Below are 115,343 nucleotides of genomic sequence, written 5' to 3'. Positions count from 1 at the left end.
TCCTTTAACAAAACGATGGAAATCTGCCCAAGCAATAGCAAATAACGGTCGCCAAGTTTGCTCTACGTCAAACGCATCGGTTTCGGGCATTAAATCACTTATCGCTATTTTCAGGTGAGTAAAATAAGTATCCAAAATCCACTCCTCCATATCATTGCAATCTTCAGGCTGGACAGCACTACTCATAAAGAGAACGACATCCTTCATCGCGCAACCTCTACCCACATACTGGAAATCGACAGCCGCGGCCTTTTGGCCATCAGAAGTAAAACAGAAATTCGCTAACTTCGCGTCACCATGAACTAAGGTTTGATAAGGTGCATTACCAAGCACCTTATCAATATCTTTCGCAGCTTGTTTGAGTGACATATCATCGAGCGCCGCAAGTTCATCAGGACGAGTATCAAGGTGCCAATAGGTGCCTGTTTCCCACAATCCTTCCCCTTTCTCTCCGATATGTGAAGCATGAAACCATGCTAGCCACTTGAGCACCGCTTCCAAATGTACTTTTTCAGCCTTGTGGCACACCTCGTCATAACCAAGCTGATGTAAGTCTTCTATCACCAAAAGGTGCTCCATTCCTTTTTGATCCACAATAATGGGTTGTGGCTGCGGACAATGAACATGCGCACGTGCCGCAAAATGTCGATACCAGTGTAACTCGACATCATAAGACTTAAGTTTCCGCTGATGTGAAAGTGCTGTATTCCAACCTCTGGGATGTTGATCAGGCTTAGGCAAGTGAACATGTTTTATCACGATACTGGTTTGATCGACATACAACCTAACCAACTCACCGTAGCCACCCCACAAAGGTTGTAAAATCTCTCTATGTTCTAATTTTCTGTATCCCAAGCGCTGACATAACGCTTGATAATCATAGATTTGCTTCATGACGGCTCAGCAAGCAAGTGAGACCACTCTGGGTGACGTGACAAGTAATGGACAACATACGTACATATAGGGTTGATTTTCACTCCTTGTCGCTCAATCTCAGGCAAAATAGCTTCCATCATCACCTTACCGTACCCTTTTCCTTGCAACTCTTCTGGGACTTTAGTTGAAGTAATGACATAAACACTACCTTGCACATCAAACTTCATGATGGCGTCATGTTCACCCTCTAGGTGAACACGAAAAAGTGAGTTTGGTTCATCAAAAACTACCTTATGTGACATACGGACTCCTAAAAATGATATCTAGCTCAAAGTTATTGAGCGTTTTGATATTTGAACAAACGGTAAAGCACACATAGAATCGGAAACCATCAAAGAGAATAATAAATCCTCAATGAAGAATAAGTTGGCCTACAACTAAAACGATAGCATGGCGACTCTAACGGAGGCTAGATGAATACTCAGGCGATTGCCAGTAAAGAACAATCTTCACGATCATCGGCGAGGGAGAAAAGCGTTTCAACATTGAACAGCACTGATGCATTAGCAATGTTAGAGCATGGCGGAGAACTTACTATTGGTATCACTACCCCAGTAGGTACCACTTTTAGGTGTAAGACAACATTCATCGGCTTCCACTCTCAAAATTTGGTTCTCGCTGAGCTGCCTAAAGTCTCAGATAGCGATCTCAGCTTTTTCTTTCAGCCGGGATTTTGGGCTACGATCAGAGCGATTTCTCACCGTGGTGAGGGCGCCATCGTCCATTTCCGAAGCCAGCTCGAACACGTGATGACAGCACCTATACCGATATTCGCATTGACGGTCCCAAACACTATGCAGGTTACTCAACTGCGAAAAGAGCCAAGATACGATGTCAATCTTGCCGCACGTGTTAATGCATCAACTCATCGACTCGATTGCCAAATTCGAGATTTATCCAAAAGTGGTTGTCGCTTTGTTACCGCTCCACTGAGCCGAGCTTTTCAAGTTGGTGATGTGATAGCATTGGAAGTCTATTCTGGTATGAATAAGTCCAACCACTTTGAACCTCTATTCGGCAAGATCTGTAACCTCCAAAGCTCTTCACACTATGCTCGCTATGGCGTACAGTTCGATGAAAATGGAACAGAAAACGCCAAGCGACTGCTAGCGAATCTCAAGTTTGATGGCACCAAACTGACACTGCGATAAAACGCATCAACCTTCGAATATAAAAAGGCTTGGTTCTCACCAAGCCTTTTTATTATCCAATCACATTTTAAGTACGATACTGTTTAAGAATATCAGCGAGAGAAATCGATGCTTTGGTCAGATTTGCTACGCCTTGAGACGACTTCTCCGCCACACTACGGATAGTATTAGACTGGGTACGTATATCACTCAGTTCTGAAGCGATATCGTTCGCAACAGCACTTTGCTCTTCTGCAGAGGTGGAGATCTGGATACTCATATCCATGATACCTCGCGCAGACTCCGAAATTGAGTTTACATCCTTCCCAATGTCTTCAATTAGATCACTACTGGTTTGTGCTTGCTCAACCGTTTGTTGAGTAATGGAGGCGATGTTCTGGCTCTCCGACTGCAGTTTTTCGATCATAGACTGGATCTCCACCGTCGCCGCCTGAGTACGGCTGGCTAGAGTACGTACTTCATCTGCCACAACGGCAAAACCTCGACCTTGCTCACCGGCACGCGCTGCCTCAATCGCTGCGTTCAGCGCCAACAAGTTAGTTTGCTCAGAGATAGCATTGATTGTGGTTATCACTTCATTAATCTGAGTGGTATTGTCATTCAGAGTCGAAACTGAGCTAGACGCCTGCTCAATGTAACTAGACAGTTTTTCAATCTCGTTGATCGCGGACTGAACACGCTTGTAACTACCATCGATATGCTGAGAATCTTGCTCTGCTTGATCTGTCGCCTGCTGAGAAATATTCGACACCTCTTTCGCTGAAGCTGTCATTTCTTCCATCGCGGTCGCAACCGAATCTAAAGAGGTGTACTGGTTGGTGATCTGAGATTCACTCAATCGCATTTCTTGTTCAAAAGACGCAGACGTTTCACTCATTGTCTTCGCATTCTCTTTTACGTTGTTGACCAAATCGGTCAAGGTATCCATTGCTTTATCAAGCGCACACCCAATAGTGCCAAACTCATCTCGACCAGGGTGGAAGCCAAGGCGAGACGTCAGATCACCCTCACCAATTTTCTGAGTCGTGGTATACAACACCCAAAGAGCCCCACCAATAAAGGTAGCGACCCAGTAACAAAACACCGCAAACGGAACAGCCCAGACAAAGCTAAAGAAAAAAGTGGATAAAGCCTGAGAGCGTGCTTGCTGATCTTGTGCCTGATTGTTCATGGTCAGTTGGTAAACATTGCCATCTTTACCCGTTTGAGAAACCGTCACAATCCCATTGTTATACGTCGGTTCATCGACACTAGACACTTTGCTAATATTAGCTTGGCCCACTATCGATGCTTCAGTACCTGCACTCATCACACCGTCAAGTCGATGAACCGCAGCTGAGATCGCCGAACTTTCAATGTATTTTATTTTAGAGTAATAGTTTCCGCCTGCTATGCTGCCTACAGCGACAAGAAACAAGGCAAAAATCACCCACATTTTGTCATTAATAGACATCTTAATAAAAAGCTTGTCTATCGTTCTGAACTCTACTTCTTTCATGTTAACTCTGCCTCCTCTAACAATGGCTCCATGCCTGGGTGTTGGCTATATAAAATTATCGGCCTATAAGAGTAATTTATGAGACACGAATCAAGTAACAATGAAATGTAATACTAATGAAATGTCATTTATGAGATCCAAAACCCACTTATATAGGCCGACGTCCCGCAACAAGTCGTTACATCCACAATTTTTGAGCAACTCATGGATGAATTGCGATTGAAAAAACCACCCTACAGAATTAGATTATTTTAAACCCATCGACAAGGAGGAGTGATGGATATTAAAACCGATCAACTTGATCATCCTGAAGTGATCAAACTGCTCGAGGAACACCTCGCAGACATGAATGCAACCTCACCACCAGAAAGTGTCCACGCTTTGGACACTTCGGCACTGAAAGCAACGAATGTCACATTTTGGACCTGCTGGAAAGATGAGCAACTGCTAGGTTGCGCAGCCATCAAAGCGCTTTCCGCAACACATGCGGAGTTGAAATCAATGCGTACCACACCAGCGGCTCGCAATCAGGGCATTGCTTCAAGTTTACTGTCATTTGCCATCGTTCAAGCAAAGCTTAGGGGTTATCAACGCATCAGCCTTGAAACCGGTTCTATGTCTTTCTTCAAACCTGCCAGGGAGCTGTATACGAAATTCGGCTTTGAGTATTGCTCCCCTTTTGCAGACTATCAGCCAGATCCTAATAGTCGCTTCATGACCTTAGAGTTAAGTAAAGTTTAGCTAGAAACCTGCTCGGCAAGCCGAGACCGTTTCAACAGTCGAGCAGGAGAGAAACCAGTGACGAGCATGGTGCCAACTAATACGAGCACTGTGCCAGCAAAGGTATTTAGGCCAATAGGCTCATCAAGAATCAAAGCTCCCCATAGAATTCCAAATACTGGGATCAAAAACGTCACAGAAAGGGCAGACGCCGCACCTTCATCCGCAACTAAACGGAAATAGAGTAAATATGCAATACCAGTACAAAGTACGCCTAGTGCTACAACCGATAGCATTTCATAGCTACTCGGCTCTCCCTGCATCGGAACAAATGGTAACAGGGGGAGAATCCATAAAACAGCCGCCCACATATTGCCGTGTGCATTTTCAAATGATGCCACTTTGGGTGCGGTTTTGGTGTAATTAGTGGCAATACCATAACAGCATGCTGCCATCACACTTGCCACGATAGGTAGCGCCGCACTGATACCAATGTTAACCGCATCCCACCCCACTAAGATCCCAACACCTGTGACACCAAGCAACATACCAAACACGGCTTTTCTTGTCAGAATTGACTTATGCCAGACAGCACCAATCAAGGCTCCCCAGATCACAGAGGTTGAATTGAGCACCGATAATGTTGATGCGTTCAAAGTTTGCGCAGCATACGCAAATAACAAAAATGGTAGAGCGGTATTAAATAACCCGATTATCATAAAATGCTGGAAATGCTGTCTAAACGCCAATTTCTTACGTAGATAAAGAGAGATAAGAAACAAACTCAGCGCAGCAAATCCGACTCGAAACTCAATCAAATATGCCGGTCCAAAAGTATTGGCCGCTATTTTCATAAATAGAAACGACCCGCCCCAGATAGCCGCAAGACAGATTAGACGTAAAAAGCTGGCAGTAGACATGAATTATCCCTCTTATTGTTTGCGCCTAATGTGAATCAATTGTTAACTAGAATCAATCATAAAATGAGTTACATTTCCGAAAGTGGCGAATAAAAATAGAGAACTAAACACACAGATATGACACTTTTCTCATCTACTGAGAAGTCATCACATTGATCCGCTCGCTTATTAGATAAGTTGCCCTTAACTTAATTCCTTTCTCTCTGATTGAAATCTAGTATGAACTTAATCGTCAATATTAATCGGCATGTTAGAGAATATGGGTTTGAAATGGCCACTAGGCAAGCATGGCGCTGTGGTGTGAAAGCCAACCTAGTCCAACGTATTATTGGGGTTGCTAAGGGGCAGGTTGTCTGTGTCATTGAAGGGGTGAGAGCTGAATTGTCAACGCCTATGAACACCCCTCTCCACCATGAGGAAATACAAGGACGCTATATTTTTGTAGGAGGCATTGTCTGGCAACCAAACGATATTCTTGCCCCAGCTTTCCCCGAATTCATGTTTATGCATTTAAGAAATATCAGTAATAAACATAAATACATGACAGATGAACAACTGCAGGTAAATTTAGCGTAGCAAGTAACAAGAAGCCCCGAAATCAAGGGGCTTAGTTTAGGCTTTATCGATATTGGATTGCGAGAAATCCAACTTTTCTTTCACTTCCGATTCGCTGGGTACGGCTTCAACCGATTCTTCTACAATAGGCGGCACTTCACTCACTAAATCTAACTCCTCCCCACCTAACACATCCTGTTCTTGAAGCGGGATATTACGCTTGTATAGCTTATTGAGCGCCTTGATAACCGCGTGCTTACTTACCTTGTTATCGCGAATTTTTTTCAAAATCGGTTTCGACAATGACTGCAGGCCAACAACGGTATCGACTCCAATACTAAGTGCAACCTGATCTCGCAATATGCGAGCCTGTTCATGCCCTAGTTGTCCCGCTAGAAATAGCCATATATACGCAATGGAATTGCCATTAGGCCGTTGATCCATCCAAGCTTCGCCTGCGCTATACATTGCATCGGTATACCCTTTCTCAGCTGCTCGCTCTAACCAATAACAGCCTCGTGAAAAATTCGCAGTCACGCCAATTCCACGGATGTAATTAAGCCCAAGCTTCATACGACCCTCATTACTTCTCTGAGATGCCGCTTGCTGGTAATACTCCGTAGACAAGCGTGGGTTAGGCTCAGGGTTGTGGGCCGATGCAAACCAGTCACCCAAGAATATCAGTGCATCAAGGTAGTTTTGTTCCGCCGCCTGCTTCATGACTTGAATTGCTTTGCCAATATTTTGCTCAGTACCTCGACCATAAAATAAGGCCAATGCCATTTCGAATTTATGAGGAATGCTGCCTTCCATTGCAGGAATACAGGTCTGCCAAAATTTGGCTTCTTCTCTCAAAACTAGGTCCTGATTCATTTTATTACTGATACGTACAACGCCGTACATACCATTGACATTATCCAGTCTGGCCGCTTTGTTGTACCAATACAGAGCTTCTTTAGGCCTTGAACGTTCTGCCTCTTTAGCCAAAAAAAGGATGGTCGGAACATGGCCATTTTCAGCTTTATAAACTCGCTCTTCCTGCTCTTGCTTGTGATTTTTTTCCATTGCTTTCCGGTAAGCAACTTCACGCTCTTTACGCTCTTGTTCTAGTCGCTTCTTACGAAGCTGCAATGCAAGCATCCACATGAACAAACAAAGCAGCAGTAAACCAGTCGCGCCAATGGCGATCCCTATAACATTCATCTATATCTTTTCTTCACCTTCAACTGGCGTTTACCATCTAAAATGCTTGTCGGCCAGTCACAACAAAAGTTAAGGAGTTATGCCTCCTTTTGTTTAAGTGTACCTCACTCCCACGATTAGTTGATGAATAAAATACAAAATATGCCACAGGAGCATATATTTGTGGCCTTAATTTTCATGATGAATTTTTTCGTTAAAAATCACGAGATGATCACTTGGCTTGAGATGATATAAAGCAGTTTGGCAAAGAAAAGGCAAAAATTGACCGAAAACAATAGCCGCCACCACAAGCTTATTTTATAATGCAAATTAATGTTTCAGAGCATCACAATTTCAACATTAGAGGCAACCAATGAGACTAATCCCGTTAAACAAAGCAGCGCAGGTCGGTAAATGGGCTGCAGCACATATCGCTAAACGCATTAATAACTTCCAACCAACGGCTGAACGTCCTTTTGTATTAGGTTTGCCAACAGGTGGAACTCCTCTAGCCACTTATAAAGCGCTGATAGAGCTTTATCAGGCAGGTGAAGTCAGCTTTAAACACGTAGTGACATTTAATATGGATGAGTACATTGGCATTCCAGCCGACCACCCCGAGTCATACCGCTCTTTCATGTATAACAACTTTTTCAACCACATCGATATTCAGGAAGAGAACATCAACTTGTTAGATGGCAATGCGGTGGATCACGAAGCCGAGTGCCAGCGTTACGAAGACAAAATTAAATCATACGGCCGCATTAACTTGTTTATGGGCGGTGTAGGTAATGATGGGCACATTGCATTCAACGAACCCGCCTCTTCTTTATCTTCTCGTACGCGTATCAAAACCCTGACCGAAGACACTCGTATCGCCAACTCACGCTTCTTTGATGGTGACATCAGTCAAGTACCTAAGTATGCACTCACTATCGGTGTAGGTACATTGCTTGATTCTGAAGAAATAATGATTCTGGTCACTGGTCATAATAAAGCACTTGCACTTGAAGCGGCTGTTGAAGGGAGTGTGAACCATTTGTGGACAGTATCTGCGCTTCAGCTTCATCCTAAATCTGTCATCGTATGTGATGCACCTTCCACTCAAGAGTTGAAAGTTAAGACAGTCAAGTATTTTACTGAACTGGAAGCAGAGAACATCAAAGGCTTCTAGGCCATTTATTCGGATAACAACTCAAAAAGGCCTAGTCTACCGGCTAGGCCTTCCTATGAAGCTAAATAGTAAATTTCTGACTCATTTGGCAAAAGTGCAAACGCTCGATCAAACTGGCAACAGAATCAATACTGTCCTTCTCAAATTGCACACCAAGCTTACCGTAGCGGCTAGTCATCTTGATATTTCTCACTACAGCTTCGAGTATCTGTGGCTCAATCACTTTATCGCTTTCGGTTTCTAAAATATTGAGGGAAATTAAATCGCCTACTTTATGGTTAGTCAGGTGGCGCTCAACCACGATCAAGCAGCCAGTACTCGAAATATCTCGGATCTGGCACTGAACATTTTGGGACTGGGGCGAAAGCACACCGTCCAAAGCCAGCTCCAAGCGAGCACTTTCTCTCAATCCGGCAGCGACCTGAGTTGCCGCTGGCAAGGTGATTAAGAACAAGCTATTACCACCAGCATCAATCACATACTCAAGCTTACTCTTGAAATATATCCTCGCCCCTTCTCCTGACTCCGAAATGACACATGCTTTAATCGCATAGCCTCGTTGAAAAAACACCGCCACTTCTTTAGGTGATGCTTTGGGTACCTCTAGCAGCATGAGATTATTCGAATGAAGGCCAATATACTTGGTTTTTCCTTTAAGATTTTTACCCGTTGGAGTAGTGATCAGAAAGGCAACCTCACTTAATGGTTTGACGTCATTAAATGCATCTTCACCATACTTAATGTTATCGGGCAACGGCTTAGAGGGCTGTTTTTTTTGTTCAGGCTCAGCAGAAGAGAGTTCTATCGCTTCCGCAGCCTCACTTTGGGTCGCTTCAGTCATTACGCAGTGATATCCATATAAACCAACTCACATAAACAGTTTATAAACAACCACTCGGTATCGGCAAGAAAAGTTACTGTCTGATTGACAACTATTGATATAAAGTTCAAAAAAAATAGCCTAGTAGAAAAGTATTGACGATAATCAATCAGGCTGAGTATGATCGCTTTGTAAACAAGGTAAACAAGCACTTTTAGGAGGATATGATGATTGTAGCAAGAACCCACCCGGCAGAATTAGTGAAGAAGCCTAGGTAATCATCCGTTACCCCTTCCCTTCTCTTTGCCCGGTGTATTAAAACCGGGGTCTCAAGACCCTAGCTGACTTTACAAATGCAGAAGTCTTTCTGCAAGTCTGGGGTACACAATGAATATCAATCCCAAACAGCTATTGAGCTTGCCTCAACTCGGCTGGAACAACTTATTTCAACAACAACTTACACTTGAAGAACTGGAACATAGCCTTATTACACGTGTCACAGAGCATCACCGTAGTGGCTACAAACTGGTCAGCGATCAAGGTGAAATAACTTTACCGATCCGTAAATCACTACCCATGATGACTGTCGGTGACTGGTTGTTACTGAACCAAGAGCATGGCTTCGAGCGTCTGTTAGAGCGCCAGTCTTTATTTGCTCGAAAAGCAGCAGGCAGTAAAGTAGCAGAGCAGTTAATTGCGGCCAATGTTTCAACCGTATTTATCGTTTGTGCACTGAATGATGACTTTAACTTGAGCCGTATTGAACGCTATCTTGCCACTGCAAACGAGTCTGGAGTCGAGACAGTGATTGTCTTAACAAAAGCGGATTTAGTTGCTGATGCTGAAGCTAAACGTCAACAAGTTCAGCAGCTCGACCCTTTACTTATAGTAGAGATGATCAACGCACTTGATGCTAACCAATACACACCGCTTACGCATTGGTGTAAAACAGGCTCCACTATTGCGTTCATAGGATCATCGGGTGTTGGAAAATCAACGTTAGTCAATGGGCTCCTTGGCGCATCGGTCCAGCTAACTGGCGGTATTCGTGAGAGTGACAGCAAAGGGCGGCATACCACTACAGGCCGTTCGATGCACTTTCTTCCCACAGGCGGGGTATTAATCGATACGCCGGGAATGAGAGAATTACAGCTGTTTGACTGTGCCGAAGGGGTTTCTGAAACCTTTGCAGACATCGAGGCGTTAGCCACCCAATGTCGATTCTCTGATTGCCATCACGAAAGCGAGCCTGGATGTGCCGTTACTCATGCGATTAAAGCTGGTCAACTTGAGCATCGTCGGCTGAATAACTATCTCAAGTTAATGCGGGAGCAACAGCGTAACGGAGCGACGCTCGCTGAGCGTCGTGCTGCCTACAAACAGCAGACAAAGATGTATAAGAACATACAAACGGCCAGCCGGAGCCGAAAACAAAGTTCGTAAAACGAGACAAGGGGCTACTCGCCCCTTTTTTAGTACAATAACGACAACATATATAACACAATATTCACATTTTAACATTTTTAATAAATGTTCATGCTAAAAATCAATTAATTCTAGACACATTATTTCAACACGCTAGTATTGTCCCACTCAGTTACCAATAACTGAAATTACTAGAAGTTCATAAAATAATTCATTGCAGGGATAACTATGCAACACAACTCTATTTTTGCCCGCTTTGCGCGCGGAAATCTGGTATTACAGATCCTAGCCGGTATCGTTCTCGGCGTCGGTTTAGCCACTGTATCACCGGAATATGCACAAAGTGTCGGCTTACTTGGAAGCTTATTTGTCGGCGCACTAAAGGCCGTCGCCCCTATTCTTGTTTTTATTCTGGTCGCTGCATCTATTGCCAACCAGAAGAAAAACCAACACACCTACATGCGTCCTATTGTGGTTCTGTATCTTTTCGGCACCTTAACTGCAGCTTTGACGGCAGTAGTGCTTAGTTTCATGTTCCCAACCACATTAACACTGGTTTCCGGTGCTGAAGGGGCAACACCGCCTCAGGGCATTGGTGAAGTCATGAACACCCTACTGTTCAAGATTGTTGATAACCCGGTTAGTGCGCTGATGAATGCTAACTACATTGGTATTCTGGCGTGGGCTATTGGCCTTGGTTTAGCACTGCATCATGCCTCTGGAACAACAAAAGCGGTATTTGAAGATCTCAGCCACGGCGTATCTCAAATTGTTCGCTTTATTATCCGCCTAGCACCATTTGGTATTTTTGGTCTGGTGTCCTCTACATTAGCAACCACTGGTTTCGATGCTCTGGCTGGCTACGCTCAACTTCTGGGCGTTTTATTAAGTTCGATGTTGTTTATTGCGCTTGTTGTGAATCCAATCATTGTCCTTGTTAAGACAGGTGAGAACCCATACCCGTTGGTATTCCAATGCCTACGTGAAAGTGGTGTTACTGCCTTCTTTACACGCTCAAGCGCAGCAAATATTCCAGTAAACATGGCACTTTGTGAAAAGCTTAAGCTTGATGAAGACACATACTCAGTATCTATTCCGCTTGGCGCAACCATCAACATGGCTGGCGCAGCAATTACCATTACGACGCTAACGCTAGCAGCAGTCCACACTATGGGCATTGAGGTCGACCTCATGACTGCATTGCTCTTAAGCGTGGTAGCAGCTGTCTCTGCCTGTGGTGCTTCTGGTGTTGCTGGCGGTTCACTGCTGCTGATTCCACTGGCTTGTGGCCTATTTGGTATTCCAAATGAAATCGCAATGCAAGTTGTCGCGGTTGGCTTCATTATTGGTGTTGTACAAGATTCTGCCGAAACTGCACTGAACAGCTCGACTGACGTCGTGTTTACTGCCGCGGTTTGTAAAGCAAAGCAAAAACAAGACATGTAAACATCAGATATTTAAATTAAAAATATTTGACAGAGGCCCGGCTAAATTAGCCGGGCTTTTTTATTTAAGTCTCACAGAGCAATCACCTGTATGCAGACCAAGCATTTCCCTTTATCACCCAAACAATGGCGTCAAACCAAACCAACTTAATTGGCAAATTAATTTCCATGATGGATATCTGCACATATACTTAATAACATAACAATCATTAGCGAATAATCATTAAGGAAGTTTTATGAGAGGTGTTGTTCTCGCCTTTTTACTTCTGGTAAGTCTGCCCACCCTTGGTGCTGACTTAGTCGTCCGTTTTGAAAACAGCCAACCAAAGACTTTGGCTTATGAACAGTTGATTTCGCAATACCCTCCAACCTCCTTTAAAACCAAGCTTCCATGGTATCCGGATGCCAATCAATTCACTGGCTTTAGAGTCTCAGACATGTTAGCGAACTTAGTCAAAGAGGAGACAATGGCCGTATCTTTCATTGCCCTTAATGACTACGCAGCCAGTACAACGATAGAAAACATTATTAAATACGATCCGATTATCGCCTACAAAATGAATGGCAAAAAAATGAAAGTGCGAAATAAAGGGCCATATTGGTTGGTCTTTAATCTAGACAAATACCCTGAGATTGATAATGCTGCTTTTCATTCTCAAATGGTGTGGCAAATTGACGAGATCATGATTCATCAAAAAACCAATGAGAATACTGACTAGAGTACGTGGATTTAATCAAGTTTTATCAAGAGCGAAAGTACTGCTGATCTTTCTCTCTGCAATACTGATTGTGGCAAACTTATACCTTCTCTCGGCAACTCGCGACTTAGCTCGTTCCTACAACGAGCAACAAAACCAAGCCACTTGGTATCTTTTTCAACTAACTAAAGAGTTTTCTGAACTAAAGTCCACAACCCTATTGGCTGAAAAAGATCACAATTACATAGATAAGGTATTGTTAAAATATGAACTAACATGGAGCCGCTTTGATCTACTGCTCAACAACCGTGAAAGTGAATCGCTGATCTCATTACCCGGAGCCGAATCATTTTTTGAATCACTTTTTCATCAATTTCAAACTTTAGAGCCCAAGTTAAAACAATTCCAAGAGAGTGGCGATCCTGCGTTGAACCTGAGTCAGGATTTTGAACATCAGTACATGCTGATGATTCACTACATTAATACCAACTTTCGTGTTAAAAGCCCACTTTACCAATCTCAAATGCAGCTGGCTCAGGCACTGACACATGCTCAGTTTGTATTAATGATATTACTGTTTGCGTGTGTTGGTATCGTCAGTTATATCATTCATAAAGAAGCCGTGTTCCATAAGCAAGCCTCTGTCACCGACTCACTCACAGGCATACCCAATCGCCTCGCTTTTATGTATCAATTAACAGAATACATTGAAGAGAAGACCAGTTTCTCTTTGATATTGCTTGATCTCGATGGGTTTAAAAAGATCAATGACTCACATGGACATCAAGCCGGTGATTTAGCCCTGCGAATCGTTTCAGCTCGCTTAATTGAGCTAATGAGCCAATACCAACTCTCTATTTATAGAATTGGTGGAGATGAATTCTCGGTCTTAACCACGCAAACTGACAAACAAGAAATAGACGCTCTTATCCAAACAATTAATCACTGCTTTGATAAGAGTATCACTTTGCAAAACCAGACAGTTCAGCTTTCTGCTAGCATAGGGGTCGCCAGCTATCCTTATGATACGACTAGTCTCAATCAGTTGATTTCCATGGCTGACCAGAACATGTATAACGAAAAATTCTCAACTAAATCCGATGAAGGTAACGTCTTCAACTTAAAAAAACGATAAACCAACATAACAACTCAGCATCAAGAAAAAAGCCCCTCATGAAGAGGGGCAAAGTACCATCGCTTATTGTTATAGTGATAATGCCAGTAAAACGACTCAGTGATTAACCAAAATCACCATTTACGTATCCTTTTGTACGATCATCTTTGGGATCATTAAAGATAATTTGAGTGTCATCATGCTCAACCAACTCTCCCATTAGGAAGAAGGCCGTACGATCCGAAATTCGGCGTGCTTGCTGCATAGAGTGAGTCACGATAACAATGGTGTAATTTTTCTTTAATTCTTCCATTAACTCTTCAATTTTGTGCGTCGCAATTGGATCAAGCGCCGACGTAGGCTCATCCATCAAGATGACATCCGGTTCCATCGCAATGGTACGGGCAATACATAAACGCTGCTGCTGACCACCTGATAGCCCAAACGCATGTGACTTCAAACGATCTTTTACTTCATCCCATAGAGCTGCGCCACGCAGTGAACGTTCCACAACTTCATCAATGTGTTTCTTGTCTTTAATGCCCTGAGCACGTAAACCATAAGCCACGTTTTCATAAATGCTCATTGGGAAGGGGTTAGGCTTCTGGAATACCATCCCAACCTTGATACGCAAGTCTGCGACATCAATGTTGCCATAGATGTCCGTGCCATCCATGTCCAGCTTACCTGTAATCTTTACACCTTCAATCAAATCGTTCATACGATTCAGACAACGCAGTAACGTTGATTTACCACAGCCAGAAGGACCAATCAATGCCGTGACTTGACGTACTGGAATAGGAAGGTTAATCGCTTTCAATGCTTGGTTTTCACCATAAAACAGATCTAGGTTTTCAATATCAAATTTGTTCATTGTCTCAATCTCTTAAATCTAAAATTCGTGTCTGTGCTTTCAATTAAAGTCGCTGGTTAATAATTCGCAGTATTGAAGCGACTTGCGATGAGTTTGGTGATCATGTTGATCAAGAGAACAACTACAATCAGCACGGTAGCTGTACCATAAGCTTGGTTCCACTCTTCAATGGTGAACAGCTCAGTAGTCAGCTTATAAAGGTGAACTGTCAGCGTACGTCCTGAATCCAGTAACGAATCAGGAATACGTGCCACCATGCCCGCTGTCAGGAAGACAGGAGCCGATTCACCAATTACACGACCAATACTTAGAATGACCGAGGTTAAGATACCTGGCATTGCGCTAGGCAAGATCAAACGCCAGATAGTGTAGATTTTTGAAGCGCCCAAGCCGTATGAGCCTTCACGATAAGTTTGCGGTACTGCCATTAGAGCTTCTTCCGTGGTACGGATGATCACTGGCAGTATTAGAATACTGAGAGTCAACGCGCCTGAAAGAATCGAGAATCCCAAGCCTAAGATTGCGACGAAGAAAGTCATACCAAATAGACCGAATATGATTGACGGGATCCCCGCCAACGATTCAGTACAGAAGCGGATAACCTTAACCAGTCTACTGCCCACTTTAGCGTATTCAGTCAGATAAATCGCCGTCATAATGCCAAGCGGTGCCGCCACGGCTATGGACGCTATTACCATATAAATAGTGGCTACAATCATCGGGAAGATACCGTGTTCTTCGCCAGTACGGGTGTAATTGTCAGTAATGAAATTCCAGTCTACGTGCTGCAAACCGTTCGACAAGATGTACCAGATAATCCAGAACAAAAAACCGACCGTCAGTGCTGCTGCAGCCCAGATAAAGCCGTTAAAGATATTGTCTTTAAACTGGCGTGCTTTTTTTAATTTTGCGCGATCCATAGTCATCACCTTTAAACCACTTTACTTCGCTTTTTCGCGGTTGAGATAAAGCAGGGCTGCGTTAAGCATCATGATAAACACCAGCAGAACAACACCTGTAGCGTAGAGAGCATTAGCATGCACGCCGCTTGCGTAAGACATTTCAATAGCAATGTTCGCAGTTAGCGTACGGGCTGAATCTAGGATGCCCTGAGGCATTGCAGGGGCGTTACCCATCACCATGATGATCGCCATGGTTTCTCCTAGAGCGCGACCAATACCCAGAATCACACCGGTCATGATGCCCGAGCGTGCTGCCGGAACCAGCAGCTTAAAGATAGTGAAAATCTTTGATGCGCCCAAAGCCAGTGAACCTTCTTTGTACGTTCGAGGCACAGCGCGAATCGAGGTTTCTGATACCGTGATCACGGTAGGCAGAATCATCACACCCAAAACAATAATACCGGCCAGAATTGTATTACCTGCTGGGACTGCGAAAATATCCTGAATCAGGGGAACAATGATCACTAATCCAAAGAAGCCATATACAACCGAAGGTATACCTGCTAGCAATTCAACAGCAGGACGAATGATGTCTGCGAGGCGCTTAGGTGCGATTTCAGCAATGAAAATCGCCGTTAAAACACCCACTGGTACCCCAACGATAACCGCACCAAATGTCGATACGATGGAAGCAACAATCATGGTTGCAACACCGTAAAGTGCAGGAGGTAGCCAGTCTTGGCCTAATACGATGCCAGAAACACCCGCTTCTTGAAACGCAGGGATAGATTCTTTAACGATGAAATAGGCGATGACCGCCAGAGACACAATGCCAATAACTGCACTGGTAAGGAATAAGCCATGGAAAATACGCTCTTTCCAGTCAACACGCTTGCTCGCGCGTAGACTAGGCTTAGAAACTTGAGTCGCTTCAGTATTCATAAGCTCGTCACTATTTGTTGCGATGGTCATAAAATTCTTACCGTTCTCACGAACTTGGTTCGTTTGAAGTCAAGAAAAGGCTCAGCCCAAAGTGGGCTGAGCAATTAAGGAGTTTTACTAGATATTAGTTAACTGAGATGTAGCCGTTGCTGTCAACTAGACCTTGTGCTTCATCAGAAACCATCCAGTCTAGGAACTTCTGAGTTTCTGCAGAAGGCTTACCTTCTTTGTATAGAACAAGGAATGGACGAGCAACTTTGTAAGAACCGTTCTTCACGTTGTCTACGTTTGCTTCAACGCCATCAATTGGTAGAGCGTTTACAGAGTTATCTACTGTACCTAGAGAAATATAACCAATTGCGTATGGGTTAGACGCAACCATAGTTTTCAGAGCACCGTTACCGTTTGCCACTTGTGCACGTTGAGAGATAGCCGATACTTTCTTGCCAGAGATTTTTTGCTTCAGCTTCATGATGTCTTCAAATGCACCACGAGTACCAGAAGCAGTATCGCGAGTGATCGCAACGATTGGCTTATCTGCACCACCAACTTCTTTCCAGTTTGTGATTTCACCTTTGTAGATTGCAGTTACTTGCTCTGCAGTCAGTGCTTTAAGGTCGTTCTTAGGGTTAACAACAACAGCGATACCGTCTAGTGCAACCGTTAGCTCTTTAAGAGCAGGTTCTTTTTCAGAATCTTTCAAGTTACGAGAAGACATACCTAAGTCAGCAGAACCGTTTTTCGCTGCTTTTACACCAGCAGAAGAACCAGGACCCTGAACTTCGATAAATACGTTCGAGTTAGTCTTCATGTATGTTTCAGAGAAAACTTCCATCAGTGGAGTTACGCTGCTAGAGCCCACTGCAGAGATAGTTTCTTTAGCAGAAACTGAAGTCACTGCCATTGCGCCTAGAAGTGCGATTGCACCGATAACTGTCTTTTTCATCACAATTTCCTTAGTTGGCAACATTGCCGTTATATTTCACTTGAACGGTGCTCACTTTAGGACTCAATTATGACAATTGTGTTTCACTTCGTTGAAGCCTATATGACAGGTGAGATTTGCTAGGAATTTTTGATGACGTTTTACTGATAAGTCCAACAGCGATGTAACAAACTGTGAAAACCAAACGAACAGATAACAAACTAGAACAATAACACTATGACTTAAAAGGAAAATAATTAAGCCACTTTTAGTGGTTATTTTATAAAATTATCATTTTCTGGATTGAATTATACCTGGGAAAACTTAGAATCATTCCTCTTAATTATAAAAACAATAACAGACAATTCATCACAATATAGAAGAGGACAATCGATGCGCCAATTACTCAGCGGGCTTTCCATTAAGCTCCAAGTAGTGGTTCCTGTCATATTCACTTTACTACTACTCGTAGTCGGGATTATTTACAGTACAACCAATCTTAAAAATGCTTTTCATCACGTTACCGTCTCAACAGAGAATGTCATTAATCATAAAGACTCGCTCTCTCAGATCATTGATAACACCTATGGTATGCGAATTAAAGCCATCTATAGCCTGTTTCGTGCTGAAGATGTTAAACAGCTAGCAACACATTTGCGGAACAAACAGCAAGAAAACCGCCAACTTCTGCATTCACTCGGCACTGTCAAAGGTCTCGAGCAAGAAATCACGGGCATGAACCACGCCATTGATCATTATGTGAACTACTCAATTAACGTCATGGTCCCATTGCTTAATATTCGTCACAGTAACGACCTTCCCCCTTCTAATTTTCAAACCAAGTATGATCGTGCGGCAAGTGACTACCGAACCGCAGGCAACCAAATGGTTGAGGCAATCGATAGGCTTTCAAAGAAGTTAAATACACTGGCTCTTGATGAAGTGCAGGCAAACGAAAGCACCCACTCGAAAGTAATGAACAGCAGTATTGTTGGACTCTTATTGATATTAGCGGCAGCACTCACGATTAGCTGGATGCTCGCTGGCATCATAGTGACACCGATTAAGAAACTGCAACTCGCGATGAAAGAGCTCGCACAAGGCAACCTGTTAGTCTCGGTAAAAGAAGAAGGGAACAATGAAGTCACCGCTCTATCTCGTGATTTCAACAGCACTGTAAGCCAGTTGAAAAGCACTGTTGATTCCCTAGTCAGAATCAGTGTGGACGTTGCCTCAGCTTCGACTGAGCTTGCCGCAGTCATGACACAATCAAGCGCCAACTCAGATCAGGAAAAAAATGAAGTTGAGCAAGTTGCATCCGCCATCAACCAAATGGAAAGTACTGCCACGGAAGTAACCCAAAATGCCAACAACGCGGACTCTGCATCTATTAACGCAGATAAACTCGCTCGAGAAAGTTTAGAAACATTCGAACAAAATACGCGAGCCAGTGAGAAAATGGCGCATCAGTTGTCCCAGGCGGCTGGCGTGGTCAATTCTCTGAAAGAGCAGTCAGAACAAATTGGTAAAGTGATCGAAGTGATTGAGAGCATTTCAGAACAAACCAACCTACTGGCGCTTAACGCGGCCATTGAAGCGGCACGAGCGGGAGAAAGCGGCCGTGGATTCGCGGTTGTCGCCGATGAAGTGAGAATGCTTGCAGCTAGAACTCAGGAGTCGACAAAAGAGATCCAAGTGATCATTGAAGAGTTACAACGCCAATCAGGTGTCGCTAATGATAGCATGAACTCTAGTCTAGAGATGATTAGCCATAACCAGCTTCAAGCCGCAAAGGTAAGCGAAGCGCTTGGCCACATCAGCACTTCCATTTCAGAATTGACCAGCATTAATGCGCAAGTTGCAGTCGCCTCTGAGGAGCAAGGACAAGTAACTTCCGACGTCAACAGCAACCTCAGTAATATCTATGAACTGGTGAGCCAGAACGTAACTGGAATTACCCAAGCAGCTGCCGCAAGTCATGAATTGTCTAGTCTAGCGGAAAGACAAAAACAGCAGCTGGGCTTTTTCAAAGTCTAGTCAATATCGACCATGTGGTCACATTATCCAGAGGCCAGAAAAATCTGGCCTCTGGCATTACCAACTCCTAAGCAACTCAGATTAAGTGGTGTAAGCACTCGGTCTGCGGCTAGCGGATAAATAAGCGACTCAAGCCTTTCTCAGCCACTTTCCTGAAACGCAGCAGAAGGCGACTTCTCGGCAACCAAGCAGGTGAACGCAAAACCGTTTTCGCTTTAGAAAATGTTTGAAAACCTTCGAAGCCATGGTAGTGACCAATACCAGATTCCCCTATCCCGCCAAACGGTGCATCTTCAGCCGCCACATGTAACAGAGTATCGTTAATCGCAACACCGCCGCTGTGGGTCTGCTCGATGATTTGCCGCTGAAGGAGGCGATCTGTCGACATCAGATACAAAGCCAGCGGTCTTGGTTTAACGTTAATGTAATTGAGCGCCTCATTCAGATGGCGATAGCCAATCACGGGTAGCAGTGGGCCGAATATCTCTTCCTGCATCACCTGCATGTTTTCTGTAACTCCTGTAATCAAATGCGGCAGCATCTGACGCCCATCCAACGTCACGTCCTCTATGGTGTAAATGCAGGCACCATGGTCTTTTGCGTCCGCTAACATCGCGTGAAGACGGTCATACTGCCGTTCATTGATGATGTGGGTTACCGTTGGCGCTTTATCGCCATCTATATACAGCGCCTTATAACGTTTCAGATACAGGTTGATGAATAACAGCTCTTTTCCTTGGGGCAGCAGAACATAATCTGGTGCAACACAAATTTGCCCGGCATTGACTGATTTGCCAAGTAACACGGCATCAACCGCTGCGCGAAGATCAATGTCATTATCAATCACGACTGGCGACTTACCGCCGAGCTCCAATGTCACAGGGGTAAGGTTCTTCGCCGCCGCCTGAGCGACGAGCTTCCCGACTGGCGTCGACCCCGTAAAGATAAGGTGATCAAAGGGGAGTTGAGAAAAATAGCTGGCGATATCCGCTTCACCCTCAATGGGGTAAATGTGTCGGTCTAAGCGAGACAAGATCTGGCTGAGTACCTGATTGGTATGATGGGTATACTCACTCAACTTAACCATGACTCGGTTTCCCGCCGCAATCGCCGTCACGATAGGTGCAATGCTCAGCACGATTGGAAAGTTCCAAGGGACAATAACTCCGACCACACCTAGCGGTTGATACTCGACTGTGATTGACGAAGGAGACAACAACAAGCCCGCTTTACGTCGACTTGGTTTCATCCACTTTTTCAGGTGCTTGATGGTGTAATTGATGTGAGAGACTGCGGGTAAAATATCGCAAATCATGCTGTCGAAACGACTGCGCGCACCATAGTCCTTTTGCAGAGCCTCAACCAACTCTTCCTTGTGTTCAAGTAACGCTTGCTTGAGGATCTTTAGCCTTTTCATCCGAACGTTGTAGCCAGAAAATGGCTCACTTAAATAAAAAGCCCGGACTTCAGCATAGAGATGAAGTAACTCTTGCTGCGTTCTGATGTGTTCTTTTTGCCAACGATTAAGATCTACGACGCCTTCCATGTGCCATCATTGCCTGATTGGTTATTCTTTGCTCATAAGTATAGTAGCCAGATTCGACACCAATGTCTTGGCTAGCACGCCCATAACGTGCATAAGATAAAGGCGACATAAATGCCGCCTTCTGTTAATTACTGCAATTGGGTCATCACAGCTTGAAAATGCTCAAGCCCTGTGGCTCCAACAATTCTCTGCTGAGCAATTTCCGCTCCTTTGGTGTCAAAGAAAAATACCGCCGGTGGACCAAACACATTACGCTCTGCCAGCCACGCCATCTGCTCAGGGGTACTCTCAGTGACATCAAACTTGATCGTATTCCAGTCAGCAAACTTATTCTGTACAGATTGGTCGCCAAACACTTCTTTCTCAATGACCTTACACGAGACACACCAGTCCGCATAAAGGTCAATCATTACCGGCTTACCTTGCTGCTTCGCGAGTACTAATTGTTGATCCAAAACTTCAACAGAGCTGACTTTCTCAAATGGTAAAACTGTGGATAGTCTGTCTGATGAAACCTGCACAACATTAAGTGGTTTAAGAGGATCGTTTGAGCCTGTCAACATGCCGACAAATAAGATCAATCCGTAGAACAGAGACATAAATGCGGCCAGTTTACGGGTTCTCGCCCAACCTGGTTGTGCTGAATCCAGCGCACCAAAATGAATACCGCCTCCAATGGCAAGCACCGCCCATAAGAGCATCGTCAACCAATCTGGAATAAAACGGCTCAACAACACAATCGCAACCGCCAGCAACAAAACACCGAACAGTTGCTTCACAGCAATCATCCAAGGGCCGCTTTTGGGGAGAAACTTACCGCCACTCATACCAATCAGAATCAGTGGCACACCCATACCCAGAGCCATCACAAACAGGGTTACGCCACCTAAGACCCAATCTTGCGTGGTGGAAACATAGAGTAACGCCCCAGCCAATGGCGCACTCACACAAGGTGACACCACCAACGCAGACACCGCGCCCATCACAAACACGCTCGCCACTTTGCCGCCGCCCAGTTTGTCTGAGCTTGCATTCAGTTTCTGTTGAATGGATGCCGGCAATTGCAGCTCATAGAAGCCAAACATTGCTAAAGCAAGCAAGACAAACACCACCGCAAATATCGATAGCAGCCAAGGCTGCTGCATCGCCGCTTGCAGGTTAACTCCTTTAGCCAGCGTCGTGACTAAGATCCCCGTTAGCGCATAACTGGAAGCCATACCCAACACATAGGACGTCGACAAAACTAGACCTTTTCGGCCTGTCATTTTGGCATCACCACCAATGATGCTCGACAAAATAGGCACCATCGGCAACACGCAAGGTGTCAGTGACAGCCCTAACCCAAGTAGGAAAAAGATGAGGAGAGCCTGAGTTTTGGACGCACTGCCTAATAGCTCAGACAGGCCCGCCGTGTCTTCTGCCAAGCCACCCACTTTATCCCAAATTGAGGAGTTGCTGTCATTCAGTGTATTGGCGGGCAAGTCGAGTTTGATCGTCTGAGGTAAGTAGCACAGACCTTTTTCTGAACAACCTTGATAACGAACCTTTAGTTGACCTTCGCCACCATAAGGAATCAGCACGGTTACTGGCTTATCGAAAACGACGACTTCACCAAAGTACTTATCTTGTTTCTGTTTGCCCGGTGAAGAAAATTGAGGCTCAGTTAACTCGATGCCGCTATCTGCTGAAAACTTAAATCGGCCTTTATAGAGATAATATTCAGGCTGAGTCGCGAAATGGATCTGCACACCTTGTTCACTGACCGACCATTGATAAGGAAATGCCTCTTCCACAGGCAAAAAGTCAGGCTCCTGCGCAGACGTAAAGGCAGAGATAAACAGTAGTAATGGCAGGATGAAAATTCTGATCACGCTACAAACTCCGTATCTTGATGAATAGCTAATTGATCGTCGATAAATACAACGCCGACTTGTTCAGGAACTGGTAAAGTCGGCTCTAATGTCAATGCCGTACTAAGGGCGCCGGCTTCCAGTGTCGTTGGAGCTAAGACGCTGACAGAGAGCACTTGGGGATGTGTCCCACGTTGCGACAATATGTGTGAGCTTTCCTCATCGCCAAATTGGAAGCTTCGCTCGTAATGAGCGGATGTCGTCAATGCCGCATTAGCCAGTGGTAATGAGAAAAATGGCTCATGCTTATTCTTCGGATTAAGCACCGCCACATTGAAAGGTGAACCGTCTGGCTTAGTGCCAAGCGCTCGAATGTCTCCACCAAAATTCACCAGCGCAGAGGAAACACCAAATTTCTCTGCGATCATCACCGCCTGATCGACCGCAAACTCTTTAATCACTCCACCCAAGTCAAATTGAGTCTCTGCGTGAGGGATAGAGAGCGTTTTATCTGATAGAGACCAAGCATCAACACCCATAAACGCCTTAGCACCTTCATAAGCCGCACTTCTGTCCAATTGAGGCGTGCTGGCCATCATTGACTTGACCGTACCGACCGTTGGGTCAAAAACACCTTGCGTGCCGTCAACCAAGCGCTTCAACACTTCAAATACAGCGTAGCTTTCATCATCCAAAGCCACAGATGATGACTGACGTTGATTCACTTGCTGATTGAGCCAAGAGTGAGAATCATAAAAGTTAAATTTCTCCTCTAATCTCAGAGTATTAGACTCGATTAAAGCCGCTATATCTGCGGCTTTCTCTGAGTGATATAACTGAACTTCACAAGGAACCGTCATCGCCTGAAATCGGTGAACAAACGGCGGATTAAAACTCATAGGTTGCCCCTACTGCCCACCACTGAGCTTCAAAACCGTTGGACTGCTCGTAATAAGCGCCAAGCAGATTGAAACGCAGTTTCTTATGCACTTTAAAGCTTGCGCCTAATTCATAGGCATTGGCCGTAAAATCACCAAGACGTAAATCAGAGGTCGCATAACCCGATGAAGCAAACGTAGGATCACTGCCATTAGGGTCACGGTAGAAATCGGCGGCGCTTTGGGTGTACCAGAAATAACCCGGAGCTAACGTTAGCCAACTGTTGACCGTCCAAGAGAGTTTGCCACCAAGCTGATGAGAGGCTACACCCCAGTCGTCCTGGAACCATTTGTAACGAGGGCGAACCACTAGAGTTTCGGACATTGACCAGAACGCCTGAATATTCACGCCACCTGACAAACGAGTATCCGGGCGTGAATCCTGACCAAGAAAGACCTCGTCAGTACCAATCGAGCCATCGCCATCAATATCCACCTCACGCAACACCGTCAGATAGTGATTGCTAAGATAACCAGAACGATAACCCGCATAGCCGGTGAAGACCATGTAGTAATTTGGTGAGAAGGTTTGTGAAAGCCCTGCCTCAACATTCCCTGTAAAGATGTCTTCCCAAGATTGTGGATTGGTCGAGGTTTGATATTTGCCAAACGTCATCGTTTCATCAAACAGGGTAGAAAACCCTAAACTGTATGAGCGGTTTTTCTGTGCGTCGGCGTAAATTAGCCCTTTACCATTTAAGCCAATACTGCGGTAATCCTCTTCTTTGGAAAAGTTAGCACCGAAAGTCCACTCGTTACGCAGCTCGTCTCGGTAAGTCGCGCTGCCATTGATCGATTTACGGGTATCTTCCAGCTCATATTTCTGAATTTTGTAGCCACTGCTGTGGGGATCGTAGCCAGCACGGATCACCTGATCCGTCATATTTTGAGCCTGTTGAGTTTTCGTCGCACGGTTGACCGCATCCGCTGCACTGCCAATTGGCGTAGTTGGCCCCCAAGACGGTGACGCACCAGAAACCGTGTCGTAGCCCAATTCAAGATTGATGGTCCAATCGAGACCAAAACTCTTTTCGATAGAAACAACGCTGTCGCCTGCTTCCACTTTATCGTCGTACTCTTCGTAATTTAGATAGTGAACAGAGATATGGTCTTCTGCCAGCGCACTATTCGCCACTGCCGCTGCACTAAGCAGCGTTAAAGGTAGTTTTTTCATTCTGATTAATTTTTAGTATTTAGTTACAACCACAGCCGCCGCCACCGACGCCGCTGCCACCCACTGAACCTTGCTTGTATGAGAAGACTTTCTCAGAAAATAAGTCGAACTCAGGCACCGGCCCTCCGGGTTTCATCTCTTTCTTAGCCAGCGTACCTTTTTCCCACGGCTTAACGGGTTCAATACCCAATGCTTCGTCGACAAAAGCGAGTGCTGACTTTTCATTTGCGACGGCTTTTGGCTTATTCAGCGTTAAATCCTTAGCCTGAGGTTTGACTAATTCAACGTTGCGACGAGCACCGATTTCAGAACTGCCACTGGTGTAGACCTGACCAGAAATCACCTCTTCTTCAATGCTGGAACCACTGACAGATGTTTCCGTAGCTTGGGAAGGTTTTTTCCCTAACTGACTTAAATCCACTTTGGGTGTAGCAACGCTCAGCGCCGGAAAGCAGAGAGCAAATACAAGAACGACTGGCTTCATAGCTGCACTCCCATATCAGCCAGATCAGTGAGAATAACGTTACGGATATCGTTGATGGCGCCAAACCGAACTTTGAGTACTTGGCCCTGATAGATGTAGTAGAGCGCTGGCATACCAATCGGCTTGAACTCGGCGATCAACTGTTGCTTTGGATCGTTGACGACAGGAAAGGTCAAACCTAACGATTTTTGAAACTCAAGGCCAACTTCGACCTCTTCATCGACATCCACACCGACAACGGTCACGCCAGTACCTTCCAACTCACTATAAAGCTGATTAACCAATGGCAGCTCATGGCGACATGAAACACACCACTCCGCAAAGAAATCCACTATCGTTAACTGGCTTTGATCCAGCTTGAGCCCCGTTGACGCTGAATCTGTAATGGTGTCTCCTTCTTTAAATGCCGATGCAGAGAAAGAAGCGCATAAGGCGAATAGCACAACCAATTGTTTAATCATTATTTTCTCCATAATTTTGTTGTTTTATTTCTGTCCGAAGTTAAGCGTGGTGTCATACTGAACTTCCAATATCTTTGAAAAGTACTCATCGAGTTTCTCGGTGTTGGTTGCAGAGAAAACCTGCCCCTTGATTCCGTCTGTATTTGCGGCGTTGATGCAGCTCTGAAACTGAGCTAGGCGGCTGTCTTGGACATTGAAACCAATAAAATTGAGCTCAATAGCAAATTCATTGGCTAAACGGTCACAAAGGCCAGCGTCAATCAGGTCATCCAGTACATAACCACTATCAACTCCATCAGTCATCAGAATCAGCTTTTGCTTAGGTACGAGCGAATAAGGGTTATATCCCCATTCTTGGCGCCATCTTGGAATCAGTTGACGAGCCCCCCAGATAACCCCTTGATAGGAGCGGGTGCCACCTGTCGTAGTCAGGGCATTAATTGCTGTTTTCACTTCGCTCATATTGTCGGTAAGCGGGACAAGGGTGGCTGAGGCACTACAATCTGCGAGAAACTCGTCCGGTGCACGATGACTAACCGCCTTTTCAGAATGGATTCGGTCTAGGTTTTGAACGGTTTCATTCACCAATACAGAGCCGCCAGATTCTTTGGTCAGCCCATCGATACAGAAGACGCCTTTGTCATCTAACCAATCGGCATTGCGGGCAGATACCCCATCAGAAAAAGGCACAATAGAGATACTAATTGCTCGCCTTCCATCGATTTGTACATTGTCTTGCTCAATGCGTTCTATTGCGCGGGTAAGGATGCCCTTTAACGTGTCGATTGACCCTGTCATGGAGCTGGAAATATCCAACACTAAAGTCATTTCCGTTGGGGTCACACTGGCCGATTGATTGACGTGCGCTTGCTCTACTGAGCCTGATTGTGCTGAATACGAAGCCTGTGCAAATTTCAATGATGAGAATAGCCCTGTCAGCTGATACCCCATGTTCAGCTCACAGCCTGAAGCACTGTATATCTCGCTTTTCACCAGTTTGACGTTGGGCTGGTAATACTCCAGATACGCCTGATTAACGCTAGGATCGGAGTAGTCGGCAAATGCACACGCCAAAGAAGCCGCGTCTACGGCTTGCATCGCACGGCTACTCAGTTGTACCTGAAAACCGATCATGATGGTCGCAGCAGACAGCACCACCAAAGGAATCAGCAGCGCTAAGAAGGATAAGGAGACAGAGCCTGTATGTTGCTTAAGCACTGTAGCGCCTCCCTATCATGGCAGCTTGGCTGCGCATAGATGTTGGAAGCGGTAATGGCAGCCAATTGAAAATGGCACTATCCGACTCCAACGGCTCGGAGATACATAGCGTTACCTGATACAGGCTCGCAGTCTTACCACGTAACGAGGCAATCGAGCTTCGGCTAACTGGAGCGAGTGTAGACAGAGCATCTATCGTTTGTTCTACCTCACAGTCACTGCCTGCTTTTTGGGTGATGAGCTCTGTGCGGCCAGCGGTCACGGTTCGAATTTCAAGCACAAGCCCAATACGCTCTGCTTCAAAACCTGTGGGTAAAGAACGCTGTGCGACACTCAACAGTTGATTCGCACTCGCATCTTCATAGGCTTTAGCGCTACCTTGTGGCACTAACGCTCTTGCAGCAGCGCTCACCATCGAATACGCCGTACTATCGACACGACTTTGAAGGTAGAGCAGCTTGTACACTGCGAACAGCCCCAAAACGATGGTCAGAATTCCGAGCACAACAAACGGAAACTCGATCACGGTTGCGCCATTTTGCTTTGAAACACTACGCATCATGACTCACCAATACGGTTCGACTTAAAGACGCCGCTGAAGGAAACGTTTCGGACAGGGCTGGCACCAACAAAAAGGTAAAACGGTATCGAATGTGGTACTCGGCCATCACCGCAGTTAGAGAAGTGGTCGTTCTCCCCAAAGCTAAAGATTGAACGCTATCGCTATAACGTGGGGGGTCAATGTCGATCCTCTCTAGATCGAGCAATGGAAACGAGGCGATGCGATCGCGGATTTGACCGTCTAAAGTCGTGGAAGGTGGCAGCGTTCTTACATCCCTAACCGCAGCATTGACGGCAGATTCAAAGATCATGGTGACCCACATCAGGCGAGCAAATTCAAATGCCGCCAGTAGCACAATCATCAGGGGAACAATTACCATTGCAAACTCTATCGTCTGGCTCCCAGAATGACGCTTCATCACCATGCGCTAGCTCCCAGCTCAGCAAGATGCTGGTAATACGCTAAGTTGTTCTCTAACTCCGCTTTGGTCAGATCGCCCATCGCGATCGTTCGTGCAGCATCGACCTCACCTTGCAATGCATAAGATAACGCCAAGTTAAGCCGCAACTTAGTTGTCGCTTCACCGCGTTGGTAAATTGGGTAAAGAATCCGAATACTTTGACCTGGCTGACCATCTAGCATCCAGCTCAACGCGAGGTTGTTTCGGTACTCTAAGCTGTCCGGTCTGATGTTAATCGCCTGCTGAAATGCGTCACGAGCAGCCTCATAGCTTTTTTGCAATGAATAGCTCACACCAAGACTGTTTAGCGCCACTTCGTCTTTCTCGTTTCCTTCCACCGCTCTGCGCAGTGATTCCGTCGCTAAACGAACATTTCCTAATGCTAAGTGTGCGCGACCTAATTCACGATCAAACTGTGGGGAGGGCTTAAGTGCACTGCCCTTTTTGAGATAATGCAGCGCTTCATCGTAACGAGCGGCTTGATTACTGGCACTGCCCGCCAGAAACAAAAGCTGGGGATCATCTGGAGTCATCTCCAGTTTCTGCTTATAGATGCTAAGCGCATTATCCGCATGACCGTTTGTCAGTGCGGTTTCCGCCAGTTGAAAATCGGATTGCTCAACCTGACTGTCTGTAGACTGACAACCAAAAACCAATAGACAAAAGCAGGCTGAGAGAAATGGTTTAATCATAATGTGTCCAAGGTATTAAACAGGCTGAGAACAACAGGGGCGACAATCATGACCACCACTGGAAGCATGATGAACACCACAAGTGGGAAAGACATTTTGGCTGGAATTTTTCCTACCCATTCTTCGAGATCGAGCAACTGGTATTGACGACTATCAGACGCAATCAGGCTCAGTGCCTGCGAGAGAGGCGTACCAAACTGAAGCGCTTGAGACATGGTCACAACCATGTTGTTGATATCTGGCAATTCCAATCTCTGATCCAGATTGAGCAAAGCTTGCTGCGGAGAATCCAGCACTGACATTTCCGTTGCAGTCAGTGCCCATTCTCGGGCTAAGGCCGGAGAAACTGACGTCATTTCTTCACCAACAACACGGAAAGTGTTTTCCAGTGTCAGTCCAGAAGCGACGCAGACCACCATCAGATCGAGTGCATCGGGTGCCACTTTGGAGATTTCCTGACGAATCTGGTTAACACGCCATTCGAGCAGTCGATCAACCGCAATACCACAAGCGATTGCCACCGCTATATCTTGAGCAATATCCGCCGCCGACCAGCCTAAAGAGCGACCAAAATGCCACAAGCTAGCGCCGCAAAGCATCAAGACAAAGCGAATCAACACAAACTGGGTTTCTGCATGATTTTGGCTAAAGCCAAGTAATGCCAATTGTTTTTGACGAGCAGGGTTCGACTTCCATCGCCATTTTTCGCCTAGTGAGCGAGTGTGCAGTGTCGAAATACTGACCTGTTTCAAGCGGCGATGGATGACGTCCTGCTGACGTGCAAGCTGAAAGCAAACCACGGAGCTAATGACGCCCACCACAATCAGCAAGGTCGCAATCATAGATATCATGAGAACTTCCTATTTTTAGTCAGCGAATGGAGCGTGAAACCGCCAAAAGCAATGCTGGCTGCACAGTAAATCAGAATCGACTGACCACTTTCGGTGTAGACCAGTAACTCGAACAACGACACATCAATCCACGCAACAACGGCCACCAGCAACAAAGGCAGCAATGAGAGAAATTTTGCCGTCATTCTCGGTTCCGCGGTCATACTTTTTACTTTCTTGAGCATGGCTCGATTGTCATGCATGGTGCGGCTCAGATTGTGGAGGATCTCCCTCAACTGGCCACCGTTACTCTGATTAAGAATCAGAGCGACGGAAAAATAACGAAAAGTACGGTAAGGGAGGCGAGTACAGGCTTCATCAAGTGTTTGACGCAGCGAAATACCTAACGCCAAATTGTCTGTAATAAGCGCAAATTCCCGCCCCAATAACCCTGTTTGAGAATTCGCCACTTGTTCGATGGCTTGAGGAACAGAAAGGCCGGCGGACACCGCACGACTAACAAGCCCCAACACCTGAACGATATTGGTATCAAACTCTTCAATTTGCTTTTTACGACGCACAACAAACAGCGTGCAGAACAAGACACCAAAACACACTAAAACAACAGCGGTTTGCCAATACCATGCCAGCGCTTGCAGCCAGAATATCGTGCCAAGCGGCAAAGCGAATGCTGACAAAGCAAGCAATAGCTTGTCCTGACGTGGCAACAAGGCGTCAGTACGATACAAGAACTCGCGCACTCTCCCGCCAGACTGGCGCGATTTAACAATCGAGCTCAAATGACTCGTACCCGCCTCAGGGATGTACTTCGACAAGCGTCGCTTCACATTACGACGCTGGCTGTAGTAATGAAGGGAAAACGCTACGGTCAGGCACCAAATCACGACCAGAGCAAGGATCATAAGTCGAGCTCCATGGCTGAACGTAATTGGCTGTCAAGTTGGTAATATTGCGCTTTGGATGCAAAAGCAGGCAAACTTCTGACACTCATGTACTTGCCCAGCAGTTGACCCTGATGATCTTCGCCCTGAACCTCAAAGCGGTAGAGATCGTTGGTGACATATTGCTCACCTTCCAAGCCGATAACCTCTGTGATAGCGACGACACGACGCTTACCATCACGCATTCTCTCTACTTGAACCACCACATCAATCGTATCAGCCACTTGTCGACGCAATGCAAACAATGGCAAGGTGGATTGCGCCATCATCAGCATGTTTTCAATTCGAACCAATGCATCTAGCGAAGAGTTCGCGTGTAAGGTCGACAAAGAACCTTCGTGGCCAGTGTTCATGGCCTGCATCATTTCAAAGGCTTCGTCACCACGCACCTCTCCAAGGATTATGCGATCAGGGCGCATCCTTAATGCGTTCTTAACCAGCTCTCGCTGACTGACAGCAGCTAGCCCTTCTGCGTTTGCAGGTCTGGTTTCAGCTCGAACCACGTGCGGCTGTTGAAGCTGAAGTTCTGCGGCATCTTCAATGGTGATAATCCGTTCATGAGGCGAAATACTGAATGACATCGCGTTAAGCAGCGTCGTTTTACCTGCGCCTGTTCCACCCGCAATCAAAACGTTCAACCGACAACGAACAATGATATCCAGTAAACGCACCATACTGTCTGACATGGCGCCATTTTGCGCCATCTGATTGAGAGACAGTTTTTCCTGATTGAATTTACGAATTGAAATACACGTGCCATCCAATGCAAGCGGAGGGATCATGACATTGACCCTGCTGCCATCTTCTAAACGCGCATCAACCAGTGGTGAACTTTCATCAATTCGACGGCCAACTTTGCTGACGATTCGACGAGCTAGGTTGAGCAACTGCTCTTCGCTGCGAAACTCGACCAACGTCTTTTGCAATTTACCCAACTTCTCGATGTAAACCTCATTGGGTCCATTCACCATGATGTCACTCACCATAGGGTCGTCAATCAATGGTTGCAGCGGCCCCAAACCCAATAACTCATCCACCAGCTGTTTGACCACTAGCGCGACTTCACGATTGCCCAGCGGCAGCTGATGAGTCGCAACCACGTCCGTTACCAGCAGTAAAATCCTCGCTTCTAATTCCTGAGGGCTGAGCTTGATGACAACACTGGCTTCAATCGCGTTCACCACCTGAGAGTGGATCAGGTGATAATGTTCACGAATAGGATCCGATTGCGCTACTACGGCACTGTGCGCGTGATTTATCGCTAATGGCTCTTTCGCTCTTGTCGACTTAAACATTACGCCCCTCGCTTCCAGAATCTGAATGAGCGTGATTGCTGTGTGCCTTCCACTTTATCCGCTAAGTCAGAAAACGCTTGGCTGACCTTGCGATTCCCTTTGATGGCAGACTGCCCCAACGACTCTTTAGCTAAGAAGTGATTCGGTGCAAAAGGCACTGAAACATCAATATCAACCCCCAGTGCACGGTGAACGTCATTCAATGCAATCAAGGAGGCTTTGTTCGATTTTGTGTGATTAACGACTAAGAGGTTTTCCTTAGCGAGACCAGCTTCTGCCCCAGCAGAAAGGAAGCTAAAGATTTGCCCAGCATTACGAATTGACGACAAAGTTGGTTCAACGACGATAACGCGCACATCTGCACTTTTTAGCACGCTCATACCGACCTGATCTCTCAGAGAGAACGAGGGAATATCAAAGATGAGATTATCGGCGTGCTCCAGACAGTATTTGCTGAAATGTTCTAACGCGTTTTTGTCCGGCCAAAACGGGTCAGTATCCAAAGGTAAATAGCCAGTGAACAAGGTTAAGTCTGGCTGAACCGCAATGCCACTTCGTTCAAAAACTACTGGCTCAAGGCGCTCTGGATACTGCAGCATTTCAACCAAAGCGGTATTCCCTTGAACATCGAAGTGCAAGTCCAGATCCCCTGAGGCAAAATCAAGGTCAGCCACTGCTGTCGACTGGCCACGACTGTTCATCATTCGCGCGAGATTCGCAACGACAGTGGAAGTGCCAACGCCACCTTTCGTACCCACCACAGAGATACGTTTCCCACTTTGGTTTCCATTGTGATGGTGACCAAAATCGAGAGACGCTAACGCATCCGGTGTAATAGGATTCACCAAATATTCGAGAGCTCCAGCCGATAGCAAACTGCGGTAGTAAGCGATCTTCTCATCATCACCAATTGCGATGACCTTGCAGCCTGTACGATGAACTAGATTACTCACAAGGCTTTGAGCATCTTCAATTGACAAACCAATCACATCTAGCGCAATGACGCTGTGGTTATTGATCAGTGCCTGTTTGATGATCTGCTCACGCTCTAAAGAAACCTGAGTAAGCTGAGTGATCCCTTGCTCTGCAAATGCAAGGCTTAGATGGTAGCAGTCCAGCGCCGGAGAGCTTGCCACCAATACTGAAAGGTTCTGATTTTTCATCATTAGTTACCACCCGTACTAATCGAAATCACCGAGCCGTTATCCTGACTATTTTCATTGGTGCTTGCTGGAGCAACATAAGCATCAATGGCTGCAACGGCTTTTGCCCCATTCGTTGGACCGAGCTTTTCACCCACAACCAAATCCTTCGGGTTAGCGACCATTTGCGCTAAAGCCGCAGCATTACTGCACCCGTATGCCTGATGAGTTTTATATTGGTTGAAGATGACCGGCTGTGATTTATCGGTACCACACCCAGGTACTTTGGCACGAAACGACTCAACGATGACCTGCACATCACCAGATTGAGTTCCGGTAGCACATTCAGTCATAATCTGGTGCTTTGCAAGCCCCTGTCCGAGCAACAGGTCTGAAATAGGCTTAACCTGAGACTGTCCTTTAGGCGAATAGCTCACCAATTTCACTCTTAGGCTATAGGGGTTTCCACGCTGAACGATGAAGGATCGGATATCCTGTTGCTGCTGCGGAGTGAGCGATTTCTTTTCGACCGCAAGAGTAAGCTTATTAGTTACGGAGACCACATCTATGGCAGGCTGACGCGCTATTTGATCAGAAGCACAGCCACTCAGGACGAGCAAAACAGGCAAAAGTAACGATTGTAATTTCATGCGCACCTCAGTAGTAAAATCCGTTGTCGCCCAGTAAACGAGGCTTGCGGTTGTCGGTGTAAGTTGCTTTGCCACTGGTTCCGACAAAATCCTCATCGGGCAGCGCCAGCAGTCTCTCCAGATCGCTTTGTGGAATCAGAGCATCGGTAGGAATCGGTAAGTTATCGCTTCGTGTTGGCTCGACAAGGTAAGCGGTAGCAATAATGATCAGTTCTGTTTCACGGCGTTGATACTCGTTAGAACGGAAAAGACCACCTAGAATTGGAATATCTCCCATACCCGGTAGTTTTTGCAACTGCTCAATTTCACTACTTTGCAGTAAACCGCCAAGTGCAAAGCTCTGCCCGCTGGCCAGTTCAATCGTTGTTGACGCTCTACGTGACGTGAAGGAAGGCAGCACATTGCCATTTAAAACCGCTTGATTATCAACAGAGACACTGCTGACCTCAGGCTCAACTTTTAAGCTGATTCTATCTGGACCAAGCACCACTGGTTTGAAGTTCAGATTGACACCAAATGGCTTGTACTCAACCGTCGCAGTGTCCCCTTGAATCAGAGGAATTGGCACTTCACCACCAACTAGGAAGTTGGCTTCTTCACCAGACATTGCGGTCAGGTTTGGTTCTGCCAGAATCGACATATCACCAGTAGACGCCAGCGCATCAACCAGTGCGCTTAGGTTAGGTTTGGCCCAACTGCTTACATCCCAAGGTTTATTGTAAAGAAAGCTACCGACCGTATTTTCAACGGTGCTGCCATTGGTGACTAGAGAACCCCACTTAATGCCGAGTTTATTCGATACATTGCGTGAGACTTCTGCAATTCGAATACGGATGTTAACTTGCGTTGGCATCGTCACCACCAACTGGTTAATCAGCTCATCACCATTCGAGTTTTGCTGGTTTTCAGAGTTACTCTCCGATGAATTACTGCTTTTTGAAGAGTCATTGTTATTGCTCTCTTGCGGAGCGACGATCGGAGACAAATACCCTTTCGCCACATTAACGATACTGTGCGCCATTGCCGGAGTCGGTACAGACCCTTTAAGCCACAGCTTGCCACCGAGTGACTCAGAATTCACAGAAGCATCAGGGAACTGAGCTTTGATTAGTTCATCCAATTCCTGAGTATCATGGACCACGCGAATTTTGTTGCTGTAAATCACTCGTTCCTGCTCATTAAGAACGGTGATCGTGGCAGTGCCAGCCTGCATACCAAACACCATGATTTTGGTATTGGTCATAGGTTGGTAGTCCGCGATGTGTGTATTGGAAATAAAAATCGACTTTGCCTTTTCTGACAGGCGAATCATTTTCGCTTCATTTATGTTCACTTCGAGGGCATTTGCCCATGTTGGAAGCGCAAAAAGCCAACCGGGAAGCAGCAACAAGCTCCACCAGCGCAGTAATGTGTTCATTGTTTCGTCCTGAAGTTGTTAGTTTTTGTCGCTGTTTGGTCGTAACTGAATCAGGTCTACGTCCGGAGCAATTAATTTGCTTTCCGGATTCAGCTGAGTCGTTGTGATGGTATGGCTTTGCGGTAATGAAAAGTCTGTTTCACCCGAACCACGCAATGAAAGAGTCAAGCGGCCTAACTGGTTAGCAAGCACAATTTGTGTTGCCTGCTCTGGCGTCACTTCCAGTGATACAGAGCTGTTATCCGGTATTTTCGCCCCGTAGTCGTGACGCTTTTCCTGGAACCCTTCAGATGATGAGAGATTATTGAAAGCAAGAATACGAACATTGGTTGCAATAGTGCTGACGTAAAGGCCTTCAACCACATTATCGTACTTCTTCAACTCGCTGACCTTAGAACCCAGCAGTAAAATATCGACCTTATCACCCGGTTGAACAAAGCCAGAATTGGCAGTTACCTGATCAACAGGCACCGATACCGCTCTATACCCAGCTCTGACTTTCAAGGCCAGTGAAGCCCCACCCTGTGGTGGTATCAAGTCAGCCGCAGCAATAACTTGCCCTTGTTTAATTGCAATATGTGCAATACCACTCGCTAGGTTAATGGAAGTGATCTCATCTTCCGTCACGTAGTCAACGTAATCAGAAAGCTGCTCCTCACTCAGAGATTGCCAACGAAACATATTGGGCGTGTAGACATCGCCGACACCGATATCCTGACCCGAAACCAGCACTCGCTGGAACACTTGTTCAGGTTGCTCTTTCGTCTGATGTTCTGAGTTATCTTGCCCAAGCAGCAACAATCCTATGCCTATGCTAGACAATAAGATAGACAACATCATCAATCGCTTAGCCGTCATGATTATTCCTTCAGCCTTGTCGGTTTAGTTACCAGAATCCTGAGTTTGCTCCAGTGATTCGATCACTGTCTCGTAGGCACCAACAATGGCTTTGGTCAACTTGCCATCACTGCCCCCAACGAACGAAAGAAGAACAACAGACATTGCCGCTGCCAAAATCGCGTATTCAATCGCAGCTGCGCCACGTTGCTTATTTTTATTTAACATGAATAGACTCCTGAAAAAGAGAAGGTTCAGCCCCAATAAAAGGGCTGAAAGTTATTATTATTTTGAGATAAATCGGTATAGGTAAAGGCTTTGGTCTAGGACGCTTGATCTTCTGACAGCGCCATGTTCACCCGTTCCAGTATGAATGAAGTCATACTGCTTATCCGTTATCCTGTTGGTCAGATATCTTCTGGTTGTACCAAAGTTATTCACCGCATTGTATTTGAACAACTGTGCATCGACTGGTAGTAAACCCAGTAACTCCTCTTGCGATGGAAGCCTCCAGTTGTTCAACCCGCACACATGAGACGAGCGGTGTGCAGCAAGTGCTTCATTTACCTCTCGATAGTTAACAGTGCGGGAACTGGAGTTGTCGTCTTGAAATATCTGCCAAACGGCTCCGGTAGATTCATTTCTTGCACACGATGCTTGTTCTCTACTTTGAACCACATCGCCATTGTGCGCGAGATAGGTCCAGTTAACCTGTTGAACCGTTTCACGAACTAAACGCGCTAACGTGACATCTTGGTCTGAGTAATGGCTGTGTGAGAAGCTCTCCGTCTTACCTATGCTCGCTTGACTGGAATAGTGATAAGCCATCTGCTTGTCAGCACTGTCTTCAGCACCTGACCAGTAGTAAAATGTGGCCGTTTTCTGGTCTTGATTCTTAGGATGATGGGGAAAAGCAACCAGATCTAAAGTCGCCTCTTTACCATCTAGCATGGTAGCTGTCGCCAATCCTTTTAACTGAGGTAAACTCGGTACTTGCCAGTCACTGAATCCGCAAAAAGAACGGTCGTTTCTCGCTTCTAAGTAACCACCAGCACCTAGCAAGGTTTTTATGTCAGCGCCTGCTGCATTGAAAGAGACGTGGTCGACACCACCCATTTGACCATCTTGGAGTAGAGTCCATGTTCTCTTCTTATCACCAGAACTCACATCCAATACACAACGCCAGCCCTGAGCGTATGTCGCACTTGCCGGCAAGAAACGACCAAGTGAGTCCAACTTGGCAAACCGGCCCAATACGGTCGCTTCACCTTCGCTAACAACATATCCAGCATCATGTGCCCGATTTAATCCGTCAACAATAATCACTTTCAAAGCCGACACATCTTGAAGTGAAGTTGCGACAGCAATTTCCTCTGTCAGTGGTGTCATTAACAAACCCAGTGTTTTGAAGCGCTCAGGGAGCGTCGCTAAACTCGTGTCTAATAGTTGCTTCAAAACCTCAAGTGAATTGATTTCACTTTCCATTTGAGCGACTAAATCGCTCAATGCCAATGACGAAGAATGAATATCACTACCTAGGCTTGCTGCCAATAAACGATCTTTTTCAGAAACCAGCTTATTGTTCAGAGTATGCAGTGTCGCTATCTGTGTTGCAGCTTGCAGAAGCTGTTTTGTCGCGACTAAAGCACTTATATTTTGGCGAACAGTAGAGAGTTTAGTCTCAAGGCTTTTTACGTTGACCAGGAAACTAATGCTCGCCGTATCAGTGTTGTAGCGCAGGAGGTTGGACTGTAGTTTAAAACCTTTCAACACAGATTCCATTTGTGCGAGTTGAGCACTGGATGGCATGACAGCCTTGTTCACCGTCTCCAACTGAGCTGACACATCTGTGAGTAATGTTTGAGACGTTTTGGTTTGGTTCTTGAGTGCAGTGAGCCAGTTGGATAAGAAATTCTCAGACTCTGTCGTTAAAACATTTTGGTCAGAGATTAACTTATCGATGTTATCCAACTGAGCGATTGACGCGGCAAGTAACCTATCGCTAGAAATGGTTTCCCATTTGGCATAGACATCGTTGCTATACGAGTGAGGCTCTGTTTCAATGCCTTTTGTATAAGTGACTGGCACGCCGGATTTGTTAGCCCAGACAAACGAAGAAGCATCACTGATCATGTGGCCTCGCACTATTGAAGGCAAAGAATCACGATTTCTCTTCGACAGTAATACTACCTCCTCAGCTGTCGGTAAAGTCCATTGACCTATACCGCAATGGTTTAGTTCAGATATCACGCTCATTACGTCAGCTGAACTCGAGGTAGAGGCAGATTTCGACCAAAAGATAGGAGTACCTTTACCTTCAGTATCATATTCAGCGATACAGTTAACATTGTTACCTACCCAGCCATTGTAATCCGCATAGCTTGGTACTTGCAGCATTGACACCATCGGAAGATACTGAATCGCAACAAACTTACCTTCTAAACTAGATGCCCAAAGAACCTTACTCGCCGGGTGTTCCAAGCCTGGGAATGCACTCTTTTTAACACGCACGCCGACCTTATCCTTGGCATAAGCCTGCGTACCAATAAACTGAGGAACGGATGTGACAGGTTTCCAGCTAGCACCTTGGTCAACGGTAAACTCATAGTACTCAGGCTGATCAAACGTAACGGTCTTATTGGCAATAGTCGTAGAGAGAAAATCCCAAGCGATTAAGTTGGGGTACTTGGTGTTGGCTTGGTCACTCCCTACAACGATGTTTCCACCTGTCAGCGCTGGTAATTTTGGCAGCTCTGTGAATACAGTATCATTACTGGCTTGTGCGCCCGCTGGCATACCGTTTTCACCATTAGCACGAACGCGTACCTGAACCTGATCGATACTTTTGGCGACATCGCCCACTACCACAGGTTTTTCTAGCACTGGAGCCCAATCCGTTCCCTGATTCATTGACCACTCATAGTCGGACAATGAGGTAAAGCCAGTGACAAAGGTCCAGTCCAAGGTATCAGCGGTGTCATCCACCACCACACCTGTTGGCGCTGCTGGCGCTTCTGGTTGCTTTGTCAGAGCCTTAGTGTTAAACAAAGCAGGACTAGCAAAGCGTCCTGTGACGGGATCATACTTAACACGGACCTCTAAACTACCAACGGTATAAACTTTGTCTTCAAGTTGAAGAGGTTTGCTCTGAACTGTTGCCCAACCGGCACCGTCGACGCGATATTCATAATCACTATCCGAGTTAAAACCATCGACCCAATCCCAATTGAAGGTATTTAACGCATCATTAACCAGTCCATTCATCGGCGCACTTGGCGTGCTCGGAGTGACAGTGAATGCCTTGTCTGAACACAAGTTTTCACCGACAGCATCATCGTCTGATGCTTTGATACGTACACAGACTTGTCCCACTTTGAATACTTCATCAGGAATAGCCTGGGGCTTTGATGTTACAGGGCGATAGCTGATTCCACTATCAAGTGAGTATTCGTATTGCTCCGCGTTCGGATAACCGTCAACGTTCGTCCAGTTCAGAAGGTTGTCAGCATCGTTGATGACTGGAAGCGTCGGTGCAACAGGCTTGTTCAACACTTTGTTAAACGCGCTGCTCACCACCAGACTTTTACCAGCCGGGCGGCCATCAATCGGGTTCGCTTTCACTCTCAGTTGAATGGTGTTGGCTGGAATGTTTACATTGCCAATTTGGTAAGGGTTCGCTGACGCATCTTGCCATCCGCTGCCGAGATTGATTTCATAATCAGCGGCGTTACCGAAACCAGACACGTTTTCCCAAGCCAAGATATCTGAATCATCATTCGCAGAGACTAAAACCGGAGCGACGGGCGCATCAGGAGTGACCGTCATCGCGGTCTCTGATTTCACCACCAATCCAGCAGGACGGCCTGAATTTTGGTCGGCTTTAACTCTGAGTTTTAAGTCTCCGACTGGAATCGCAATATCAGCGATGTTTTGTGGTTTGCTCACTACATCGTGCCAATTTTTACCACCATCCAGTGTGTACTCATAGTGAGCGACGAGCCGAAAATCTGCCGAATGTTGCCAGTCAAAGTTATTATCAGCGTCATTGAGTGTCAAAGATGTCGGAGCGGCAGGTACAAGCGTCGCCGTGAACACTTTAGTCGATAGAAGTGCCATGCCTGATGCCAAAGATCTCGCTGGCTTTGCCATGATACGTACCTGAACATCACCAACACTTCTTGCTGGAGCACCGACATTAATGGGCTTTGACGTTGCCGGTTGCCAACTTTGACCTCTATCTAACGAGAATTCGTAAGCGTTAACCTCTGTGAAACCTGGAACAAATTGCCAATCAAACGTGTCAGCCGCGTCATTGACGACCCCGCCGCGTGGTGCTCTCGGTCTGGTTAGAATATTGTCACCATCTAAGTCTTCTGGCTTAATTTTAAGATGCTCATAGTAATCAGAACCGATCTGAGCTAACGCTTCTTCCGTATTGCTCGCGCCATGAGATAACTGATCGGTACGAAGCTTTAGTTGCGCGGCGTCTAAATTCGCCAATCTTTGAATCGAGCCTTTTCTCGCCACTTCCTGACTGACACCGTCGTTGACGGAGCTTTCCTGAGCAGACTGCAAGACTCGGGTAATCCCTCGCGCCAGCATGTGTATCTCTCGACTTTCCTGAGAAGTATCTGCCGCATAGTCAGACTTAAGCACATCAGCGGAAACACTTAGCTCGCTAGCAAGGCTTTCTGCAGCTTCATCAAACGTTGCCCCAGAACTTGTTGCTAGGCTGGCAACCATCGACGTCATAGGGCTGATGATGCTCGGTTGTGATGATGGCGTTTCCAGAGTGAAGCCCTGAGTGACAGCTTGATTTGGGTTGTCCATGTCAACCGTCACATTGGCAATGGCTTCTACCAGCAACTTGTAATTTTCGACGTTGCCTTCAAAAGGCAATGTGTACTGACCCGACTTGTCCGTCTGAACCGTTGTACCATCTCCACTATCACAGACCGCATTGTTGTTTTTATCCAGACAAACATTCGCTTTGTAAAGATAACCATCGAGTACCACACCAGATAATACTGAGCCAGAGTTGCCTGTTGCAGGCGTCTCATTTGAAGTCAGTTTTGGGTCAGATTCATTTCCTCCGCCACAACCGAAAAGTGCAACGGAAATAGCCCCGACACTGAGCTTTTTGGTCAGCATTTTCACCGCTGGATACTCCTTAAATTTGTAGGTCTAATCAAAATTCCGGCGGCGATATTAATTTAAATGATATTTATTATCAATATCATTTGATCTTTTATTTCACATGATGATTAAATAATAGAGATAAATGCTAGGTCTTATATTAATTAACAAGATTATTGGTTCAACATGCTTAATAATACAACAATATGCAGTGTAGCCCTTGCTGTGTCTAGTGCTATAGCTCTATCCGCGTGCGGTGGTGGCGGAGAATCTGGAAGTTCATCATCGGCGGCAACAGCCAGCACGTACAGCTACCAAAGTATGGCATCCTGTGCAGATACTGACCTTGATGGCAGTTGTAGTAACTATGAAAAACAAGTGGCGGTTACGAGCGGCTATTCAAGAATGATCGATGCCAATGGGGCAATACTTACCTCTCCCGCTGAATTGAGCATCATCTCTCCCTTCACGACGCTGCTCCACAGTGAGATGCTATACAACCCATCGACGAGTGGCAGTGTCGAAAAATCAAAGGTTTACCTTCAGTCTGTGCTTGGCCAGCACGTAGGTGTCGACTTCACATCGGTGGACGTCAGCCATGGCCCTCAACAAGCGACAAATCTTCTGATGGCATCGCTGAAACAAGCTCAGACCCAGGGCTCAAGCAGTTCGCCAATGGTGAATATTGCCCAAGCTCTTGACGCAATGATTGAACACAAGACGCTTGATCTTTCCGCAATAGATTTAGCAGCTCAAACATCACGCCATATCAGTTTTGATGGTTCACTGTTAATTCATGGGTCACAAAGTGATGCTGGCTTGGCCGCTATGAAATCTATCGCCCTTAATCCAGCCAACAGCAGAATAATCTACGTTGACGCGCGAGATAATGTTCGAGAGCTGGATACGGCGACAAAACAATCGGTTGCAATCGGTGCTTCGAGTTCATCATTTGGTTCTCGTAGTATCGCTTCCTATGATGACGACGATGAAGATGAGCATGACGATGATGATCATTATGGTGGAAATGCTAACAAACTTCCTGGATATCAACAGGATACCTCCAACACACTCAAGGAAGTCGTTCCCGCGCTCAATAGTGTTCAGTCATACAAATTGTACGAACCTAATGGCGTTCGAAACCAGAGCTTCGTCTGTAATACGACAGGGGGTAACGGCATATTCCTGACCAGCCTGCAGGACAAAACAGGCAACCCGAATACCAACGTCGCCGTCAGAGCAACAACGCGGAAATTGCAAATCGATGCGTACGGAGGTGCATCAGGAAGCGAGCTTCCTGTTACTCCACCACCTGCTCCACCGACCGTTCCGCTGTCTGCGTCTTCCTGCTACAACGATAACTTTGAATGGATGCATGCTCTTTATCAGCAGGGAATTATCATAGCGAAACTAGACGATGGCCTGAATGCAGATGGAGACCAGTTGCGCCGCTTAGACGCTACTACACTCAATATGGATCCCATCACCTACACATTACGCTCTGACGAAAAAACCATTATCTTCTCTAAAGATGATAATGAAATTCTGATTATTTCTGATAACCGCCAGTCCCCCCCTAAGCTTGTTGACACTAAGACTCTCACGGAAAGGCTAGCGCTGAATGTTACCGATGTTTTAAATGCTAGCTTCGCTGCAGGCGGGCAAATAGTGATGGCGTTAGCCTCAGAAAACAAAGTTATTTGGACAGATAAAAGCCCAAATACTCAGCAACTCGACTCAATAAACCTTGATGGCCAAGCCAAGCTGATGGACTCGTCTCCCAACGGTAAATTCACTGTGGTCATTACTGCCACCAGCGTCTACCTGCTAGACAATATTAAGCGAGAAGTGACCAAACAAATCAGTTTCGATGCGAGTCAGACAACCAATCTGTTTGTCCAAAATGACAAAGCCATCACTGTTAATCGGAGTGGGGTAGATTACTTCCAATTCGCCAATATCTCAGGCCCGAAGTTAAAGGTTGCTTCGCAGTTGGTGACCAAAGAGCTGCTTGAGGAATGGGAAAAAACGTCCACCTCTCACTGGAACTCAACCAGCTTAGGATATGTGCTCGCTCAAACCGGAACACCAGCCAGTGCTGCTCAGGCATTTCATGGTGTTACGCTGGACTGGAGCCCTTCAACGGCCACACAAGCCAGCCAGATCACAGGAGTCTATATAAGCGGAACTAACCGCGGCGACAGAGTTCAACTTTACAAAGCTCTATGACCAAGGGAGGCTTGGCCTCCCTACATTATTTGTCTAGATTTAAGTGAAATTCTCTGCCATAAAATCAATAAAGGTCCTAACCTTCGCCGACATATGCTTACGGCTCGGATAGACAAGGCAAAGGTCGATTTTATTTTTGGGAAGATCGCTGAACAGCTCAACCAATCGGCCTGTCGCAACTGCATCCCGAGCATGTTCTTCTGGTAAGCGAGTGATACCAACACCTTCAAGGCACATGCTCATTTCCATATCAGGGCTATTGGCAGAAAAAACGCTATTGACTTCGACTTTGATGGATTCTCCATCAGCGTCAATGTACTCCCATAAATTAGGATTCTTTTGGTAGCTATAAGTAATAGCTTTGTGTTGGGACAACTCTATAGGAGACTTTGGTGTTCCATAGGCTCGAAGGTAACTTGGCGCTGCCACCGTCACAGAGCCTGTGGTTTTTATCCGTCGACTGATTAAACTTGAATCCTCGGCTCTGTGTACAGCACGCACCGCAACATCAATCCCTTCAGCGACAAGATCAACTCTGCGATCGCTTAGGTTTACTTCAAAAGTCACTTTCGGGTATTGAGCCATAAATTTGGCTAACATCGGGCTCAATTCCACCACCCCCAAACTAACTGGGCAACTAATTCTTAAATGCCCTTGGGGCTCACTTTGTTTGCCACCTAATGCGTTTTCTATATCTTCTGCGCTTTCGACCAACTGCTTACAGCTTTCATAATACAGCTCGCCTTCAGGAGTTAGGCTCAGGGTACGGGTGGTGCGATGCATCAACCTAACCCCAAGACGCTCTTCTAACTTAGAGATTTCTTTACTGATGTAAGAAGTCGAATGGCCAGTGTTCTGAGCAGCCTGAGTGAAACTTCCTGTGTCCACAACGTAAACAAAGATCACCATTCCATCCAGCAGATTCGTTTTCATTTTACACCTTAATTACAAGTCATATGGAAATAATAATTACACATTTACCCTATTAATCAATTAAAGGAATCAAACTATAGTTAACTCAACACCAAGAGTAAGTGAGGACATGAAGATGAAAGTATTAGCCTTTGGCGCAAGCAGCAGCAAACATTCAATTAACCAAAAATTGGCATTCTACGCGGCGAAACAGATAGAAGGCGCAGACATTTCACTTATAGACATAAACGACTATGAAATGCCTATTTTTAGTGAGGACAGAGAAAAAGAACTCGGCTCCCCACAACAGGCACAACTATTTTTTAAAGCCATTGGAGAGGCAGATATCGTGGTTATTTCCTTTGCTGAGCACAACGGATCTTACACTGCGGCGTATAAAAACCTGTTTGATTGGACTTCACGTATCAATATGAAAGTATTCCAAAACAAGCCTGTCATTCTCTTAGCAACCTCTCCAGGTGCTGGCGGTGCAAGCAGTGTACTGAACACAGCTCAAGGTTCGGCTCCCTACTTCGCTGCTGATGTAAAAGGTGCCCTGTCACTACCAAACTTTTACGACAATTTCGACATTGAGGAAGGCGTAGTAACTAACCAAGCGTTCAACCAACAGTTATTAGCTATCGTTCAAGCCTTATAATGATTCAGCTGCAGCAAGGCTCAGCTTATCATGCAGCCACCCTTACTGGGTGGCCTTAGTTTTATAACTCAAACAACTTAAGCCAAAACGGTTTTGTAGGCTTCGACTAGACCTTCTATTAACGTTTGAGTACCAATCACTGCCAAGATCAAACCCATCATTTTGGTGACTACATTCAATGCACTCGGACCCACCGCTTTTACCAGTTTATTACCAAACAAGAACAACACATAAGTAATGGCACACAATACACCAAAGGCTACAATGGTAATAATGGTCTGATCAAAGCCTCCAGCTGTTGCGAAGTTCATCGCCGTAGCAATCGTTCCTGGACCAGCCAGTATCGGGGTCGCTAAAGGAGACACAGCCACACTCAAAGCCGCTTGCTGCTGCTCTGGCGAATAGGCTTTTTCCTTCGTTTTGTAATGAGTTGAGTTTCCTTGCAGCATATTGAAACCAATAAGGAAAACCAAGATACCACCAGTGATACGCAATGCGTACAAGGTAATACCAAACAAATCGAAAATTAACTTTCCGGAGATCACAAAGACAAAAACTATCCCGAAAGCGATTAAGACTGAGCGTAAGGCTATCGACTTTACCGTCTGGCGATCCTCATCACTGGTCAGCCCAAGGAAAATTGGAATATTAGCAATCGGGTTCATGATAGCGAAAAAACCCATAAATACAGTCACTGTATGTAGCACTAACTCTTTCATAACCCCTTCTTATTTCTATTCATTTTCAAAACTTCATCCAGATGTGAACAATAGCTGTGAAACAGAAAAGTAACAACTGCATGATCTCTACTCGACTTTCAATAAGATACTAGATATGTTGCACATGCAACTTATATAAAGAACAAAGGACTCAGCCATGACACCAACGATAGACACCATTTTGTCTCACCGTTCTATCCGTAAATTTACCGATCAGGCCATTGACTCATCTCAGCTCAATATCATTATTCAATCTGGCCTTGCTGCTTCGTCTTCCAGCATGTTGCAAGTCGTGTCTATTATCCGTGTGACGGATAACGAAAAACGTCAAGCTTTAGCGCATTTAGCAGGAGATCAACCATACGTAGCAAGCGCTGCTGAGTTCCTTGTATTCTGTATTGACTATCAGAGGCATTTTGAGATAAACCCGAAGGTAAAGCCTGAATTTACTGAACTCACACTGATTGGTGCAGTAGATTGCGGCATTATGGCTCAAAATTGCTTGCTTGCTGCAGAATCTCTGGGCTTAGGGGGTGTTTACATCGGTGGACTAAGAAGCTGCGCTCAAGAAGTGGATGACGTGCTTAACTTGCCGGCCAATAGCGCTGTTTTATTTGGATTATGCTTAGGTCATCCCGATCAGGATCCTGAAATCAAACCCCGCCTACCTGCGCACGTAATCGTACATGAGAATGAATACCAGCCTCTCAACCTGCAAGATATTGAAGACTACGATACGACGATGCAAACTTACTATGCCGCTCGAAGCAGCAACCAGAAACAGAGCACATGGTCGGAACAAGTGACGGGGAAACTGGCCGGAGAATGCCGTCCACACATCAAGCCTTACCTCAATGGTAAGGGGTTAGCGATAAAGTAAATATATCTATCACAAGAGGTAATCGCTTACGTAAGGTATAAAAAGAGCAGCACGGCCAATCATGTTCGTGGGGGTTTTGGAGCATGTTGCTTGGCTGTGCTGCTGTCTTTAGCCACTTACCAATGGCAAAGATGTATTAAAGCCAAAATAGCGGAACGTTCCAGCCAAGAGTCCGCTTTTTCCAATCTCTCATAGTAATAACAGACTAGTGGCTTCTGTTTGCTGTAATTCATCTTTTCTCTCTTAATCCTGTGTTGACCTGCTTATTATTTCTCTATAATAGGAACAGAAAAACCGAGAACTTTTATTTAATCACTTCCCTATAAAGTCATTCACAGCCTTAAATGAAACGAAAATTCACTTTTATTATTAAAATAGGGAAATGATTATTTTGTATTGTGCTTATTTTTACTATCTGGAGCCCTTGTGTCAGATTTAACCTTGTTGCGCTACTACTCCCGACTCGAGCCATTAGGAGTGGGTGAAGAAATCAAAATAGCCCTACCTCAAGTGGCTGAACTCCTGTTCACTAGCCCTCGTCATGCAAGAAATTTAATCAACCAGATGCAACAGCTTGAGTGGCTGGAGTGGGCTCCAAAGGTGGGCCGAAACCAACGCTCCAGTTTGTTACTCAATCATCCACTGAATGAGCTGAAGTCACAGCTGGCGGCGAAGCGCATATTGGAAGGAAAGTATGAAAAGGCCTTGGGTATTCTCGATAACGATGAAACAGCATTTGGGCGTCTGTTACAGAGCACATCAGGGGCCTCACTTCGAGAAGGCGTGCTCCATATCCAATTAACCTACAAACGCTCTTTTGAACGACTCGTTCCCCATCAACTACAGCGTTCCAGCGAGCGATACTTATTACGCCAAATCTACTGTTGCTTGGTCAGCAGTGATGCCGAAGGTAGCCTTGAACCTCAGCTTGCTCATCATTGGCACTATGATGAAACACATTACCAATGGACGTTTTATCTTCGACCTTCACTCACTTTCCATAACGGGGCAGCCATAGATGCAGACAGTATTGTTAGCCTGTTTGCTAAACTTTCAACACTGACCAATTATCAAAGTGAACTAGCCCATTTAGTCAGCGTGACGTCTCCAATGGCGAACAAGGTGATCTTCCAGCTTTCACAGCCCGATCAAGGGTTTGGGGGCCTGATCTCAGGTGTCAAATATTCGATTCAACCCACCAGCCAAGTCAATAATGCCCACAGCTATGCTGTGATTGGTTCCGGGCCTTTTCAAGTAAGTGAACATTCACAGACGCGCCTTTGTTTGGAAGCATTCGAGCGATTTTACGGGTGTCGAGCACTCACGGATCAAGTGACTATCTGGAAGCTAGATGAAAGTGAATTAACGAACAAACAGATTCAGACTAATCAGCCAGGTGCACAGGAAAGCCGCGAGTGTCATTATTACCTTTCTCATGCTGTCGACATTAAGGTCCGCAATGATACTCAGCAGTCACGTATCGAAGACGGCTGTATGTTCATACTGTTCAATCAAATAGCTTCCACCACACTGAATGATGCTCAGCGGCGCTATCTATCTTCACACTTGAGTTCTGTGCGTGTGTTTGAACAGCTTAAATCAAGTCAGACATTATTTGGCTGTGAAATAGCACACAATATGTTACCGATGTGGCATCCAGTTATTCGACCCGAGGCACCCAGTGTTGAATTGCCAAAACAACTCGACATTGCTGTTTACGACTATACAGTGCTAAGAAACTGTGCTTTTGCCGTCAAAGCTATTCTCTCTGAGCTAGGAGTCGATGTTCAAGTTCAAACCTACTCCTACCGACAGCTCAATGAGCTGGCTCAAAATCAACAACTCAACCAGTCCATGATCATTACGAATATCAATTTAGATGACAATCGACACGCTTCCGCTTTTAGCAGCCTGTACCATAATCCGGTTCTACAAAGCTGTATTGGCCAAGACTCAAAACAATGGCTCACTCAATCGCTCAATACACTTCGTTCAAAAACGCCTCTAAATCAATATCTTGATGCTTTGGAGCCCATAGCTTCCGCATTGATCAATCAATACTGGTTAACACCACTTTTCCATCACCGCCAAACCTTGCGCTTTCATGGTGTTCTTAAGGATGTCGAGCTCACCAATTGGGGCTGGCCGGATATCCGTAATGTATGGTCAACGGATGATTCAGTAAGTGATTCGCACCCTTATATTTAGTACTCTAACAGAGGGTTTTATTTAAAACCCTCATTTTATCTACAAAACATGAAAATTAGCCATTAAACCAACATCTCACTTCTTGATATTCATAAATTAATCATTTGAACACTAATTAATTTTTTACTACTCTGTGCTTGTATACTTCAGAAAGGAATTTGAAATGAAATACACAACTGCAGTGTTAGCCCTCATTGCCACCAACGCCGCTTTTATCTCTCATGCTTCTGCCAATGAATGTGGCAAGGTCACCATCGCTGATATGAACTGGAACTCTGCCAGCCTAATTGCCAACATTGACCGCTTTATTCTTGAACACGGTTACGATTGTGAAGCCGAGCTTATTCCAGGCGATACGATGCCAACGGGCACATCTATGATCGAAAAAGGTCAACCAGATGTCGCACCTGAGCTATGGAGTAACAGCCTTAAAGATGCTCTAGATAAAGGTGTTGAAGAGAAGCGGCTTCGCTATGCAGGGCGCTCACTGGTTGATGGCGGTGAAGAAGGGTTTTGGATTCCGTCTTATTTGGTGAAACAGTACCCTGAAATGAAAACCATTGAAGGTGTTAAAAAGCACGCGAACTTATTTGAGCATCCTGAAGATCCTGATAAATCAGCATTCTATAGCTGTCCTGCCGGTTGGAACTGTCAAATTAGCGCTGGCAACCTATTTAAAGCACTGAAGCTCGATAACTCTGGCTTCGTCATTGTTGACCCCGGTTCAAGTGCGGGCCTATCGGGCGCCATAGCAAAAGCTTATGAGCGAAAAGAACCATGGTTTGGTTACTACTGGGCACCAACAGCTGTTCTTGGTAAATATGACATGGTTAAAGTTGATTTTGGTAGTGGTGTCGATGAAAAAGAGTTTATCTCTTGTACCACCAACGCCGACTGCGATGCACCTAAAGCCACAATGTACCCACCATCACCAGTACACACGATTACAACCGAAGCCTTCGCTAATCGTGCACCAGACGCTTATCAATACTTTACCAAACGTGGCTTCACCAATGCTGATATGAACCAGTTACTAGCGTGGATGGAAGACAACCAAGCGGATGGTGAAGAAACCATGTATTACTTCTTGGAAGATTACCCGCAAATCTGGACTAAATGGGTTTCTCAAGACGTCGCTAACAAAGTAAAAAGTGCTCTTTAACAAGACGTTATCACTGATATGAAGTACTCCAAAGCCAGCCTTGTCTGGCTTTGGTTTTAAAAGGAATTAAATGATGTCTACAGAAAACTGGCTGAACAGCTTTCCTGAAATGGAACGTTCTGATTTAAGAGCGATTAGAAAAACACTCGATGGGGCTTATCGAGAATTCTCTCGAGAATACGGAGAATTCATTGAATCTCTCTTTGACCCGCTCCTCTCTTTTCTCATCTGGTTTGAGAAACTGCTTCTTTCAACACCTTGGGTCATTATTCTTGCTATTTGTACCGGTCTTGTGTTCCTCGCCAGCCGCTCCTGGAAACTAACACTCGGCTGTTTCGTGTCGCTGATACTCATCGGTTACTTCGGTATGTGGGAAGACACCATGCGTACGCTGAGTATTATCACCGTCTGTACACTGCTTTCCATCGCCCTCGGAATCCCTATTGGTATCGCAATGGCACGTTCCGATCGTATTCAGTCAGCGGTGACTCCCCTGCTGGATATCATGCAAACCATGCCCGCCTTCGTATACCTAATCCCCGTAGTCATGCTATTGGGTATTGGTAAAATTCCAGGGCTGATCGCCGTCGTAATTTACGCTATTCCTCCGGTTATTCGTCTCACTAACCTTGGCATCCGGTTGGTCGATAAAGAAGTACTCGAAGCAGCCACGGCCTTTGGAGCCAGCGCCAAGCAAAGACTATGGGGCGTCCAACTTCCACTTGCCATGCCAACCATTATGGCAGGGATCAACCAAACCATTATGATGTCTCTATCGATGGTTGTTATCGCATCGATGATCGGGGTAAAAGGTCTAGGACAACCTGTACTTAAATCTATTACCAACCAATACTTTACCCTAGGCCTGCTCAATGGCTTTGCTATCGTGGCCTTAGCGATTCTGTTTGACCGAGCATCGCAAGCCTACGCAAAACGTACTCAAGCTCACCTAGGAGACATGAAACATGACTAAACCTCTTATTGAAATTAGTGGCTTGTATAAAGTTTTCGGACGCAAACCTGAGTCAGTTATGAAGCGGGTGAAAGCCGGCGACAGCAAAGAGGAAGTACTTGCAGATACTGGGCATACCGTCGGCCTCAAGGATATCAACCTTAAAATCAACAAAGGTGAAATCTTCGTCATTATGGGTCTCTCAGGTTCAGGTAAGTCGACATTAATCCGTCACTTTAATCGCCTCATCGACCCAACTGAAGGACAGATTCTGGTTGAAGGCACAGACGTTATGCAACTCAATCAGAAGCAATTGGAAGAGTTTCGTCGCCATAAGATGTCGATGGTGTTTCAACGCTTCGGTTTGTTACCACACAGAACTGTCGTGGAAAACGTATCTTACGGCCTTGAAGTTCAAGGCGTAGAGAAAACCCAGAGGCAGACCAAAGCCGAGCAATGGTTAGAAACGGTTGGTTTGAAAGGGTACGAGAACCAATACCCTGCGCAATTATCCGGTGGCCAACAACAACGGGTGGGTCTTGCACGAGCACTGTGCACTGACGCCGAAATTTTATTGATGGATGAGGCCTTTTCAGCGCTCGACCCTTTGATTCGCAGTGAAATGCAAGACCAACTCATTGAGTTACAGGAGAAGTTGCATAAAACCATTGTGTTCATCACTCACGATCTTGATGAAGCTCTTCGTCTCGGGGATCGCATTGCCATTCTGAAGGATGGCTTATTGGTTCAACAAGGAACACCTGACGAAATCCTGCTCCACCCAGCAGATGAATACGTTGAGGCCTTCGTGAAAGATGTCAACCGTGCACGAGCTCTGACCGTAGAAACGGTAATGCAGCCTCCAGCATATCGCATTACTGCGACTAGCATTCAAGAAGCTATCAAACAAATGAAAGGCATCAAGCAAGACTACGCCTATCATGTGACCGAAGAAGGCTATCAGGGTATTGTCACCAAAGAGAGCTTACTAGATGCGGCAAAGGACACATCAAGCAAAGAGTTCAATGAAGAGATCTACGAAGAAGTACCATCCATTTCTCCAGATGCTGCCATTGAAGAAGTCCTGATGGAAAGTATCTCTTGTGATTACTCACTCCCTGTGGTCGATGAAGAAGGCAATTTACAAGGGGAGCTGGAAAGAAGCGCAGTAGCAGAGATCTTCTCCGATCAAACGGAGGAAGACACCCCGTCCCCAAAGTTGGATAAGGTGTCCTAAATCTGCATAAAGCCGCTTTAGACATCTAGCTCAAATCTAAACTCCACACATTATCGTGTGGAGTTTTATTTTGAAGTAACCACAAAACGTAAAATCAGCATTCTTATCATTCATAGAAATTCCGCCTCGGTATGATCAACTTTCTATCTTTATTCCAAACTTTGAACATAATCACGCTGTTGCATTTGAAATCGAAAATTTAGTCCGTATCTTGTATTGGGAAATACAAAATTACTGTATGGATAAACAGGTGTTAGCAAGCAAATTTCAGGTGCATTATTATTTTGATGATCATTCGCATTCCATGGATGCAATGGTACGTAATCAGTGTGAGTGTGAGATCATTGCCATACTGTTGGAAATTGCTAACGCACTAGAAGAGAATATTCTGATAGAAAGTGAAGCTCATCAGGAAGGCGGTTTGCGCGATATCTGGAAGGTAGCTAATGCCAATGCTGGCATGCTTTCAGTGATCGTCGGTATTGCCTCACTGGCCCTCCCTCTTCTCCCAAAATCAGACTCTGAGCTTGAACGCCTCCAGAAAGAAGAGCTACGTTTAAGCATTGAAGAGCGCAAGTTGAGAATCGAAAAGCTCAAAGCTGAAGTAAAGTCTGACAATGTCACACCTGAAACCATTTCCAAAGTTGCAGAAGTTGTTAACGAAAACTACAAGGTGATTACTCGTCGCTCGAACCTATTTAAGCACTTAGACAATTACCCGAAAGTGATCCAATTAGGTGTCAATAGTCTCACTGAATCCGGAGAGGAAGCTTTGCCCGAATCCCACATCAGCCGATCCGCCTTTAAGCAATATGTTTTACCTACTCACCGCCTCCCGATGCAAACCATAGATGATGCAGTGATAGAAATAGTTTCGCCAGTATTAAGGCAAGGCAACTATCGATGGAAAGGCATCTGGCAAGGGCAAAACATCAGCTTTACGATGAAAGATATCAGCTTCAAACAAGATGTTCTGAGCAAACAGATCAGCTTCCAACATGGCTCTTGTATCCGCTGCGTCATGAATATTCGCTCTAAGCTAGACCACATTGGTGAAATCGTGATCACCAGTTTTTCCGTGGAGACGGTTCTGGAACATGGTCATGGCATTGGCTCTCATGAAACTCCGCAGGGTAGCGCCTATCATCATCGACGAAGTTTGGAGGCCGCTCAAGGCGATCTGTTTGAAACTTCTTAAGAGCTGAGATAACTCAGTCCTTACCCACCTAAGGTCCTTATCTCCCCAAATGTGCTCTATAACATCAAACACATTTTTACCCTCAATCACTGCTTAAGGCTACGTTAATCCCATATTCACAGCGATTTGACCGCTATATCCCAAAAACTGAACTGTATGTATATACATATTAAATTTATAAAATTAGAATCAAAACTATGCAGTCTAGTGGTAAGGAATAATAATGATTGAACACTTGGAGTCAGGTATCCGAAAACTGGTTGAAGGATTCATTGACGCTGGAAAACCTTGTCCTTCTGAGCAACCCATTGAAGCGAGACGCGCAGGATATCAGTCAACAGTTGAGCTGGCAGGTAAAGGCCCAGAGATGGCGCAGGTGTATATCGATATCGTTGACGGGATTACGCTCAAAATTTTCAGACCCAGCGACGCTTCTCACCTGCCGATAACGATTTACTTCCACGGAGGTTGCTTTATCAGCGGAGGCTTTGACACCCATGAGCAGCAGTTGCGTCAACTCGCGGCCGAATCTAACAATGTGGTGATCAGCGTTCAATACCGATTAGCGCCAGAGCACACTTATCCTGCCGCTCACGATGATGCCTACAATGCCGTTGTCGCAATCCGAGAAATGGGCTCGAAATATGGTGGTGATACTGAACGTATCTCCTTGGTAGGCGATAGTGCCGGCGGCCATCTCACATTAGTGACAACAATGCGCCTTAAGCAAAGACAAAACTGGCTACCTGAGCGCCAGATTCTCATTTACCCAATGCTCGATCCGCATGGTTCATCGGCCAGTTACAAAGTTAATGCAACCGACTACATCATTACCGACAAAATGCTGCTGTCTGGTTTTGATATGTATCTTAGTGAAAGAAACCCAGAGCACATTGATGCAAACCCTGAACTCAACCCGCTGCTATGTGGTGACTTTCGAGGTTTGCCTCCAACTTCGATTATCACAGCAGAATTTGATCCATTAAGAGACGAAGGTGAGCAGCTTTACCGTCAGCTGTTAAAACATGGTGTAGAAGCGCATTGTGAACGATATTTAGGTGTCATACATGGTTTTTATCAGCTTTCTGCTGTCAGTCAATCAGCAGTACGTTGTATTAGTCGTATTGCCGCCGAGCTGGCTAGCTCGATTCCAAGTACATTAAACAGAGGTCACTGACATGATTGAATTGGATTACCTGGTTCAAGTCACTAAGCTACCGAGCGATCTACAGAGTGCTTCTGGGGATGTGGATCACCATCTGTACGACACCTATGAAATTTATCAACGTGTCATCGACTCTAACTTGCTGTGGCGAGTCTGGTTAATCGACGAATACGATCAGGTGTGGCTTGAGGTTAATTTCATCAACTCTGAAGGTGAGGCAGAGTTTCACACCATTAAGATCGATGAAGGCACCTACAACAAAGTGGACTTTGATCGTTACCAAGCGCTAGATAAGCTTGAGTAGTTCCAGTGCAAGATTGAATCTCTGAGCTTCAAATCCTCAATTGTCCAATTACTCATTTTGATGCACACATACTCGTTTGCATTCTTACTGTTTGATATAATGGTAAATTATACAATAAACACTTAGATTCCCGAGAATTATGCCTAGAGTGTATTTCTATCGCACATAGCGACTTCGCGGGTAATCAAAGACAACAAGAATCAACAAAACGATATTCAGATTGGATAAAAGGTAAGAACATGAAATGCCCAAAATGTGACTCTAACTTTGAGCAACTTCAGACACCGCTAGGTGATGTAGAAAGATGTATTGACTGTAAAGGGCTTTGGTTAGATGCCCATGAAATTGAAGCGATGAAGCCACTTGCAGATGTCATCGACAACGGTGATGAGGAAATTGGCAAAGCGTACAACGCAATCGATCGTATTCAATGCCCAATTTGCCCAAACAACCAGATGTTAAGACTCGTCGACCCAAAACAGCCACATATTTGGTTTGAAAGTTGCCCTACTTGTAAAGGTCGTTTCTATGATGCCGGTGAATTCAAAGATCTTGCGACCATTGACCTATCGGATTTCTTCAAAAAGTTTGTGACATCTGAACGCGTTTAACACTCTCGCTCAATCAACAGATAAAAAGCGCCCCACCCAAGCAGTGGTGCGCTTTTTACTTTTAAGGTATAACGCGATAATTAATGATGTCAGGCCACGTTAAGCAACACCAGCAATAGTTTACTTACCTTCTTGCTTTTAATTTGTCTAGGCCAGTCAATCAAAGGAATTCATTTTGATAGATACCATCAACCACGAGAACAATGAGATCCAATGGCCCGCTTTTCTTAAGCTCGAAGGTGATAACGAACTCGTTTACCTCGCTTCACAAGATATGCTTTTTCGAGAGCTAGAATCACTGATACTCGACACTAACGATTTGGTCATCGATTCTGCTGGAAGGTGTTTCCAACTGGCATCAGACTCTGAAACAATCGGGTTAAATATGACGCCAAAAACATACGACTTGACCGAAATAACCGACCTAATTCAGGCACATGCATTCAGCAAAGCTCAGGTTTGTATTATAAAGATTCAATTTGATTCCATTCACGCCGCGATCGATTCATTACGCGATCAATAAAAGATCAACATTTGTTCACGCCGGACGTTCGCGCTTACAATACGCTTCTCTCCTGTAGCGGATTCGCTGCTCACACAAAAGGTCTCTATCATGTCTGAAATGTACACCAAACACGCTAAACAGTACGATGCTGTCGTCAAGGACAACATTTACAACGCTTTGCTAGAACGCCCTTCAACCATGGCGCTTCTCGATGACCTTTCAGGTGCTGATGTCGTTGACATGGGCTGCGGTTCAGGCGTGTATGCTGAGTGGTTTATCAGCCAATCGGTGAAGCAACTAACTTGTGTCGATGCGTCTAGCGATATGATCGATCTTGTTCAGGCCAAACTGGGCGATCAAGTCAGCGCTTACGTACAGGATATTGCAAAAGGCCTTCCTCAAGAGTCAAGCAGTAGCACCGATGTCATCGTCTGCCCTCTCGTGTTGCACTATATCGAAGATCTCACACCAGTCTTCGCAGATGTGTATCGAGTCCTTAAACCCGGTGGTTACATCGTATTTTCAACCCACCACCCTTTTGCAGATTTTGAATGTTCAATCTCGGGCAATTACTTTGAACGAGAATACATCGAAGAAGAGTGGAACACGGTCGGTACGCCGGTCAAAGTCAGCTTCTATCGACGCTCTCTGATGGAAATCAGTGAGGCAATTAGTGCGTCTGGGTTAAAGATATCTCGTATTACCGAAGGTAGCGTGGATGAAAAAGTGAAATCCGTTTGTGAAACTACCTATCAACGTTTGAAGAACAACCCTAATTTCATTTTCTTCCGTTGTGAAAAGCCAAGCGCAGACTAATCAATCAAAACCTGTTGGATAATGATGATAACCGGACTCAACCACATCACTCTCGCTGTAAGTAACGTAGAACGCTCGTTGGACTTCTACACTCGCATTCTCGGCTTTGAGGGAGAGGTCATATGGGAGAAAGGTGCTTACCTCTCGATAGGGGAATTGTGGTTGTGCCTATCTCTAGACTCCCCTTGCCCTAAAAACGATTACAGTCACATAGCATTTAATGTTGCTGAGGAAGACTTCGCTACCCTATGCGAACACTTGAAGAAGCACAACGTTGAGCAACGGAAAAGTAACCAAAGTGAAGGCTCATCTGTGTATATTCTCGACCCCGATGGGCATAAACTAGAGATTCACTGTGGAAGTTTGGAAAGCCGCTTAAAAAGCTTAAAATCAAAACCTTACCGTGGATTAAAGTGGTTGAAGCCCTAGTCTGATATTCGCACCTATGCTTAAATAGTGCAAACGGTGGAGGTGCAACCATGGAAGTAGTAACAGAATCCAAACTGACTTGCCCTAAGTGCGGTTTTTCGAGCCTAGAATCTATGCCAGATAACGCCTGCGTTTACTTCTATGAATGTAAAAACTGTGGCGAACTCCTTAAACCACTAGCGGGCGACTGCTGTGTATTTTGTTCTTATGGCACGATTCCCTGCCCACCCATTCAGATTTCAGGAAAATGCTGCCAATAGCCTAGCAGCAAGCCATTAAAGGAAAGGCATAACTAAAAATGGAACAAACACTTATCATGGGTTTGGCTCAGGCTCCAGCCAAGCGAGGAGACATTGAAGCCAATTTGCGCACTCACCTTATACATGTGGAGCAATCTTCTCAGCTTGGAGCAAATCTCGTCGTGTTTCCTGAACTGTCTTTAACAGGGTACGAACTGGATTTAGCCGACGAGCTTGCCTTTGCCCCATCAAATCCTGCGATTAATGCACTTTCATCCGCAGCTACTGCGCACAACATAACAGTCATTGCGGGCTGTCCGCTTGCAGTGCCAGGCTCAAAGCCACATATTGCCGCGGTTATTTGCTTTCCAAACGGAGAGATCGAGTTCTACTCCAAACAGTATCTGCATGACGGTGAAGTCGCGTATTGCGCTGCAGGAAAAAACAATCACGTGCTCAACATTAATAATAAGCGTATTGCGCTTGCCGTATGTGCAGATTTTACTGAACCTAAGCACGCCCAAGACGCAGCCGACAACAAAGCAGACCTTTATCTGGTTAGTGCCCTGATCTCACCGAGTGGTTTCGTCCCTGATGCTAGTATTTTGTCTGGTCTTGCTCGTGACCATGCATTCCCAGTCCTCCTCTGCAATCACATATCAAAAACAGGTGGATGGGATACTTGCGGCAAAAACAGTGTTTGGAACGCTCAAGGAGAATTAGCAGGTACATCCGACAATGCGCAGCAAGGCGTACTTATTTGTATGATTAGTAAAAACCATCTTTCAGCACAGTTTCATTCTCTTCCAGAAAACGGCTATTAAATGCCTATTTTGACAAAGCAGTAACTTATTGATAGGTATTGATTTAAATCGTTTTTACGTCCAACAACCACCGGCATAGCAAGGAGGCTAAATTGGTGACCATTCGCCCAATGACAATCGAAGATTACGACGCCGTAATCCGGTTGTGGCTTCAGACTGAAGGCATGTCCGTAAGGGATGCCGATTCTCGTGAGCACATCGCACTCTACCTCGACAGAAACCCCAATTTAAGCTTCGTAGCGATCAGTGAAGGTCACATTATCGGCGCGGTTTTGGTTGGCACCGATGGTAGGCGGGGCTATCTGCAACACCTAGCTGTCTTACCCCAGTTTCGCGGTCAGAGAATTGGCTATCAGTTGGTAAGCCAATCCATTAACGCGCTAGCCAATATCGGCATTGCTAAAACTCATCTGTTTGTCCACGACAACAACCTCAATGCACAAAAATTCTATGAGAAACTGGGCTGGTTCCCTAGAGATAACATCAGGATGTATTCGTATAATTCTTCTAGTAATTCCAACGTCTGAATCAACGCAAAGAACAGAAATGCTACACGATTAATAATACAGGCATTAAATCAAGCGATTCTAGCCCACATACTACGCAAGGTAGGCATCAATTTCCCTGCGTAAACGGATATCTGAATACAGTACTTTTTTATAGATTTCAGAGATATAATTTATATTCATGCCTTCTGTTTTACGGGCTTCACTTTCAATTTTGCTAAAGAGTTCTCTTAGCTTATCAGCTCCTATATCGCCACAAACGGCTTTTAACTTGTGGCTCCATTCAAATATCTCTTGTGAATTACCTTCCTTAATAGATTGACCTAATGCTTCAATATGCTCTGATGCCGTCTCTCTAAAAATCTCAACAATGGTGTGCAAAAGCTCATGGTCCCCACGCATTCTTACAAGAGCATTATCTTTATCCCATTCAGGCTCACCACCTTCTACCATCTCTTCGGAAAAACCCTCTGCTTGATTCATGGAAAGCACCTCATCAGACAACCCCACCCACTGCTCAACTTTCTTGATGAGAAGCTCTGCATCAACGGGTTTGGAAATAAAATCGTTCATTCCATAGGAAATACATTTCTCTCTCTCACCAGAGAAAGCGTTCGCCGTCATGGCGATAATTGGCAGCTTGCCACTGCCATATGTCTGGCTGTTGTACCTTAATTGACGGGAGCAGTCGTAGCCATTCATCACTGGCATCTGACAGTCTAATAAGATGCAGTCGAAAGGCACCCCTTTCATAAACGACTTCTTAACAACTTCAAGACACTGCTCGCCATCATGAGCAAAAAAGACTAACGCACCGACTCGCTCCAGATAACCGCGAGCCACTTCTCTATTTATCTCGTTATCGTCGACAACCAACACTCGGGTACCGGACAGATCGATATCAATAGAGGAGGCTTCATTTTCTATGATCTCAACGTTGACATCTTTTGTTTGCTCCCCTCTAAAGGCAACCAAAAAGTCCAAATAAGTACTTGGCTTCGATATCCTAAAAGAATTAGGGTAATGCCCCGAAGCTTGGTTTAAGTGTGTGCACAGTTCAATCGCATGTAGCGGGCTATCTGTTTTAGCTCTAGCTTTAACCATTGAGATTATCTCTTGTCGCAACGGGTGAGCATCATCCAAAATTACCCTATCAGACTGTTTCAGGCTCTCTGAGGCAGTGTCTGTTATGTGCAAGACCTCTCCCCCTAATGAATGAACCGTGCGAGTAACCGATTCTAATAGAGATTCATTATTGAGTGCGATTACCACTGCTTGTCCCGACAAAATCAACGCTTTTTCTTCCTGCTCGCACTGGCTCTCATCAAAGTCAACGAAGAACTTAAAATGGCTGCCTTTATCTTTTTCAGATTCAAACTCAATCTCGCCATTCATCAGTTTGCACAACTGTCGACATATCGATAACCCCAGCCCAGTGCCACCATATTGCTCTGAAACTTCAGACTTTTCTTGAGAGAATGGTTGGAAAAGACGATGCTGATTCTCTTTCGCAATCCCTATTCCCGTATCGTAAACATCCACAACCAACCTCACCACACCGGGCTCTTGTTGAGTCACTGAGACCAGAACCTTGACTTCTCCCTCATTGGTGAACTTGATCGCGTTATTGATCAGGTTACTCGCAATTTGCTTTATTCTATTTGGGTCACCAAACACCTTTTTGTAGTCGATATCTACTGTATCTAAAATCACCTCGAGCCCCTTTTCTCGGGCTTTGACCGCACAAGTTTGCACTAGAGTTTCTAGCACATCTCTTGGTGAAAAAAGGATGTGATTAATTTCCAACTTCCCGGATTCAATTTTCGATAAATCGAGAATATCGTTAATCAATACAGCAAGCGTGTTGACACTATTTTCAGCCATAGTGAGGTAGTTACTTTGCACCGCGCTCAGGCCACCGGTCTTAATTAAACTCAACATCCCCATCATCCCATTGAGAGGAGTTCGCATTTCGTGACTAATGGTGGCAATAAACTTACTTTTAGCCTGACTGGCTTCTAGCGCCTTTTCATGGGCGTCTTCTAGTTGAAAGCTGTACGCCTGCAACTCTTCTGTCCGCTGGGCAACTTTTTCTTCTAGCTCAGAGTTGTAATTTTCTAATGCTTCTTGCGCTTTTACAGCGCCAGTGATGTTACGAATATTCACTACCAAGGAGTCACTTCTTCGCTGGCCATCAGAAACAATAGGGGCAACACTTACCTCAATAAATACTGTATCATCCGTCGTGATTTGGTCTTCTATAAGCTGTATCGCTTGTGTATTTTTAGCCCGCTCTAATACTTCGGATAAATCATGCTCAGATAATGTAACAATACTCGATAGAGGTTTATTCATCACATAGTGCTCAGCTTGGCCAAACAGCTTTTCAGCAGATCGGTTCCAAGTGGTAATGGCTCCAGAAGCATCAAGGCAGATAATCGCATCAGAAGCATTTTCAATAACCGTTTTCGATCGAGAGTTCATTTGATTGAGTTGTAGGCTTGACTGGTATGAACGGTAGAACAATGCAAGAGCAACAAGAGCAAACACAAGAACAAACCCCACCACTAGCCATAACTCGGTGAGCTCCTCTTGAACGATGTTTTGTACCGTTAGCTGATTAATCACACTATAGAGGGTAAGCTGCTTTGAAATATTGTTACCAAGATAAACCTCTTCCTTGGTTGCTAGCCAACTTCCGCTTCCAGCTTTCGATGTAATTTCAAAATATCCATTTTCGACCTCTCGAATATCGTATAGCAGATGGATATTTGCGGATGGCTCCAACTGGCGTGTAAATTGTTTTTTTTCGTTCTTGGCAGTAATGAAGTACCCATCACTATCTACCAGCCAGTTATCGTCCGCCAAAACATGTGCCTGGGTCAGATAGGTTAATAAAGAACTCGCATCGATATTAATTTTCAGCGCACCAAAGCGCTTCCCAGATTCATAAAAAATCGGCATAAAAATCCGATAAGTTGGTTGAAAAGGAAACGCTACTCGACCATGTTCACGATTCAAGTTAATCGGGGTGATGTAGATTTCGTTGAAATTAAGCGTTTTGAGCGCACCGTAGTAGGATTCTTTACTCTTACTCTGTAATTGGTTGTCAGGCAAGATAAGTACTTTCCCCTGAATGCGATCAACTCGAATAAACTCTTGTCCTGACTCATCGGCCACTATCACACTCAACTGCATGACATCTGGGTTGTTCTCTATCATCCCTTTAAAAATAATACTCAGACGCGCTTTCCATTGTTCCAATGTGGTGCCATCAGCTACATCTAAACCATCATTACTGAGCGCTCTCGTGATCCCTGAAATAGGTGGTGTCGAGTGAAGAAATTTAGCAGCGGCGATGTTTCTTTCTATATGCTCACGAAAGTAGTCGGCCTTGGTCATCGCCTCCACTTGCAAAGCGTCTTTTACTTGAGAGAGACTTTTTTCTGTATTTTTGGTCACAAAGTAGTAGATCGCCAACGCACCCAGTAAGGCAAATACTAGGAAAAAAAACCATTTAGCCAGCCTTCGTTTTATTGCCATACCATCCCCATCGACCACATTAGTAACGTACTGATAATAGTAGACCATATGCGTATTTTTAGAGGCCAAGTCCAGCATTTAAAACGCTAGAATAAGGGGAGTTTCACACCTTTAGGCTGTCCTTATACTTTCACCTAGCATTTTGTTAAACAGATGGCTCAACTTAGGATCGCATAAACACGGTGAAACTGGCTTGACTCACCCCTATAACACGATGTTTTGTTCCCCCTCCCAGCCAAGACAATTCAGGACGATCAACCATAAAGAATTGCAACATGTATCACTCGTATTACTGCAAGAAACGAGATCATATGGTTTACCCTATATTTAGTTAGACCTCTACTAAATACCTCCTCCACTATTTACTTAACTATTTTTAATAAGCCTGATTTTATTTAGTTTTACCAAGTATTCTGGTAACCTCTGTACGAATTTTACTTCGAGCTCTAAATAATTAGTGAGGATTAATGAGTAGTACTAAGGATAGATATAGTATTGAAAATACCGATTATACCGTCGGTCAAGACAACGTTCAGAAATGGGGGTTTGACGTACATAACCCTGTTTTTGGAGCCAGCGCGGGCCTGATCATTGTCTTTCTTGTCGCCCTTCTTATCGCCGATCCCACCGTTGCAAAATCCACTATTGATGGCGTAAAGCTGCAAATCATCGAGTCTTTTGACACGCTGTTTATGTGGTCTGGAAATGTATTCCTAATTTTCTGTATTGGCCTAGTTTTATCACCTTATGGCAAAATTCGCATTGGTGGTGTCGATGCCAAACCTGAGCATTCCAACCTTTCGTGGATTGCCATGCTGTTCGCTGCGGGTATGGGTATCGGCTTAATGTTCTGGGGCGTTGCAGAACCTGTTGCTTACTTCACTGGTTGGTTTGAAACTCCGCTGGGTGTCGAGCCATACACTGAAGAAGCAGCTAAAGTGGCACTCGGTGCAACCATGTTCCACTGGGGCCTTCACCCTTGGGCAATTTACGCAGTCGTAGCTCTGGCAATGGCCTTCTTTGCCTTCAATAAAGGCCTGCCTTTATCGATCCGTTCGGTTTTTTATCCTATTTTGGGCGACCGTACTTGGGGCTGGTTTGGTCACATCATTGATGTGCTTGCAGTTCTCGCTACCTTGTTTGGTCTCGCGACCTCACTTGGGCTTGGCGCTCAACAAGCCGCCAGTGGTATCAGCCATGTTTTTGGTATCGAGAGTGGACTCGGTCTTCAACTTGGTGTGATCGCTTTTGTTACCAGCCTAGCCATTATCTCCGTTATTCGCGGCATTGATGGCGGGGTCAAAGTACTGAGTAACACCAACTTACTTGTTGCTTTTGCGCTGCTAATGTTTGTTATCATTGCTGGTTTTGCAACGGCACTCGGCACTATTCCAACTACCATCGCCGGTTACGTTGAAAATATGCTGCCACTGAGTAACCCTTATGGTCGCGAAGACGAAGCTTGGATGCATGGCTGGACCGTCTTCTACTGGGCTTGGTGGGTATCATGGTCACCATGTGTCGGTATGTTTATTGCTCGTATTTCCAAAGGCCGAACAGTAAGAGAGTTCCTGACGGCCGTGATTCTGATACCAACCGCTATCACTCTTGTCTGGATGTCAGCCTTTGGGGGAATCGCAATCGAACAGGTCATCAATCAGGTTGGTGAGTTAGGTCAAAATGGCCTTACAGATATTACTTTGTCACTGTTCTATGCCTTTGACGCTATGCCGATGGGGACAGTGCTTTCTGTAATTTCTATTATATTAATCATGGTGTTCTTTATCACCTCATCTGACTCGGCTTCGCTTGTCGTCGACAGCATAACTTCAGGCGGAAAAGTGGATGCACCGATTCCACAACGCATTTTCTGGGCATCAGTAGAAGGAGCTATCGCAGCAATGTTGCTTTGGATTGGTGGCACAGAAGCCATTCAAGCGCTGCAAGCAGGAACCATCTCAACTGGCTTACCATTTACTGTGATTCTGCTGACCATGTGTGTCAGTCTGTTGATGGGCATGCGCACAGAGCTGCAACATCACAAGCTCAGCTACGCTTAAGTGATACCGATACCACTCGTTTAAGCGACTTAAACAATCTTGAATCCCCACTAACTTTGTTAGTGGGGATTTTTTTATAACAAGAAAACGACAAAGGGGGTTTTCCACTCAGTTGTATTGGCCTTTCCGCGATCATCCTCACCATCGCGCTGAAACAACGTAGCGCCGGAAAGTTAGGAACGCAGAGCTAGGCTTTATTATCTGGATGTCGCGGACAATCCTCGCAGAGTTTACGTCCGTGACACTTGTATACCAAACAACAACTGGTACGCACCAGTTTCAACTCTCCACTTTGCTCATCCACGGTCAGTGCTTTAACCAATTTAGCTGGCAACCCACACGCATCCAACCAAAGTGAAGCCTGTTCAAGCAGATAGTCATTCGGAATATCAGGGGCAAACTTACTCAGCTTGACCAGACAACCCAGCACACCATCAGCGAACAAGTGGTTGGTAAAGCCCGGACGAATCCGCGTCCACTGGCTCATTTCTTCGCGGAAAAAAGCAAACAAGGTCTGCAGTTGAATACCAGCTTTTGCTACTAACTCCACCTCTGTGCCATGAACATGCTCCGTAGATTCGAATTGAAAGCCTGCTACAAACTCCGACTGCACTTTTTGTCCAATACGAGTGAGATCAGGCAAACCATGCAACGCATAAATCGAGATGAATGAAAGGTAAACTGGTTGCCAACAAATCAGATCCCACGTTCGGGCTAGCCAATAGGCAGAGCCAGCTTCAGGATGAGCCGCCTTGAGGCGTTCATACAAATCCTGGATATTTTCACTGCACGGATGATCGACGTGGATGATGTCTTGCTGAGGCGCATCTTCGGGGATCGGTGCAATCACACCAGCCAGATAAGGCGTTACTTGTTGCGCGTATTCGAATAGGTGATCGAAGAAAGCGTCTGAGCTCATAGTGGCGATATTTATAGAATCAAAATCAACTTGTTAGGATAGTGATAACATGAGGTTAATGCAATTGATTCTTATTACTTTGAAAAATAAGCAACTAGCCTTGCTTTGAAGAGTGCTTTGCCGGGCAAACTAGACCGCATTAGCATCATCAAGCAGTGTCGTATTGGTCATTTTCGCGATTAATCCACTGATACGCTGTCGCATCTCACGCCGATCAATAATCATATCGATGGCTCCGTGTTCTAACAGAAACTCGCTACGCTGGAAGTTCTCAGGCAGTTGTTCACGCACGGTCTGCTCTATAACTCGGCGACCAGCAAAACCAATAATCGCTCCAGGTTCACCAATATTAATATCTCCAAGCATGGCTAAGCTAGCGGACACACCGCCAAATGTCTGGTCAGTCAGCACCGAAACATAAGGTAACCCACAACGGGACAATTGGTTGAGCGCTGCACTGGCCTTGGACATTTGCATTAAAGACATGAGTGATTCTTGCATACGGGCACCACCACAAGCAGAAAAGCACACTAATCCACAATTACCCTCAATCGCTACTTCAACCGCTTTCACAAATCGAGCGCCGACCACGGCCCCCATAGAGCCCGCCATGAAAGCAAACTCGAATGCGCATACAACAACTGGCATCCCGAACAGAGTCCCCTTCATGGCCACCAAAGCATCGGTTTCGCCTGTCGTCTTTTGAGCAAGCGAGATACGATCTTTATATAACTTCAGATCTTTGAAATTGAGTAAATCTTTCGGCATAAGATCACTGGCAATTTCCTCTCGATTCTCCTTATCCAAGAAGCTGTCTAATCGGTGACGCGCCTTCATTCTCATATGATGATCGCACTTTGGGCAAACCTCTAGGTTCTCTTCTAACACCAAACGATAGAGGATTTGCTCACAAGAAGAGCATTTGGTCCAGATGCCTTCTGGGATCGATGCTTTACGAGCACTGATTTTGTTTTTTCTATTAAAGAGGTTTTCTAACCAATCCATGAGAGCCCTTTCAATAACTTGCAGAGCCAACATTGTATGAGCCAGTTATTGGTAATAAAGTGGGTAAAATGGGTTTTATAATCCAATATTTTGGGATAAATATGTTAGATAGAATTGACCAACAATGGCTCAAAAGTTTTCACTGTGTTTACGAAAACAACAGTTTCAAAAGAGCGGCAGAATTTCTCGATCTACCAACCTCCAATGTCAGTCGCCATATCGCTTTACTGGAGGAGCGCCTTGATGTTCGACTGTTTGACCGGACAACACGCAGAATCAACCCAACAGATGCAGGGGAGCACCTTTACGTCAGAACTCAATCTCTTTTAGACAAACTCAATGACGCCCTCGAAGAAGTGACCCAGCACTCTCATGAAGTTAAAGGACAGCTAAAAGTGCTGATGCCAGACTCACCCGTCTTAGCCCAAGCGGTCGTTTCATTCTGTCTGGAGCACCCTTCAATTTCATTATGCTGTGACACAAGCATTAATCCAAAGGACGATCCATTAGATGGGTTTGATATTGTTATCAGTTTTCACCGTGGCAAACTCGATGACTACAACTGGGTAGCTAAAGAGATCATGCGGTGGCCCAGTGCTGTTGTTGCCTCTCCCAAATGGCTACAAACCCACCCAACTCCGTATCAAATTACCGACCTCAACCATATTCCCTGCATCACCAGTTACACAGTTTTAAATGGCAGCCCATGGGTGTTTAGAAGCGCTGAGGGCGAGTTAGTGACTCAAAAGGTCAATTCCACCTTCAAGGTCAACAGTGGCCATCTCGCCAAAACAGCAACATTAGCTGGACTCGGCGCGGCCCTATTGCCAATTGAGAGTTGTCGACATGAGTTAGCGACTGGTGAGCTGGGCATGATAGACATGGAGCATCAGCCTGCAGACTTGGTTTTGTATGCTTTTTACGCGTCTAGAAAACATTTAGCCAAAAAAATCCCGATGTTTATTCAACATCTGAAAAATCAGTCAAGAGAAGGGACTTCTATCTAAATAAGGCATAAGAGCATTTCACCTGTGGATTGTGTATTCCTAATAAATATCTCAATATTTCAGTGGCTTTTTTGGTTTTCAATTATTAATCTTAGTAATGTAATTAGGGATTAGGCTCTGTTGTAATCAATTATTTATAGTCATAATTGCCCCCTTCTTTATAAACATTTGCATGCAGGTAACCCTGCCATGTGGTAGCAAATAAACGTAGTAGAGTTTGATGAAAAAAACTGGTTTTACATTAATCGAGTTGGTCGTTGTCGTGGTTATTTTAGGTATTCTTGCTGTCGTGGCAGCGCCTAGATTTCTTAACCTTCAATCCTCTGCTCGTGAAGCCACATTGGAAGGTATTGCCAACGCAATGGAAGGCGTGATTAATCAGGTTAGTGCGAAAGCCTACATTAACGGATTAACACCAAGTACGTCTAATCCGGGAAATCAACAGGATTATGTGTTGGATTTTGGTATCGGTACCGTTGAGGTCGATTGGGGAGCACTGTGCCCTGAAAGTGAAGGGGAATCAGGTGACGCATTGACCATGCTTGATTTTATAACTCTTGGCACAAACGATGATCTCACAACAGCCATCGGCAATCGGCATACTGTGATTGGTTTTGAACACTCTTTTTCTGAGACTGAACTTAACAGTAGCAACATCACCACTCTGCCGCAGGGTTGCTATGTCATCTATGATTCCTTTGGAGGAAGGTCTTCTAGCACCTGTCCAGCTGAGGGCTGTGTCTGTACCGTACGGGTTGAAAATACCAACTGTTAAATCAAAGTTCGTCCTCTCTGCCAAGCAAATCCGTTTTGCTTACTTTCAGCACAAAAAAGCCCGGTCATGCCGCAACGTAGTTCACTTAAGCGGTGCTGCGTTGCGATTAACCGGATAGCGGGTCTTTGATATTTTTACCGCCCTAGGCCGATTCGGCTTAGGGCGTTTGTCTAGTCACCACGTAAGCTCTTCAGGCGCTTAGGTGTATTCTCTGGTAATATTGCTTTGCTCATTACTTTCAACTGACTGGCTATGAACTGACAAGCGTATTTGAAGCTGATTTCATTCGGCGAACGACCGTGTTCAACAGCAGCTTGACTGGCCTCTCTTCTTACCAAATTATACCCAAGTAACAGCCCCCATAGTTCTTGGTCAACAAGGTCTACGGTCTTACTTCTCAGCACTAAAGCGTTGTGTTGCATTGAGCTTTTTATGTCTCTATAACCAAGCTCTATCTCCCACCTCTCATGGTATAGCTCAGATACCTGGTCGCGAGGCAGCGAGGTAAACACGGTTTTGGCCTTCCCTTGTACCTAATGCTCTTACTTTCCATGTTTCTGGAAGGTTATGATTCTTCTTACAAACTTGCTGAGAGGTCTTCATCTCAACAAGCATATCGTCGCTTTCTTCATCATCGATGAAGTGTGTATTTCACCTTTTTTTTCGCAGGTATTAACCAATGCCTATTAAGACCACTGTTTTCAAGAGACAACAGTAAGTCGGCACCATACCCCCCCTTATCTAATAAGGTCACTGAGTTATCGGGTAGAGCGTCTACGAAGGGCACCGCTAGGAAATTTCGCCACAACGATAGGGACTGATGGCGGCCTCAACGATGATGTGTGAACGAACGTTCATCATGGTCACTACCCTTAACATAGGGTGAGGTGTCTGCCTGTTACTACTGGTATTTACTGACCCAAAATGTTCTCTGAGTGGGGGATCCGCCGTCCGAAAAAAAAGCGCCATCTACCGCGAAGACTTGTCAACCTTGCCACGTGTCGCTTGGATAACGCTCTAAACCCCGAGTACGTCCACATTGTTAATACTCTAGAGCGACTTTCCTAAGGCGCTGCCTTGCTTGTGTTAATGCACTTTTAGCTCACAGCATCTCGTCCGCTAATCCCTCAGCACAGACGTTCATTCGTCTTGCAACTTCAGCGATAGGTCCGTTGCGGAAGAATGCCATTCCAACGATGAGCCAAAGGACCAAGTCACCGGGTAATCGACGTCGACGAATCGTTGCTTTATCTGAGAGCACAGCGGCTTTGGCCACAACGGACCCATTATGACGCAATTTTCCCATCTCGGCTGGTCGTTGAACGAGGATAACTTCAAGCTTTCTAATGATTTAGATAAGACAATACTCATTGCCGAAGTAAAGAGGCAGCAGAAACGTTACAGTGAGGCCAAATTAATAGGAAATCCCATCGCCGTGTTGTTGGTGCCTAACTTTCAGCCTTTTCGACAATGAGCCAATTTGCTACACGGGTATCAAGCAAGAAGCCCAGCATACTAAAGGGTGAATTATTGTTTAGTTAATGCACACAATCGATGTACTATTGAGAGCCAAAAGTTGAAAAGATTGAATCACTTATGCTTAGAATAATAATCAATGCGTTTCCACTCTGGGTGGTATTGGGTTCCGTTGTCGCTTACCTGCAACCTGCGATATTTACACCACTCAAACCCCAAATCGTTCCCTTGCTGATGCTCATCATGCTGTCCATGGGCTTAACGCTAACGCTCGATGATTTTAAACGTGTCACATCCAGTGTGAAGGCGGTGACGGCCGGGCTCATTCTTCAGTTCTCCGTCATGCCACTGAGTGCTCTGTTTGTTGCTCACGCCTTTGATATGGATATGGCGCTCACCATTGGTATGGTGTTGGTAGGCAGTGTCGCGGGAGGCACCGCCTCAAATGTGATCTGTTATCTGGCTAAGGGCAATGTCGCCTTATCCATCACCATGACCGCTTTTTCCACCTTGATAGGCGTGGTGATGACCCCATTTTTAGTCGATGCCCTTCTGGGCGTGAACGTCGACGTCCCCGTTGGACCAATGGTGCTCAATCTGGTGAAAATCGTCATTATCCCGATCACCATTGGGATCGCCCTCAACCACTTCTTTCGTCGTCCAGTGATGACAATAGCCCCTGTGTTGCCGCTTGTCTCGATGCTCTCGATTGTCATGGCCATCGCCATTATCGTGGCCCTTAACCATGATAAGATTGCCATCGTCGGATTGGGGAGCGCGCTGGCGGTCATTTTGCACAATGCCATGGGACTTGTTTTGGGTTACTGGGTTTGCAGAGCGCTCAAGTTTGATTATGTGACCTGTAAGACGATTGCCATCGAGGTTGGCTTACAAAATTCTGGATTGGCCACGGCATTAGCGCTCAAATTTTTCTCCCCCATCTCGGCACTGCCTGCGGCGCTCTTTTCTATCTGGCATAACTTGTCAGGTTCAATACTCGCGCATTATTGGTCACGAGATAAACGCAAGCGATCGCGCGATCTCTCCGTGTCATAGACACGCAAAAGGAGGTTAGGTCAATGCGTTGACCGTCACGTCACCATACTGAGCGCCCCACTCATGCTTTTCGCGGGCGCTCTACCATTCACTTTGCCCTGCACGCCTTTGATCATGAATGTGCGCGACGGGCGTCTTTCAAGGGGAAATACTTTTGTCACAGAATTCGTATGTCCAGGCGTTGGATTGTTTTTTGCGTCACAACGTCTTGGCGAATGGCTACACGTTAACCCGCCCCATCGCGTTAGACCCTTACCCTCAGAATCGTCAGTATGAAGCGCTCGCGTTCTCCATTGATGGTCAACAAATCCTGTATAGAAAGGGCCATGTTACGCCCGATAGACCGGGGCACTTCCTCACCATCTGGAAGCGCTCTGATGGGGAGGGTCCCGACTCGAAAAAGACGAGGCCTTTTGAGAAACCGGATTTGGATTACCTGTTTGTGGAGGTCCATGATCACCAAACCTCCAAACAAGGGATGTTTATCTTTCCCTTATCGGTGCTGCTAAAGAAAGGGGTGGTCAGGTCAGAGAAAGCGAAAGGGAAAATGGCCGTGCGAGTCTTCCCTCCCTGGACTTCGAGTCGGGGTGAGGAGAAGTCTCAAGTGTTTTCTAAGTCGGCCAAGCGAACACAGCGTTGGCAATGTGAGTACTTTGTCTGGATGGAAGAGAATGTGATCACCGATTTCGAAAAATTTGCCCGTCTCTTTGGCGCGCCTTTAAACTAGGGTGCCAAGTATCTTTCACTCAGGGCTGTTGGTGAGCGCATAGGTATCACCGCGCTCGCTCCCTTGCCATACCTGAGGCCATCCATGAATGGCTCATCCAGAACAATCATATCCTCGACATTAGCCCTCGAGTTATTGATGACCTTGTTGCCCTTCCAATTAACACGGACGTAAAAGGCTCGCTTGTGCCCGCTTCGTCGCTCATACACGGATTGTCTTCATTCTCCTCGTAACATTTTGCGCTTCCCCTGCCTCAGACGCTTCGAATCGCCGCGCCTTGCCGCTTTCATTCAATAAACCCTTCTGCGTCACCATTTTTTGGGGACATTACTTTAATTTTATACATTTATTATGAAGGTGATTGAATAATATAAACAATTGAAACCTATGGACAAATTAATTATCACCGCCGCCGTCAACGGCGGGATCACCCCAAGAAGTAAGCAACCGGCAATACCACACACACCGAAAGAGATTGCTGACGCCGTCATCCAGTGCAGCCAAGCTGGTGCTAGCGTCGCCCACATTCACGCTCGGGATGACGCTGGCCGGCCCTCCTACGACCAAGCTGTGTGGCGCGAGATCATAGAGCGAATCCGCGAACGTTCCGACATCCTTCTTAACCTCAGCACTTCGGGCCTAAACCTGCCAAAAAATAGCCCGGAAGAGGAGGCTTGGAACCACCTCGAGTACCGTCCAGAGATCGCCTCTTTCAACTGTGGCTCGGTCAATCACGGTGATAAGCCTTTCATCAACAGCCCCGCGCTCGCCAAAAAACTTGCACAGGCACTTAAAGCCAATCAGGTCATGCCGGAAATAGAGATCTACCATTCCGGTGTCATTCACGAAGCCGTCACGCTCCAGCAACAAGGCTACCTTGGTGAAAAGCTGGTGTTTGCCTTTGCGATGGGCATTCACGGTGGGGTCCGCCCAACCTGCAAAGATCTGCTGCACCTGGTGGACAGTCTGCCCGCCAACAGTTTGTGGTCAGCCATCGGCATCGGTCAGGCGCAATTGCCGCTCAACACTTACTCGATTTTACTCGGGGGTCATGTGCGCACCGGACTCGAGGACAACATCTATTACCGAAAAGGTGAGCTCGCCACCAGCAATGCCCAGTTAGTCGATCGTGTCGTCCGACTGTCTCATGAGCTGGGCAGAGACGTAGCCACCGTGAACGAAGCCAGAGCCCTGTTAGGCCTCAGCCGTCCCCACCCCCAAGCCAACCCTATCGCAGCGGCGACAATATAACCCCTCAAGACAAGGAATAACGACTGTGTTACCTCTTCAAACTGACATTCACCCATATACAATGAGCATGAAAGGCGCACCGCTGGGTGACGACAACCCTGTTGTGATCCTTTTACATGGTCGCCGACAAACCGCCGACGACATGGCGAGCTTGATTGACAAACTGGCTATCCCAGATGCCACCTACTGCCTGCCAAGAGCCCCAGAGGCAACCTGGTATCCACGTGGATTCACTCGCGAGCTAGACGACAACCAGCCCCAGTTAGATCAGGGGCTGAAAGTCATCGACCAGATCCTTCAAGCCCTCCTTTCACAAGGGGTCGACCGCCAGCGGATCTGGCTCATGGGCTTCTCTCAGGGTGGGTGTATGGCCGCCGAGTTCGTCCGACGCGCATTGCAACCACTGGGCGGTGTCATTGTGTTCACCGGCGGCCTGTTCGGTCCTCAGTGCCCAGTGGCCCCCGTTCAAAAAGCGGTGTTTGAAGGCATGCCTTTGTGGCTATCAGGAAGTCACACTGATACCTGGGTGCCCGCCAAGCGCATCACGCAAACGGCCGCCTACTTTGACCAGCTCGGGGCACACGTCCATCTTGAGATTTCTGCCGAGCGCGCGCATCACGTGAGTCAATCGGAAATCGAACAGGCCAGAGCCTTGTTAGCCGCTTGCTACGCGCCTACGCATGAGGAGGCCGCCCATGTCTAACGCCTATCTGTGTGACTTCGTCAGAACCCCCATTGGCCGATATGCTGGCGCCCTATCTTCGATCCGAGCGGATGATCTGGCAGCGATACCGTTAAAAGCCCTGACAGAGCGTCATACCACGGTCGATTGGCGTCGCGTCGACGATGTCATTTTAGGTTGTGCCAATCAAGCGGGCGAAGACAACCGCAACGTGGCACGGATGAGTTTGCTGCTCGCCGGACTGGATACTGACGTACCGGGCTCCACCGTCAACCGGCTGTGTGCCTCTGGCATGGAAGCCGTGTCCATTGCCGCTCGTACCATCAAAACGGGCGAAGCCAACCTGATCATTGCAGGAGGCGTCGAGTCGATGTCACGGGCGCCTTACGTGATGGGCAAACCCGACGCTCCGTTTGCTCGCAATACGGAACTCTATGACACCACTATGGGCTGGAGGTTTATCAACGCGAGGCTGGAGTCGCAATACGGGGCCTGTTCAATGCCTGAAACGGCAGAAAACCTCGCGGTCAAATTTGGTATCAGCCGACACGATCAGGATGTGTTTGCCCGCTGGAGCCAGACCAAATACGTGGCGGCGCAAGAGCGCGGCTTTTTCCGCCATGAAATCGTTCCAGTCGAGGTGGCGCGTCGGCGTCAGGACCCGTTGGTGGTCGACACTGACGAACATCCTAGGCTATCAAGTCTCGAAACCTTGGCCAAATTGAAGCCCGTGGTACAAGCGCAAGGTACGGTCACAGCGGGCAACGCATCGGGCATTAACGACGGGGCAGCGGCACTACTATTAGCATCAGAGTCGGCGTTGGGCGATCACCAATTGGTGCCGAAAGCGCGCATCGTCGCGACAGCCTGCGCGGGCGTTGAGCCCAGCCTCATGGGGTTTGGTCCCACACCCGCGATAAAAAAGGTGCTGGAACTGACTCGACTGTCACTGGATCAGATGGACGTGATTGAGCTCAATGAAGCCTTCGCCTCTCAAGTGCTTTCCGTGGTCAACCACTTAGGAATTGACCCCGACGACCCGCGCCTTAATCCCAATGGTGGCGCAATTGCACTCGGGCACCCGCTAGGCATGAGCGGGACCCGGGTGATCGGAACCGCGATGAATCAGTTGACCTTACAAAAGGGAAGGTATGCCTTGTGTAGCCTGTGCGTTGGCGTTGGCCAAGGCATGGCCATGATCATCGAGCGCGTCTGACTCGTAATCTTCTTCAGGCGACGTCTCGCCTCGTCGCCTTTTTTCATTACCCACACTTAGGAGTCACCTCTGTGGAATCTTCCTCTATTCCTTCCCCACAACTGGGGATCACCCAACGTCTTCGCCGTTTACGCACCACCCCCATCATGCGCACTATGGTTCGTGAGCATGACGTGCAGTTGCACGATTTAATCTATCCACTCTTTGTGGAAGAAGCCCTCGCATCACCGGTGCCCATCGCTGGCTTGCCCGGATTGACGCGGATCCCGGAGTCTCAACTGACCGATGAGATCCGTGCACTGGATGCGTTGGGGATCCGCGCCGTCATGCCATTTGGGGTCAGCCACCACAAAGACGACATCGGCAGTGATACGTGGCATCAAGACGGCTTGCTCAGTCGCATGATTCGCACGATCAAATCAACGTGCCCACACATGTTGGTGATCCCTGATATCTGTTTCTGTGAGTACACGACACATGGCCATTGTGGGGCCCTCTCCAAACATGACGTAGACAATGACCAAACGGTGGCGAACTTAGTCAAACAATGCATTAATGCCGCCGAGGCTGGGGCCGATATGCTCGCCCCCTCCTCCATGATGGATGGCCAGGTCGGAGCGATCCGCCGAGGGTTGGATGCCGCTGGGTTTACTAAGGTGGCGATCCTCGCCCACAGCGCCAAATTTGCCTCAGCGTTTTACGGCCCATTTCGTCAAGCGGTGGAGTGTGAGCTAGAGGGCGATAGGCGCACGTATCAACTTGACTACGCCAACGGGCGTCAAGCCCTCAGCGAAGCCTTACTCGATGAGCAAGAAGGCGCCGACATCCTGATGGTCAAACCCGGAACGCCTTACCTTGACGTCTTAGCTCAGTTGCGCACTCAAACACGGCTTCCTCTGGCGGTCTATCAGGTCAGTGGAGAATACGCGGCCATTAAATGCTCGGCGCAAATAGGGATCGTCAATGAACAGGAAGCCGTGTTAGAAACCCTCACCGGTTTTAAACGAGCTGGCGCGGATCTCATCGTCACCTACTTTGCCAAACAGTTCGCGATCTGGCAGCAAGCCGCCCTCGATACCATGCCAATCGTGGAGTAAAGCATGAGCTTAAAAGATTACACCTTATGTGTGCTCATCATGGCGATCTGGGGAGTGAATTTTTCTGTCGTCAAACTGGGGTTGGAAGCGCTGGATCCCATGTTGCTGACCGCATTGCGCTTTGCGTTGGCAGCGATCCCAGCGGTCTTTTTTGTCAAGAAGCCTGACGTCCACTGGGGATACCTCGCGGCGTATGGCCTGACGTTTGCAGTGGGGGTTTGGGGGCTGTCCACCTGGGCCATTGGTGAGGGCTTATCCCCAGGTATGGCAGCCTTACTGATCCAAACCAACGTGGTGTTCGGCTTGGGGCTGGGCTGGTGGTTACTCAAAGAGTCGGTAAGCCCTCAACGCTCACTCGGTGCCGCGATCGCCTTATGTGGCTTGACGCTCAGTCTGACAGTCACTGACGGCTCTGTCACCGCTTCGGGGGTGGGACTGATCCTGGTGGCGGCCTTATGTTGGTCGCTGTCTGGGGTGATACTTAAGCGATCCCAAACGAAACAGGTATTCGCTTTCAGTGTATGGTCGATGCTTTTTGCGCCCCTGCCGCTGTGTCTCCTCTCCTATCTTCAGGTCGGCGCTCAGGGGTTTGACGCCTTGATAGAGCACATGACGCTGTCTGGGGCCTTTTCCATTGTGTACCAGGCGTATTTCACCACCTTGTTTGGCTACTGGATCTGGAATAAGTTGGTGATGTCTTACCATTTGTCACATGTTGCGCCGTTTACACTTCTGGTCCCCATTTTTGCCTTGTTGGGCTCAAGTGTTTGGTTTCATGAAGGGATTACTACTCAAAAAGTGGTAAGCTGTGCTCTGATTGCCTTAGGGCTGTTGATTGGCAGTTTGCCTGCCACCAAGTTCACCACGCTCGCTCTACGTCTGAGAAAAGCGTAAGCCGACGCGTACAAAAAAGGAAGGTGCGTATCTTCACTCATCGTCAACCGTGCGTTCAGACCGCACGTCAGTTCATGAATCGCATTTGGAATGATAAAGTCACAGCGGCCGTGACCGATGTGATGACCTCCCACACCGTGATCGAAAGTCCGCTGCAACTGTCGGTCGGCTCCGATTCGTTTTGTGAGACGCTCAGAGTGTGGCAGCGCGCCTTTCCCACGCTTGAATACAAGGAAAACCGGGTGGCCACTCGGCATAACAACATCGTGATAGAATGGAGCGCTAAAGGCACACATTTGGGGGAGTTTTTAGGGGTGTCCGCAACAGGCAAAGATGTCATTTATCAGGGCCAATCCCAATTGACTTTCGTCAACGATAAAGTCAGTCACTATGCTTCTATAGTGGACACACAAGGCCTACTCAGCCAGCTCATAGGCCGCTATGCATCGAGCTCTGAACCAATTAAGCCCAGCGGCGCATCGGAAGAATTGTATGCAATCATCCCGCAATTACTTTCCCCTTTTTTAACTCGCCGCCAAGTCGAATGCTTGTCGCTCTCGACCCTGAGTTTGTCTGTCAAAGAAGTGGCCTCGACGCTGAGAATCAAAGACAGTTCCGTGCAAACCCACCTCAAGCGCGCCTTCGAGTTGCTCAACGTCAGCAACAAAAAAATGTTCATGGCCTACATCTGTGACAACAACACGATAGAGCTACTGATCAGAATGGGGCTCTACCTCAAGCAAGGTGTTTAGCGCCCTTAGTCGTCAGCGGTGCTAAAGGGACATACGAACATTTTTCTTCGGTCCCTCATTGGGATCAGGGTACGCCTACTGTGCCTTTCTTTCGACTCACTTTCGGCGCCCCGACGGCCATCCAAAGCATCCCCACGAGGATCGCGACCGAGATCATCACCTGCCACCAAGGATTCAGACCCTTCACCTCTTGGGATGGTTCACCCAAGCATAGCGCGAGCCCGAGGCAGGCGAACCACGCGAAGAGGTAGAGCGGCTGGAGCAATTGCAGCGTGCCATACAAACACAGTACCAGCAGCAGCGCCCATAACCGCTTGGATTCAATGGAGCGATTTTGGCTGGCATACCGAAGGTGATAAAGGACCATGTCACTGGGTGATCGACGTCGACGAATCGTTGCTTTATCTGAGAGCACAGCGGCTTTGGCTACCCACTTATCGGGAATGTGCTCAGAAAAGGTGGTGAGTTGGGCGACATCAACAGGGTTTTCTTCGAGGAAGTCGGCAAAGAAGTTTTGAATAGACATAAAAATCCCTAAGACTTATCGTCTTAAAGCAATAAGAACAAGAAAGCAGAAATCAGAACACCCGCCCCCAAGACAAGTGGATACGCATGACGACTGATATCCTTTGCCATTTCGGGTTGCTCTTCTTCTACTTCCGGTTCAGGGGCTGCTTCTGTTGACACTTCTTCTTCAGCGCCAAACAGCTGCATGACTTCTTTACTCGATTTCGCTGCCACCAACTGGTCACGGAAATCGTCATCCACCAAAGAGGAAGTGAGCGTAGTCAGCACTTCCATATGTGTTGAACCAGCTTCGGCTGGTGGAATGGCGAGCAAAAAGATCATGGTCACAGGCTCATCACCATCCAGACCTTTCCACATCATTTCATCTTTAACGAATGCACAGGCAAATACGGGTTCCGTGACAGCAGCAGATTTACCATGCGGCACAGCAAGATATTCACCCAGTGCTGTCGGTCCCTCGTCTTCACGCTTCAATACCGCTTCTAGAAACTGACTCTTATCCGTCAGTTTTCCTTCTTGCTCGATTTTGTCTGTCAGAGCATGAATAGCAGCAATTCGGTCATCAAACGTCGCATCAAGCATGATCAGATTTTCAGAGGTGAGGTTCGCAAGTTTCATAGTGTGGCTCCTATTGCTCTGTCAGCCAGACAAATTGATACGGATTAAGAGTAAACTGTTTATCAAAGCTCTGGTCGCTGACCAGATCCTTACCGCCAGAGCTCAGCGTGACGGATTGCGTCTGCTGAGACAAGTTGACGACGAAGCGAATCGCCTTGTCACCTTCACCACGCTGTAAGCCAAACAGGCCATCACCAAGCTCTAATACCTGCTGAGATGAACTTGGTGAGAAAGCAGATTGCTGCTGGCGTACGTTTAGCAAGCGTACCATTTCACTGTAGACGCTATTGCGCAGTGAACCTTGCTCAGCCAACTCGGATTCGAGCGATTCGACCGAGAACTTTTTGCGGTTGATACGACGATTGATGCCAGACTCTTCCATTCCGGCCACATCGTTCTCACTGCCAAGGAAGCTGTGGTAGTAGACCGCAGGCACACCAATGAAAGAGAGCAAAATTGACTGCGCTGCGAGAAACTTCGCCGCTTTCGTCTGTGTATCATCTTCAGGCTCAGTAATGGCACTCAAATAGTTAATGTTGAGCTCGTACGGTGACTGAGTACCATCCCCATTGTTCTTGTAGTTGACTCGACCACCCTTACGCTCAACCTGCTGACACATCATGTGGCGATCGTCGTCGCTAAGAATACCTTCCGTCGGACGTACACCAATACCATCATGGCTGGCAAGGAAGTTAAAGTAAGTGGTTTTGCTTCCAGCTTGCAACGATGCCATGGCTTCGTTCGTTAGTCCCTTCGCCCACTCGGTCAACACACTGCTGTTCTGGCTTAGGAAAGCATGCAGCGTTAATGGTGGCAGTGGGAACTGATAAACCATATGCGCTTCATCGCCCTGGCCAAAGTAAGAGATATTCTCTTTATGCGGCACATTGGTTTCTGTAATCAACAAAGAGCCCGGCATAACGTCATCGAGAACGATACGCCATAGCTTGATGATTTCATGGGCTTCCTCAAGGTGAATACAAGTTGTGTTAAGCACTTTCCAGATAAAGCCGATGGCATCAAGACGAATAGAACGACCACCATTCGCTGCGTACATCAGCAGAATATCGATGCTTTCCAGCAGCACTTTCGGGCTTTTAAAGTTAATGTCGATCTGATCGTCTGAGAAGGTTGTCCAGACATGTGTCGTCTCACCCGAGGCCTTGGTAAACGGCGTCAGGAGCGGTAGTGCGCGGGGACGCGTAACGCTCGAATAATCAAGGCTCGGGTCAGACTCTACAAAATAATCCTGATAAGCCTCATCGCCCGCGAGATAGCGCTGGAACCAGTCGCTACTCTTAGAGATGTGGTTAATCACGCAGTCGTACATCAAGTCAAAATGTTCCGCCAGCTCATTCAGCTCTTTCCAGTCACCCAAGTTCGGGGCAACCTTGCGGTAATCCACTACGCTGAAGCCGTCATCCGAAGTGTATGGGAACATAGGTAGAATATGGATATTGCTGATCGCGCCACGCAAATACTTATCAGCAAAGTACTTCATGGTATTCAGCGTCGGCTCTCCCTCACGGCGAATACTGTCGCCGTATGTGATTAGGTACGCCGTCGACTCGTCGACCCAGTCCTGATAAGACGGCGCATGACCACGCCACTTATCAACCAGTGCCAAAATGTCCTGTGTCAGTGATGGTGCCAGCTCTTCACCGTACAGCTTGGCAACTTTGTTATAAATCTTCTCTTTCATTGTGATTCCAACCTGTTAAATCTTGAAACTAACCCGCAAGTCAATGGCATTGTTTGGTTTGACTGTCCAATTCTGCTCGACACTCTGCTCTCGGTGATTGACACGCTCAACATCAGCGAAATGAGCGAACGCGGTGACATCGAGTTGCTGTTCACTGTCCGTCGCATTAAATAGGCGCACAATGACCGCATTGTCTTGATAGAATGAATGACCAACGCTGGATAGAACCAACGGCTGGTTCAGTTCAAACAGGCTGAATTTTTTCTCGGCTTCGCGGCTATCGAATCGAACCTGAAAACGTTCAAGACGATTCTCAAAGCTGTTGAGCGATTGTTTCTGGTAGCTGAATGGGCTATCAAGATATTCACTTTCCAGCTCTCGGATGGTCTGATGCTCAGCGTTGTCTGCCAAAGCAATAGCAAAGCTGAACTGCATGGATTTTTGCAACTGAGCATCCGGCGTGTACACCACGGTATTGTTGATGCCAGATGCGCGGCCAGGTCGCCATAACAGGTCATCTTTACCGAGCTTGCCCGTTGCCTTGAACAAGGTCAGAGCAATCAAGTCACTGGTGTCACCTTTCAGGATCTGGAACTCTTTCAAACCACGACCATTAACAATCAAGGCTCGATTCTCTGCCGCTACCGCAACCGCGCCATCGGTGGTTTCAATGTCTACCGGACATTCGCGGAAGCTGTCACGCCAACCTTCAACATTTGGAGCCACCGGACGAGTCATCAACGCAAACGGCTGAGTGCTGATGGATGTATCAGTCTGAACATCTGAATTGATCAAAACGCGTACACGGTGATCATCAACCTGATTAAGCGTATCGATCTCTACTTCCAGCGATTGCTTGCCTTCAGTAAGCGTCAGGCGAACGATAAACTCCGCTTGAACAGACTTTTCACCGTTCTGGCGAGCTTCTAGGTTCTCCGGAAGCTCTAGACTTGCTCTCAGTATCATCGACTGCTGGCTTTCACCCACATGAGATTCAACCCAGCTCAGTTCGCTGGTGTACAGTGGCGTATCGCCTTCCAGCGGTGAGAAGTCATAAGAATCGCCGTCATCGGCCTGCTCTTCAAAGCGGATAAGCTGCTCAATAATGCGCTCTGAACGTTTATCTTTAAGCTTAAGCTGGCCATTCTCCAGCCAAAGCGCCAGTTGGCTGTTTTCAATCTGAGTTACAGAAGAAGCTTGCACTTGGGTATCGCAATCTGCTTCCACTACCTGAAATACCTGATAACCCATTGCTGGCAGATCTGCCACATCAACATTGAGCTCAAATCGGTAGTAAGGAGGAACAGGCACTTCTTTTTCGCCATCCTTAGTCACTTCGATGACCTTACCGCCATCCAGTGTTTTACGAGTGACTACTTCACTGCTAAGGACTTTCTCGCCGTCACTTAGCGCGATGGACTCATGCTTGGAAAACGCAACAACACGGGTAATGCCGCTAAATGGCGTCGTCTGGCCGTTGAAGATCATCACTTCCGAATCATCACAGGCATTAGTGGCAATTTCTTTGACCACCAAGTTGTATAAACCATGACAGATTTCTTCCGCCTGCTTAAGACGATGCATGATATCAGCGTTGGTGGCATCGCTATTACAACCACCCATGCTGTCGTGCGCATGGCACTCAAGGATCTTCTTCCATGCCAAGTCCACAAGCTCTGTGTGCACCGTCATGCCCTGTGCGTTGGCGATCGCAATCACCACTTCCAGCTTCTTGAGCAAGAACTGTTCAATCTCAAAGTTAAGCTTTTTGATGTCGTAGCGCACAGAACCAATAGTCTTGTGAATACGTGTGTAGCGCGGTGTTTTGAACTCACCATAGTAAGTCTCAAACCCTTCACTATTGCGGCGTAGGAAATCGACAAAGCTTTCCATCGAAGAGATAGAATACACATCGCCAGATGGAGAACGCTCAGACGCTGCCGCTAACGTGGCTCGCAAATTCGGGTCGATGTTGACTTGGTCGCCACCCGATGGAATCAATACTTCATCAAGGCCTGATAACGACTTGATCTTTTCAATCATTGGGAAGATTTTCTTATCCAGATGCTCAGCATCCGGCACGATATTCTTCGCTGCACCGTAACCATGAACTAGGTTGTAAGCGTATATCTCATCGCCACCGTGAGATTGCCACATGAAATGGGATTTGCTGACATGTTGGTCATAATCAATACCGCGCCAGAAAACGATGTTGTCGATACCCATACCGCGGAATAACGTTGGCATTTGCGCGTTATGACCAAATGTGTCTGGCAGGTAGCCGACTTTCATGCTGTGGCCCAACTCTTCTGCGATGTGCATACCGTATTTCAGGTTACGGATGATGGACTCACCCGCTACGTTGTAGGTATCAGTCTGAGTGTACCAAGGGCCAATGAAGAGCTTTTTGTCTGCCACCAGCTGTGCCATACGCTCACGCATATGCGGCAGAACCTTCAGATAATCTTCAACAATCGCAGACTGACCATCAAGGTGATAGCAGTTGTAATCCGCCTGACTTTCCAAAGTTTCAATCACTTTGGTGAAGTTGTAAGTCGCTAAAACGTCACTGTCTTGCTGAGTAAAATACCACTCACGATCCCAGTGAGTATGTGGAATGACATGTACTTTAGTCATGGGAGTTTCTCTAATCTAAATACTGATTCTTGTTACCAGAGGCTCAATCTTGGAGAGCAGAGCCTCTGGTAAGTGACGTGTTAGGCGTTAGCGCTTTGTGGCTTGGTACACAGCAGTAGTGCTACTGCGATAAACATAGAGCCAGCGAAGACGGAAATGGTGTAGCTGATTGGGTCTGAAGATAGGAACCAACCCCATACAGCTGGTAGTGGCAGGCTTTGCCATACATCCAGTACAACCGCGAGCTGTGTGCCGATGATAGAACCCAGAATCATGATTGGAATCATCTTCGGATTCTTCAGAATGAATGGGATTGCGCCTTCTGAAATACCGATCATACCTAGCATCAGTGAGGTTTTACCCACCGTCTGCTCTTCCGGAGTAAAGACACGTTTGCGGAACTTGCCATCCAGAATCGCTGCCAGACCAACACCAATCGGCGGAATAACGATACCCAGCTCGCGAGCAATCAAGTCAAAGCCTTCGCCCATGCCGTTCAGACCAAGTGCAACCGAGCCAGCAGCTTTGTTGATCGGACCACCAAGGTCAAACGCAGTACCCGCAGCAATCACCATTGAATAGATACCGCGACCTGCATCGCCTGCCTGAGTGAACAGTTCAATCATAGCGATGTTCAAGGCACCAAAGAATGGGTTGATCACGTATTCCATGGTCAGCACCATCACGACACCTGTGACGGCTGGAACCAACAGCATAGTCTTGAGCGTGGTCAGCTCTGACTTCACCTTGATCACATCATTGAGGTAACGAACCAGATAACCGACAAGGAAACCAATCGCAATCGCGCCAAAGAAGCCCGATGGCGCCCAGCCCTCAAGATCAAAGAAGCGCTTGTAGACCTCATCACTCATGATGCCGCCAATAAAGGCTGGAATCAGAGCCGGTTTACCCGCAATCGAATACGCCAGATACGCAGCAAAGATTGGGTACATAAACTTGATGGTCATAAAACCAAGCTTATCGAGCGTTTCGATTGGCGTGCCGGAGATATCGACAAATTCACCCGTGATCTTCGCGACTGCCATCAGCAGGCCACCAAGTACTACCACTGGCAACATGTAGCTGATGCCCGTCATGATGTGGCCGATTGCCACCTGATACGCGGAGCGTTTTTCTTCTGCCACTTCAATATCGGCGTCAGACTTCTCTTTACCGCGCAAGAAGACAGTTGGCAGCAGTTCGTCTACGCGCTTAATCAATTCTTGAGTGCGAACTTTCAGCGGGTTGGCATTATCAAAACGCTCCATATCCATGATAGGTACATCGACAGCCAGAACAACGCCGTCTGCTGTCGCAATATCATGCGCTGTCAGCTTGTTCTTAACGCCATCACTGCCCTGGGTTTCCACTTTGACTTCGTAGCCCTGCTTCTCAGCCCATGCCTGAATTTTTTTCGCTGCCATAAATGTGTGTGCAATGCCGGTAGGGCAAGCGGTCACTGCAACGAGTTTTTTCTTACTCATGGTTGTTCACCGTATTCTTATCAACTCCGCCAAGTATATTTAGCGTCCACGTACCAAGGTACAGTTTCCTGATACAACCCACGTATGACGATACTTTTGTGATAGCAATCAAGGAAAATATTTGCCAGTTAGCGCCTAATAATGACAATTTCATTACTAAAATTGTATGCGATGAATACATTTAAAGGCATTGAGCGTGTCATCTATGAGTACTTGATCAGCCACGCGAGTCAGCTGGCCGAGATCTCCGCGAAAACCATTGCGAACAAAGCACTCACGACGACGACCTCAGTCAATCGTGTGTGTAAAAAGATGGGCTACGCCAGTTACACTGAGCTCAGGTACAAGCTCGCCGATGATCTGAAAAAGCAGACGCAGTCTGTGATTGAAGAAGATGACCAGATTCAACGCATCGAAAAAATCGCTCACTCATTAAATCAGTCGCCTGTGGTGTACCTATATTCCCGTGGTGCCTCGATTGTCAGCGTCTCTTACCTTTCACGATTTCTCTCTTTGGCAAATGTTCCTCACCTAGTGATCACAGATATCCACCAACTGGCCCGCGCCGAAAGTGGTACGGTTATGTTGATCAGCAAGTCGGGAGAAACGCAGTCTGTGGTGGATATGGCCCACAATGCAAAACGCAAAGGCTTGAAGGTATTTGCGATCAGCCATACAGGGTCAACACTCGCGGGGATTGCCAGCACCAACTTAGGTCTTGCCGAGCAAGTCGATGGTATCTCACCATATAGCCGCGAATCGCAAATCCATATTCTAGAATTGGTCGATGCCATTGGCCGCGAGCTACTGACGCACTAGTCTACCGCCGCATAACACCCTCCCCTAATTCGCAGCTGTTGGTTTTCCCTGCCTGAAACCAAACGCATCGCATTAATCCTTGCCAAGTAATTATGGACACTTATTTCCATAATGATTGGAAGTTTTCGCTATTTCTCCCCTTCTTCAATGTCGTTAATCTACGCCCATCGACATTGTTCATATCGAAGTCTTCGAGTTTTTGAGCTTGTTCGTTTACTTGAAATAAGGGTTCAACATCGTCCGAGCGGTCCGTGAGACCTAATGCAATTATCTAAATTCAACTAGGAGCCAACATGACTCACCCAATCATCAAAGATCTAAACACTCGTTACACAGCCAAAAAATACGACGCAAGTAAGCGTATCTCTGCTGAAGATATGGAAGTCATTAAAGAAGCGATTCGTTTATCTGCTTCTTCTATCAACTCACAACCTTGGAAGTTCATCGTTCTTGAGAGTGACGAAGCAAAACAACGTTTCCACAACACGTTTGCCAACATGCACCAGTTCAACCAACCGCATGCCAAAGAAGCGTCTCATACGATTTTGTTTGCTCACAACCCTCGCTTTACCAAAGACAACTACAAAAAAGTGGTCGATGCAGAAGTGACCTCTGGCCACCTGCCAGCAGAGCGATACAATGACATGTTAAACGGTGCGTTCGGCTTTGCGGAACTCAACACAGATGAGACAGGTTTCAACGGTAATTGGACAAAAGCTCAAACCTATATCGCACTAGGTAATACGCTACACACATTGGCGCGTATGGGCATCGCTTCGACACCTATGGAAGGGGTAGACCCAGAGCTAATCGGTGAAGAATTCAAAGAAGAGTTAGAAGGCTTTGTGTGTGATTTTGCTCTAGCACTGGGTTATCACAAAGACGGTGAGGATTATAACCACGGTCTGCCAAAAGCGCGCCTGCCTCTAGAAGACGTCATCACGACACTGTAAAGCATCAGAAATTGACGAAAAGGTAAGCACATGAGCAAGTTAACGATTATCGCCAATATCATTGCCAAAGAAGGCCAGATTGAATTGGTTAAAGCTGAACTGATCAAACTGATCGACAAAACACGCGCTGAAGATGGCTGCATCAACTACGATCTGCATCAAGACAACGACAACCCAACGCATTTCGTTTTCCATGAAAACTGGACGTCAGAAGCCGCACTGGATAAGCATCTCGCCAGCTCACATATCGCTGACTACGTCGCAGCTGTTGACGGCGCGGTAGAAACATTCACGATCAACCGTATGACGCATATTGCCTAACTATGCTATCAAGATAGAAAAGCCGCTTTGCGCGGCTTCAACACATCATCCCCATATTTAATGTCAAATAAGAGGACACTCACTAGGCAATTAGCGCTTTCTTAATAGAGCTCGGCTCAAAGAATACAGAGTGCAAAGCACATATAGAGGTATGGTATTCATCATCATTAACAACGAATTGTACATTCACATTTCTCATCGATGAGTGGACAGCAATCGGGGTTATGCCTTTTTCCATCAACGCCAACAGCCCTTTCGTTAATGCTTCATTTGTATCAAACTGGGAGCCAATAGTTGATATCAAGGCCACCATTCGACCTTTAATATTGGCATCTGGGAAACGTTTCTCTGTCTTGTATAACACGGTATTCAATGCATCTGTGCTACCCGTCAGATAATAAGTCATTGAATTCGCATTCATCTCTTTACCTACCAATCTCACACGAGCATCTGTAATGATCTGCATTAAGTCATAGCTGACATTATCAACGCATCCCACCATAGTTTGATCGAAAAGGTGTAAAGCAAAAACTTTCTCTTTACCTGCAATAATTTCGACTTTATCCATGGTTGGACGGAAAACACCAGAGATCAGAGTGCCCGGGTGGTGAGGCTCAAATGTATTCTTAATTTGAAGCTCTATACCACTTTCGCGAAGACCAGCGGCAGCATTGGGATGAATAGCTTCCATACCCAAGTTCGCAAGTTGATCAGCCACATCGTAGTTTGTTTCCCCTAGTGGGAGCACTTTATCTGAGCCAACAACACGAGGATCAGCTGAGCTTAGGTGGTATTCTTTATGAATAACCGCAAGATCTGCTCCAGTTAATGACGCAATTCGGCTAAACGTCATTTCGCTGTAGCCGCGATCATAGGTAGACATCAAGCCTTCTTTGCAAGACGCATAACCCGTGACGATAGGTAGCTCCTGAGTGACATCAATGTCTGAAAATGCTTCAAGAATACTTTCATCCAAACTAATAGGAGCCTGTGTATCCCAACCTGATAAGTCAACAAACTTTGCATTCACCCCCATGTTTTTCAGCTTGAGTGCCGTATTGTAGGCACTGTGGGCTTCACCGATTGAAGAAAGAAACTCACGAATTTGAGGGAGGTAATGACGAAGTGAAAACTGACCGTATTGGCACGTTTCCAGTATGTTAGAAATACATATCTTAGCTTCCGAAATTCGAGAACGAATGAACTTATCTGAGCGTAAGCGATTCATTGGATCAGCAAAAATATTCTCATTGGTGAGTAACATTCTTTGTTCAACACCATCAAGAGCTTGTTGCCAAGCATCGTCTCTCTTAGCAATCAATTGGTACACACCTGCTTTGCTGGTTTTTTTGCATTCGAGTAAAGCATCAGTGATACCTGCGTAAGCGGAAACAACAAATACACGGTTGTACATTTCCTCTTCGCTTTTCTTAATCAAAATATTATCTAAAACAGCATCAAACGCGGTCATTGAAGTACCGCCGATTTTCTCTACGGTATAGGTCATGTTAGGGCCTTTTTAAACTGGAGGAGTGGGTAATAGCTAGGCCCACAAGCCTAGCTATTAGAGCTTCTAATCGATGAGAGGGTATACGCCATTTTCATCATGAGTCTCTTTACCTGTAATAGGAGGGTTGAATACACATGCCATCACCATCTCTTTTCCCTCATAGGCACGAAGATAGTGCTCATCGTGTTGATCTAAGATGTAAAGAGTGCCGGGCTTTATTGCATAAGTTTTACCACCAACGACTTCAATCTCTCCTTCGCCGCTCATGCAATACACCGATTCTAAATGGTTCTGATAGTGGATATGCGTTTCTGTATTTTCAAAAATCGTTGTGATGTGAAAAGAAAACCCCATGTTGTCATCTTTTAACAACATACGGACGCTTTCCCATGTCTCTGAAGCTACTCTGCGCTCACTATCTCGACATTCTTCAAGTGTACGAACAATCATCTTTTTCTCCCTAATTACGATGCTTTCTTAAATTGTTGCTGGATAACAAACTCAACAGAACGCTCAAAAATATCTAGCCCTTGTTTGAGTTCAGACTCCGTGATGGTGAGTGGGGAGAAAAATTTCACCACTTCGTCGTCAGGCCCAGCGGTTTCAATCACTAATCCATTATCAAAACAGGTCTTGACGATATCGCTGGCTAATTGACCATTGCTACACTCAATACCAATCATCATTCCTCGCCCCTTCTGTTTAACAAACATGCTAGGGTAACGAGCTAGAGTGGAGTCAATAACCTCTGACACGAGGGCAGAGCAACTTTCAATATGCTTTTCAAATGGTTCGCTATCCGACCAATAAGCCTTGAGAGCAGCGGTTGCGGTAACAAAGGCATGATTATTACCACGGAAAGTTCCGTTATGTTCCCCTGGTTTCCAAACATCTAATTCAGGCTTCATCAGTACAATAGCCATTGGTAGGCCATAACCACCAATGGACTTTGATAGCGTGACCATATCTGGCTTAATACCTGCGGATTCAAAACTAAAGAAGGTGCCGGTACGTCCACATCCCGCTTGGATATCATCGACGATTAATAAAATATCGTGCTGCGAGCAGATTTTGCTCAGGCGCTGTAACCATTTGTCAGAAGCTGCGTTGAGCCCCCCCTCGCCTTGAACCGTTTCTACAAGTGCTGCGGCAGGTTTATCAAGACCAGAAGAGTTATCATTTAACATCGTTTCAAACAATTTTAAGCCATCGATATCCGCATAGCCTTCAAAAGGGATACGCGTGACATTGTTTAAACTGACTCCCGCCCCCTGACGATGATGCTGATTACCGGTTGCTGCTAACGCACCAGACGTACAACCGTGAAAACCATTAGTAAACGCAACAATTGAGCTCCTTCCTTTTGCCTTTCTCGCTAGTTTAAGAGCAGCCTCAACAGCATTAGTGCCTGTAGGACCCGTAAATTGGACTTTGTAGTTAAGGCCTCGTGGCTCAAATATATTCTGCTTCAATGCATTAAGAAAATCTGACTTAGCCGTTGAGTGCATATCAAGCCCATGTGTAATTCCATCAGCTTCAATATAGTCAAGCAAAGCTTGTTTAAATATCGGGTTGTTGTGACCGTAGTTGAGTGACCCTGCACCAGCAAGAAAATCTAGGTATTTTTCACCGGATTGCGTCTCCAGCCAGCACCCTTTTGCTTTGGTAAAAACGACCGGAAAGCTGTTGCAGTAAGAACGTACTTGTGATTCTTGTTTATCAAAAATATCCATGATTAGACCGTTTATCTATCCTGTGGTTTGAGTGTTTTTGAGCGGAATTCGATACAAATATTCAGTATCGTGCTCCCCTTTAAAATGTGTGTTTTGGTCGAGAAATGTTGAAATGCTTCCCTGAAGGCCATTCCGAGCATCGACCTTCTTGAACAGTGCCCAAGAAGAGCCATTATCTTGGGTAATGGTCGTTTCAATTGCCGTAATATTTTGTAGAGCATCTCTCGCTAAAAGGGCATCGATCATTCTTAGCGCTAGGCCCTTTCCGCGAAAATTAGGCGCAACAGCCACCTGCCAAATGAACAATGTGCTGGGCTCTTCCGGCTTGCGATAGCCAGAAACAAAACCTGAGATCTCACCTTTGTAGCGTGCTAAAAGGCAAGTTTGGCGAAAGTGGGTAGATTGCAAAAAGTTGCAATAAGAAGAATTGGTATCCAATGGCGGACACTGGGCAATAAGCTTGAAAATATCATGACCATCTTCAGCGCTAGGTACACTGAATGATCCGAAGTGCTGGCACTCTTCGTCAATCTCAGGAAAAGCAACCCAAGGAGCCACTGCGATCATAGGAATATGCATTTACTTTGTACTCTAAACAATTTCACTGCTTATTATCGTGCATCAAATAGCGAACAAAGCAAGAAAACAGCCTCAAAAACTTAATTTATGTGACCAAAATCACACAATAAAATAAGAGCACGACCAGAAAATAGATTAGAAATCTAATGTTTCGAATTTTAAACATTAAAAATGATAAGTAACCAAAGAAAGAGTAGGATTATGTATGAAAATAAAAATGAGCACGATGAAGCTTTTCATCAAGATTAGACTTAAGACATTAAAAATTAATAAAAAATTAATAATAGAAAAATGAAATACGATTGACTCTTCATAAGCCAGTCGATAATAGAGGATAAAACTTACTTAGAGGGCGAAATAATAAAATAATCGCTTTGGACGTTGAAAAACCAAAACGTTAGCTGATAAAGAGAGGCATATAAATAATATAACCAATTGAATTATATGAGTTTTAACCCAGTTCGGCGATTAACACTAAATAGACCAACCTTGAGCAATCCATTACGTTAAACTCACCACAGTGGAAGATATCGCCCTCCTAGACAGATATCCTCCTAACGAAAAGTTTACCTAACATCGCCCACATATAGAAAAGGGCTGCTCAGCGAGATTGATAGCAGAGCAATGCAACACACTAACGCTTATTTGCTCTCTCATCATAAGCTTGACGAGCACACTCTATCTCCTGCCTGTGATCATCTGCCCAACAGACTAATTGATATAGAGGCTTCACCAGTTCTCGCCCCATATCCGTTAAACAATATTCTACCTTTACTGGCACTTCAGGATAGACGGTTCTATTGACGTAGCCTTCACGCTCTAAATCTCTCAAAGTTTGAGTCAACATTCTTTGAGATATGCCTTCTATCCTAGATTTCAAAGAGTTGAACCTATCCGCCCCATCTACCAGAGCAAACAGGATGAGTAGTGACCATTTGTCGCCAATTTGGGACACAACGTTACGAACAGCACACTCTTGATTGTTGTAGAAAACTCTTCTTTCTGGTTTAGCTTGAGCTGACAATTTCTCACTCCTTGTCTTTTCAGAATACTTCATAGGTTACCAAAATGTGCCTAGCGTAGCCTTTAGTACCTTATTGTCATGCAGGTTACTATTAATTACCATAATAATCAATGTATACCAAAATAAGACATCAACATCAGGAGTCCCCATGTTAAAAGCAATGACATCTATTATTATTTTACTAATAAGTACAATAAGTTATGCACAGTCATCAGATAAAATAACGATTGATATAACGAGCTTGCAAAAGCCAAATTGGACAGAGCAAGAACGTGCAAATGCCGAACTGATTACTGATTTTGTGCAAAACTTAATGAACAATCATAATTTTGATTATGTTCTTGAGCACTACAACGACAGCACTTATGTTCAGCATAACCGCAACCTTCCGGATAAAGTCACCGGCTTAGTCGATTTCTTACGTGAGTTTGTTGAGGAATACCCTGACTATACCTATGACGTAAAACATATCTATGTGGATGGCAATTATGTCATTTTCCACTCTCATGCCACACTCAACAAAGAAGATAGAGGTAATGATGAGAAAGGTATGAATATTATTGATACTTGGCGACTTGAAGATGGCAGAATCGTCGAACATTGGGACTCAATCCAAGCTCTGGATTTTTCAATGAGGGTCTACTCACTGATTAGCGGAGGGGATATCCAAAACTCAAATGGCGTATTCTAATTGGCCAGTTACCCAGTTACACAGCCTAAATGGGGCGTTCTTCGCCCCTTGGGTTACTTGTCTAATCTCGTTATCTAGCCAAAGTCGAGTGTCATTATAAAGCGAGGTTGTTCAGGGTGAATGGCAGGTGAACGGTGAACTAGCGCTGTCTCTTCATTACCTTCCCAGCGACCACCTTTAAGCAAGGCAACATCACCACAATGCAGTTGCTGTACATCGGATTCGTGTTGATACAAACCAGAAAGAGAGTCAGGTTGACCATTACTGCCACGGCCCAGTTTTGAACGATCTAAAGCAGAGTTAGGTAGCCACTCAGTTGCTGCACCGTGATAGGTAGTCACAAGGCGACATGGCACTTGGTCAACATGGAATCGCGGGCACATCGCAGTACTTAATGTTGCAAATCGCACTCCTACCTCTTCCAAATCAAATAAATAGCAGAACATATCAACAAGCTGAGCCATGTCTTTCAACAAGGATTCCGGTGCTTGCCCATTAGTCGCACAGTCAAGAGTCTCAAATGCATTTGAAGGGGAGACAGTTAAAGACTTACTAATGGTTGGATTCGCAGCGATATATTGACTGATCAAGTTGGTAAAGTCTTCATCGAAACGTCGTTGCCAGACCGCTATATTGACCCCCTCTTGATAGATATCACTTAACACAATTGGCTGTCTATCTAAGCGAGCATGAGATCCACCAATCGTCTGAACTGCATCACCCGCTACAATGGGCTCGGCTAAAACCACATTCATTATCTCTCTCCTGTGTTGTACAAAACCAAAAATAGAACGTTATAACATAACAATTAAGTTTACCAATAGTTGTTTTCTGACCTTAGGTTTCAACCTTGCTGCAAGCACACCCAAACTCTTGGCTAGAGCTTAAAACTCATAGTGAAGGTCAAGAGATCATGATTACAGGGTTTGAAATGGAGTGGACGTTCAATGATCCAGAAAGACAGGGAACATGAATTTATTTCACAATGAATTTGAATTAATACCATTGTTATTCAAGTCCAGAACAAAGTTATAAAGGAATCTACTCTTATACCCAGACAGAATTAAAAAATGAATAAATAGCTGTCTAGAGCATTCAGCAATGCAAAGAGTAAGAAATGACTTCAGCTTTCATCTAAGGAAATAGGATAACGATCACCATGAATACAGACTTCACCTTTACTATCAAGAGCCTTAGCCTCGATGAAAATTACCGACCATCTGATAGCACACGCATAACAACTAACTTTGCTAATTTGGCAAGAGGCGAAAGTCGCCAGGAGAATTTACGCAATGCATTGAAGATGATTGACAATAATTTTAATGCACTGGCTCATTGGGATAACCCAAATGGCGATCGTTACTCAGTTGAACTTGAAATCGTTTCTGTGGATATGGATATTGAAGCTAACGGCGAAAGCTTCCCTTCGATTGAAGTACTCAAAACGTATATTGTCGACCACAAAACAGAGGAACGTATCGAAGGCATTGTGGGGAATAACTTCTCTTCCTACGTTCGAGATTATGATTTTAGTGTTCTTCTCCTTGACCATAATAAAGGCAAGCCGAAGTTCAGCATCCCAGAAAACTTTGGTGAACTTCATGGCAAGTTGTTTAAGCACTTTGTTAATTCAGATATATACAAGCAGAATTTCACAAAGCTCCCTGTGATTTGCTTAAGTGTTTCTGACAATAAGACTTATCATCGCACCGACAATCAGCACCCTGTATTAGGCTACGAATATGAGCCAAATGAATCGTCCCTAACAGAGCTATATTTCCAGAAAATGGGGCTACAAGTGCGTTATTTCATGCCGCCGAACAGTGTGGCTCCTTTCGCCTTCTATTTCTTTGGCGACCTGTTGAATGATTACACCAACTTGGAGTTGATCAGTACCATCAGTACGATGGAAACTTTCCAGAAAATCTATCGCCCAGAGATTTACAATGCCAATGCCGTAGCCGGTAAAGCTTATCAACCAAGTTTAAAAAATAGTGACCATTCACTAACACAGATTGTCTATGACCGTGAAGAGCGCAGCCGCTTAGCAATTGAGCAGGGAAAATTTGCTCAAGAGCACTTCATCAAGCCATATCAAGCTGTGCTTGAGCAATGGTCTGCAAATTACGCGTAACAACTGATAAGAATAAAGAAAGGCTTACTATGAAAACACTATTACCAACTTCTACAGCAGGCAGCCTACCCAAACCTTCTTGGTTGGCAGAACCGGAAAAGCTTTGGTCACCTTGGAAACTACAAGGTGACGAACTTACCGATGGCAAGCAAGACGCGCTACGATTGTCGTTGCAAGAGCAACAAGATGCGGGTGTGGATATTGTTAGTGACGGCGAACAAACTCGCCAACACTTTGTGACAACCTTCATCGAGCACTTGAGTGGTGTTGATTTCGAAAACCGTAAAACCGTAACAATTCGCAACCGCTACGAGGCCAGCGTTCCAACGGTTGTCGGCCCAGTCAGCCGCCAAAAGTCCGTCTTTGTCGAAGACGCTAAATTTTTACGTCAGCAAACGGATCAACCCATCAAGTGGGCGTTACCTGGCCCAATGACCATGATCGATACTCTGTATGACGATCATTACAAAAGTCGCGAAAAACTCGCTTGGGAGTTTGCCAAAATCCTCAATCAAGAAGCGAAAGAACTTGAAGCTGCAGGTGTCGATATCATCCAATTTGATGAGCCAGCATTTAATGTTTTCTTTGATGATGTCAACGATTGGGGCATCGCTTGCTTAGAACGTGCTATCGAAGGACTTAAATGCGAAACAGCCGTTCACATTTGCTACGGCTATGGCATCAAAGCCAATACAGATTGGAAAAAAACTTTAGGGAATGAATGGAGGCAATATGAGGAAATCTTCCCTAAACTGCAACAGTCCAATATTGATATTATTTCACTGGAGTGCCATAACTCTCGTGTACCGATTGAGTTATTAGAACTGATTCGAGGCAAGAAAGTAATGGTAGGCGCGATTGACGTTGCGACGGATAGTATTGAAACGCCTGAACAGGTCGCAGAAACACTGAGAGAGGCACTCAAATACGTTGATGCAGACAAGCTCTACCCTTGCACCAACTGCGGTATGGCTCCATTACCTCGCGAAGTCGCACGCGGTAAACTTACAGCCCTAAGTGCAGGCGCTGAGCTGGTCAGAAAAGAGCTGTTATCTTAAATATCCGGTGGTTGAGATTATCGTTATCTAGCCACAAACCATTGGTTATCTGGTAACTTCATGTTCTCCTATTTATAGGGAACGAATAGAGCGAGTGTATATCATCATTGAGTGAAGGATTGACACCTAATCTACATTTGGGTATCTTCCGCCGGATAACGAATTTTGACTTCTCTACTATGCTTTATATCCTATTCAAGAATTTTGTCAGACGAGTGAGCTCCGCGCATTAACACGATGAAGTGTTGCTCGGAGCTGAAACTCTTTTAAATCTTCATCAGATATTACCGACTATGACGTTCCTGTTTTTTTTCAGGAGCTGCAGGTGTATCTGATTAAAAAGTAGAGAGCGGGCCGACGATGACCTTCATCGCCGGCCCTTGTTGTTTCTGAGATTCAGAAGCATTATTTCTTGAAGCAAATTCTTGTGACGGGGTCGGTATGAACAATACCGACCCCGTTTTTTTATGGATATAAAACCATGAGTATACTTACAATTCAAAATCTTACGTATCACATTGGCGAAAAAACACTCTACCAGAATGCCAGTTTTACGCTTTTTCCGGGCGAACATATCGGGGTAACCGGGAAAAATGGTGTCGGTAAGAGCACACTATTGAAACTGTTGCAGTCGGACTTATTACCTGATGGCGGTGACATCACGTGGCAGCCGGCTGTGCGAATAGGCTATTTAGATCAGCATGCTGTAATGAGCTCAGCTATGACTGTTCGTGACTACCTGCACACTGCATTTGCCGATTTATTCAACCTTGAATCCGAGATGATGGCGATCTACGCATGCCCTGAGAAATGTATGCAGAAGAGCTCTCTAGCCCGAGCCGCCGAAATTCAGGCATCTCTGGAAAGCCAAGCATTTTATACCATAAACAATCGGATTGATGCGGTTGCCGACGGGCTTGGCATTATTCAGTTTGGGATGGAAACTCCGCTAGGAGAGTTAAGTGGTGGGCAACGACACAAAGTAATGCTGGCTTCTCTGCTGCTGATTTCACCTGATGTATTGTTGCTCGATGAACCAACCAACTACCTCGATACCATTCACGTTGACTGGTTGGCCGAGTTCCTGAGCAGCTTCGATGGTGCATTTATGGTGGTATCGCATGACCGAGCTTTTCTGAACCGGATCACGACAGGGATTTGCGATATTGATCATCAGCAAATTCGCAAATATCGCGGCAACGTCGACAAAGCCATGGAACAAAAAGCCAATGATGACGCCGCTCATACAAAGCAATATCTCGCACAAAAAAAACATATCGACAAGCTGGAGCGGTTTATCGCCAAAAATGGCGCTGGAGTGAATGCGAGCATTGCCAATGGTCGGAAAAAGCAGTTGGCCAAAATGACTCGGCTGAGCGCTCCGGAGCAGAAGAAGTCTGTCTCAATAAGATTCCAGTCAACTTCGCACAGTGTACATCAAGTCTTAGCTGCCACAGATCTGGAAATTGGTTATAGCAAGCCGTTACTACCTAAAATGGATTTCAATATTTTGCAGGGAGAAAAGGTGGTCATTGCTGGTTTTAACGGTATTGGCAAATCCACGCTGATCAAAACACTGGTCAGCGAGATTACGCCTATTGCTGGGAATATCGACATATCACAAGGGGTGAAACTGGGCTATTTCGAGCAAGAGTTGCATTGGTACGACCCGCAGGCAACGCCGGTAAGTTTAGTCAGATCAGCCTGCCATGGCTTAGATGACAAAGCAGCACGACAGCACTTAGCTCGATTTGGCCTATCTGGAAAACTGACATTACAGCCAATTCACTCACTCAGTGGAGGGGAGCAAACCAAAGTGAAGCTGTGCCGCTTAGCTTTACAGCCAACAAATCTATTGGTGCTGGATGAGCCCACCACACACCTAGATGCCAGTGTGAAACAGGCTTTGCAACAAGCACTAATAGATTACAAAGGCACGTTGATTTTAGTGTCTCATGAACGAGAGTTTGTCGCCGGATGGCCAGATAAAGTGATCAATATCCAAACGATGCACAGTCACTAACTCTGCGTTAACTTAAAGAATAAAAATGAAAATTCTATTGTTTTTTATTGCATTTTTAGTTGGTGCAGATGAGCTGATGCTAGGGCCAATTCTGACTCCAATAGGAAAAGATCTCGGTGTCGCTCCTGAGCGCGTCACTTTATACATCACAGCCTATAGCCTTGCACTTGCATCGATTGCTCCCTATCTAGGGGCATATTCCGATCGTTATGGGCGACTTAAGATCATGATTCCAGCCTGCCTACTATTTGGTTTGGCGTCTATTGCCACTGGCCTTGTGGACAACTTTGAAGCAGGGCTGATAACGCGAATAGCCACTGGGCTGGCAAGTGCTGGCATGTTACCACTTGCCTTTGCGTTAGCAGCTGACTCCAGCGGTGAGGACGCGATGAAACAAATTGCTTGGGTGCAATCTGGTCTGACACTGGGAATGATATCCAGCCCAGCCCTGGGTGCTGTTTTAGCTGAAGTATTATCTTGGCGAGCCGCGTTTTTACTGCTCGGTTTCTGCGCATGGTTTGTTGCAGCAGCATTGGCCTATATATCCATGCAGAGGCAAATACCTAGCCGGCAAGCGATAGAAGCTAAAAATGCACATCACGTTGGCAAGGTCTGGCAGATACCTGGGGCTGCTGGGGCACTACTTGCCATGTGTTTCGGCTTAGGCGGTGGTATTGGGCTATTTAACTTGATTGGTCAACACCTAAAAGATACGCAGGGAGTTTCGATGTGGGTCATTGGCAGTTTGTATACGATTTTAGGTTGCATCAGCGTGATAGGAAACTTACTCATGCCTAGACTGGCTAAGCGCCTAGGAAACGGACGCCAACTCATGAGAATCGCCTTAGGAGTTTGCGTGATCGTCAGTGTATGGTTTTATCTGCTGCCAACACAAAGCCTATACGTTCTGTTATTTCCGCTGGCCTTATGGGCACTGGCAGGTGGCATAGGCTCTCCCGCTTTACAAGGCTATATAGCAGAGCTGTCTACTCAGCATCGCGGTGTGTTGATGTCGCTAGCAATGACCATGATGCACTTAGGTGTGGCCATTTGGTCTGGTGTCGCTGGCTTTGCCTACACTGAAGGACCAATGGGTATGGCATTGTTGGCTGTGGTTCTGTTTGGGGTAGCAATGACGGCCTTGAAACCAGTGCCAAGAAACTTAGCCTAAACCTAATATACAAAGCCGCCCTCTTCGAAGGCGGCTTTGATGTTCATCTCCTTTAAAGGTTACCTATTGAAGCAAGTCACTCAAGGAGCCTTGTTGTATTAGACAATGTGCAACGAGTCGTGCCTTGTCATTACTGGGGGTTTAAACCAAGTGTTTGCAGAACCAGCTTGAAGTTATCTTGACGCTCTTTCACTGCATGCACTTCGCCACTGACCGGACAAGTATGGTCTGGACAACCTCTGTTAACGATGCCGGATACCGCATCAATAAACTCAGTACCTTTTAAGCCTCCATCAACGTACTTTTTCAGTTCTGTGTAGTAGTTCCAGTCAGCGTAAGGGCCACCTTCATCATTGTATGCCTGCACTGATGTTACCCAGTAAAACAAGCCTGCAATCCATTTGATCTCGCGGTTTTCCTCAGAGCTACAAATCAGCCCAGGGTTAGAACAGAAGTCTAGATCCGCATAGAGAGGATTCGCTGGAGGCGCTTCAACGGTTACACCATTGACAGTGGTGCCAATAGTATCAGGGTCAACATGTGAGCGGCCCATGAAGTGATTCAACGTACCAAAGTTCTGACGCCCCGTCGTTTGAATAACACCACGGCCCCACCAACCACAGCCTTGGACTGTGCCGTTAGTATCTGAACCATCCCAGATAAACTTACCCGCTTTTTGCTCAGCGTAGACTTTACATTCATCACGTTCCCAAACCTGTTTAGAGGTATCAACAACGCTAGGAACCTCATTACAATGACCGTTGTTTGTCCATCGACCGACATTACCATTGACCAACAGACCTTGTTCTTCCAATACAGAATCTGGCGCTGCAAAGATAGGCGCTGGAGCACCGTACCACTTAGCATTCGTTAATGCACTGACTTCCATTTTAGGGTCACGAGGACAAGAATAAGGATGATCCTGCCCAGTCACTGGATCCATACCATAATCCGCATACTTCTGACCAAGTTGACCACAACTTGCAGTCATTGGGTAGTCGACGGGAGCACCGTATCGAACTTCAGACCAGTTGTTTTCATCACAAGCATTATAACGAATCGTCTCCTGCATACTTTGTGATAAGAAAGCGGCAATGGCGACTTTAGCGTAGATCGTATTGGTCGCGTCATCCGCTGCATCATCCAGCAGCCAGAAAGTATTCCCCGCAACACCAACGTTGTGCATTGAGTTAAGCCCAGCTAAGAAGTCTGCCCATTTATACACAGTCGACGGAATCCATTGAGACTGAGGCGTTTCAAATAGGAAAGCTTGGTTATTCATTGCCGTTTCTGCACTGGCTAACTCGTTATTGAGTGACTCAATTCGCGTTAGAGGCCCGCTGGTCACACTTTCACCAACATAATAAAGCGGGACAGGTGCATTCTGGTAACGAGCAATTTTAGCGCTAAGATCAGCAGAAGCAGAATCAAAAGAAATAGCAAAAATATTACTGTGAGCCGCTTTGCGAATATGGCTTTCTCCTGCAGTGTTGCCGAGGAAATAAGCTGAAGCCTGTGATGTGGGCAGAGAGGAGAGCAAAGCCGGTGTTTGTAGATAATCCGTGACTTGCTTGACATACTCCAACGCGTAATGCCATTGGTTGTCTGATAATGAAGGGGATGAGCTGGATTTAGTGAACGCAACAAAGTCTGCTTTTGTCAACGAATCCGCTTTGTACAGTTCAAAGCTAGATAGTAAATCTGATGTCGCACCAGACGCTGCATTCCAAACCGCCCTGCGACCCGAATGAGTATCGTAAGCAAAGTCTCCAATGTTGAGTACCCAACCGAAGGTGGCTTGTGGCGCCAATGTAGAGATAACAAGGTTGTACGCTTGCGCCCAGCCTTGAGCGTCATCGGTAAGCGCATTAATATCATTGATGTCGATTTGACTGCCCGTCGTGTCAACCGCTGACGTTAAAGCCTGCTTAACAGCAATCACACCCAGACCCTTTCCTTTATCTACTGTTGCCACATCCAACACATCGCTGTTGATGATGATTGACGTTGTGCCTGCAACCTCAACATCTTGGATAAGTGAAACAAACGCGTTGGTTAACTTAGTGATGTCCGACAAGTTTTGACTATTGATTGTATCGACAACTAATGTAGAAGGTGCATTCAGTGTTGCGGGGCTGGTCACCACAAAATGGCTCGGCCAACCATTCACTTCAAGCCTTACTGGATCCATAGGGTTTGGCAAAGAAAGTAATGGCGCAGTACCAGGAGGCGTATTGTCACAATTTAGGTGATGAGACCAACTGCCATCACTTCCGGGAATTGACGATGTCCACCAGTTTGCTTCATAAGCAATGTTGTCTTTAACCATGACATCACCACCATTTGCGTGGTCACCTTGCGTCCAGTCAGGGTAGATATTGAACTCTGAACATAAGCCATCAACGGGCCCCGGTGTCGGATCTGGCGTCGGCTCCGGTGTTGGTTCTGGATCCGGTGTGGGATCGGGTTCTGGCGTTGGGTCAGGGGTCGGCTCAGGGTCAGGCTCTGGGGTTGTATCACTAATCAACTTCCAAGGTGAGTCCCACTCATTAGCATAGTCATCAGTTGGGCTCTGCCCTACATTAACCCACCATTTGGCCTCATAAATTTGCCCATCCACCGTTACTTGCGTTCCACCAGAATAGGTTTTAGTCGCATCATACGGCTCTGCTGCAAATAAGTGCCCACTTAGAAGCACACACGCCAATGAGGTCGCTATCTTATTAATCCTAAACATAATTTTACCTTTCAGTTCATTATCTTATTTCACGTTTATAGGAGTGAAGTGTTTACTTATTTATAAAATAATCTTCTAAAAATAAGTTAGCAGTTCTTGATAGCAATATCAGACCAAACGTTAGGATTTATATTGTTATGCGGCAAATATCACGCAGAAACGAATGAAAAGGGCTCAGTTAGTTAACAGGTTAAAATAACTTAATTACGAATTGTTCTGCTCAATGAGCATGCTTCAAGTAAGCTCTAGAAAATTGAGAGGGGATCGAAAAAGAAGAAATGCAGGTGCTTGAAAGAATAGAGAATATTACTCCTTTAGCAGATGTTCGTCCGCCTGAGTTGTAATCAAGTCAGGCGGACTCTATATACTTATTTGGTATGGAATATTTGCTCTGTCTCTAAGGACGTCATAGCTCTGATTTGACGCCATAGGTAATAGAAAATACCGAACATCATCAACATGCTTGGAATCGCAATGGCTGGATAGCTGTACAAAGTGAGCTTGCCCAGCTCTTCGTTAAATTCAGGCGTGCCCGCAGGGCTAGTAACAATCCAAGTTGCGAGGAAATAGTTCATCGCAGAAGAAAACGCAAAGGTACTGGCGAATAAATAGTTTGATGACATCAGGCATCGCTCAAATTCTTGAGATTTACCGTTTTCTTCAAGGCGTTTGGTGATCAAAGAAAGGTTTAACACCGTGTCGTTCAAGAGCATCTTTTGCATTAGTGGGTAACGAGTAAAAGTAGAGCCTAATACCGCTAAGCCGATCAGGCCTGGAATCAATGCTTCTTTTAGAGCCAACCAACGCGTATCAAGCTCCAACAGACCGATACCGCCTGTCAGTAACACACTGACAAAACCAAGTGCGGAAATGAAGTTGAACTTCTTATTACGGATAAGATCCATACCGCCGTAACCGATAGGGAAAAGCAAAGCGACCACAAGCGCCATTGCCGTGCCTAGGTGCTCTTCACCACTAAACTTCATCAATATGAATGAAGGGATGAATACGTTAAAAAGGATCTCAAATAATGGGTTCGACTTTTTCGCCGTCGTGTTGCTCATAATTTCCTACTAACTCTATTATGTCGGCTGCTATTTACTTTGGGGGAAGTGTTCATTGCTTAGCGCAAGATGTAAAGCGCTAAAATGTCGAGTTGTGTAACGACTTATTAAATACATAAGCAACCAATACATTGACTCAAATGATACGTAACCCCACTCACGTCAACTCTATCACAACGCTAAGCGCAGGACTTCTCTTCATTTCACAGCGTCAATACTCTCCAACGGTGTGGCCTGACTACCTCAAGCCACAATCTGACTGGCTCCTACCCTGCATTTCTGCTTGAGATCGTCACATTTTCCTGTACTTTACCTGATATTCGCTTGAGCACTTTTCGAGCCTTTCGCTTTCTGCATTTTTAGGTAAACACAACATGTCGCTTTCAGATATCAAATTCATCGCTGCCGATATGGACGGCACTCTGCTGGACGAAAACAGCCAACTAAACCCTGAATTCTTCGAACTATACGAACAGCTTGAACAGAAACAGATCATTTTTGCGGCGGCATCGGGACGTCAGTATTACAGCCTGATGGAGACTTTCTCTCCAGTTAAAGATCGTATGATGTTTGTCGCTGAAAACGGCACGCTGGTCATGCACCAAGGCAAAGAGCTTTACAGCTGCACGATTGATGGCAGTGCCATTGAAGCCATCATTCAGCAGGCACGAGCAATTAGTGGAACACACATTGTGCTTTGCGGTAAAAACTCAGCTTACATCGAAACGCAAGATCCTCGAGCGTTGGAAGAGTTTGCCAAGTATTACCACCGCTGCGAGTATGTTGAAGATCTACTCAGCGTTGAAGAAGAGTTCATTAAAATCGCCATTTGCCACTTCGATGGAACTGAAGAACTCGTGTTCCCCGCCATGAACGAGCACTTTGGCGACAGTCATCAAGTGGTGGTGAGTGCTAAGATCTGGCTGGATGTGATGAATGCAGAGGCTTCAAAAGGCGCAGCTATTAAACATCTCCAACAAACGCTTGGCTTTAGTCATGAACAAACCATGAGCTTTGGCGACTACCTAAATGACTTAGAAATGCTCAAAGAGAGCTACCACTCCTACGCAATGGAGAATGCTCACGACACCATCAAGCAGGCCGCTCGATTCCGCGCACCAAGTAATCGAGAGAATGGCGTCCTTCAGGTCATTAAAGACAAGCTGCTTTAAAGCGCATCAATTTAAAGCCCGTCACCGTCGTTCTTGGGCTTTTTCTTTCTCCGATAGTTCTGCGAGTTGCTGCGTGATTTCTTCTTGCCTCTTGGAGCAGCGTTCAACTGCCTCTGCGGTCACCTTAAGGGCTTTGGCCATCTGAGACACATTGTGTGTTGCACTGAATACCGTATTCTGAAGTGGTCTTAGCAATAACCAGTACACGGCACCAATGATAGCGATCAAGATGACACCAACTAAAGCGACGATCAACACGATCTTCAACTGCAAATCGTCGAAAAATCGCTGACTCTTTTCACTCACCACTTGTTGCGAGTGCTGAATGGCGGCAGGGAAGCTAGCAACAGACTCTCTGGAGATGGAGACCAGCTGATTGAGGTTGGAAATAGTCTCACTCAACGTCTGCTTTTGTTGTTCAGTCAGATTATCACTGTGCGCAATACCATCGAGAGCGCCAGCAATATTATCCAATGATGCACGAGTTTGATCGATGGACTTCTCTATCCCTTCCAACTCCAGCGTCACATTAACGTCAATAAAAGCACTATCCTTTTCACTCTGTTGTTCTGCTGCCACATCGATAGATATCAGCGCTAACCACAATCCAATCCAGATCCTCATGTCTTTACTCTCATTGTTTCCATTCCCCCTATCGGAGGATTTGATCTGATGGTTTGTTGCTTACTGGCGAAGAATGAGTCTCCTGGTATGCAACAGCGGCCTCCCGCCCCATATATTTACCTAATGTTCTGACTGGTACCGAAGTCAGGTCGACGACAATCAAGCCATCCAGCGCAAAGTTAAAGGCAGGGTCAACATTAAAGCAAACCAGCTTACCGTTCATTCCGAGGTATTGTCTCAATAACACAGGTAGCCCCATGCCTTGCTCAAGGCGACTCAGCACTTTAGAGAGCAAGGGTAAATCAGCCAATGAACTCAGCATGTCCGGACGCCAGAATTCCTGACCACTTTTCTCTAGTGGTGTTGTTGGCGATACAAGCTTTGCTTTCTCTTCATCGTAATAATGGACAGACATTACCGATGCAATCAGCTGTCTCGCGACCGGGCTGTAATCATTGCTGATACTGACCGGACCAAATAAATGTGTGTATTTCGGATGGCGCTCAACAAACTTGGCGATGCCTTTCCATAACAGGAGTAAGGAGTGCATATTGCGTTGGTATTGTTTCGACACCACGGAACGCCCAAGCTCAATCGACTGACCCAAAGTATCAACAAACGCTTCGTCATAGTTGAACAAGCTGGTGGAATACAGCTGCTCTATGCCACCTTTAGCGATCAGTTCATCCACAAGACCTAAGCGATAAGCACCCACTAAATCTTGGTTTGCACGGTTCCAGACAAACAACTGATGGTAATGCGGGTCAAATCTGTCGATATCGCACGATAAACCGCTGCCTTCACCGACTTCACGGAAGCTCTCTTCACGCACACGGCCAATCTCCTCCATCATGTGTGGAATCACATCCGTTGGAGCGCAGTAAACATCAAAGTCACCTTGTTCGAGGAGCTTGTATTGTTCAATCTGCGACAACTCATTCTCCAATATGGCAACACCAACAGGGGCAATGATTGGCTCGGCATCATCCGTCTGTAGTGCAGACATCTGTGGCTTTCCCATACTGCCCATTAAATACGTGTTCAGGCGGAAGTACTGGGTAATGTCTTCTTCATCCTCAAAACCTTTGATTTCTGAGAATGGGATAGCATTGCCGATTGATACGGATATCGTCTGCCCTGATTTGTTCAGCAGTTCACGTCCAAGTAGCGCTGTTCTCAGCAAAGGGTGGATTCGTCCCGCTTGATAGAAGAGCTTGCTGTTCATGCCATTGATAAAAACCGGCACCGTTGTCGCTTCAGCATGCTTCACAAACTTGGCGACGGACTTACTCCACGCTTTATCGGTGATTTTATTTTCATTCGCCTGCCAAGCAGAGACTTCGCCAGCAGGGAAGATAATCAACACCCCACCCTCTTTGAGGTGCTGATTGGCTTCTTTGATCGCTTTTCTGTTGGTCTGTCTGGCTTGTTCTCCACCAAATACGTTCACTCCAATGAACAGGTCATCCAGTTCAGGAATGCGTTTTAGCAGTTCATTCGCCAGCACTTTTACGTCCTTTCGCGCCTTAGAAATCAGAGACGCTAGAATTATCCCTTCAATGCCACCAAACGGATGGTTAGCAACAATCAGCACCGAACCTTCGGTGGGGATATTTTCCAGACTGCCATGGTCGACTTCATACTGGGTGCCAATTCGGTTGAGCGCTTCTTGCATAAACTCAAAGCTGTCTTCCGGCAAGATATCTTGCTTGTAGAGGGCGTCGAGCGTTGATAAACCCGTTGCCCACTCTACCATTGACTCACCAATACCAAACGGCGTTTTTCGTGGCAATCTGAAAGGACTATCCAACATATTAAGCTCCTTTTGCTAGCAAGTTATGCGTAAACGTTCCTTCCGTTTTCACGTCACGGATGAAGAGGAATACACCGCACGACCAAACAATACATGCCATACCGAATAGCAAACCACCGTCGTCACCAACAATCTCACCCATAGCGTTGAACTCGGGCATAACAATGCCTAGTGGAGTGAATAGGTGGAAGAAAATCGCACCTGTCATGATGCCTGCACTCATTGCCGCACCAACACCGTGTAAGCGAGTAAACAGCAGGATTGAAGCAATCAGCTCAGAAAAACCAATTAAGTAACCACCGTAAACACCAAACCATTCAATCCCTGACCATTCTCCCAACGTGCCAAATATATGGTCCGTCTCGTAAGAACCAGAAAACTTGAAGAACAACGATTGAATAAAAACAAAGGCAATGAACGCTGAAGGAATATGCTTAATCGGAGAAAATTTCATACAAAGCATTCCTTATTCGTTAACCAGAGATGGCCAGTTGATATCAGCTTGTTTGATATGGCCCACTCGATCGTCATCCCACCAACTTTTCACATCCGCATCGTAGTTCAGGTAAAGCTTGCCATCGACAATCGCCCACTGTTTTGGATCCGCTGACGCAAAATCGTTTTTAGCTGAAATCGCCCACGCACAGTAACCACCGTATTGAGGAGCGTAAGCTTTAGGGTCTGCTTTAAATTTGTCTAAATTTTCCTGAGAAGAGAAATACCAGTCAGCGCCCTGATACTCAACTTGCCACTTGCTATCTCCTTTGACAGGTTTGCCTTCGGTAAAATAGGCAACCGTGTCATAACCGCTCACTGCCTTGCTACTGAAAATTCCGGTGTAGATTTTATCTGCTGACCAAGATGGGAAGCTGGCTAGCATGATTAAAAGGGCAAAAAATTGCTTCATTTGAAAACTCCTTGTTCTACAACGTCAGCCTTCAAACAACTTTGTGTGGTTCGAAAATCAACATTGCGGTGGTTGTCGATTGATTGGTAATTCATCTCTTGTTTAGTAGAACACACGACAACTGAGGTAAAACTTACAGTGCGAGCGTCATTTCTTTCCATAAGAGGAGAAAGGTGGGGATAGCTTTCATCAAACGTCTGATGAAAGCGTTGGCCTATCTCTTCATCTGGCGTCGTCAACACCAATTCGTTAAACAAGCTTAGGCGATATTGTCTCGCTTCTTCGTAGTGCAAAGCCGCTGAGACTATCGGAGCAGACGCATGTGAACGCCTGAGCTGATCACCATCCCAAGTCCATAACACGGTTTCATTCGCTGTTCTGCGCGTATCGAAAGAAACCACAGTGAAAGGTGCAAAATGTGTGAGTCCCATTTCCAACAATCGAGCATCGACAGTCTGACTGGAACAACTGCTAGCAAGACGTTTAATGATCATACCCCGACTGGTTAGCGGACCTTTTGGTGTCTTCCCTTGGTAGAAGTTAAGCAGACACACAGTAACACCGTGCTCGTTGGCGGAAATCCAACTGCCTCCACCCACAGGGTCAATCGGCATCACACAGTGCACACCATCAATGACCAGACTTTGTGGCTCAAGCGCTGGCAGGCGAGAACGCTGCTCATCGCGATTGAAATAAACCTCGTAGTGGTTATTGCCATGGTAAACCCAAGATAATGTACACATAGATTACTGCGCCCTTTGGTAAGTTGCCGTCGTTGGTGCGACGCCAAAATGGCTATCTGATGCTACGCCTCTTAACGAAGCCACGACTTTCGCCATCGCAAAGTGATGAGTAGCGTGGAGCGCGGCGAAGGTAATTTCACGGACAAAGGTCGAAGTTACTTCTTCAACGTGCGTTTGAGAGAGCATCACTTCTGTTTCAACTTGAACAGGTTGATTCAGTTCATTGGCTGGTAAACCAAACAGCCACTCAATCAGCTCAGCGATTTCCTGCTTAGCGACATTAATATCTCGCTCGACGTTATGACCGCGGCGGCGAACGTTGTAATCAATTTTGTCACGGTCCAAACGAATAGCATGAAATAGGTCGAGCCAATGACGGTAGTGCTCACCAATCGAGCTGCTCACATGAGGCTGGGAGATATAAGTATAATCTTCCGGTTGCAGCGTTTCTAAAAACTCGTAGCCCTGATTGAGCGTCTCAATGCAGCCGACAACGGCCTGAGAAGTCTGAGATTTAGCAAGCATGGCTGAAAGCGTCGAAGTATTCTTCATAAACATTTTTCCTGCGCAGAGCTATTAATCGGTCATGGGATAAAGCTGAGTCAGCAATTTTTCTTCTCGCCACGCCCGTAGTAGCGCACCCAGAGAAGGCGTCTGATGGCCTTGCTGTTTGTGTTTAGAGCCAATTTGATAAAGCAAACGGTACTGTTTAAGCAGCGTACTGAAGATATGCGACAGTGATGTGTCGCTGTCCCAGATATGCGCGGCTTCACTACTCGCACCATTAATTTCGAGAATGTCGAACGCTTCCCCACGCATTAATGCATTGATATCTTTAAATTTCACATCAAGGCGACCGTAGTTAAAACCTTCAAAATCACCGAGAACTTCGTCCAGCTTTTTCTCGAGAGCCTCCGTGATAAATTGATTGCCATCGCGGAAGATACAACCACGTGAATGGCTGCCCGCAAATGCCAACTGAAACTCGTCCCCTTCTGGAATGACTACATCAAGATGTTCGCTATGACGAGGCAAATACAAATGCTGAAGTTTGCCAGCACGTGGGCAGTACTCAATCAGTTGCTTGAGCGAAGAGCGACCATCACCCGTCACACGTGGGGAGTATTTGAGAGTGATGGAAATAACCTTACCTCGCTCCTCTCCCGGTTGTCTGACATAGAATATCCCTGCTTCAGCACTGTAGTCCGAGCGAACTTGCAACAGAAAGCGTCCTTGAGAAGGAAACTGAGCGATATAGTCTTTGAGTTGTTGATCGCCATTCACCAACTTGACCCCAACCCCTCGGCAACCCAAATCAGGCTTTGCCACAAGAGGGTAAGTAATTCCTTGCTGTTTGAGTTGTTCTTTCGCTTGTGTAAACAATTGCGCTTCGTTAGTGTCAGATTTCTCCAACGTAATGAAAGGCAAAATCCACTGGCGTGTCATATCTCCAGCCGCGCTGAAAATGTCGTGTTTGGATTCTCCAACCATGCCGCTGAGTTTGATCGCAGGGTTAGCAATCAGCGGCAGTGCCCAATCTCTGTGATACAGGCTTAATGCTGCACTTTGGACAACCACAGGGGCATAAACGAACCAAGCTGGTAAAAATTCAAATGGCGAGATGACTCTTTTCGGTTCATGGAGAACTGGCATTCCCGCATTGACCTTTCCTTGTGGAATCATTTCGACATTAGCGAGCTGTGTCATAAGAGCCTCTTAAGAACGTTTTTGTAATAATTTTATTGAGCATCCACATTAAGCATAGACCTGCTGGAATCAGCACCCAGCTAACGTGATTCTCTTTCAGCCAGGCCACACTGCCTAACTGGTAGAAGGAACCAAAAATCAAAGCAGTCCAAAGCCCTGTTGCACCAATCACCGCGACAAAAAAGCGCATCATAGGCACATCAAGAAAACCGCTTAGCGTGAAGCCCACGGTGCGCAGGCCAGGAATGAAACGAACAATAAACAGGGTAATAAACGCGCTCTGGTGAAGTTTCTTCTTCACTTGACGGACACGTTGATATTGGAAAATTCGATATCGTAGCAAGCGCACACGTTGCGCACTTTTTCCCATCAGATAGAGGCCAAGATCTCCTGTGGCAATCCCAACGAAGATAGCCGCTAGCGCCATACTCATTGGCATTAACTCTTGTACTGCGAGCGTTGCCGCGGTCACGATGGCTAAATCTTCCAGTAAGTAAGAAAGCAGGATGATGCCAACAAACAGCATTGCGACTGATGTATGCCCAGCGTACAACCATGCCTGTATCTGATTTGCTAACTCCATCTCTAACCTCAGCAATACTTCTTCAAATGTTCAGCGCTACTCGCATAGGCCGGCTAACTATCCATGGCGTTTATTGCTGCGCCATGGTTAACAAGATAGGGAAATCAATAAGAAAATTTCACATACATACAATTTAGTTGAAAAAAAACAGCTAAGGGGGCGAAAAAACAGAGTTTTCCGTAATTCGTACCACTAACGCGCTAAGCTGATGGGCTAAGCTAGAAAAAGCCAAAGATAAGAGAATTTAGTTACAACAACTTAAACAAAGAGACTGTTATTAATTATGATTAATTAAAAATTTGCCGGAGAGCAATACGCGGGTTCCTTTATAGCCATGTTAATTTTAGCCATGAAATAACTCACCCATTGAGGACTAGCTCATGAAGTTCAAGGTATGCACTCGTATACTCTCCCTAGCGTTGTTTTCTATTTGTTCATTTCCGGCCGTCTCACAGACAACACATGTAGAAAAAATTCTAGAACGGCTAGAGGATGCCAACAGTCATCGAGATCACGTCATGATTGTTGCCCATAGAGGCTTATGGATTAAAGATGGCACACCTATCTATGCAGAAGGCTCTTTAACATCGATAAATAAGGCGATCGAATTAGGCATCGAAGCGATCGAGCAAGATATTCGAATGACTAAAGATGGAGTGTTTGTCGGTATGCACGATGAAACGCTTGACCGTACTACAACATGCACAGGGGAAGTCGTAGAAAAGCTTTGGTCTGAGTTAAAAGAATGCAACTTGGTTATCACGGATAACTTAGGAAAAAATAGAGTTGTAACGAATGAGAAAATTCTCAGCTTAAATCAAATCTATCAAGCGATTGATGGCAAAATTCTATTAAATCTTGATAACAAAGTTGGCGTAAATTACTTTCCTGAGATGATTGAAATGGCTCGAGAGCAAGGTGTTGAACATCAACTTTTGGCTACTATCAATCAGAATACGCCTGAACAACGCCAATCAGCCTCACAAATGCTCAATATCATTGGTGAAACAAGTGCCAACTTTCTTCCCAACCTTTATGATTCCCATGTCAATCTAGATGATGTAGAACGTTCACTTCAAGAGTATTCCCCTTCTGCTATGCAGCTGAGAAACTACCACGCTCCTGATGGAAAAATTACTATGGATGGGGGGATCTTGTTTAGTCAAAAAGCAAAACAGCTCGCGAATCGATATAATTCTCATATGTGGATAAACACGCTTTATACGTATAGGGAACAAGCCGGTATGCGCTCAGGTGGACGCGGAGATGAAATGGCAGTTTATGCAAACCTTCCTAGTGAAGTTTACGGCTTTTGGGTAAACCAAGGAGTCACCATGTTTCAGACTGATGAACCTGAGTTTTTGTTGGGCTGGCTGAAAAGTAATGGTTACCGAAAATCCTATAACTAATCGGCTTCCCCATACCTATCTGGGCCATTAGCTGACATAATTTATGGGGTCGACTTGCACAATGATACAAGTCACCCCCTATCGATAAAATCTATATCAAACCGTGGTCATACACAATGTAGCCATGAATTCCACTAGCCTGTCGGCTTGTACTGTATCCACTGCTATCTTGTTCTTTCCCACGTGCTTACATGAAAGACTCTGAGCCAGAACTCTGAGCTTGAGTTTTCATCAGATAACGAGACTGCCATCATCATTAAACTCCCAACAGTCGCCATAAGCGACTTCCCATAGATAGCCATCGGGATCGGAGAAGTAACCGCTATATCCTCCCCAGAATACGTCTTGTGCTGGTTTGACAAGCTTGCCCCCTGCCTCGACAGCGACACGTAGAATGTCATCCACTTCATCTTTACTTCGCGTGTTATGCGCCAACGTAATACCACTAAAACCTGCCCGTTTTGCGGTAAAGTCGGGCGAGACATCATCTGCTAATGCTTCAAGAGGATATAGCGCTAAACAAGTCCCGCGAGTTTTGAAAAATACGATGCCTTCTTCCGGTGTTTGAGCCGATTCAAAACCAAGCTTCGTATAAAAGTCAAACGAGGTTTTAAGCTGGCTGACGCCAAGCGTAATAATGCTGATTCTAGGTTCCATTACAGAGACTCCTTTATTGGTTTCATCCATAGTAGTGCAGATAGAATCACTGTGCTTAATTCAATATCGATTTTGTGTTTTGCCTAACCCGACATAACCATCATTGATTAACATAGTTCGACTTTATTATGACCTGAGTAATTTCGCGGATGTGGCAAGAATCGTAAGTGAAGGTGGGAGTGAGAAAGCTCAATTTGCCGCCTAATCGTGTCAACTAGGCGGCAGAGGTAACCTATTTTACTCAGGGTATAAACGGTATTTTTCACGCATACCGCGATATTCGTCTAATGCGGGCTCCCAGCTTGCTTCGATAACTTTATAGTGCGTGCCTTTATGTAGCTCTTCAAATACGGATGTAGTACCAATCAACTGTGCTAGCCATTCAGGGCGATCGATAATGCAGCGTTCCTCTAAAATATCACCTTCTGTAGGACAAACACTCAGGTAACCCAAGTCACGCATTTTCCAGTACCAACGATATAATGGCTCTAGGGTAAATTTGGTGTCTTCCGGTGGGGCGATACGGTAGCTTTCTCCCCATACATACTCACCTTGTTGTGGCCAAGCTGCAGGATCATCCTCAATTTGAAATTCGTAGTTTATGTACAGATCTGGATCCGGGTAACCTATGACTTCAAAGGGAGTATCGGTACCACGACCGACGCTGATGGTGGTAGCTTCAAACAATCCCAAGGTTGGGTAGTATTGAACCGCTTCATCGGTTTGCAAGTTTGGTGACGGTGGCGTAGGTAGTGAGTAAGGCGTACTGTGAGTATATTCCGGCACCTCGACCACTTTCAGATCTTCATCGTTAAGTTGAATTTCGTTGGCCATCCAGCGCTCGCCATTAATCATCAGAGCCAGTTCACCCACAGTTAGGCCGTGAACAACAGGAATCGGAGCCATACCAACAAAAGACGAGTGTTCCTCTTCCATAATAGGGCCTGCGATATAGTGCCCATTCGGGTTGGGACGATCAAGGATCAGCACTTGACGATCATTTTCAGCAGAAGCCTCCATAACATATTGCATGGTACTAATATAAGTATAAAAACGGACACCGACATCTTGCATGTCAAATACCATAACATCGACGTTTTCTAAATCTTCAGGAGTTGGCTTTTTATTATCGCCGTGCAAAGAGATGATAGGTAGGCCAGTATCTGGGTCGATGCCATCTTCGACATGGTCCCCAGCATCATGATCGCCACGAATACCGTGTTCTGGGGCAAATAAAGTCGTCACATTAACTCCATGCGCTAGCATGGTATCAATGGTATGAGTACCATCTTGAGTATGTGAGGTTGGGTTAACCACCAAACCTACCCGTTTACCTTCAAGATAAGGTAAGTATTCTTCAGTTTGATCCACACCCACTTTAATCTGAGCGTTTTCACTGACATCCTCTTCATCACAGCCGCTAACGAACAGAACGCTAGTCAATACAGCTAAGGAGAGTATTCGTTTCATGTTATTTCCTTATAGTTAAGTTCCATAGTCAGATTGGAACGTAGGGCAATAAAAAGCCCTTCCCCGCGAGGGAAAGGGCTGAGGGCATAGTGGTTATTGTGGGTAGCTAAGTCCGTGGCCAATTTCGTACTTAAGATCGCCCATTTCACCATCTTCATTTTGCTCGAAGATGTTGACTGGCAGTTTGCCAGCTGGGTTGAGATCACCCAGAATCACACGGGCAGCTGCATCCATTGCATTGGCACCTAGGTCAACACCGTTATCATCAACACCATAGTAGTTATAGGTAGCAATAGTGCTGTGAGATACTTCATCAAAAGTAATTTCATCGTATGGTGCACGCATGGTTAGATGAATCACATTTTTATCTTTAGCATGGTTGTACGCATAATCCATCATGTTGTAGGCAAACTGGTTATTATCCACTTCTACCTTACTTTGCGTTTCATTGACGTTAAACACTAGTGAACCAGAGTTAGCTTGCGCGAGCTTGTTGTTTGATACTCCGTAATCACCATTATCTTCAACAGGTGTTGCTTCCGTGGCAGAAGTACCCACAATGATGGTGTCAGCATCGTCAATCTTACGCTTTTCAATTTCTTCTAGGGTATTGGCAATTATTACACCAGATACATTGGTCACGCCATGTTCGATAAGCGCAGCTTTCAGTGCTTCAGCTTCATCACCTTCGCCAGCATCAGGCATGATGATGTGTACTTTGCCAATGCTATGTGCAGGAAGCGGTAATAGATCACCTTCATTAGTGATCAAAGTCATGGCTTTATCAGTGATGTCTTTTTCAATCGCTTGGTGCTCATCATTACCGATGATTTCTTGAGCTTGCGATTGAATATCAGTCAATAGTTGTGCGCCATTATGATTGAGGATATTACGCTCAAGCTTTGTGGTGATAATACGCTCAACGGAGCGATCGATATCAGCTTCGGAGAGTTCACCAAGTTCAACGGCTTCAACCACTTCATCAATCAGTTCCGTAAGCTGATTTTCACCACTTGTTGTGCGGAACAAAGTAGGCATTAAAGCGATATCCACTCCTGCTTGGAAAGTCTTGATAACCGCTTCAGCTTCGCCAAAGTAATCAGCAATACCTGCCATGTCTAACGCGTCAGTAATTGTCAAGCCTTGGTAATTGAGCTCTTCACGTAGCAGCTCAGTTTGAATTTTGTAAGACAGGGTTGCCGGAACCAACATCTCCTCACCGGTTACGCTACTGGTGATGGTTGAATCGTCAAGTGCCGGGTATTGGATGTGCGCCGTCATGATCATGTCCGGTGCTACCCCTTGTTCAATCGCTGTCTTGTATGGCGCTAAATCAATGGCATGGGCTTCTTCTAAGGTTTTATCTACAATCGGTAAGCCGTAATGAGAGTCAACTGCAGTATCGCCATGGCCCGGGAAGTGCTTGAAGGCACCAATAACATTAGCGGCTGCCATGCCTTGTGCCGCTTGGCCGCCAAGAATACCGACTGCTTCTGGGTCTTCACCATAAGATCGAACATTAATCACTGGGTTAAGTGGGTTAGACTGAACATCAACCACAGGGGCAAAATTGACGTTAAAGCCAACAGATCCTATTTCTGTTGCTAATACCTTGCCAGCATCATACGCCAATTGTGAATCACCGCTGTTAAGGTAGGCTGAACCCAGTGCCATGTTGCCCGGTAAGTTAGTGCCTTGGGTACGCGGAAGGCGAACCACATTACCACCTTCTTGATCTATGGTCATGAACAGGCCAACCGGCTGCTCATCTTCAACAGCATCTTGCATATTCCAGATAAGTTCTGCTGTCTGGTCTGTATCAACAAGGTTACTGCTAAATAAAATCACCCCACCCACTTTATTGTGTTCAATGACATGGCGAACACTATCATTTATTTCTGTCAGGCCATCCGTACACTCTGCGTTGCCATCGTCACACCAGTAACGAAAAGACATAACAATTTTCTGAGCAATTTTTTCTTCAAGAGTCATTGATTGCGTAATAGCTTTCGCTTGTTCATCAATGCTCATTGTATCGTCATTACACCCTACTAATGCCAATAGACAGCTAGTAGCTAATGCAGAGACTTTAAAGCCCTTCTTCATGGGTATTCCTTATTTCAACTTCAATATTAAGTGGAGTGAATTTGATAGTTTAAATTAGATTAAAATAATCATAAAACAGTACAACGGAAAAATAATCCACTGCTTTCCACCATTTTAAAGATATGTATAACCCACTTATTTTTCTGAGAAAAAAATCACATTTCTAGCTTTAACACCCCCTTTCAACTATTAATAATATAAACAAAGACAATTAATTATAATATCAAAATTATCAATTATAATTAATTTATATTTAATTAAATGCAAGGGGTAAATTTTAATTGATATAAAGGCAACCATAAGCTTAAGACATGAAATGAGTTTTATTAAATTATATTTAAGTATTTTTTAATTTAACAAACAATATATAAACACAATAA

At 45.8% G+C, this 115,343-nt stretch carries 105 protein-coding genes and 2 pseudogenes (1 of these 107 running past the window's edge); 47 read left to right on the top strand and 60 right to left on the bottom strand.

The features are described from left to right. A protein-coding gene (locus L1D23_RS00525; RefSeq protein ID WP_239863629.1) for a phosphotransferase crosses the window boundary here: on the bottom strand, nt 1-894 show its 5' portion. 84 nt of this gene lie to the left of the window's left edge; the window shows 894 of its 978 coding nt (coding positions 1-894); its start codon is at nt 892-894; the stop codon falls past the left edge of the window. Next, complete coding sequence (locus L1D23_RS00520; RefSeq protein WP_239835938.1) at nt 891-1,178, bottom strand: GNAT family N-acetyltransferase; 288 nt, start codon at nt 1,176-1,178, stop codon at nt 891-893. Before L1D23_RS00520 ends, L1D23_RS00525 begins: the two co-directional genes overlap by 4 nt. Nucleotides 1,179-1,349: 171 nt before the next feature. Here L1D23_RS00520 and L1D23_RS00515 point away from each other — a divergent pair, with 171 nt between their 5' ends. Next, nucleotides 1,350-2,087 (top strand): flagellar brake protein, encoded by a 738-nt coding sequence (locus tag L1D23_RS00515; RefSeq protein ID WP_239863628.1) that lies wholly within the window; start codon nt 1,350-1,352, stop codon nt 2,085-2,087. 67 nt (nt 2,088-2,154) lie between these two features. Here L1D23_RS00515 and L1D23_RS00510 read toward each other — a convergent pair whose 3' ends face one another. After that, nucleotides 2,155-3,585, bottom strand: a complete 1,431-nt coding sequence (locus L1D23_RS00510; RefSeq protein ID WP_239863626.1) for a methyl-accepting chemotaxis protein — start codon at nt 3,583-3,585, stop codon at nt 2,155-2,157. 276 nt (nt 3,586-3,861) lie between these two features. Here L1D23_RS00510 and L1D23_RS00505 point away from each other — a divergent pair, with 276 nt between their 5' ends. After that, nucleotides 3,862-4,326, top strand: coding sequence for a GNAT family N-acetyltransferase (locus L1D23_RS00505; RefSeq protein WP_239863624.1), 465 nt, complete (start codon nt 3,862-3,864; stop codon nt 4,324-4,326). Here the strand turns inward: L1D23_RS00505 and L1D23_RS00500 are convergent. After that, on the bottom strand, nt 4,323-5,225 hold the full coding sequence (locus L1D23_RS00500) for a DMT family transporter (RefSeq protein ID WP_239835935.1): 903 nt from the start codon (nt 5,223-5,225) through the stop codon (nt 4,323-4,325). The genes L1D23_RS00505 and L1D23_RS00500 overlap by 4 nt on opposite strands. Nucleotides 5,226-5,444: 219 nt before the next feature. Here L1D23_RS00500 and L1D23_RS00495 point away from each other — a divergent pair, with 219 nt between their 5' ends. After that, a complete protein-coding gene (locus L1D23_RS00495) occupies nt 5,445-5,801 on the top strand; it encodes an acyl-CoA synthetase (RefSeq protein ID WP_239863622.1) in 357 nt (118 codons plus the stop codon). Nucleotides 5,802-5,837: 36 nt separating this feature from the next. Here L1D23_RS00495 and L1D23_RS00490 read toward each other — a convergent pair whose 3' ends face one another. Beyond that, nucleotides 5,838-6,983 (bottom strand): tetratricopeptide repeat protein, encoded by a 1,146-nt coding sequence (locus L1D23_RS00490; protein WP_239863619.1) that lies wholly within the window; start codon nt 6,981-6,983, stop codon nt 5,838-5,840. 352 nt (nt 6,984-7,335) lie between these two features. Here L1D23_RS00490 and nagB point away from each other — a divergent pair, with 352 nt between their 5' ends. Further along, on the top strand, nt 7,336-8,136 hold the full coding sequence (nagB, locus tag L1D23_RS00485; protein ID WP_239835932.1) for a glucosamine-6-phosphate deaminase: 801 nt from the start codon (nt 7,336-7,338) through the stop codon (nt 8,134-8,136). A 61-nt stretch (nt 8,137-8,197) separates the two neighbouring features. Here the strand turns inward: nagB and L1D23_RS00480 are convergent, their stop codons facing one another. Beyond that, on the bottom strand, nt 8,198-8,977 hold the full coding sequence (locus L1D23_RS00480; RefSeq protein WP_239863617.1) for a PilZ domain-containing protein: 780 nt from the start codon (nt 8,975-8,977) through the stop codon (nt 8,198-8,200). Between the two features lie 366 nt (nt 8,978-9,343). Between L1D23_RS00480 and rsgA the strand changes: the two genes are divergently transcribed. The 4 genes from rsgA (at nt 9,344) to L1D23_RS00460 (ending at nt 13,659) form a co-directional block, all read left to right on the top strand. After that, complete coding sequence (rsgA, locus tag L1D23_RS00475; protein WP_239863616.1) at nt 9,344-10,399, top strand: ribosome small subunit-dependent GTPase A; 1,056 nt, start codon at nt 9,344-9,346, stop codon at nt 10,397-10,399. 210 nt (nt 10,400-10,609) lie between these two features. Continuing rightward, entirely contained in the window at nt 10,610-11,827 is a 1,218-nt protein-coding gene (sstT, locus tag L1D23_RS00470) for a serine/threonine transporter SstT (RefSeq protein WP_239835929.1), read from the top strand. A 235-nt stretch (nt 11,828-12,062) separates the two neighbouring features. Further along, nucleotides 12,063-12,545: a molybdopterin-dependent oxidoreductase gene (locus L1D23_RS00465; RefSeq protein WP_239863615.1), complete on the top strand. Its 483-nt coding sequence runs from the start codon at nt 12,063-12,065 to the stop codon at nt 12,543-12,545. After that, nucleotides 12,529-13,659 carry a GGDEF domain-containing protein gene (locus tag L1D23_RS00460; RefSeq protein WP_239863614.1) on the top strand — a complete coding sequence of 377 codons (1,131 nt, stop codon included), beginning with the start codon at nt 12,529-12,531 and terminating at the stop codon, nt 13,657-13,659. Before L1D23_RS00465 ends, L1D23_RS00460 begins: the two co-directional genes overlap by 17 nt. Nucleotides 13,660-13,762: 103 nt before the next feature. On the opposite strand, the gene pstB is transcribed toward L1D23_RS00460, so the two are convergent. From pstB to L1D23_RS00440, 4 genes are all read right to left on the bottom strand, one after another. Then, nucleotides 13,763-14,512 carry a phosphate ABC transporter ATP-binding protein PstB gene (pstB, locus tag L1D23_RS00455; protein ID WP_239863613.1) on the bottom strand — a complete coding sequence of 250 codons (750 nt, stop codon included), beginning with the start codon at nt 14,510-14,512 and terminating at the stop codon, nt 13,763-13,765. A gap of 56 nt (nt 14,513-14,568) precedes the next feature. Continuing rightward, a complete protein-coding gene (gene pstA, locus L1D23_RS00450) occupies nt 14,569-15,432 on the bottom strand; it encodes a phosphate ABC transporter permease PstA (RefSeq protein ID WP_239835925.1) in 864 nt (287 codons plus the stop codon). Nucleotides 15,433-15,453: 21 nt separating this feature from the next. Then, complete coding sequence (pstC, locus tag L1D23_RS00445) at nt 15,454-16,386, bottom strand: phosphate ABC transporter permease subunit PstC (RefSeq protein ID WP_239835924.1); 933 nt, start codon at nt 16,384-16,386, stop codon at nt 15,454-15,456. A 94-nt stretch (nt 16,387-16,480) separates the two neighbouring features. Next, complete coding sequence (locus L1D23_RS00440; protein WP_239863612.1) at nt 16,481-17,302, bottom strand: phosphate ABC transporter substrate-binding protein; 822 nt, start codon at nt 17,300-17,302, stop codon at nt 16,481-16,483. Between the two features lie 372 nt (nt 17,303-17,674). Between L1D23_RS00440 and L1D23_RS00435 the strand changes: the two genes are divergently transcribed. Then, nucleotides 17,675-19,318, top strand: coding sequence for a methyl-accepting chemotaxis protein (locus tag L1D23_RS00435; RefSeq protein ID WP_239863611.1), 1,644 nt, complete (start codon nt 17,675-17,677; stop codon nt 19,316-19,318). Between the two features lie 109 nt (nt 19,319-19,427). Here the strand turns inward: L1D23_RS00435 and L1D23_RS00430 are convergent, their stop codons facing one another. The 20 genes from L1D23_RS00430 to L1D23_RS00340 are packed head-to-tail and all read right to left on the bottom strand — an operon-like array spanning nt 19,428 to nt 40,987. Next, nucleotides 19,428-20,864 carry a coniferyl aldehyde dehydrogenase gene (locus L1D23_RS00430; RefSeq protein WP_239863610.1) on the bottom strand — a complete coding sequence of 479 codons (1,437 nt, stop codon included), beginning with the start codon at nt 20,862-20,864 and terminating at the stop codon, nt 19,428-19,430. Then, entirely contained in the window at nt 20,842-20,973 is a 132-nt protein-coding gene (locus L1D23_RS22190) for a hypothetical protein (protein WP_267898310.1), read from the bottom strand. The genes L1D23_RS00430 and L1D23_RS22190 overlap by 23 nt, the downstream gene beginning before the upstream one ends. 19 nt (nt 20,974-20,992) lie before the next feature. After that, on the bottom strand, nt 20,993-22,732 hold the full coding sequence (gene dsbD, locus L1D23_RS00425; RefSeq protein WP_239865336.1) for a protein-disulfide reductase DsbD: 1,740 nt from the start codon (nt 22,730-22,732) through the stop codon (nt 20,993-20,995). Continuing rightward, complete coding sequence (locus tag L1D23_RS00420; RefSeq protein ID WP_239863607.1) at nt 22,732-23,613, bottom strand: FAD:protein FMN transferase; 882 nt, start codon at nt 23,611-23,613, stop codon at nt 22,732-22,734. Before L1D23_RS00420 ends, dsbD begins: the two co-directional genes overlap by 1 nt. Next, nucleotides 23,603-24,826 carry a DUF3570 domain-containing protein gene (locus tag L1D23_RS00415; RefSeq protein ID WP_006961595.1) on the bottom strand — a complete coding sequence of 408 codons (1,224 nt, stop codon included), beginning with the start codon at nt 24,824-24,826 and terminating at the stop codon, nt 23,603-23,605. The genes L1D23_RS00420 and L1D23_RS00415 overlap by 11 nt, the downstream gene beginning before the upstream one ends. A 19-nt stretch (nt 24,827-24,845) precedes the next feature. Beyond that, the gene (locus L1D23_RS00410) at nt 24,846-25,310 is read right to left on the bottom strand and encodes a DUF4266 domain-containing protein (protein ID WP_239863606.1); all 465 of its coding nucleotides are present in this window, start codon (nt 25,308-25,310) and stop codon (nt 24,846-24,848) included. Further along, nucleotides 25,307-25,771, bottom strand: a complete 465-nt coding sequence (locus L1D23_RS00405; RefSeq protein ID WP_064486673.1) for a TlpA disulfide reductase family protein — start codon at nt 25,769-25,771, stop codon at nt 25,307-25,309. The genes L1D23_RS00410 and L1D23_RS00405 overlap by 4 nt, the downstream gene beginning before the upstream one ends. Before the next feature lie 24 nt (nt 25,772-25,795). Continuing rightward, nucleotides 25,796-26,989: a Tad domain-containing protein gene (locus L1D23_RS00400; protein WP_239863605.1), complete on the bottom strand. Its 1,194-nt coding sequence runs from the start codon at nt 26,987-26,989 to the stop codon at nt 25,796-25,798. Next, complete coding sequence (tadF, locus tag L1D23_RS00395) at nt 26,982-27,551, bottom strand: tight adherence pilus pseudopilin TadF (RefSeq protein WP_239863604.1); 570 nt, start codon at nt 27,549-27,551, stop codon at nt 26,982-26,984. The genes L1D23_RS00400 and tadF overlap by 8 nt, the downstream gene beginning before the upstream one ends. Further along, nucleotides 27,541-27,975, bottom strand: coding sequence for a TadE/TadG family type IV pilus assembly protein (locus L1D23_RS00390; RefSeq protein WP_198561847.1), 435 nt, complete (start codon nt 27,973-27,975; stop codon nt 27,541-27,543). Before L1D23_RS00390 ends, tadF begins: the two co-directional genes overlap by 11 nt. Next, nucleotides 27,969-28,703: a tetratricopeptide repeat protein gene (locus tag L1D23_RS00385; RefSeq protein WP_239863603.1), complete on the bottom strand. Its 735-nt coding sequence runs from the start codon at nt 28,701-28,703 to the stop codon at nt 27,969-27,971. Before L1D23_RS00385 ends, L1D23_RS00390 begins: the two co-directional genes overlap by 7 nt. After that, complete coding sequence (locus L1D23_RS00380) at nt 28,700-29,554, bottom strand: type II secretion system F family protein (protein ID WP_045986499.1); 855 nt, start codon at nt 29,552-29,554, stop codon at nt 28,700-28,702. Before L1D23_RS00380 ends, L1D23_RS00385 begins: the two co-directional genes overlap by 4 nt. Next, entirely contained in the window at nt 29,551-30,456 is a 906-nt protein-coding gene (locus tag L1D23_RS00375) for a type II secretion system F family protein (RefSeq protein WP_239863602.1), read from the bottom strand. The genes L1D23_RS00380 and L1D23_RS00375 overlap by 4 nt, the downstream gene beginning before the upstream one ends. Then, a complete protein-coding gene (locus L1D23_RS00370) occupies nt 30,453-31,790 on the bottom strand; it encodes a CpaF family protein (RefSeq protein WP_239863601.1) in 1,338 nt (445 codons plus the stop codon). The genes L1D23_RS00375 and L1D23_RS00370 overlap by 4 nt, the downstream gene beginning before the upstream one ends. Next, the gene (locus L1D23_RS00365; protein WP_239863600.1) at nt 31,790-32,956 is read right to left on the bottom strand and encodes a P-loop NTPase; all 1,167 of its coding nucleotides are present in this window, start codon (nt 32,954-32,956) and stop codon (nt 31,790-31,792) included. Before L1D23_RS00365 ends, L1D23_RS00370 begins: the two co-directional genes overlap by 1 nt. Continuing rightward, nucleotides 32,956-33,582 carry a CpaD family pilus assembly lipoprotein gene (locus tag L1D23_RS00360; RefSeq protein ID WP_239863598.1) on the bottom strand — a complete coding sequence of 209 codons (627 nt, stop codon included), beginning with the start codon at nt 33,580-33,582 and terminating at the stop codon, nt 32,956-32,958. The genes L1D23_RS00365 and L1D23_RS00360 overlap by 1 nt, the downstream gene beginning before the upstream one ends. 7 nt (nt 33,583-33,589) lie before the next feature. Further along, on the bottom strand, nt 33,590-34,999 hold the full coding sequence (locus tag L1D23_RS00355; RefSeq protein ID WP_239863596.1) for a type II and III secretion system protein family protein: 1,410 nt from the start codon (nt 34,997-34,999) through the stop codon (nt 33,590-33,592). A gap of 18 nt (nt 35,000-35,017) precedes the next feature. Continuing rightward, complete coding sequence (gene cpaB / locus L1D23_RS00350) at nt 35,018-35,857, bottom strand: Flp pilus assembly protein CpaB (RefSeq protein ID WP_239863594.1); 840 nt, start codon at nt 35,855-35,857, stop codon at nt 35,018-35,020. A gap of 24 nt (nt 35,858-35,881) precedes the next feature. After that, nucleotides 35,882-36,064: a Flp family type IVb pilin gene (locus L1D23_RS00345; protein WP_006961609.1), complete on the bottom strand. Its 183-nt coding sequence runs from the start codon at nt 36,062-36,064 to the stop codon at nt 35,882-35,884. A 57-nt stretch (nt 36,065-36,121) separates the two neighbouring features. Next, on the bottom strand, nt 36,122-40,987 hold the full coding sequence (locus L1D23_RS00340; protein WP_239865328.1) for a DUF1566 domain-containing protein: 4,866 nt from the start codon (nt 40,985-40,987) through the stop codon (nt 36,122-36,124). A gap of 171 nt (nt 40,988-41,158) precedes the next feature. Here L1D23_RS00340 and L1D23_RS00335 point away from each other — a divergent pair, with 171 nt between their 5' ends. Beyond that, nucleotides 41,159-43,201: a hypothetical protein gene (locus L1D23_RS00335; protein ID WP_239863592.1), complete on the top strand. Its 2,043-nt coding sequence runs from the start codon at nt 41,159-41,161 to the stop codon at nt 43,199-43,201. Nucleotides 43,202-43,240: 39 nt separating this feature from the next. On the opposite strand, the gene L1D23_RS00330 is transcribed toward L1D23_RS00335, so the two are convergent. After that, the gene (locus tag L1D23_RS00330; RefSeq protein WP_239863590.1) at nt 43,241-44,134 is read right to left on the bottom strand and encodes a LysR family transcriptional regulator; all 894 of its coding nucleotides are present in this window, start codon (nt 44,132-44,134) and stop codon (nt 43,241-43,243) included. Between the two features lie 115 nt (nt 44,135-44,249). On the opposite strand from L1D23_RS00330, the gene L1D23_RS00325 reads away from it, so the two are divergent. Then, a complete protein-coding gene (locus L1D23_RS00325) occupies nt 44,250-44,771 on the top strand; it encodes an NAD(P)H-dependent oxidoreductase (protein ID WP_239863589.1) in 522 nt (173 codons plus the stop codon). A 77-nt stretch (nt 44,772-44,848) separates the two neighbouring features. Here L1D23_RS00325 and L1D23_RS00320 read toward each other — a convergent pair whose 3' ends face one another. Beyond that, complete coding sequence (locus L1D23_RS00320) at nt 44,849-45,490, bottom strand: MarC family protein (protein WP_239835905.1); 642 nt, start codon at nt 45,488-45,490, stop codon at nt 44,849-44,851. Nucleotides 45,491-45,647: 157 nt separating this feature from the next. On the opposite strand from L1D23_RS00320, the gene nfsA reads away from it, so the two are divergent. The 15 genes from nfsA to L1D23_RS00250 all read left to right on the top strand — a co-directional run bounded on the left by nfsA (nt 45,648) and on the right by L1D23_RS00250 (nt 58,547). Beyond that, entirely contained in the window at nt 45,648-46,370 is a 723-nt protein-coding gene (nfsA, locus tag L1D23_RS00315; protein WP_239863587.1) for an oxygen-insensitive NADPH nitroreductase, read from the top strand. 426 nt (nt 46,371-46,796) lie between these two features. Then, nucleotides 46,797-48,578 carry an SgrR family transcriptional regulator gene (locus L1D23_RS00310; RefSeq protein ID WP_239863585.1) on the top strand — a complete coding sequence of 594 codons (1,782 nt, stop codon included), beginning with the start codon at nt 46,797-46,799 and terminating at the stop codon, nt 48,576-48,578. Between the two features lie 163 nt (nt 48,579-48,741). After that, nucleotides 48,742-49,740, top strand: a complete 999-nt coding sequence (locus L1D23_RS00305; RefSeq protein WP_239863583.1) for an ABC transporter substrate-binding protein — start codon at nt 48,742-48,744, stop codon at nt 49,738-49,740. A 73-nt stretch (nt 49,741-49,813) separates the two neighbouring features. Beyond that, nucleotides 49,814-50,713 (top strand): proline/glycine betaine ABC transporter permease, encoded by a 900-nt coding sequence (locus tag L1D23_RS00300; RefSeq protein ID WP_239836382.1) that lies wholly within the window; start codon nt 49,814-49,816, stop codon nt 50,711-50,713. Continuing rightward, nucleotides 50,706-51,929, top strand: coding sequence for a glycine betaine/L-proline ABC transporter ATP-binding protein (locus L1D23_RS00295; RefSeq protein ID WP_239863581.1), 1,224 nt, complete (start codon nt 50,706-50,708; stop codon nt 51,927-51,929). The genes L1D23_RS00300 and L1D23_RS00295 overlap by 8 nt, the downstream gene beginning before the upstream one ends. Nucleotides 51,930-52,179: 250 nt before the next feature. Beyond that, nucleotides 52,180-53,127 (top strand): hypothetical protein, encoded by a 948-nt coding sequence (locus tag L1D23_RS00290; protein WP_239863580.1) that lies wholly within the window; start codon nt 52,180-52,182, stop codon nt 53,125-53,127. A gap of 223 nt (nt 53,128-53,350) precedes the next feature. Further along, entirely contained in the window at nt 53,351-54,304 is a 954-nt protein-coding gene (locus L1D23_RS00285) for an alpha/beta hydrolase (protein ID WP_239863579.1), read from the top strand. Nucleotide 54,305: 1 nt separating this feature from the next. Then, nucleotides 54,306-54,596, top strand: a complete 291-nt coding sequence (locus L1D23_RS00280) for a hypothetical protein (RefSeq protein WP_239863578.1) — start codon at nt 54,306-54,308, stop codon at nt 54,594-54,596. Nucleotides 54,597-54,835: 239 nt separating this feature from the next. Beyond that, the gene (locus L1D23_RS00275; RefSeq protein ID WP_045986485.1) at nt 54,836-55,207 is read left to right on the top strand and encodes a zf-TFIIB domain-containing protein; all 372 of its coding nucleotides are present in this window, start codon (nt 54,836-54,838) and stop codon (nt 55,205-55,207) included. A gap of 175 nt (nt 55,208-55,382) precedes the next feature. Beyond that, nucleotides 55,383-55,730 carry a DUF4144 domain-containing protein gene (locus L1D23_RS00270; RefSeq protein ID WP_239863577.1) on the top strand — a complete coding sequence of 116 codons (348 nt, stop codon included), beginning with the start codon at nt 55,383-55,385 and terminating at the stop codon, nt 55,728-55,730. A gap of 90 nt (nt 55,731-55,820) precedes the next feature. After that, nucleotides 55,821-56,528 carry a class I SAM-dependent methyltransferase gene (locus L1D23_RS00265; protein ID WP_239863576.1) on the top strand — a complete coding sequence of 236 codons (708 nt, stop codon included), beginning with the start codon at nt 55,821-55,823 and terminating at the stop codon, nt 56,526-56,528. 24 nt (nt 56,529-56,552) lie between these two features. Further along, nucleotides 56,553-56,957 carry a fosfomycin resistance glutathione transferase gene (gene fos / locus L1D23_RS00260; RefSeq protein WP_239865326.1) on the top strand — a complete coding sequence of 135 codons (405 nt, stop codon included), beginning with the start codon at nt 56,553-56,555 and terminating at the stop codon, nt 56,955-56,957. A 50-nt stretch (nt 56,958-57,007) separates the two neighbouring features. Then, a complete protein-coding gene (locus L1D23_RS22185; RefSeq protein ID WP_275658285.1) occupies nt 57,008-57,217 on the top strand; it encodes a GDCCVxC domain-containing (seleno)protein in 210 nt (69 codons plus the stop codon). A gap of 38 nt (nt 57,218-57,255) precedes the next feature. Then, entirely contained in the window at nt 57,256-58,020 is a 765-nt protein-coding gene (locus tag L1D23_RS00255) for a carbon-nitrogen hydrolase family protein (protein ID WP_239863575.1), read from the top strand. Nucleotides 58,021-58,112: 92 nt separating this feature from the next. Beyond that, nucleotides 58,113-58,547 (top strand): GNAT family N-acetyltransferase, encoded by a 435-nt coding sequence (locus L1D23_RS00250; RefSeq protein ID WP_239863574.1) that lies wholly within the window; start codon nt 58,113-58,115, stop codon nt 58,545-58,547. A 72-nt stretch (nt 58,548-58,619) separates the two neighbouring features. Here the strand turns inward: L1D23_RS00250 and L1D23_RS00245 are convergent, their stop codons facing one another. Beyond that, on the bottom strand, nt 58,620-62,147 hold the full coding sequence (locus L1D23_RS00245; protein WP_239863573.1) for an ATP-binding protein: 3,528 nt from the start codon (nt 62,145-62,147) through the stop codon (nt 58,620-58,622). 389 nt (nt 62,148-62,536) lie between these two features. Here L1D23_RS00245 and L1D23_RS00240 point away from each other — a divergent pair, with 389 nt between their 5' ends. Then, the gene (locus L1D23_RS00240) at nt 62,537-64,129 is read left to right on the top strand and encodes a BCCT family transporter (protein ID WP_239863572.1); all 1,593 of its coding nucleotides are present in this window, start codon (nt 62,537-62,539) and stop codon (nt 64,127-64,129) included. 187 nt (nt 64,130-64,316) lie between these two features. On the opposite strand, the gene L1D23_RS00235 is transcribed toward L1D23_RS00240, so the two are convergent. Both L1D23_RS00235 and accD read right to left on the bottom strand, forming a co-directional pair. Continuing rightward, entirely contained in the window at nt 64,317-65,048 is a 732-nt protein-coding gene (locus L1D23_RS00235; RefSeq protein WP_239863571.1) for a siderophore ferric iron reductase, read from the bottom strand. Nucleotides 65,049-65,177: 129 nt separating this feature from the next. Beyond that, the gene (accD, locus tag L1D23_RS00230) at nt 65,178-66,053 is read right to left on the bottom strand and encodes an acetyl-CoA carboxylase, carboxyltransferase subunit beta (RefSeq protein WP_239863570.1); all 876 of its coding nucleotides are present in this window, start codon (nt 66,051-66,053) and stop codon (nt 65,178-65,180) included. A 101-nt stretch (nt 66,054-66,154) separates the two neighbouring features. Here accD and L1D23_RS00225 point away from each other — a divergent pair, with 101 nt between their 5' ends. Together L1D23_RS00225 and L1D23_RS00220 are read left to right on the top strand one after the other, a co-directional pair. After that, nucleotides 66,155-67,060 (top strand): LysR family transcriptional regulator, encoded by a 906-nt coding sequence (locus L1D23_RS00225; protein WP_239863568.1) that lies wholly within the window; start codon nt 66,155-66,157, stop codon nt 67,058-67,060. 220 nt (nt 67,061-67,280) lie between these two features. After that, nucleotides 67,281-67,835, top strand: a complete 555-nt coding sequence (locus L1D23_RS00220; RefSeq protein ID WP_275667184.1) for a prepilin-type N-terminal cleavage/methylation domain-containing protein — start codon at nt 67,281-67,283, stop codon at nt 67,833-67,835. Nucleotides 67,836-67,916: 81 nt separating this feature from the next. Here L1D23_RS00220 and L1D23_RS00215 read toward each other — a convergent pair. Next, nucleotides 67,917-69,111, bottom strand: a pseudogene (locus tag L1D23_RS00215) (IS4 family transposase); the annotation flags it as partial. Between the two features lie 320 nt (nt 69,112-69,431). Between L1D23_RS00215 and L1D23_RS00210 the strand changes: the two are divergent. From L1D23_RS00210 to L1D23_RS00175, 8 genes are all read left to right on the top strand, one after another. Next, on the top strand, nt 69,432-70,367 hold the full coding sequence (locus tag L1D23_RS00210) for a bile acid:sodium symporter family protein (protein WP_239863564.1): 936 nt from the start codon (nt 69,432-69,434) through the stop codon (nt 70,365-70,367). 154 nt (nt 70,368-70,521) lie between these two features. Next, entirely contained in the window at nt 70,522-71,094 is a 573-nt protein-coding gene (locus tag L1D23_RS00205; RefSeq protein ID WP_239863562.1) for a MepB family protein, read from the top strand. A gap of 387 nt (nt 71,095-71,481) precedes the next feature. Continuing rightward, on the top strand, nt 71,482-72,345 hold the full coding sequence (locus tag L1D23_RS00200; RefSeq protein ID WP_239863561.1) for a 3-keto-5-aminohexanoate cleavage protein: 864 nt from the start codon (nt 71,482-71,484) through the stop codon (nt 72,343-72,345). Between the two features lie 25 nt (nt 72,346-72,370). Continuing rightward, a complete protein-coding gene (locus L1D23_RS00195) occupies nt 72,371-73,048 on the top strand; it encodes a dienelactone hydrolase family protein (RefSeq protein WP_239863560.1) in 678 nt (225 codons plus the stop codon). Continuing rightward, nucleotides 73,041-74,243, top strand: coding sequence for a 3-oxoadipyl-CoA thiolase (gene pcaF / locus L1D23_RS00190; RefSeq protein WP_239863559.1), 1,203 nt, complete (start codon nt 73,041-73,043; stop codon nt 74,241-74,243). The genes L1D23_RS00195 and pcaF overlap by 8 nt, the downstream gene beginning before the upstream one ends. Before the next feature lie 71 nt (nt 74,244-74,314). Continuing rightward, on the top strand, nt 74,315-75,340 hold the full coding sequence (gene hemB, locus L1D23_RS00185) for a porphobilinogen synthase (RefSeq protein WP_345779095.1): 1,026 nt from the start codon (nt 74,315-74,317) through the stop codon (nt 75,338-75,340). Nucleotides 75,341-75,343: 3 nt separating this feature from the next. Next, nucleotides 75,344-76,234 (top strand): EamA family transporter, encoded by an 891-nt coding sequence (locus tag L1D23_RS00180; RefSeq protein WP_239863558.1) that lies wholly within the window; start codon nt 75,344-75,346, stop codon nt 76,232-76,234. A gap of 23 nt (nt 76,235-76,257) precedes the next feature. Beyond that, nucleotides 76,258-76,986 carry an ester cyclase gene (locus L1D23_RS00175; protein WP_345779094.1) on the top strand — a complete coding sequence of 243 codons (729 nt, stop codon included), beginning with the start codon at nt 76,258-76,260 and terminating at the stop codon, nt 76,984-76,986. Between the two features lie 355 nt (nt 76,987-77,341). On the opposite strand, the pseudogene L1D23_RS00170 reads toward L1D23_RS00175, so the two are convergent. From L1D23_RS00170 to L1D23_RS00150, 5 genes and pseudogenes are all read right to left on the bottom strand, one after another. Beyond that, nucleotides 77,342-77,512, bottom strand: a pseudogene (locus L1D23_RS00170) (IS4 family transposase); the annotation flags it as partial. Between the two features lie 23 nt (nt 77,513-77,535). Next, nucleotides 77,536-78,132 carry a fructose PTS transporter subunit IIA gene (locus L1D23_RS00165; RefSeq protein ID WP_239863556.1) on the bottom strand — a complete coding sequence of 199 codons (597 nt, stop codon included), beginning with the start codon at nt 78,130-78,132 and terminating at the stop codon, nt 77,536-77,538. A 10-nt stretch (nt 78,133-78,142) separates the two neighbouring features. After that, a complete protein-coding gene (locus L1D23_RS00160) occupies nt 78,143-79,834 on the bottom strand; it encodes an alpha-amylase family glycosyl hydrolase (RefSeq protein WP_239863555.1) in 1,692 nt (563 codons plus the stop codon). A gap of 15 nt (nt 79,835-79,849) precedes the next feature. Beyond that, on the bottom strand, nt 79,850-82,471 hold the full coding sequence (locus tag L1D23_RS00155; protein WP_239863554.1) for a glycoside hydrolase family 38 C-terminal domain-containing protein: 2,622 nt from the start codon (nt 82,469-82,471) through the stop codon (nt 79,850-79,852). A gap of 80 nt (nt 82,472-82,551) precedes the next feature. Further along, on the bottom strand, nt 82,552-83,955 hold the full coding sequence (locus L1D23_RS00150; protein WP_019276325.1) for a fructose-specific PTS transporter subunit EIIC: 1,404 nt from the start codon (nt 83,953-83,955) through the stop codon (nt 82,552-82,554). Between the two features lie 171 nt (nt 83,956-84,126). On the opposite strand from L1D23_RS00150, the gene L1D23_RS00145 reads away from it, so the two are divergent. The 3 genes from L1D23_RS00145 (at nt 84,127) to L1D23_RS00135 (ending at nt 86,048) form a co-directional block, all read left to right on the top strand. Next, nucleotides 84,127-84,774, top strand: a complete 648-nt coding sequence (locus tag L1D23_RS00145; RefSeq protein ID WP_239865322.1) for a MurR/RpiR family transcriptional regulator — start codon at nt 84,127-84,129, stop codon at nt 84,772-84,774. A gap of 293 nt (nt 84,775-85,067) precedes the next feature. Next, nucleotides 85,068-85,727 carry a nitroreductase family protein gene (locus tag L1D23_RS00140; protein WP_006961689.1) on the top strand — a complete coding sequence of 220 codons (660 nt, stop codon included), beginning with the start codon at nt 85,068-85,070 and terminating at the stop codon, nt 85,725-85,727. Between the two features lie 30 nt (nt 85,728-85,757). Further along, the gene (locus L1D23_RS00135; RefSeq protein WP_239863553.1) at nt 85,758-86,048 is read left to right on the top strand and encodes a putative quinol monooxygenase; all 291 of its coding nucleotides are present in this window, start codon (nt 85,758-85,760) and stop codon (nt 86,046-86,048) included. An 82-nt stretch (nt 86,049-86,130) separates the two neighbouring features. Here L1D23_RS00135 and L1D23_RS00130 read toward each other — a convergent pair whose 3' ends face one another. The 5 genes from L1D23_RS00130 to L1D23_RS00110 all read right to left on the bottom strand — a co-directional run bounded on the left by L1D23_RS00130 (nt 86,131) and on the right by L1D23_RS00110 (nt 90,894). Then, on the bottom strand, nt 86,131-87,555 hold the full coding sequence (locus L1D23_RS00130; RefSeq protein WP_239835839.1) for an aspartate kinase: 1,425 nt from the start codon (nt 87,553-87,555) through the stop codon (nt 86,131-86,133). A 66-nt stretch (nt 87,556-87,621) separates the two neighbouring features. Then, nucleotides 87,622-88,008, bottom strand: a complete 387-nt coding sequence (locus L1D23_RS00125; RefSeq protein WP_239835838.1) for an ectoine synthase — start codon at nt 88,006-88,008, stop codon at nt 87,622-87,624. A 14-nt stretch (nt 88,009-88,022) separates the two neighbouring features. Further along, complete coding sequence (gene ectB, locus L1D23_RS00120) at nt 88,023-89,291, bottom strand: diaminobutyrate--2-oxoglutarate transaminase (RefSeq protein ID WP_239863552.1); 1,269 nt, start codon at nt 89,289-89,291, stop codon at nt 88,023-88,025. 15 nt (nt 89,292-89,306) lie between these two features. Continuing rightward, a complete protein-coding gene (gene ectA, locus L1D23_RS00115) occupies nt 89,307-89,858 on the bottom strand; it encodes a diaminobutyrate acetyltransferase (RefSeq protein ID WP_239865314.1) in 552 nt (183 codons plus the stop codon). 646 nt (nt 89,859-90,504) lie between these two features. Further along, nucleotides 90,505-90,894 carry a helix-turn-helix domain-containing protein gene (locus tag L1D23_RS00110; RefSeq protein ID WP_239835833.1) on the bottom strand — a complete coding sequence of 130 codons (390 nt, stop codon included), beginning with the start codon at nt 90,892-90,894 and terminating at the stop codon, nt 90,505-90,507. Nucleotides 90,895-91,042: 148 nt separating this feature from the next. Here L1D23_RS00110 and L1D23_RS00105 point away from each other — a divergent pair, with 148 nt between their 5' ends. Next, nucleotides 91,043-91,585, top strand: coding sequence for a nuclear transport factor 2 family protein (locus tag L1D23_RS00105; protein ID WP_239835831.1), 543 nt, complete (start codon nt 91,043-91,045; stop codon nt 91,583-91,585). Nucleotides 91,586-91,659: 74 nt separating this feature from the next. Here L1D23_RS00105 and L1D23_RS00100 read toward each other — a convergent pair whose 3' ends face one another. Next, entirely contained in the window at nt 91,660-92,340 is a 681-nt protein-coding gene (locus L1D23_RS00100) for a DUF1826 domain-containing protein (protein ID WP_239863551.1), read from the bottom strand. 404 nt (nt 92,341-92,744) lie between these two features. On the opposite strand from L1D23_RS00100, the gene L1D23_RS00095 reads away from it, so the two are divergent. The 4 genes from L1D23_RS00095 (at nt 92,745) to L1D23_RS00080 (ending at nt 97,971) form a co-directional block, all read left to right on the top strand. Next, nucleotides 92,745-93,719 carry a DUF1852 domain-containing protein gene (locus L1D23_RS00095; RefSeq protein ID WP_239863550.1) on the top strand — a complete coding sequence of 325 codons (975 nt, stop codon included), beginning with the start codon at nt 92,745-92,747 and terminating at the stop codon, nt 93,717-93,719. Nucleotides 93,720-93,748: 29 nt separating this feature from the next. Next, a complete protein-coding gene (locus L1D23_RS00090; protein WP_239863549.1) occupies nt 93,749-94,777 on the top strand; it encodes a methionine synthase in 1,029 nt (342 codons plus the stop codon). A 481-nt stretch (nt 94,778-95,258) separates the two neighbouring features. After that, nucleotides 95,259-96,800 carry an ABC-F family ATP-binding cassette domain-containing protein gene (locus L1D23_RS00085; protein WP_239863547.1) on the top strand — a complete coding sequence of 514 codons (1,542 nt, stop codon included), beginning with the start codon at nt 95,259-95,261 and terminating at the stop codon, nt 96,798-96,800. A 25-nt stretch (nt 96,801-96,825) separates the two neighbouring features. Next, nucleotides 96,826-97,971 (top strand): MFS transporter, encoded by a 1,146-nt coding sequence (locus L1D23_RS00080; protein ID WP_275667183.1) that lies wholly within the window; start codon nt 96,826-96,828, stop codon nt 97,969-97,971. Between the two features lie 130 nt (nt 97,972-98,101). On the opposite strand, the gene L1D23_RS00075 is transcribed toward L1D23_RS00080, so the two are convergent. Beyond that, nucleotides 98,102-100,708, bottom strand: coding sequence for a cellulose-binding domain-containing protein (locus L1D23_RS00075; protein WP_239863545.1), 2,607 nt, complete (start codon nt 100,706-100,708; stop codon nt 98,102-98,104). A gap of 368 nt (nt 100,709-101,076) precedes the next feature. Further along, nucleotides 101,077-101,772, bottom strand: coding sequence for a VC0807 family protein (locus L1D23_RS00070; RefSeq protein ID WP_239863544.1), 696 nt, complete (start codon nt 101,770-101,772; stop codon nt 101,077-101,079). A gap of 374 nt (nt 101,773-102,146) precedes the next feature. On the opposite strand from L1D23_RS00070, the gene L1D23_RS00065 reads away from it, so the two are divergent. After that, nucleotides 102,147-102,944: a Cof-type HAD-IIB family hydrolase gene (locus L1D23_RS00065; RefSeq protein ID WP_239863543.1), complete on the top strand. Its 798-nt coding sequence runs from the start codon at nt 102,147-102,149 to the stop codon at nt 102,942-102,944. 21 nt (nt 102,945-102,965) lie between these two features. On the opposite strand, the gene L1D23_RS00060 is transcribed toward L1D23_RS00065, so the two are convergent. The 8 genes from L1D23_RS00060 to L1D23_RS00025 are packed head-to-tail and all read right to left on the bottom strand — an operon-like array spanning nt 102,966 to nt 109,321. Then, nucleotides 102,966-103,568 (bottom strand): hypothetical protein, encoded by a 603-nt coding sequence (locus L1D23_RS00060; RefSeq protein ID WP_239863542.1) that lies wholly within the window; start codon nt 103,566-103,568, stop codon nt 102,966-102,968. A 28-nt stretch (nt 103,569-103,596) separates the two neighbouring features. Beyond that, a complete protein-coding gene (locus tag L1D23_RS00055; protein WP_239863541.1) occupies nt 103,597-105,381 on the bottom strand; it encodes a GNAT family N-acyltransferase in 1,785 nt (594 codons plus the stop codon). 1 nt (nt 105,382) lies between these two features. Continuing rightward, complete coding sequence (locus tag L1D23_RS00050; protein ID WP_006961775.1) at nt 105,383-105,835, bottom strand: hypothetical protein; 453 nt, start codon at nt 105,833-105,835, stop codon at nt 105,383-105,385. A gap of 12 nt (nt 105,836-105,847) precedes the next feature. Continuing rightward, nucleotides 105,848-106,288: a YHS domain-containing (seleno)protein gene (locus tag L1D23_RS00045; protein ID WP_239863540.1), complete on the bottom strand. Its 441-nt coding sequence runs from the start codon at nt 106,286-106,288 to the stop codon at nt 105,848-105,850. After that, nucleotides 106,285-107,031 (bottom strand): NRDE family protein, encoded by a 747-nt coding sequence (locus tag L1D23_RS00040; protein WP_239863539.1) that lies wholly within the window; start codon nt 107,029-107,031, stop codon nt 106,285-106,287. The genes L1D23_RS00045 and L1D23_RS00040 overlap by 4 nt, the downstream gene beginning before the upstream one ends. 3 nt (nt 107,032-107,034) lie before the next feature. Further along, complete coding sequence (locus tag L1D23_RS00035) at nt 107,035-107,556, bottom strand: hypothetical protein (protein ID WP_239865310.1); 522 nt, start codon at nt 107,554-107,556, stop codon at nt 107,035-107,037. A 51-nt stretch (nt 107,557-107,607) separates the two neighbouring features. After that, the gene (locus L1D23_RS00030; RefSeq protein ID WP_239863537.1) at nt 107,608-108,738 is read right to left on the bottom strand and encodes a D-alanine--D-alanine ligase; all 1,131 of its coding nucleotides are present in this window, start codon (nt 108,736-108,738) and stop codon (nt 107,608-107,610) included. Continuing rightward, the gene (locus L1D23_RS00025; protein WP_239863535.1) at nt 108,722-109,321 is read right to left on the bottom strand and encodes a VTT domain-containing protein; all 600 of its coding nucleotides are present in this window, start codon (nt 109,319-109,321) and stop codon (nt 108,722-108,724) included. Before L1D23_RS00025 ends, L1D23_RS00030 begins: the two co-directional genes overlap by 17 nt. Nucleotides 109,322-109,701: 380 nt before the next feature. On the opposite strand from L1D23_RS00025, the gene L1D23_RS00020 reads away from it, so the two are divergent. Next, the gene (locus tag L1D23_RS00020; RefSeq protein WP_239863532.1) at nt 109,702-110,730 is read left to right on the top strand and encodes a glycerophosphodiester phosphodiesterase family protein; all 1,029 of its coding nucleotides are present in this window, start codon (nt 109,702-109,704) and stop codon (nt 110,728-110,730) included. Between the two features lie 231 nt (nt 110,731-110,961). On the opposite strand, the gene L1D23_RS00015 is transcribed toward L1D23_RS00020, so the two are convergent. From L1D23_RS00015 to L1D23_RS00005, 3 genes are all read right to left on the bottom strand, one after another. Beyond that, nucleotides 110,962-111,387 (bottom strand): VOC family protein, encoded by a 426-nt coding sequence (locus tag L1D23_RS00015; RefSeq protein WP_239863531.1) that lies wholly within the window; start codon nt 111,385-111,387, stop codon nt 110,962-110,964. 237 nt (nt 111,388-111,624) lie between these two features. Continuing rightward, nucleotides 111,625-112,857: a DUF1343 domain-containing protein gene (locus L1D23_RS00010; protein WP_239863529.1), complete on the bottom strand. Its 1,233-nt coding sequence runs from the start codon at nt 112,855-112,857 to the stop codon at nt 111,625-111,627. Between the two features lie 93 nt (nt 112,858-112,950). Next, complete coding sequence (locus L1D23_RS00005; RefSeq protein WP_239863528.1) at nt 112,951-114,963, bottom strand: glycoside hydrolase family 3 protein; 2,013 nt, start codon at nt 114,961-114,963, stop codon at nt 112,951-112,953. Between the last annotated feature and the right edge of the window lie 380 nt (nt 114,964-115,343).

Source organism: Vibrio sp. Isolate24 (assembly GCF_022398215.1).
GTDB lineage: Bacteria > Pseudomonadota > Gammaproteobacteria > Enterobacterales > Vibrionaceae > Vibrio > Vibrio coralliilyticus_A.
This window is presented reverse-complemented; position numbering and strand designations above follow the sequence as displayed.

Coding starts and splice junctions, on each gene's coding strand:
- L1D23_RS00520 (WP_239835938.1), bottom strand. CDS start 1,178: ATGTCACATAAGGTAGTTTTTGATGAACCAAACTCACTTTTTCGTGTT.
- L1D23_RS00515 (WP_239863628.1), top strand. CDS start 1,350: ATGAATACTCAGGCGATTGCCAGTAAAGAACAATCTTCACGATCATCG.
- L1D23_RS00510 (WP_239863626.1), bottom strand. CDS start 3,585: ATGAAAGAAGTAGAGTTCAGAACGATAGACAAGCTTTTTATTAAGATG.
- L1D23_RS00505 (WP_239863624.1), top strand. CDS start 3,862: ATGGATATTAAAACCGATCAACTTGATCATCCTGAAGTGATCAAACTG.
- L1D23_RS00500 (WP_239835935.1), bottom strand. CDS start 5,225: ATGTCTACTGCCAGCTTTTTACGTCTAATCTGTCTTGCGGCTATCTGG.
- L1D23_RS00495 (WP_239863622.1), top strand. CDS start 5,445: ATGAACTTAATCGTCAATATTAATCGGCATGTTAGAGAATATGGGTTT.
- L1D23_RS00490 (WP_239863619.1), bottom strand. CDS start 6,983: ATGAATGTTATAGGGATCGCCATTGGCGCGACTGGTTTACTGCTGCTT.
- nagB (WP_239835932.1), top strand. CDS start 7,336: ATGAGACTAATCCCGTTAAACAAAGCAGCGCAGGTCGGTAAATGGGCT.
- L1D23_RS00480 (WP_239863617.1), bottom strand. CDS start 8,977: ATGACTGAAGCGACCCAAAGTGAGGCTGCGGAAGCGATAGAACTCTCT.
- rsgA (WP_239863616.1), top strand. CDS start 9,344: ATGAATATCAATCCCAAACAGCTATTGAGCTTGCCTCAACTCGGCTGG.
- sstT (WP_239835929.1), top strand. CDS start 10,610: ATGCAACACAACTCTATTTTTGCCCGCTTTGCGCGCGGAAATCTGGTA.
- L1D23_RS00465 (WP_239863615.1), top strand. CDS start 12,063: ATGAGAGGTGTTGTTCTCGCCTTTTTACTTCTGGTAAGTCTGCCCACC.
- L1D23_RS00460 (WP_239863614.1), top strand. CDS start 12,529: ATGAGAATACTGACTAGAGTACGTGGATTTAATCAAGTTTTATCAAGA.
- pstB (WP_239863613.1), bottom strand. CDS start 14,512: ATGAACAAATTTGATATTGAAAACCTAGATCTGTTTTATGGTGAAAAC.
- pstA (WP_239835925.1), bottom strand. CDS start 15,432: ATGGATCGCGCAAAATTAAAAAAAGCACGCCAGTTTAAAGACAATATC.
- pstC (WP_239835924.1), bottom strand. CDS start 16,386: ATGACCATCGCAACAAATAGTGACGAGCTTATGAATACTGAAGCGACT.
- L1D23_RS00440 (WP_239863612.1), bottom strand. CDS start 17,302: ATGAAAAAGACAGTTATCGGTGCAATCGCACTTCTAGGCGCAATGGCA.
- L1D23_RS00435 (WP_239863611.1), top strand. CDS start 17,675: ATGCGCCAATTACTCAGCGGGCTTTCCATTAAGCTCCAAGTAGTGGTT.
- L1D23_RS00430 (WP_239863610.1), bottom strand. CDS start 20,864: ATGGAAGGCGTCGTAGATCTTAATCGTTGGCAAAAAGAACACATCAGA.
- L1D23_RS22190 (WP_267898310.1), bottom strand. CDS start 20,973: ATGTCGCCTTTATCTTATGCACGTTATGGGCGTGCTAGCCAAGACATT.
- L1D23_RS00420 (WP_239863607.1), bottom strand. CDS start 23,613: ATGAGTTTTAATCCGCCGTTTGTTCACCGATTTCAGGCGATGACGGTT.
- L1D23_RS00415 (WP_006961595.1), bottom strand. CDS start 24,826: ATGAAAAAACTACCTTTAACGCTGCTTAGTGCAGCGGCAGTGGCGAAT.
- L1D23_RS00410 (WP_239863606.1), bottom strand. CDS start 25,310: ATGAAGCCAGTCGTTCTTGTATTTGCTCTCTGCTTTCCGGCGCTGAGC.
- L1D23_RS00405 (WP_064486673.1), bottom strand. CDS start 25,771: ATGATTAAACAATTGGTTGTGCTATTCGCCTTATGCGCTTCTTTCTCT.
- tadF (WP_239863604.1), bottom strand. CDS start 27,551: ATGATGCGTAGTGTTTCAAAGCAAAATGGCGCAACCGTGATCGAGTTT.
- L1D23_RS00390 (WP_198561847.1), bottom strand. CDS start 27,975: ATGGTGATGAAGCGTCATTCTGGGAGCCAGACGATAGAGTTTGCAATG.
- L1D23_RS00385 (WP_239863603.1), bottom strand. CDS start 28,703: ATGATTAAACCATTTCTCTCAGCCTGCTTTTGTCTATTGGTTTTTGGT.
- L1D23_RS00380 (WP_045986499.1), bottom strand. CDS start 29,554: ATGATATCTATGATTGCGACCTTGCTGATTGTGGTGGGCGTCATTAGC.
- L1D23_RS00375 (WP_239863602.1), bottom strand. CDS start 30,456: ATGATCCTTGCTCTGGTCGTGATTTGGTGCCTGACCGTAGCGTTTTCC.
- L1D23_RS00370 (WP_239863601.1), bottom strand. CDS start 31,790: ATGTTTAAGTCGACAAGAGCGAAAGAGCCATTAGCGATAAATCACGCG.
- L1D23_RS00365 (WP_239863600.1), bottom strand. CDS start 32,956: ATGATGAAAAATCAGAACCTTTCAGTATTGGTGGCAAGCTCTCCGGCG.
- L1D23_RS00360 (WP_239863598.1), bottom strand. CDS start 33,582: ATGAAATTACAATCGTTACTTTTGCCTGTTTTGCTCGTCCTGAGTGGC.
- L1D23_RS00355 (WP_239863596.1), bottom strand. CDS start 34,999: ATGAACACATTACTGCGCTGGTGGAGCTTGTTGCTGCTTCCCGGTTGG.
- cpaB (WP_239863594.1), bottom strand. CDS start 35,857: ATGACGGCTAAGCGATTGATGATGTTGTCTATCTTATTGTCTAGCATA.
- L1D23_RS00345 (WP_006961609.1), bottom strand. CDS start 36,064: ATGTTAAATAAAAATAAGCAACGTGGCGCAGCTGCGATTGAATACGCG.
- L1D23_RS00340 (WP_239865328.1), bottom strand. CDS start 40,987: ATGCTGACCAAAAAGCTCAGTGTCGGGGCTATTTCCGTTGCACTTTTC.
- L1D23_RS00335 (WP_239863592.1), top strand. CDS start 41,159: ATGCTTAATAATACAACAATATGCAGTGTAGCCCTTGCTGTGTCTAGT.
- L1D23_RS00330 (WP_239863590.1), bottom strand. CDS start 44,134: ATGAAAACGAATCTGCTGGATGGAATGGTGATCTTTGTTTACGTTGTG.
- L1D23_RS00325 (WP_239863589.1), top strand. CDS start 44,250: ATGAAAGTATTAGCCTTTGGCGCAAGCAGCAGCAAACATTCAATTAAC.
- L1D23_RS00320 (WP_239835905.1), bottom strand. CDS start 45,490: ATGAAAGAGTTAGTGCTACATACAGTGACTGTATTTATGGGTTTTTTC.
- nfsA (WP_239863587.1), top strand. CDS start 45,648: ATGACACCAACGATAGACACCATTTTGTCTCACCGTTCTATCCGTAAA.
- L1D23_RS00305 (WP_239863583.1), top strand. CDS start 48,742: ATGAAATACACAACTGCAGTGTTAGCCCTCATTGCCACCAACGCCGCT.
- L1D23_RS00300 (WP_239836382.1), top strand. CDS start 49,814: ATGTCTACAGAAAACTGGCTGAACAGCTTTCCTGAAATGGAACGTTCT.
- L1D23_RS00295 (WP_239863581.1), top strand. CDS start 50,706: ATGACTAAACCTCTTATTGAAATTAGTGGCTTGTATAAAGTTTTCGGA.
- L1D23_RS00285 (WP_239863579.1), top strand. CDS start 53,351: ATGATTGAACACTTGGAGTCAGGTATCCGAAAACTGGTTGAAGGATTC.
- L1D23_RS00280 (WP_239863578.1), top strand. CDS start 54,306: ATGATTGAATTGGATTACCTGGTTCAAGTCACTAAGCTACCGAGCGAT.
- L1D23_RS00275 (WP_045986485.1), top strand. CDS start 54,836: ATGAAATGCCCAAAATGTGACTCTAACTTTGAGCAACTTCAGACACCG.
- L1D23_RS00265 (WP_239863576.1), top strand. CDS start 55,821: ATGTCTGAAATGTACACCAAACACGCTAAACAGTACGATGCTGTCGTC.
- fos (WP_239865326.1), top strand. CDS start 56,553: ATGATAACCGGACTCAACCACATCACTCTCGCTGTAAGTAACGTAGAA.
- L1D23_RS22185 (WP_275658285.1), top strand. CDS start 57,008: ATGGAAGTAGTAACAGAATCCAAACTGACTTGCCCTAAGTGCGGTTTT.
- L1D23_RS00255 (WP_239863575.1), top strand. CDS start 57,256: ATGGAACAAACACTTATCATGGGTTTGGCTCAGGCTCCAGCCAAGCGA.
- L1D23_RS00245 (WP_239863573.1), bottom strand. CDS start 62,147: ATGCTGGACTTGGCCTCTAAAAATACGCATATGGTCTACTATTATCAG.
- L1D23_RS00240 (WP_239863572.1), top strand. CDS start 62,537: ATGAGTAGTACTAAGGATAGATATAGTATTGAAAATACCGATTATACC.
- L1D23_RS00235 (WP_239863571.1), bottom strand. CDS start 65,048: ATGAGCTCAGACGCTTTCTTCGATCACCTATTCGAATACGCGCAACAA.
- accD (WP_239863570.1), bottom strand. CDS start 66,053: ATGGATTGGTTAGAAAACCTCTTTAATAGAAAAAACAAAATCAGTGCT.
- L1D23_RS00225 (WP_239863568.1), top strand. CDS start 66,155: ATGTTAGATAGAATTGACCAACAATGGCTCAAAAGTTTTCACTGTGTT.
- L1D23_RS00220 (WP_275667184.1), top strand. CDS start 67,281: ATGAAAAAAACTGGTTTTACATTAATCGAGTTGGTCGTTGTCGTGGTT.
- L1D23_RS00210 (WP_239863564.1), top strand. CDS start 69,432: ATGCTTAGAATAATAATCAATGCGTTTCCACTCTGGGTGGTATTGGGT.
- L1D23_RS00200 (WP_239863561.1), top strand. CDS start 71,482: ATGGACAAATTAATTATCACCGCCGCCGTCAACGGCGGGATCACCCCA.
- pcaF (WP_239863559.1), top strand. CDS start 73,041: ATGTCTAACGCCTATCTGTGTGACTTCGTCAGAACCCCCATTGGCCGA.
- L1D23_RS00180 (WP_239863558.1), top strand. CDS start 75,344: ATGAGCTTAAAAGATTACACCTTATGTGTGCTCATCATGGCGATCTGG.
- L1D23_RS00165 (WP_239863556.1), bottom strand. CDS start 78,132: ATGAAACTTGCGAACCTCACCTCTGAAAATCTGATCATGCTTGATGCG.
- L1D23_RS00160 (WP_239863555.1), bottom strand. CDS start 79,834: ATGAAAGAGAAGATTTATAACAAAGTTGCCAAGCTGTACGGTGAAGAG.
- L1D23_RS00155 (WP_239863554.1), bottom strand. CDS start 82,471: ATGACTAAAGTACATGTCATTCCACATACTCACTGGGATCGTGAGTGG.
- L1D23_RS00150 (WP_019276325.1), bottom strand. CDS start 83,955: ATGAGTAAGAAAAAACTCGTTGCAGTGACCGCTTGCCCTACCGGCATT.
- L1D23_RS00145 (WP_239865322.1), top strand. CDS start 84,127: ATGAATACATTTAAAGGCATTGAGCGTGTCATCTATGAGTACTTGATC.
- L1D23_RS00140 (WP_006961689.1), top strand. CDS start 85,068: ATGACTCACCCAATCATCAAAGATCTAAACACTCGTTACACAGCCAAA.
- L1D23_RS00135 (WP_239863553.1), top strand. CDS start 85,758: ATGAGCAAGTTAACGATTATCGCCAATATCATTGCCAAAGAAGGCCAG.
- L1D23_RS00130 (WP_239835839.1), bottom strand. CDS start 87,555: ATGACCTATACCGTAGAGAAAATCGGCGGTACTTCAATGACCGCGTTT.
- L1D23_RS00125 (WP_239835838.1), bottom strand. CDS start 88,008: ATGATTGTTCGTACACTTGAAGAATGTCGAGATAGTGAGCGCAGAGTA.
- ectB (WP_239863552.1), bottom strand. CDS start 89,291: ATGGATATTTTTGATAAACAAGAATCACAAGTACGTTCTTACTGCAAC.
- ectA (WP_239865314.1), bottom strand. CDS start 89,858: ATGATCGCAGTGGCTCCTTGGGTTGCTTTTCCTGAGATTGACGAAGAG.
- L1D23_RS00105 (WP_239835831.1), top strand. CDS start 91,043: ATGTTAAAAGCAATGACATCTATTATTATTTTACTAATAAGTACAATA.
- L1D23_RS00100 (WP_239863551.1), bottom strand. CDS start 92,340: ATGAATGTGGTTTTAGCCGAGCCCATTGTAGCGGGTGATGCAGTTCAG.
- L1D23_RS00095 (WP_239863550.1), top strand. CDS start 92,745: ATGAATACAGACTTCACCTTTACTATCAAGAGCCTTAGCCTCGATGAA.
- L1D23_RS00090 (WP_239863549.1), top strand. CDS start 93,749: ATGAAAACACTATTACCAACTTCTACAGCAGGCAGCCTACCCAAACCT.
- L1D23_RS00085 (WP_239863547.1), top strand. CDS start 95,259: ATGAGTATACTTACAATTCAAAATCTTACGTATCACATTGGCGAAAAA.
- L1D23_RS00080 (WP_275667183.1), top strand. CDS start 96,826: ATGAAAATTCTATTGTTTTTTATTGCATTTTTAGTTGGTGCAGATGAG.
- L1D23_RS00075 (WP_239863545.1), bottom strand. CDS start 100,708: ATGTTTAGGATTAATAAGATAGCGACCTCATTGGCGTGTGTGCTTCTA.
- L1D23_RS00070 (WP_239863544.1), bottom strand. CDS start 101,772: ATGAGCAACACGACGGCGAAAAAGTCGAACCCATTATTTGAGATCCTT.
- L1D23_RS00065 (WP_239863543.1), top strand. CDS start 102,147: ATGTCGCTTTCAGATATCAAATTCATCGCTGCCGATATGGACGGCACT.
- L1D23_RS00060 (WP_239863542.1), bottom strand. CDS start 103,568: ATGAGGATCTGGATTGGATTGTGGTTAGCGCTGATATCTATCGATGTG.
- L1D23_RS00055 (WP_239863541.1), bottom strand. CDS start 105,381: ATGTTGGATAGTCCTTTCAGATTGCCACGAAAAACGCCGTTTGGTATT.
- L1D23_RS00050 (WP_006961775.1), bottom strand. CDS start 105,835: ATGAAATTTTCTCCGATTAAGCATATTCCTTCAGCGTTCATTGCCTTT.
- L1D23_RS00045 (WP_239863540.1), bottom strand. CDS start 106,288: ATGAAGCAATTTTTTGCCCTTTTAATCATGCTAGCCAGCTTCCCATCT.
- L1D23_RS00040 (WP_239863539.1), bottom strand. CDS start 107,031: ATGTGTACATTATCTTGGGTTTACCATGGCAATAACCACTACGAGGTT.
- L1D23_RS00035 (WP_239865310.1), bottom strand. CDS start 107,556: ATGCTTGCTAAATCTCAGACTTCTCAGGCCGTTGTCGGCTGCATTGAG.
- L1D23_RS00030 (WP_239863537.1), bottom strand. CDS start 108,738: ATGACACAGCTCGCTAATGTCGAAATGATTCCACAAGGAAAGGTCAAT.
- L1D23_RS00025 (WP_239863535.1), bottom strand. CDS start 109,321: ATGGAGTTAGCAAATCAGATACAGGCATGGTTGTACGCTGGGCATACA.
- L1D23_RS00020 (WP_239863532.1), top strand. CDS start 109,702: ATGAAGTTCAAGGTATGCACTCGTATACTCTCCCTAGCGTTGTTTTCT.
- L1D23_RS00015 (WP_239863531.1), bottom strand. CDS start 111,387: ATGGAACCTAGAATCAGCATTATTACGCTTGGCGTCAGCCAGCTTAAA.
- L1D23_RS00010 (WP_239863529.1), bottom strand. CDS start 112,857: ATGAAACGAATACTCTCCTTAGCTGTATTGACTAGCGTTCTGTTCGTT.
- L1D23_RS00005 (WP_239863528.1), bottom strand. CDS start 114,963: ATGAAGAAGGGCTTTAAAGTCTCTGCATTAGCTACTAGCTGTCTATTG.